The 113,137-nt window shown below is 70.4% G+C and carries 100 protein-coding genes and 2 tRNA genes (2 of these 102 only partly in view); 40 read left to right on the top strand and 62 right to left on the bottom strand.

Going from position 1 to position 113,137, the window contains the following annotated elements:
* From serS to KHC27_RS15555, 11 genes are all read right to left on the bottom strand, one after another.
* A protein-coding gene (gene serS / locus KHC27_RS15605; RefSeq protein WP_213340304.1) for a serine--tRNA ligase crosses the window boundary here: on the bottom strand, positions 1-1,446 show its 5' portion. 48 nt of this gene lie to the left of the window's left edge; the window shows 1,446 of its 1,494 coding nt (coding positions 1-1,446); the start codon lies at positions 1,444-1,446; its stop codon lies beyond the left edge, outside the window.
* Between the two features lie 42 nt (positions 1,447-1,488).
* Positions 1,489-2,286: a twin-arginine translocase subunit TatC gene (gene tatC, locus KHC27_RS15600; RefSeq protein WP_213340303.1), complete on the bottom strand. Its 798-nt coding sequence runs from the start codon at positions 2,284-2,286 to the stop codon at positions 1,489-1,491.
* On the bottom strand, positions 2,283-3,293 hold the full coding sequence (tatB, locus tag KHC27_RS15595; protein ID WP_246519975.1) for a Sec-independent protein translocase protein TatB: 1,011 nt from the start codon (positions 3,291-3,293) through the stop codon (positions 2,283-2,285). The genes tatC and tatB overlap by 4 nt, the downstream gene beginning before the upstream one ends.
* Before the next feature lie 70 nt (positions 3,294-3,363).
* The gene (locus tag KHC27_RS15590; protein ID WP_213340302.1) at positions 3,364-3,591 is read right to left on the bottom strand and encodes a twin-arginine translocase TatA/TatE family subunit; all 228 of its coding nucleotides are present in this window, start codon (positions 3,589-3,591) and stop codon (positions 3,364-3,366) included.
* Between the two features lie 99 nt (positions 3,592-3,690).
* Positions 3,691-4,821, bottom strand: a complete 1,131-nt coding sequence (locus KHC27_RS15585; RefSeq protein WP_246519974.1) for an ABC transporter ATP-binding protein — start codon at positions 4,819-4,821, stop codon at positions 3,691-3,693.
* 28 nt (positions 4,822-4,849) lie between these two features.
* Positions 4,850-5,551, bottom strand: a complete 702-nt coding sequence (scpB, locus tag KHC27_RS15580; RefSeq protein WP_213340301.1) for an SMC-Scp complex subunit ScpB — start codon at positions 5,549-5,551, stop codon at positions 4,850-4,852.
* On the bottom strand, positions 5,548-6,354 hold the full coding sequence (locus KHC27_RS15575; RefSeq protein ID WP_213340300.1) for a segregation and condensation protein A: 807 nt from the start codon (positions 6,352-6,354) through the stop codon (positions 5,548-5,550). The genes scpB and KHC27_RS15575 overlap by 4 nt, the downstream gene beginning before the upstream one ends.
* A 28-nt stretch (positions 6,355-6,382) precedes the next feature.
* Entirely contained in the window at positions 6,383-7,417 is a 1,035-nt protein-coding gene (gene nagZ, locus KHC27_RS15570; protein ID WP_213340299.1) for a beta-N-acetylhexosaminidase, read from the bottom strand.
* A 442-nt stretch (positions 7,418-7,859) separates the two neighbouring features.
* Positions 7,860-10,094 (bottom strand): SPOR domain-containing protein, encoded by a 2,235-nt coding sequence (locus KHC27_RS15565; protein WP_213340298.1) that lies wholly within the window; start codon positions 10,092-10,094, stop codon positions 7,860-7,862.
* Positions 10,095-10,187: 93 nt separating this feature from the next.
* Positions 10,188-11,954: an arginine--tRNA ligase gene (gene argS, locus KHC27_RS15560; RefSeq protein ID WP_213340297.1), complete on the bottom strand. Its 1,767-nt coding sequence runs from the start codon at positions 11,952-11,954 to the stop codon at positions 10,188-10,190.
* A 64-nt stretch (positions 11,955-12,018) separates the two neighbouring features.
* A complete protein-coding gene (locus KHC27_RS15555; protein WP_213340296.1) occupies positions 12,019-13,191 on the bottom strand; it encodes a deoxyguanosinetriphosphate triphosphohydrolase in 1,173 nt (390 codons plus the stop codon).
* A 144-nt stretch (positions 13,192-13,335) separates the two neighbouring features.
* Here KHC27_RS15555 and KHC27_RS15550 point away from each other — a divergent pair, with 144 nt between their 5' ends.
* From KHC27_RS15550 to xth, 3 genes are all read left to right on the top strand, one after another.
* On the top strand, positions 13,336-13,710 hold the full coding sequence (locus KHC27_RS15550) for a HesB/IscA family protein (RefSeq protein ID WP_213340295.1): 375 nt from the start codon (positions 13,336-13,338) through the stop codon (positions 13,708-13,710).
* The gene (locus tag KHC27_RS15545) at positions 13,707-14,468 is read left to right on the top strand and encodes a 5'-methylthioadenosine/adenosylhomocysteine nucleosidase (protein ID WP_213340294.1); all 762 of its coding nucleotides are present in this window, start codon (positions 13,707-13,709) and stop codon (positions 14,466-14,468) included. The genes KHC27_RS15550 and KHC27_RS15545 overlap by 4 nt, the downstream gene beginning before the upstream one ends.
* A 122-nt stretch (positions 14,469-14,590) precedes the next feature.
* Complete coding sequence (gene xth, locus KHC27_RS15540; protein ID WP_213340293.1) at positions 14,591-15,385, top strand: exodeoxyribonuclease III; 795 nt, start codon at positions 14,591-14,593, stop codon at positions 15,383-15,385.
* A gap of 42 nt (positions 15,386-15,427) precedes the next feature.
* Here xth and KHC27_RS15535 read toward each other — a convergent pair whose 3' ends face one another.
* Entirely contained in the window at positions 15,428-16,243 is an 816-nt protein-coding gene (locus KHC27_RS15535; RefSeq protein WP_425514886.1) for a tetratricopeptide repeat protein, read from the bottom strand.
* Positions 16,244-16,711: 468 nt separating this feature from the next.
* On the opposite strand from KHC27_RS15535, the gene KHC27_RS15530 reads away from it, so the two are divergent.
* A complete protein-coding gene (locus KHC27_RS15530) occupies positions 16,712-16,903 on the top strand; it encodes a hypothetical protein (RefSeq protein ID WP_213340291.1) in 192 nt (63 codons plus the stop codon).
* A 47-nt stretch (positions 16,904-16,950) separates the two neighbouring features.
* On the opposite strand, the gene KHC27_RS15525 is transcribed toward KHC27_RS15530, so the two are convergent.
* The 5 genes from KHC27_RS15525 to KHC27_RS15505 form a co-directional block, all read right to left on the bottom strand.
* Positions 16,951-17,667: an MgtC/SapB family protein gene (locus tag KHC27_RS15525; protein WP_213340290.1), complete on the bottom strand. Its 717-nt coding sequence runs from the start codon at positions 17,665-17,667 to the stop codon at positions 16,951-16,953.
* A 25-nt stretch (positions 17,668-17,692) separates the two neighbouring features.
* The gene (locus KHC27_RS15520; RefSeq protein ID WP_213340289.1) at positions 17,693-20,530 is read right to left on the bottom strand and encodes a valine--tRNA ligase; all 2,838 of its coding nucleotides are present in this window, start codon (positions 20,528-20,530) and stop codon (positions 17,693-17,695) included.
* Positions 20,531-20,677: 147 nt separating this feature from the next.
* A complete protein-coding gene (locus KHC27_RS15515) occupies positions 20,678-21,748 on the bottom strand; it encodes a DUF2497 domain-containing protein (protein WP_213340288.1) in 1,071 nt (356 codons plus the stop codon).
* Between the two features lie 329 nt (positions 21,749-22,077).
* Positions 22,078-23,484: a TolC family outer membrane protein gene (locus tag KHC27_RS15510; protein WP_213340287.1), complete on the bottom strand. Its 1,407-nt coding sequence runs from the start codon at positions 23,482-23,484 to the stop codon at positions 22,078-22,080.
* Positions 23,485-23,659: 175 nt separating this feature from the next.
* Positions 23,660-24,322: a protein-L-isoaspartate O-methyltransferase family protein gene (locus tag KHC27_RS15505; RefSeq protein WP_213340286.1), complete on the bottom strand. Its 663-nt coding sequence runs from the start codon at positions 24,320-24,322 to the stop codon at positions 23,660-23,662.
* A gap of 359 nt (positions 24,323-24,681) precedes the next feature.
* On the opposite strand from KHC27_RS15505, the gene KHC27_RS15500 reads away from it, so the two are divergent.
* The 4 genes from KHC27_RS15500 (at position 24,682) to KHC27_RS15485 (ending at position 28,316) form a co-directional block, all read left to right on the top strand.
* Positions 24,682-24,755, top strand: a tRNA-Cys gene (locus KHC27_RS15500).
* 253 nt (positions 24,756-25,008) lie between these two features.
* The gene (locus KHC27_RS15495) at positions 25,009-26,808 is read left to right on the top strand and encodes an ABC transporter ATP-binding protein (protein WP_213340285.1); all 1,800 of its coding nucleotides are present in this window, start codon (positions 25,009-25,011) and stop codon (positions 26,806-26,808) included.
* 147 nt (positions 26,809-26,955) lie between these two features.
* Positions 26,956-27,031, top strand: a tRNA-Asn gene (locus tag KHC27_RS15490).
* Positions 27,032-27,353: 322 nt separating this feature from the next.
* Positions 27,354-28,316, top strand: coding sequence for a restriction endonuclease (locus KHC27_RS15485; RefSeq protein WP_246519972.1), 963 nt, complete (start codon positions 27,354-27,356; stop codon positions 28,314-28,316).
* Positions 28,317-28,449: 133 nt separating this feature from the next.
* Here KHC27_RS15485 and KHC27_RS15480 read toward each other — a convergent pair whose 3' ends face one another.
* Positions 28,450-29,388 (bottom strand): threonine ammonia-lyase, encoded by a 939-nt coding sequence (locus KHC27_RS15480; protein WP_213340283.1) that lies wholly within the window; start codon positions 29,386-29,388, stop codon positions 28,450-28,452.
* A gap of 75 nt (positions 29,389-29,463) precedes the next feature.
* Here KHC27_RS15480 and KHC27_RS15475 point away from each other — a divergent pair, with 75 nt between their 5' ends.
* Entirely contained in the window at positions 29,464-29,928 is a 465-nt protein-coding gene (locus tag KHC27_RS15475; protein ID WP_213340282.1) for an NADAR family protein, read from the top strand.
* A 29-nt stretch (positions 29,929-29,957) separates the two neighbouring features.
* Here KHC27_RS15475 and KHC27_RS15470 read toward each other — a convergent pair whose 3' ends face one another.
* Complete coding sequence (locus KHC27_RS15470; RefSeq protein WP_213340281.1) at positions 29,958-30,815, bottom strand: amidohydrolase family protein; 858 nt, start codon at positions 30,813-30,815, stop codon at positions 29,958-29,960.
* Between the two features lie 34 nt (positions 30,816-30,849).
* Positions 30,850-31,857 (bottom strand): LacI family DNA-binding transcriptional regulator, encoded by a 1,008-nt coding sequence (locus tag KHC27_RS15465; RefSeq protein WP_213340280.1) that lies wholly within the window; start codon positions 31,855-31,857, stop codon positions 30,850-30,852.
* 348 nt (positions 31,858-32,205) lie between these two features.
* Between KHC27_RS15465 and KHC27_RS15460 the strand changes: the two genes are divergently transcribed.
* From KHC27_RS15460 to KHC27_RS15430, 8 genes are all read left to right on the top strand, one after another.
* Positions 32,206-32,988, top strand: a complete 783-nt coding sequence (locus tag KHC27_RS15460) for an ATP-binding cassette domain-containing protein (protein WP_213340279.1) — start codon at positions 32,206-32,208, stop codon at positions 32,986-32,988.
* 56 nt (positions 32,989-33,044) lie between these two features.
* The gene (locus KHC27_RS15455) at positions 33,045-34,082 is read left to right on the top strand and encodes an ABC transporter permease (protein ID WP_213340278.1); all 1,038 of its coding nucleotides are present in this window, start codon (positions 33,045-33,047) and stop codon (positions 34,080-34,082) included.
* 63 nt (positions 34,083-34,145) lie between these two features.
* The gene (locus KHC27_RS15450; protein ID WP_213340277.1) at positions 34,146-35,105 is read left to right on the top strand and encodes an ABC transporter substrate-binding protein; all 960 of its coding nucleotides are present in this window, start codon (positions 34,146-34,148) and stop codon (positions 35,103-35,105) included.
* A gap of 61 nt (positions 35,106-35,166) precedes the next feature.
* The gene (locus KHC27_RS15445) at positions 35,167-35,925 is read left to right on the top strand and encodes an SDR family NAD(P)-dependent oxidoreductase (RefSeq protein WP_213340276.1); all 759 of its coding nucleotides are present in this window, start codon (positions 35,167-35,169) and stop codon (positions 35,923-35,925) included.
* A 28-nt stretch (positions 35,926-35,953) separates the two neighbouring features.
* Entirely contained in the window at positions 35,954-36,409 is a 456-nt protein-coding gene (locus KHC27_RS15440; protein WP_213340275.1) for a dimethylamine monooxygenase subunit DmmA family protein, read from the top strand.
* On the top strand, positions 36,403-37,347 hold the full coding sequence (locus tag KHC27_RS15435) for a flavin reductase family protein (RefSeq protein WP_213340274.1): 945 nt from the start codon (positions 36,403-36,405) through the stop codon (positions 37,345-37,347). Before KHC27_RS15440 ends, KHC27_RS15435 begins: the two co-directional genes overlap by 7 nt.
* 15 nt (positions 37,348-37,362) lie before the next feature.
* A complete protein-coding gene (locus KHC27_RS21725; RefSeq protein WP_246519970.1) occupies positions 37,363-38,391 on the top strand; it encodes a heme-dependent oxidative N-demethylase family protein in 1,029 nt (342 codons plus the stop codon).
* 20 nt (positions 38,392-38,411) lie between these two features.
* Entirely contained in the window at positions 38,412-39,602 is a 1,191-nt protein-coding gene (locus tag KHC27_RS15430) for a fumarylacetoacetate hydrolase family protein (RefSeq protein ID WP_343210923.1), read from the top strand.
* A gap of 36 nt (positions 39,603-39,638) precedes the next feature.
* On the opposite strand, the gene KHC27_RS15425 is transcribed toward KHC27_RS15430, so the two are convergent.
* Positions 39,639-40,574, bottom strand: a complete 936-nt coding sequence (locus tag KHC27_RS15425) for a LysR family transcriptional regulator (protein ID WP_213340272.1) — start codon at positions 40,572-40,574, stop codon at positions 39,639-39,641.
* 129 nt (positions 40,575-40,703) lie between these two features.
* On the opposite strand from KHC27_RS15425, the gene KHC27_RS15420 reads away from it, so the two are divergent.
* From KHC27_RS15420 to KHC27_RS15365, 12 genes are all read left to right on the top strand, one after another.
* Positions 40,704-41,549, top strand: a complete 846-nt coding sequence (locus KHC27_RS15420; RefSeq protein ID WP_213340271.1) for a transporter substrate-binding domain-containing protein — start codon at positions 40,704-40,706, stop codon at positions 41,547-41,549.
* 23 nt (positions 41,550-41,572) lie between these two features.
* Complete coding sequence (locus KHC27_RS15415) at positions 41,573-42,232, top strand: amino acid ABC transporter permease (RefSeq protein WP_213340270.1); 660 nt, start codon at positions 41,573-41,575, stop codon at positions 42,230-42,232.
* 3 nt (positions 42,233-42,235) lie between these two features.
* Positions 42,236-42,952, top strand: coding sequence for an amino acid ABC transporter permease (locus KHC27_RS15410; protein WP_213340269.1), 717 nt, complete (start codon positions 42,236-42,238; stop codon positions 42,950-42,952).
* 45 nt (positions 42,953-42,997) lie between these two features.
* Positions 42,998-43,678 carry a DUF1989 domain-containing protein gene (locus tag KHC27_RS15405; RefSeq protein WP_213340268.1) on the top strand — a complete coding sequence of 227 codons (681 nt, stop codon included), beginning with the start codon at positions 42,998-43,000 and terminating at the stop codon, positions 43,676-43,678.
* Complete coding sequence (locus KHC27_RS15400; RefSeq protein ID WP_213340267.1) at positions 43,675-44,778, top strand: DUF917 domain-containing protein; 1,104 nt, start codon at positions 43,675-43,677, stop codon at positions 44,776-44,778. Before KHC27_RS15405 ends, KHC27_RS15400 begins: the two co-directional genes overlap by 4 nt.
* A gap of 105 nt (positions 44,779-44,883) precedes the next feature.
* A complete protein-coding gene (locus tag KHC27_RS15395; protein ID WP_213340266.1) occupies positions 44,884-45,411 on the top strand; it encodes a DUF4142 domain-containing protein in 528 nt (175 codons plus the stop codon).
* 231 nt (positions 45,412-45,642) lie between these two features.
* Complete coding sequence (locus tag KHC27_RS15390) at positions 45,643-46,014, top strand: VanZ family protein (protein WP_213340265.1); 372 nt, start codon at positions 45,643-45,645, stop codon at positions 46,012-46,014.
* Positions 46,015-46,161: 147 nt separating this feature from the next.
* Complete coding sequence (locus KHC27_RS15385) at positions 46,162-47,481, top strand: NtaA/DmoA family FMN-dependent monooxygenase (protein ID WP_213340264.1); 1,320 nt, start codon at positions 46,162-46,164, stop codon at positions 47,479-47,481.
* A 53-nt stretch (positions 47,482-47,534) separates the two neighbouring features.
* Positions 47,535-48,398 (top strand): substrate-binding periplasmic protein, encoded by an 864-nt coding sequence (locus KHC27_RS15380; RefSeq protein WP_246519969.1) that lies wholly within the window; start codon positions 47,535-47,537, stop codon positions 48,396-48,398.
* 28 nt (positions 48,399-48,426) lie between these two features.
* Positions 48,427-49,155: an ABC transporter permease gene (locus tag KHC27_RS15375; RefSeq protein ID WP_213340263.1), complete on the top strand. Its 729-nt coding sequence runs from the start codon at positions 48,427-48,429 to the stop codon at positions 49,153-49,155.
* A complete protein-coding gene (locus KHC27_RS15370) occupies positions 49,152-49,955 on the top strand; it encodes an ABC transporter permease (protein ID WP_213340262.1) in 804 nt (267 codons plus the stop codon). The genes KHC27_RS15375 and KHC27_RS15370 overlap by 4 nt, the downstream gene beginning before the upstream one ends.
* Entirely contained in the window at positions 49,952-50,704 is a 753-nt protein-coding gene (locus KHC27_RS15365) for an amino acid ABC transporter ATP-binding protein (RefSeq protein WP_213340261.1), read from the top strand. Before KHC27_RS15370 ends, KHC27_RS15365 begins: the two co-directional genes overlap by 4 nt.
* A 303-nt stretch (positions 50,705-51,007) precedes the next feature.
* Here KHC27_RS15365 and KHC27_RS15360 read toward each other — a convergent pair whose 3' ends face one another.
* The 3 genes from KHC27_RS15360 to KHC27_RS15350 form a co-directional block, all read right to left on the bottom strand.
* The gene (locus tag KHC27_RS15360) at positions 51,008-51,523 is read right to left on the bottom strand and encodes a flavin reductase family protein (protein ID WP_246519968.1); all 516 of its coding nucleotides are present in this window, start codon (positions 51,521-51,523) and stop codon (positions 51,008-51,010) included.
* 63 nt (positions 51,524-51,586) lie between these two features.
* Positions 51,587-52,129 (bottom strand): flavin reductase, encoded by a 543-nt coding sequence (locus tag KHC27_RS15355; protein ID WP_213340260.1) that lies wholly within the window; start codon positions 52,127-52,129, stop codon positions 51,587-51,589.
* Positions 52,130-52,160: 31 nt separating this feature from the next.
* Positions 52,161-53,474, bottom strand: coding sequence for an NtaA/DmoA family FMN-dependent monooxygenase (locus KHC27_RS15350; protein ID WP_213340259.1), 1,314 nt, complete (start codon positions 53,472-53,474; stop codon positions 52,161-52,163).
* Between the two features lie 278 nt (positions 53,475-53,752).
* Here KHC27_RS15350 and KHC27_RS15345 point away from each other — a divergent pair, with 278 nt between their 5' ends.
* Complete coding sequence (locus KHC27_RS15345; protein WP_213340258.1) at positions 53,753-54,826, top strand: LysR family transcriptional regulator; 1,074 nt, start codon at positions 53,753-53,755, stop codon at positions 54,824-54,826.
* A gap of 83 nt (positions 54,827-54,909) precedes the next feature.
* Here KHC27_RS15345 and KHC27_RS15340 read toward each other — a convergent pair whose 3' ends face one another.
* Positions 54,910-55,449, bottom strand: coding sequence for a hypothetical protein (locus KHC27_RS15340; protein WP_213340257.1), 540 nt, complete (start codon positions 55,447-55,449; stop codon positions 54,910-54,912).
* Between the two features lie 344 nt (positions 55,450-55,793).
* Here KHC27_RS15340 and KHC27_RS15335 point away from each other — a divergent pair, with 344 nt between their 5' ends.
* The 3 genes from KHC27_RS15335 (at position 55,794) to KHC27_RS15325 (ending at position 59,067) form a co-directional block, all read left to right on the top strand.
* Positions 55,794-57,224: a cryptochrome/photolyase family protein gene (locus KHC27_RS15335; RefSeq protein ID WP_213340256.1), complete on the top strand. Its 1,431-nt coding sequence runs from the start codon at positions 55,794-55,796 to the stop codon at positions 57,222-57,224.
* A 104-nt stretch (positions 57,225-57,328) separates the two neighbouring features.
* On the top strand, positions 57,329-58,366 hold the full coding sequence (locus KHC27_RS15330; RefSeq protein ID WP_213340255.1) for a cysteine synthase A: 1,038 nt from the start codon (positions 57,329-57,331) through the stop codon (positions 58,364-58,366).
* A complete protein-coding gene (locus tag KHC27_RS15325; protein ID WP_213340254.1) occupies positions 58,363-59,067 on the top strand; it encodes an alanyl-tRNA editing protein in 705 nt (234 codons plus the stop codon). The genes KHC27_RS15330 and KHC27_RS15325 overlap by 4 nt, the downstream gene beginning before the upstream one ends.
* A 69-nt stretch (positions 59,068-59,136) precedes the next feature.
* On the opposite strand, the gene KHC27_RS15320 is transcribed toward KHC27_RS15325, so the two are convergent.
* Positions 59,137-60,138: an amidohydrolase family protein gene (locus KHC27_RS15320; RefSeq protein ID WP_246519984.1), complete on the bottom strand. Its 1,002-nt coding sequence runs from the start codon at positions 60,136-60,138 to the stop codon at positions 59,137-59,139.
* 392 nt (positions 60,139-60,530) lie between these two features.
* On the opposite strand from KHC27_RS15320, the gene sseA reads away from it, so the two are divergent.
* Positions 60,531-61,391, top strand: a complete 861-nt coding sequence (sseA, locus tag KHC27_RS15315) for a 3-mercaptopyruvate sulfurtransferase (protein WP_213340252.1) — start codon at positions 60,531-60,533, stop codon at positions 61,389-61,391.
* A gap of 136 nt (positions 61,392-61,527) precedes the next feature.
* Here sseA and KHC27_RS15310 read toward each other — a convergent pair whose 3' ends face one another.
* The 4 genes from KHC27_RS15310 to KHC27_RS15295 form a co-directional block, all read right to left on the bottom strand.
* Positions 61,528-62,325: an amino acid ABC transporter ATP-binding protein gene (locus KHC27_RS15310; protein ID WP_246519967.1), complete on the bottom strand. Its 798-nt coding sequence runs from the start codon at positions 62,323-62,325 to the stop codon at positions 61,528-61,530.
* Between the two features lie 16 nt (positions 62,326-62,341).
* Positions 62,342-63,712: an amino acid ABC transporter permease gene (locus tag KHC27_RS15305; protein ID WP_213340251.1), complete on the bottom strand. Its 1,371-nt coding sequence runs from the start codon at positions 63,710-63,712 to the stop codon at positions 62,342-62,344.
* A gap of 10 nt (positions 63,713-63,722) precedes the next feature.
* The gene (locus KHC27_RS15300) at positions 63,723-64,916 is read right to left on the bottom strand and encodes an amino acid ABC transporter permease (protein ID WP_213340250.1); all 1,194 of its coding nucleotides are present in this window, start codon (positions 64,914-64,916) and stop codon (positions 63,723-63,725) included.
* Positions 64,917-64,982: 66 nt separating this feature from the next.
* Positions 64,983-65,999, bottom strand: coding sequence for an amino acid ABC transporter substrate-binding protein (locus tag KHC27_RS15295; protein WP_213340249.1), 1,017 nt, complete (start codon positions 65,997-65,999; stop codon positions 64,983-64,985).
* Between the two features lie 279 nt (positions 66,000-66,278).
* Between KHC27_RS15295 and metC the strand changes: the two genes are divergently transcribed.
* Positions 66,279-67,493 carry a cystathionine beta-lyase gene (gene metC / locus KHC27_RS15290; RefSeq protein ID WP_213340248.1) on the top strand — a complete coding sequence of 405 codons (1,215 nt, stop codon included), beginning with the start codon at positions 66,279-66,281 and terminating at the stop codon, positions 67,491-67,493.
* Positions 67,494-67,557: 64 nt separating this feature from the next.
* Here metC and KHC27_RS15285 read toward each other — a convergent pair whose 3' ends face one another.
* From KHC27_RS15285 to KHC27_RS15215, 15 genes are all read right to left on the bottom strand, one after another.
* Positions 67,558-69,327 (bottom strand): ArnT family glycosyltransferase, encoded by a 1,770-nt coding sequence (locus KHC27_RS15285; RefSeq protein WP_213340247.1) that lies wholly within the window; start codon positions 69,325-69,327, stop codon positions 67,558-67,560.
* A gap of 94 nt (positions 69,328-69,421) precedes the next feature.
* A complete protein-coding gene (gene hemP / locus KHC27_RS15280) occupies positions 69,422-69,613 on the bottom strand; it encodes a hemin uptake protein HemP (RefSeq protein WP_213340246.1) in 192 nt (63 codons plus the stop codon).
* Between the two features lie 227 nt (positions 69,614-69,840).
* Positions 69,841-72,105, bottom strand: coding sequence for a putative bifunctional diguanylate cyclase/phosphodiesterase (locus KHC27_RS15275; protein ID WP_213340245.1), 2,265 nt, complete (start codon positions 72,103-72,105; stop codon positions 69,841-69,843).
* Positions 72,106-72,369: 264 nt separating this feature from the next.
* Positions 72,370-73,014 (bottom strand): urease accessory protein UreG, encoded by a 645-nt coding sequence (ureG, locus tag KHC27_RS15270; RefSeq protein ID WP_213340244.1) that lies wholly within the window; start codon positions 73,012-73,014, stop codon positions 72,370-72,372.
* A gap of 13 nt (positions 73,015-73,027) precedes the next feature.
* Positions 73,028-73,786, bottom strand: coding sequence for an urease accessory protein UreF (locus KHC27_RS15265; protein WP_213340243.1), 759 nt, complete (start codon positions 73,784-73,786; stop codon positions 73,028-73,030).
* Positions 73,752-74,615, bottom strand: a complete 864-nt coding sequence (locus KHC27_RS15260; RefSeq protein ID WP_213340242.1) for an urease accessory protein UreE — start codon at positions 74,613-74,615, stop codon at positions 73,752-73,754. Before KHC27_RS15260 ends, KHC27_RS15265 begins: the two co-directional genes overlap by 35 nt.
* A 38-nt stretch (positions 74,616-74,653) precedes the next feature.
* Positions 74,654-76,366: an urease subunit alpha gene (gene ureC / locus KHC27_RS15255; protein ID WP_213340241.1), complete on the bottom strand. Its 1,713-nt coding sequence runs from the start codon at positions 76,364-76,366 to the stop codon at positions 74,654-74,656.
* A gap of 54 nt (positions 76,367-76,420) precedes the next feature.
* On the bottom strand, positions 76,421-77,041 hold the full coding sequence (locus KHC27_RS15250; RefSeq protein ID WP_213340240.1) for an urease subunit gamma: 621 nt from the start codon (positions 77,039-77,041) through the stop codon (positions 76,421-76,423).
* 49 nt (positions 77,042-77,090) lie between these two features.
* On the bottom strand, positions 77,091-77,867 hold the full coding sequence (locus KHC27_RS15245; protein WP_343210922.1) for an urease accessory protein UreD: 777 nt from the start codon (positions 77,865-77,867) through the stop codon (positions 77,091-77,093).
* A gap of 70 nt (positions 77,868-77,937) precedes the next feature.
* The gene (gene urtE / locus KHC27_RS15240) at positions 77,938-78,633 is read right to left on the bottom strand and encodes an urea ABC transporter ATP-binding subunit UrtE (RefSeq protein WP_213340238.1); all 696 of its coding nucleotides are present in this window, start codon (positions 78,631-78,633) and stop codon (positions 77,938-77,940) included.
* Positions 78,634-78,637: 4 nt separating this feature from the next.
* Positions 78,638-79,399 (bottom strand): urea ABC transporter ATP-binding protein UrtD, encoded by a 762-nt coding sequence (gene urtD, locus KHC27_RS15235; RefSeq protein ID WP_213340330.1) that lies wholly within the window; start codon positions 79,397-79,399, stop codon positions 78,638-78,640.
* Positions 79,400-79,460: 61 nt separating this feature from the next.
* On the bottom strand, positions 79,461-80,624 hold the full coding sequence (urtC, locus tag KHC27_RS15230) for an urea ABC transporter permease subunit UrtC (RefSeq protein ID WP_213340237.1): 1,164 nt from the start codon (positions 80,622-80,624) through the stop codon (positions 79,461-79,463).
* Positions 80,621-82,234: an urea ABC transporter permease subunit UrtB gene (urtB, locus tag KHC27_RS15225; RefSeq protein WP_213340236.1), complete on the bottom strand. Its 1,614-nt coding sequence runs from the start codon at positions 82,232-82,234 to the stop codon at positions 80,621-80,623. Before urtB ends, urtC begins: the two co-directional genes overlap by 4 nt.
* 144 nt (positions 82,235-82,378) lie before the next feature.
* The gene (gene urtA / locus KHC27_RS15220) at positions 82,379-83,683 is read right to left on the bottom strand and encodes an urea ABC transporter substrate-binding protein (protein ID WP_213340235.1); all 1,305 of its coding nucleotides are present in this window, start codon (positions 83,681-83,683) and stop codon (positions 82,379-82,381) included.
* Between the two features lie 254 nt (positions 83,684-83,937).
* Positions 83,938-85,083 (bottom strand): aminotransferase, encoded by a 1,146-nt coding sequence (locus KHC27_RS15215; protein WP_213340234.1) that lies wholly within the window; start codon positions 85,081-85,083, stop codon positions 83,938-83,940.
* Positions 85,084-85,295: 212 nt separating this feature from the next.
* On the opposite strand from KHC27_RS15215, the gene KHC27_RS15210 reads away from it, so the two are divergent.
* Positions 85,296-86,258, top strand: coding sequence for an endonuclease/exonuclease/phosphatase family protein (locus tag KHC27_RS15210; protein WP_213340233.1), 963 nt, complete (start codon positions 85,296-85,298; stop codon positions 86,256-86,258).
* Positions 86,259-86,342: 84 nt separating this feature from the next.
* Here the strand turns inward: KHC27_RS15210 and KHC27_RS15205 are convergent, their stop codons facing one another.
* From KHC27_RS15205 to recJ, 10 genes are all read right to left on the bottom strand, one after another.
* On the bottom strand, positions 86,343-87,119 hold the full coding sequence (locus KHC27_RS15205; protein WP_213340232.1) for an outer membrane protein: 777 nt from the start codon (positions 87,117-87,119) through the stop codon (positions 86,343-86,345).
* 180 nt (positions 87,120-87,299) lie between these two features.
* A complete protein-coding gene (locus KHC27_RS15200; RefSeq protein ID WP_213340231.1) occupies positions 87,300-88,448 on the bottom strand; it encodes a DUF1513 domain-containing protein in 1,149 nt (382 codons plus the stop codon).
* Between the two features lie 11 nt (positions 88,449-88,459).
* Positions 88,460-89,575, bottom strand: a complete 1,116-nt coding sequence (locus tag KHC27_RS15195) for an imelysin family protein (RefSeq protein WP_213340230.1) — start codon at positions 89,573-89,575, stop codon at positions 88,460-88,462.
* A gap of 15 nt (positions 89,576-89,590) precedes the next feature.
* A complete protein-coding gene (locus KHC27_RS15190; RefSeq protein ID WP_343210921.1) occupies positions 89,591-90,976 on the bottom strand; it encodes a di-heme oxidoredictase family protein in 1,386 nt (461 codons plus the stop codon).
* Positions 90,966-92,465, bottom strand: a complete 1,500-nt coding sequence (locus tag KHC27_RS15185) for a multicopper oxidase family protein (RefSeq protein WP_246519966.1) — start codon at positions 92,463-92,465, stop codon at positions 90,966-90,968. The genes KHC27_RS15190 and KHC27_RS15185 overlap by 11 nt, the downstream gene beginning before the upstream one ends.
* 129 nt (positions 92,466-92,594) lie before the next feature.
* A complete protein-coding gene (locus KHC27_RS15180) occupies positions 92,595-93,908 on the bottom strand; it encodes an imelysin family protein (RefSeq protein WP_213340229.1) in 1,314 nt (437 codons plus the stop codon).
* A gap of 213 nt (positions 93,909-94,121) precedes the next feature.
* Positions 94,122-94,406 carry a hypothetical protein gene (locus KHC27_RS15175; RefSeq protein WP_213340228.1) on the bottom strand — a complete coding sequence of 95 codons (285 nt, stop codon included), beginning with the start codon at positions 94,404-94,406 and terminating at the stop codon, positions 94,122-94,124.
* 361 nt (positions 94,407-94,767) lie between these two features.
* Positions 94,768-96,576, bottom strand: coding sequence for a potassium/proton antiporter (locus tag KHC27_RS15170; protein ID WP_213340227.1), 1,809 nt, complete (start codon positions 96,574-96,576; stop codon positions 94,768-94,770).
* A 171-nt stretch (positions 96,577-96,747) separates the two neighbouring features.
* On the bottom strand, positions 96,748-98,001 hold the full coding sequence (locus KHC27_RS15165) for a TIGR03862 family flavoprotein (protein ID WP_343210920.1): 1,254 nt from the start codon (positions 97,999-98,001) through the stop codon (positions 96,748-96,750).
* A gap of 351 nt (positions 98,002-98,352) precedes the next feature.
* Positions 98,353-100,197: a single-stranded-DNA-specific exonuclease RecJ gene (gene recJ / locus KHC27_RS15160; protein WP_213340225.1), complete on the bottom strand. Its 1,845-nt coding sequence runs from the start codon at positions 100,195-100,197 to the stop codon at positions 98,353-98,355.
* A gap of 240 nt (positions 100,198-100,437) precedes the next feature.
* On the opposite strand from recJ, the gene KHC27_RS15155 reads away from it, so the two are divergent.
* Positions 100,438-101,790, top strand: a complete 1,353-nt coding sequence (locus tag KHC27_RS15155; RefSeq protein ID WP_213340327.1) for an esterase-like activity of phytase family protein — start codon at positions 100,438-100,440, stop codon at positions 101,788-101,790.
* Positions 101,791-101,880: 90 nt separating this feature from the next.
* Here KHC27_RS15155 and KHC27_RS15150 read toward each other — a convergent pair whose 3' ends face one another.
* Positions 101,881-102,744, bottom strand: coding sequence for a DMT family transporter (locus KHC27_RS15150; protein WP_213340224.1), 864 nt, complete (start codon positions 102,742-102,744; stop codon positions 101,881-101,883).
* Between the two features lie 347 nt (positions 102,745-103,091).
* Between KHC27_RS15150 and KHC27_RS15145 the strand changes: the two genes are divergently transcribed.
* Positions 103,092-103,820 (top strand): alpha/beta hydrolase, encoded by a 729-nt coding sequence (locus KHC27_RS15145; protein ID WP_213340223.1) that lies wholly within the window; start codon positions 103,092-103,094, stop codon positions 103,818-103,820.
* A 120-nt stretch (positions 103,821-103,940) separates the two neighbouring features.
* Here the strand turns inward: KHC27_RS15145 and KHC27_RS15140 are convergent, their stop codons facing one another.
* From KHC27_RS15140 to KHC27_RS15120, 5 genes are all read right to left on the bottom strand, one after another.
* On the bottom strand, positions 103,941-104,303 hold the full coding sequence (locus tag KHC27_RS15140) for a hypothetical protein (RefSeq protein WP_213340222.1): 363 nt from the start codon (positions 104,301-104,303) through the stop codon (positions 103,941-103,943).
* A gap of 333 nt (positions 104,304-104,636) precedes the next feature.
* Positions 104,637-105,632 carry a class II fructose-bisphosphatase gene (gene glpX, locus KHC27_RS15135; RefSeq protein ID WP_213340221.1) on the bottom strand — a complete coding sequence of 332 codons (996 nt, stop codon included), beginning with the start codon at positions 105,630-105,632 and terminating at the stop codon, positions 104,637-104,639.
* Positions 105,633-105,646: 14 nt separating this feature from the next.
* Positions 105,647-106,966, bottom strand: coding sequence for a homoserine dehydrogenase (locus tag KHC27_RS15130; protein WP_213340220.1), 1,320 nt, complete (start codon positions 106,964-106,966; stop codon positions 105,647-105,649).
* Positions 106,967-107,025: 59 nt separating this feature from the next.
* On the bottom strand, positions 107,026-108,243 hold the full coding sequence (locus KHC27_RS15125) for an LL-diaminopimelate aminotransferase (protein ID WP_213340219.1): 1,218 nt from the start codon (positions 108,241-108,243) through the stop codon (positions 107,026-107,028).
* Between the two features lie 441 nt (positions 108,244-108,684).
* Positions 108,685-109,038 carry a hypothetical protein gene (locus KHC27_RS15120; protein ID WP_213340218.1) on the bottom strand — a complete coding sequence of 118 codons (354 nt, stop codon included), beginning with the start codon at positions 109,036-109,038 and terminating at the stop codon, positions 108,685-108,687.
* Between the two features lie 618 nt (positions 109,039-109,656).
* Between KHC27_RS15120 and phaC the strand changes: the two genes are divergently transcribed.
* A complete protein-coding gene (phaC, locus tag KHC27_RS15115; RefSeq protein WP_425514884.1) occupies positions 109,657-111,420 on the top strand; it encodes a class I poly(R)-hydroxyalkanoic acid synthase in 1,764 nt (587 codons plus the stop codon).
* Positions 111,421-111,437: 17 nt separating this feature from the next.
* Positions 111,438-112,256 (top strand): lysozyme inhibitor LprI family protein, encoded by an 819-nt coding sequence (locus tag KHC27_RS15110; RefSeq protein WP_213340216.1) that lies wholly within the window; start codon positions 111,438-111,440, stop codon positions 112,254-112,256.
* 27 nt (positions 112,257-112,283) lie between these two features.
* Here the strand turns inward: KHC27_RS15110 and argC are convergent, their stop codons facing one another.
* A protein-coding gene (gene argC, locus KHC27_RS15105) for an N-acetyl-gamma-glutamyl-phosphate reductase (protein WP_213340215.1) crosses the window boundary here: on the bottom strand, positions 112,284-113,137 show its 3' portion. The gene runs 199 nt beyond the window's last position; the window shows 854 of its 1,053 coding nt (coding positions 200-1,053); its start codon lies off the right edge, out of view — the gene reads right to left on this strand; its stop codon occupies positions 112,284-112,286.

Genomic DNA, 113,137 nt, shown 5'->3' with positions numbered 1-113,137 from the left:
CACGTCCGGCACCGCGACCGAGCCGTCCGCGTTCTGGTAGGTCTCGAGGATCGCCACCATGGCCCGGCCCACGGCGACGCCCGAGCCATTCAGCGTGTGGACGAAGCGCGGGCCCTTGCCTTCCTTCGGCCGGTAGCGCGCGTTCATCCGCCGGGCCTGGAAATCGGTGCAGGTCGAGCAGGAGGAAATCTCGCGATAGGCGTTCTGGCCCGGCAGCCACACCTCGATGTCGTAGGTCTTGGCCGAGGCGAAGCCCATGTCGCCGGTGCACAGCCGCATCACCCGGTAATGCAGGCCGAGCTTCTTCAGCACTGCCTGGGCGCAGGCCAGCATGCGCTCATGCTCGAAGGCCGACTGTTCCGGTGTGGTGATGGAGACCAGCTCCACCTTGTTGAACTGGTGCTGGCGGATCATGCCGCGGGTGTCGCGCCCCGCCGCCCCGGCCTCGGCGCGGAAGCAGGGGGTGAGCGCGGTGAGGCGCAGTGGCAGCTCCTCCTCCGCCACGATGCTCTGGGCGACGAGATTGGTCAGCGGCACTTCGGCGGTGGGGATGAGCCAAAGGTCCCGTTTAGCGCCCGGGGTGTTCACTCTCGCAAGATAGGCTCGAATTCTGTCCCTCACCTTCGGGTGAGCATCAGCCAATTCTGGCTCCGCTTCAATTTCATCCCATAGCAAATCTGCGAGCAACCGCGCCTCAGCATCACGCTCGTCCGATCCTAGAAATTGCGTTGCAGCGAACTGATCATCCCGGAACTTGGGCAGTTGCGCGGTGCCGAACATCGCCTCGTCCTTCACCAGCACCGGCGGGGCGATCTCGGTGTAGCCGTGCTCGCTGGTGTGGGTGTCGAGGAAGAACTGGCCGATGGCGCGCTCCAGCCGCGCGAGCTGGCCCTTGAGCACCACGAAGCGGGCGCCGGAGAGCTTCGCCCCCGCCTCGAAGTCCATCAGCCCCATCGCCTCGCCGATCTCGAAATGCTGCTCGGGCGTGAAGATGTACTCCCGCCACATCGGCACCGGCACGGTGCCGGAGGGCAGGTCCTCGCGCGGCACCAGCTCGTAATCGACGTTCTCGGTCTCGTCCTTGCCGTCCGGCACGTCGTCCAGCGGCACGTTGGGGATGGCGGCGAGGGCGGCGGTCAGCTCCTCCTCGGCGGCCTTCACCTCGGCTTCTAGGACAGGGAACAGCTCTTTAAGTCCTGTCCCCTCCGCCTTGAGACGATCAGCTAACTCGAAGTCCTTGGCCTTCATGGCCGCGCCTATAAGCTTAGCCCGGCTATTCGCGCGCGCCTGCAGCTCTTCCAGCTTCACGATGCCGGCGCGGCGGCGCTCGTCGAGGGCGATGAGCCCGTCGACCAGCGCCCGCGCCTCGGCCTCATCACTGCCGCGCCGGGTCAGCGCGCGGATGAGGCCCTGGGGCTCCTCGCGGATCCACTTGATGTCATGCATGGTACAGCCCCTCGAAGTCCGCCGGATGCGCCGCCGCCGATGTCAGGCCGCGGTGCTCTCCGCTTCCGCCGCCTCCGTCGCCGCGCGCCTCTTCTCGACGACGCGCACGAGGTAGACCGAGACCTCGTAGAGAAGCAAGGTGGGGATGGCGAGAGCGAACTGGCTCACCACGTCCGGCGGCGTCAGCACCGCCGCGGCGGCGAACACGCCGACGATGGCGTAGCGCCGTGTCTTCCTGAGCTGCGCCGAGGACACCACCCCGATCTGCGCCAGCAAAGTGAGGATCACCGGGAGCTGGAAGCACAGGCCGAAGGCGAAGATCAGCGTCATGATGAGCGAGAGATATTCGCTCACCTGCGGCAGCATCGAGATTTCCGCCGCGCTCGGCCCGGCGAGCTGCTGCATCGAGAGGAAGTAGGTCATCGCCAGCGGCATCGCGACGAAATAGACGAAGCTGGCGCCGATGAGGAAGCAGACCGGGGTCGCGATCAGATAGGGCCGGAAGGCGCTGCGCTCGTGCTTGTAGAGGCCCGGCGCCACGAACATGTAGATCTGCGTCGCCACCACCGGGAAGGAGATGAAGGCCGCGCCGAACATGCCGAGCTTGATCTGGGTGAAGAGGAACTCCTGCGGCGCGGTGTAGATGAGCTTGACGTGCTCGGAGCCGCCGGCGGCGAACTCATAGGGCCACAGCAGGATGTTGTAGATGTATTTGCCCAGCATGAAGCAGGCGAAGAACGCGACGAAGAACGCGATCAGCGACTTGATGAGCCGGGCGCGCAGTTCGATCAGGTGATCGAGCAGCGGCGCCTTCGAGGCGTCGATATCCTCCTGGCTCACGAGGCGGCTCCTTCATCGCCGGCCGGCTTGGCGGCGGTCGGGCTGGCGGGAATGGAGGGCTCCTCCGGTGCAGGGGTGGTGGCGGGGCCCGCCGTCTTCGCGGCGCTACGGCGGGTCCGCGGCCTGGGTGCCGCCGGCCCGTCCAGCGACGCGGCGGCGTCCGCGATCGCGGCGCTCTCCGACGGCACGGCGGGGGCCGCCGGCTTGGCGGCCTTGCGCGGGGCGCGGGGCTTCGCCGCCGGCTCGGCGGCTGCGGCGTCCGCCGCCTTGGCCCGCGGCTTGCGCGCAGGCTTGGCGGCGGGCTCCGCGGCGGCAGGAGAAGAGACGGCAGGAGAAGAGGCGGGTGCGGGCGTGGCCGGTGCGGCCTCGGCCCGGATCTGCGCGGTGATCGCCTCGCCGGACGCCGGCGCCGACGGCGGGGGAGCGAGATCGGCGATGGTGACCGGGGCGGTCGGCGCGGCGGGCAGCGGCGCGGGCGGGAGAGCAGCCGCGGCCGGCGGCGCCGGGGGAATGGCGGCCGGCACCACGGTAGGAATCACCGGCGCCGACGCGACCGGGGCCACCGGCGTTCCCGGCGCGGCGGTGCCGAGGACCGGATTTTCGGCCGGCGGCGCGGGGGCCGGGCCCGGCTCGGCCGGGGCCATGCCCGAGCCGGGCGGCTCGGGCGTGCGGCCCTCGATCTGGTCGACCGCCGCGCGCACGTCACGGCCGATGTCGAGCAGCGGGTTGGTCGGGATCGCGGCGCCGATGCCGGACTTGGCCGCGCTGAAACCGGACTTCGCGTCCTGCGCGAAGCCGGTCAGCTCGTTCTTCAGGTCCGCGAGGTCGGCCTCGCGCAGCGCCTCGTGGAATTGCCCCTGGAACTCGCCCGCCATGCGGCGAAGCTTGCGCACCGCCTGCCCGGCCGAGCGCAGCACGCCGGGCAGCTCCTTGGGGCCGATCACGACCAGCGCCACCACGCCGATCACCAGGAGTTCCGACCAGCCTATATCGAACATGACGCGCATGGGGCCGCGTGAAAGCGGCCCCTCCCCTTTCCGGAGCTTTCAGGTTTCGAGGCGCGACCGGCGGGGCCGGTCAGCCGACCTTGCTGCGCTCGGGCTCGACCACGGGCTGGTGGTCGAGATTGCGCACCGGCTCGGCCGGGGTAGCGGGCGGCGGGGTCTCGTCGTCGGCCATGCCCTTCTTGAAGGCCTTGATGCCCTTGGCGGCGTCGCCCATCAGCTCCGACAGCTTGCCGCGGCCGAACAGCAGAAGCACCACCAGCAGAACGATGATCCAGTGCCAGATGCTCAGCGAACCCATGACTTAAACTCCTGTTTCCTCGACCGCGCCGGGGAACGCCTGATGCCGCCCCGTCCGACCCGACCGCTTCCGCGTCGTCCGCGTGAACTCCCGGGGACACTAGGACCCGGTCGCGGCGAAAACAAGAACCTCAGCCCCATCAATGTGGACGCCCACTTCATGCCCACGTGAAAGCCCGGCTATGCCGCGGCGGCGCACGATGACCGGGTGGTCGAGCCCTTCCACCGCCACCTCGTAGAGGTCGAGCTCGCCGAGGAAGCGGTGGGCGACGACCCGGCCGGGGGTGCCGCTGCCCGGCGCCCGCAGGTCCACCCCCTGCGGCCGCACCGCCGCGATACCCGCGGCCCCCTCCTCCAGCCCCGGCGCGGGAAAGCGGCCGATCGCGGTTTCGAGCTGCCCGGCCGCCACCACGCCCGGCACCTCGTTCATCTCGCAGAAGAAGCGGGCGGCGATCAGGTCCGCCGGGTTACGGTAGAGCTCCTCGGGCGTGCCGAGCTGCACCAGCCGCCCGCCCCGCATCAGCCCGATGCGGTCGCCGAGCCGCATCGCCTCCTCGGGGTCGTGGGTGACGATGATCGAGGTGGCGCGGGCCTCGCGCAGCACGTTCAGCGTCTCGGTGCGCACATTGTCGCGCAGCCGGCGGTCAAGGCCGGAGAACGGCTCGTCCATCAGCAGGATGCCCGGCCGCGGCGCCAGCGCACGGGCCAGCGCCACGCGCTGCTGCTCGCCGCCGGAGAGGGTGTGGGGATAATCGAGGGCGTGGTGCTCCAGCCCCACCCGCGCCAGCGCCCGCCGCGCCGCGCCCTCCACCTCCGCCTTGCTCATGCCGCGCAGGCCGAAGGCGACATTCTCCAGATTGGTGAGATGGGGAAACAGCGCGTAGTCCTGGAAGACGAGGCCGATATTGCGCTTCTCCGGCGGAACGAAGCTGTCCGGCCCCGCCAGCACCCTCTCGTCCAGCAGGATGCGGCCGGCATCCGGCCGCTCGATGCCGGCGATCAGCCGCAGCAGCGTGGTCTTGCCGCAGCCGGAATGGCCGAGCAGGCAGATGATCTCCCCCGGCTCGGCGGTGAAGGAGACGCCCCGCACCGCCGGGACATCGCCATAGGAATGGCGGACATCCTCCAGAATCAGCCGGCTCGCCAGCGACACCGGAGTGCGCAGGCTGGGGCGCGCGGCGGGGGCGGCCGTGGCCGTCCCGGTGCGCGGCGGGTCCTTCAGCATGGCCATGTCGCTCGTCTCCCCTGTCCTGCCGGGCTCATTCCTCGTCGTCGTCCGGTGTCGGATAGGGCGCAAGGGCGAGATCCACAAGGTCCGGCTCCACCGGATCCTCGTCGTCGCGCAACCCCTCGTCGTCATTCGGCAGCGGCACGGTGAGGCCCGCCGGCACGCGGGCGTCGATCAGCCCGGTGCCCTTCAGCTCCTCGATCCCCGGCAGGTCCTGGATCGATTCGAGCCCGAAATGGCTGAGGAAACCGGCGGTGGTGCCGTAGGTGATCGGCCGGCCGGGACTGCGGCGGCGCCCGCGCATGCGGATCCAGCCGGATTCGAGCAGCACGTCCAGCGTGCCCTTGTTGGTCGAGACGCCGCGAATCTCCTCGATCTCGGCGCGCGTCACCGGCTGGTGGTAGGCGATGATCGCCAGCGTCTCCAGCGCCGCGCGGGAGAGCCGGCGCGGCTCCGGCTTGTCGCGCGCCAGCAGGAAGCCGAGATCGGGCGCGGTGCGCATCATCCACTTGCCGGCGACACGCACCAGATTGACCCCGCGCGGCGCGTAGTCGGCGGACAGCGTGGCCAGCAGCCGGGGCAGGTCGGCACCCTCCGGCAGGCGGGCGGCGAGCGTCGCCTCATCCAGCGGCTCGTCGCTGGCGAACAGCATCGCCTCCAGCAGCCGCAGCGCCAGCGGCCGCGGGCCGGCCTCGGGTTCCGCCGCCGCGCGGGCCCGCGCGGCCTCGCTCATCGCCCCTCCTCCCCGTGGAGGCGGGGGCGGATCCAGATCGGCGCGAAGGCGCCGTCCTGCTGCAGGTCGATGAGGCCTTCGCGCACCATTTCGAGGCTGGCGGAAAAGCCCGAGGCGAGCGCGGTGGCCCGCAGCTTCGGGTCCGCCATCCAGTTCAGCAGGAAGCCATCCAGCCGGGCCCAGTCCCCGTCCGCGGGCAGCCGCCCGATGAGCCGCTCCAGCCGCTCGCGGGCATCCGCGAGGGAGAGCACGTTGCGCGGGGCGAAACGCACCTGCGAGAGCGCGGCGCGCTGGCGCTGCGCGCCATAGGCGGCGAGCAGGTCATAGAGGCTGGCCTCGTAAACCGGCGGCCCCTCGCGGCGCAGCGGCTCCGGGGCGCCGCGGGCGAACACCTCGTGGCCCAGCCGGTCGCGGGTGGCGAGATGGGCAGCGGCGGCCCGGATGCGCTCCAGCCGGCGCAGGCGCTCGGCAAGGTCGGCGGCGAGGTCGGCCGCGCTCGGCCCTTCTTCCTTCGGCGCTTCCGGCAGCAGCAGGCGCGACTTGAGATAGGCCAGCCACGCCGCCATGACGAGATAGTCCGCCGCCAGTTCCAGCCGCACCCGCCGCGCGGCATCGACGAAGCGCAGGTACTGCTCGGCGAGATCGAGGATGGAGATGCGGGAGAGATCGACCTTCTGGGTGCGGGCGAGCGCCAGAAGCAGGTCGAGCGGCCCCTCGAAGCCGCCGACGTCGACGACGAGCGCCTCCTCGCCGGGCGCGCGGCCGGCGTCCTCCGCAGAGAAGGCGAATTCGCTCTGGGCCATCGCGGCAGCGGCGTCCGGTCGGTTTCGGTCAGGATGCCGCGATCATAGCGGAAAATTCCTCCCGCGCCTGCGAAACCTCGAGGACGGAGGCGGCATGGAGCCGTTCCAGCGCCGCCGCGCAGCGCCGTGCCGCGGCACCGGCCAGCACCGGCGTGGCGCCGGCCACCTCGGTCATCTCCTCCATCCGCCCGTTGCAGTGGAGCGCGAGGTCGCAGCCGGCGGCGAAGGCGGCCTCAGTGCGGCCCGCCAGCGTGCCCGACAGCGCACCCATGGAGAGGTCGTCGCTCATCAGCGCGCCGTCGAAGCCGATATGGCCGCGGATGATCTCGCCGATGACGGTGGCCGAGGTCGTGGCGGGGCGGTCGGGGTCGATCGCGGCGTAGACGACATGCGCGGTCATGGCGAGCGGCAGGTCGGCCAGCAGCCGGAACGGCTCGAAATCCGTCGCCTCCAGCTCGGCGCGGGAGGTTTCGACCACCGGCAGGCTTTCATGGCTGTCGGCGCGGGCGCGGCCATGGCCGGGAATGTGCTTCAGCACCGGCAGCACGCCGCCCTGCATCAGCCCTTCGGCGGCGGCCCGCGCGAGCGCCGCCACCTGCGGCGGCGTGGAGCCATAGGCGCGGTCGCCGATGATGCCGTGCCCCTCCGGCAGGCGCAGATCGGCGCAGGGCACGCAGTCGACAGTGATGCCGAGCGCGGCGAGGTCATGGGCCATCAGCCGGGCCCCCAGCGCCGCCGCCCGCCGCGCGGCGTCGAGATCGCCGGCCTCGGCGAGGCGGGCGAAGCGCTCCGCGGGCGGATAGGCCGGCCAGTGCGGCGCCGCCAGACGCTGCACCCGCCCGCCCTCCTGGTCGATCAGCACCGGCGCGTCGGGGCGCCCCACCACGGCGCGGAAGGCCGCGACCAGCGCGGCGACCTGCGCCGGGCTCTCGACATTGCGGCGGAAGAGGATGAGCCCCCACGGGTTGGTGGCGGCAAGGAACGCCTCCTCGCCGGGCGACAGCACGAGGCCGGCGCAGCCGGTGATGAAGGCACGGACGGGAGCGGGGGAGAGCGTGGCCATGGCGCGGTTTAACCTCAGGGGCGCGCGGGGGTCAAACCGCCGGCGCCATCGGCGGCGCTGCGGCGCGCCCGCGCGGAAGGCCGGGCTCTGGAGACGGGGCGAAGACGCGGCGGGTGAGAAAGGAAGGCGCGGCGGGTCAGAAAGCAGGAACGCGCGAGCGGCCCGGCAGGGCGGCGCCATCCGGCGCCGTCGACGTGTGGCTTGAGGCCCTTGATAGGCTGTCCGCGCCGGCCTTACCCACCCGAGCCAGCCACACATGAGGGCAGACCCTCGTTTTCAGGCCGGCACGCGCGGCACGGACGCCAGAAGCCCGGAAACCGGCACGGGGAGCCGACGCCGCGCCTCGCGCCGTGCACGCTCCCGGCCGCCACAGGCTGCCCGCCGAACCGGAAGGCCCGGCAGGCCCCGGCGCCGCTGGACGCGCCGGGCCTCAGGCACCGGCTCAGTACTTCTGCACCATGCAGTCGCCGCCCTGGTTGCGCAGGTTCTGGCACAGGTTGGCGGCCTGATCGCGGCTGGCGAACGGCCCGACCTGGGCGCGGAAGAAGATGCCGCGGTCACCCAGATCGACCCGGCGGACGCTGGAGGCGTAGCTGCCGAGAACCGTCGGATACTTGCCCTGCGCGGTCTTCCACGCGGCCTGCGCTTCCGCCTGCGAGCGCCCGGCGGCGATCTGCACGAAGAAGCCCGAGGCGGTGGAGAGACCGGCAGCGGCGCCATTGGCCGCGGCCCCGGCCGCCGGCGCCTGGGCGAGATTCGCCGGCGGGGTGGCGGCGGTGCGGGTCGGCGGCAGCGGGACGTTGGCCGCGGGCGCCTCGACCGGCGTCGGGCTGGAATAGGCGATCGGCGCGGCGTCGGTGGGCGCCGGGGTCGCGGCCGGCGAATCCGGCATCGGCCCGCCGGCCGGCGCCGGCGCGGCGGACGGGCTCTCGACCACGCTGCCATCGGCGCGCACGGTCAGGGTGCGCACCCGCTTCGGCTCGGTGGCGCCGGCCGCGGTGCCGGGCGCGGTGCCTTCCGCCGGCATCGCCCCGGTCGGCGCGGGGGCCGACGGCGTGGGATAGCCGGAGGTGACGTTGCGCGGCTGTGCCGCCTGCGACACGTCGACCGGCTGCTCCTCGCGCGGCACCACCCGCTCGGTGCCGCCGGCGGCGTCGCCGCCGACGCGGTCATAGATGATCTTCTGGCTGTCGGCGCCGCCGGCCTGCTTTTCCGGCGTCATCTTGTTGGGCTGGTCGTCGGCGCGGATCACCGGCGGCTGGCCGTCGGAAGAGGCGACGTGGCTGGCGGAGCCGCCGCCCATGTGGCGGTAGAAGTAGAAGCCGCTCACGCCCGCGGTCGCGAGCAGGACCAGCACGGTGACGACCGCCAGCCGCCGGCGCTTGCGGGCCCGCTGCTCCTCGTCGGCCGCCTCATATTCGGCCTCGTACTCGTAGGCGCCCTCGTCCTCCTCATACATGTCCTCGGCTTCGGCCGAGCGGTCCTCGTCATAGGCGACGGGGTGGGCTTCCTCGGCGGCCGGGCGGGGCGGCTGCGGTGGCGGCGCGACCGGCTGGCGCGCGGCCGGGGCGGCCGGCGGCGCGGGCGGAATCGCAACGCGCTCGCGGATCGGCGCGGCCGGCTCGGCACGGGACAGCGGCAGGCGCTCGCTGCGCGGGTCGTGCGCGCGCTCGGCGCGGGGGTCGTTCAGGCGCTCGCTGCGCGGGTCGTGCCCACGGCCTTCCGCCGGCCAGGGCTCCGGTGCGCGCGGCGGCTGCGGACGCGGCTCCGGCGCCCGGGCCTCGGGGGCGCGATAATCCGACCGGGGCTGCGGCGCCGGCGCACGCTGTTCCGGCGGGCGGGGCTGGCCCTGCGGGGCGGAGCGCGGCGGCGGCACCGGCGACTCCAGCGCATCGAAGTCAAGCGACTGGCCGAGGGCGGCGGCAACCGCCGCCTCCGCCGCGCTGAGCGCGCCCCGCGCCCGCTCCTGGGCCGGCGGCTGCGGGTAGCCCGGAGCCGGGGGGGCACCCGCCGGGCGGCGGGCAGGATCGGCATAAGGGTCTGCCGGGCGCTGCGGCGCGCGCGCGAAGCCGCGGCTCAGGTCACGGGCCTGATCGGCGATGGCGTGGGAATGGGGCTGGTTGGGATAGGGCTCCGGCGCCCGCGCCGGATCGGCATAGACGTCGCGGGCATAGGCGGAGAGCGAGCCGGGCGAGCTCGGCGGCATCTCCCGCGGCGGGCGCGACGGCGTCGACTGGGCATAGGGGTCGGCCGGGCGGGAGGCCGGCCCGCGCGGCGGCGGCGCGACGGGGCGGGGTTCGGCGGCGCGCGGGTCGGACGGCCGGGGATCGGTGTAGCGCGGGTCGGCGTAGCGGGGTTCGGGCGCGCGCGGCTCCGGCGCCCGGGGGGCATAGCCCCTCGGCTCGGGCGGCTGCGGGGCGCGCGGCTCGGCGTAGCGGGGATCGGCGGGGCGCGGTTCAGGAGCGCGGGGCTCGGGCGGGCGCGGCGGGGCGGCGGCGCGGGGGTCGCGCCGGGGCGGTGCCGGGGGCGCCCCGCCGGGCATGAGATCGGCGAAAGGGTCGTCCTGCGCGATCAGCCGCGCCAGCTCGGCCAGCCGCTCGTCGGCAGCGGTTCGCTCCGGCGTGGGCTGGGGATGAGCTTCATCCTGCCGGAACCGCACCCTGCTCTCATCAACCATCGCACCGATCCATCTGGCAGCCCCGCGGGCGGCATCGCATCCCGCCGGCTCGGGCGAGCCGGCATCGTCTCGTGAGCGGCCGCAGCAAGGCGCTCACCGCATCTCCTCGGGCGCTGCAACGCCAAGAATGGCCAGCCCGGACGCGATCACGAGAGCCACCGACTGCACCAGCGCCAGCCGCGCATGGCTCAAGAATCGATCATCTTCGATAATGAAGCGTAAATGTGGCAGGTCTTTACCGCGATTCCACTGCGCGTGCAGCGCGCTGGCGAGGTCGTAGAGGTAAAATGCCACCCGATGCGGCTCGCGCGCCGCCGCCGCCTGCTCGATCAGGCGGGGATAATTGGCGATCTGGCGGATCAGCGCGATCTCGCCCTCGTCGTCGAGCCGCGACAGCGGCGCCTGCGCATAGGCCGAAAGGTCGGCGGGAAGCTCGCCCAGCGTCGCGGCGGCGTTGCGCAGGATGGAGCGGGCCCGGGCGTGGGCGTACTGCACATAGAAGACCGGGTTGTCCTTGCTCTGCTCGATGACCTTGGCGAGGTCGAAGTCCAGCACCGCGTCGTTCTTGCGGTAGATCATCATGAAGCGGACGGCGTCCGAGCCGACCTCGTCCACCACCTCGCGCAGGGTGACGAAATTGCCGGCGCGCTTCGACATCTTCACCGGCTCGCCATTGCGCAGCAGCCGCACCAGCTGGCACAGCTCGATGTCGAGCGTGTCGGCGCCGCCGGTCGCGGCCTTCACCGCCGCCTGCATCCGCTTGACATAGCCGCCATGGTCGGCGCCCCAGACGTCGATCATCCGGGCGAAGCCGCGGTCGAACTTGTCCTTGTGGTAGGCGATGTCGGCGGCGAAATAGGTGTAGGCGCCGTCCGACTTCACCAGCGGCCGGTCGATCTCGTCGCCGAAGGCGGTGGCCCGGAACAGCACCTGCTCGCGGTCCTCCCAGTCTTCCGGCGGCGCGCCCTTGGGCGGCGGCAGCCGGCCGTCATAGATGAGGTCCCGGGCCCGCAGCTCGGCCATCAGCCGGTCGATGATCGAGGCCTCGCCGCCGGGCCGGTCGTGCAGGCTGCGCTCGGAGAAGAACACCTCGTGCCGGATGTTGAGCGCGGCGAGGTCGTCGCGGATCATCGCCATCATCATGTCGATGGCGATCGGCCGGGCCAGCGCGATCTGCTCGGCCTCGTCCCGCTCCTTCAGGCCGCGGCCGTATTTCGCCACCAGAGCCTGCCCCACCGGCACGAGGTAATCGCCGGGATAGAGCCCCTCGGGAATCTCGATGGCCTCGCCCAGCGCCTCGCGGTAGCGCAGCAGGGCGGAGCGGGCGAGCACGTCGATCTGCACGCCGGCATCGTTGATGTAATACTCCCGCGTCACCTTCCAGCCGGCGAAGGCGAGCAGGCTGGCCAGCGCATCGCCGAAGGCAGCGCCGCGGCAATGGCCGACATGCATCGGGCCGGTGGGGTTGGCGGAGACATATTCGACATTCATCGGCGCGCCGCCGCCGAGATCGGCCCGGCCATAGGCCGCACCCGCCAGCAGCACCGACTTCAGCAGCGTCGGCCACACCGCCCCGTCGAGCGCGATGTTGATGAAGCCGGGGCCGGCGACCTCCACCCGCACCACGCCCTCGACCGCGCGCAGCTTTTCCGCCAGCTTCTCGGCGAGGTCGCGCGGCTTCATCCGGGCGTCCTTGGAGAGCACCATCGCGGCATTGGTCGCGAGGTCGCCGTGGCTCGCCTCGCGCGGCGGCTCGACCACGACGCGGCCGGCGTCGAGGCCGGCGGGCACCACCCCCTCGGCGGCCAGCGCGGCGAGCGCGGCGCGGACGTGATCGGCGAAGAGCGCGTAGATGTTCATCGGCAAGGCTCCGGGCTGGCGGGCGCCGGCTGGCGCGCCCTCCTGATCGCGAGGGCGGCTCGCCCTAGCGCAGATCGGGGGTGCGGTCAAAGAGCCGGGCGTGCTCGGCCAGGGCGTAGCGGTCGGTCTGCCCGGCGATGAAGTCGGCGATGCGCCGGGCGCGGCGCTCCTCCGGCTGGGCCTCCACCGTCGCGCGCCACTCCGGCGGCAGGGCGGCGGGGTCGGCCATGTAGCGGGCGAACAGCTCGCGCACCACCTGCCCGGCCTCGTCCATCACCCGCATCACCCGGTCGTGACGGTACATCCGGCGGAACAGGAACGCCTTGATCGCCGCCTCCCCCGCCGCGACCTCGGCCGAGAACCCGACGGCGGCGCTGCCGTGGCGGCGCACCGCATCGCTGTCGGCGAAGCCGGCGGCGGCGGCGCGGCGGCGGCTCTCCGCCACCACATCCTCGATCAGCACGGTGATGAGGCGGCGGCCGATCTCGTGGACGGTGCGGGAGGCGCCGATGCCCGGCCACTCCGCCCGGATGCCCGCCAGCACCTCGCCCGCCAGCGGCAGGTCGGCCAGATCCTCCAGCGCGAACAGCCCGGCGCGCAGGCCGTCATCCATGTCGTGGACATCATAGGCGATATCGTCGGCGATGGCGGCGACCTGCGCCTCGGCGCTCGGCCAGCTCCACAGCCAGAGGTCCTGCCGCTCGGCATGGGCGGCGATGGCGTGGGGCAGAGGCGCCGCCAGCGGCCCGTTGTGCTTGACGATGCCCTCGTGGCTCTCCCAGCTGAGATTCAGCCCGTCGAAGGCGGGGTAGCGGTTCTCCAGCCGGGTGACGACGCGCAGCGACTGGGCGTTGTGGTCGAACCCGCCATAGGCCTGCATGCAGGCGTCGAGCACACGTTCCCCGGCATGGGCGAAGGGGGGATGGCCGAGATCGTGCGCCAGCGCGAGAGCCTCGGCGAGGTCCTCGTCCAGCCCCAGCGCCCGGGCGATGGACCGCGCCACCTGCACCACCTCCAGCGTGTGGGTGAGGCGGGTGCGGAAATGGTCGCCCTCGTGATAGACGAAGACCTGCGTCTTGTGCGCCAGCCGGCGGAAGGCACTGGAATGGATGATGCGGTCGGCGTCGCGGCGAAAGGCGCTGCGGGCCGGGCTCTCCGGCTCGGGCACCAGGCGGCCCCGGCTCTCTTCCGCCCGCGCGGCATGGGCCGCCCGCGGCTGCGCTCCGGCCACTGCCATCGGCGCCCTCCCCGTGCTGAGTGAAGCGGCCGCGCCGGCCGGCGCGCCGCGTGGCCGCCGCTCGCGCCGGCACATGCCCCTTTGACTCGGGGCGGGCAGCACTTAACTATTGCGGCAGGTCATATTCAACCCGAAGGCTGCGCCATGAACGCACCCACCCCGCTGCCGGCCGACACGACGGCCGCGGCGGCGTCCGGCCCGGTGCTCGTCACCGACCGCGCGCTGCGCCGAATCGCCGAGATCCTCGCCACCGAGCCGCCCGCCAGCATGCTGCGGGTGAGCGTGGAAGGCGGCGGCTGCTCCGGCTTCCAGTACAAGTTCGACATCACCCGCGACCGCGAGGCCGACGATGTCGTGGTGAGCGGCGACGGGGCGACGGTCGTGGTCGATCCGGTCTCGCTCGAATACATGTCGGGCTCGCAGCTCGACTTCGTCGACGATCTGATCGGCGCCTCCTTCCGCATCGCCAACCCGCACGCCACCGCCTCCTGCGGCTGCGGCACCAGCTTCGCGCTGTGACATCCGCCCCGGTCGGCGTGCTCTGCGCGCTCGCGCGGGAACTCGCCGTCCTGGTCGCGGCGCTCGACGCCGATGAGGTGATCGAGGCAGCCGGCATGCGCTTCCACCGCGGCCGGCTCGACGGCCGGGCCGTGGTGCTGGCGCTGGCGGGCATGGGCAAGGTCAACGCCGCCATCGCCACCACCCTGCTGATCGAGCGTTTCGGCGCGGCCACGGTGGTGTTCTCCGGGGTTGCCGGCGGGCTCGACCCCGCGCTGGCGATCGGCGACGTGGTCATCGCCGAGCACATCGTGCAGCACGATGCCGGCTATACCGGCGCGGAGGGCTTCGTGCCCTATCAGGCCGGCTTCCTGCCCTTCTTCAACCCGACCGACCGGTTCGGCCACGCCCCCGAGCCGGCGCTGCTGGAGCGGGTGCGGGCGGCGCTCGCCGATCTGGCGCTGGTGCCGCTCTCGGCCGCCGCGGGCGGGGCCGGGCGGGCGCCACGGCTCTGCTTCGCCCGGGTGCTCACCGGCGACCAGTTCGTCGCCAGCGAGGAGCTGCGCGAGCGGCTGCACCGGAGCTTCGCCGCCGCGGCGGTGGAAATGGAAGGCGCGGCGATGGCGCAGGCCTGCGAGGCGTTCGGGGTGCGCTGGCTGGTGGTGCGGGCGCTGTCCGATCTCGCAGGGCGGGAATCGCAGATGGATTTCCACGCCTTCGTCGACGAGGTTTCGCTCGCTTCCGCCCGCATCCTGCGCCGGCTGCTGCCGGTGCTGTGAGCCCGGCCGCCGCGTTGGCGGGGACAAGTGCCGGCAGGACCGGGACCGTCGCGGCGCCTCGATTGCGCCGGCTCCCGCGGCGCGGCATTGTCGCGGCCCGCCACGCCGCCCGGAGACCGCCCATGCGCATCGCCACCTGGAACGTGAACTCGGTCCGGCTGCGGCTCGACAACACCCTCGCCTGGCTTGCCGAGCGCCAGCCCGATCTGGTCTGCCTGCAGGAGATCAAGTGCCAGGACGACCAGTTTCCCCGCGCCGCCTTCGAGGCCGCCGGCTACAACGTCGCGGTCCACGGCCAGAAGGGCTTCAACGGCGTCGCCATCCTCTCGCGCCACCCCATCGACGAGGTGACGACCGGCCTGCCGGGCGACGACAGCGACGTGCAGTCGCGCTTCATCGAGGTGGTGGTGTCCACCGCGACCGGCGTGGTGCGGGTCTGCGGCATCTACCTGCCCAACGGCAACCCGCCCGACACCGAGAAATACGGCTACAAGCTCGGCTGGATGAAGCGGCTCAAGACGCTGGTGGCGCAGCGGCTGGCGCTGGAGGAGCCGTTCGTCGTGGCCGGCGACTACAACGTCATCCCCACCCCCGCCGATGTGCACGACCCCGCCGCCTGGGCGGGCGACGCGCTGTTCCTGCCGCAGACGCGGGCGGCCTTCCAGGAACTGCTGAATCTCGGCCTGACCGACGCGCTGCGCGCGGTGAGCGACGCGCCCGGGCTCTATACCTTCTGGGACTATCAGGCCGGCGCCTGGCCGCGGAACAACGGCATCCGCATCGACCACCTACTGCTGTCGCCGCAAGCGGCGGGCCTCCTGAAGGCGGCGGGCATCGACCGCCACACCCGGGGCTGGGAAAAGCCGTCCGACCATGTCCCGGTCTGGATCGACCTCGACATCGCCCCGCGCGGCTGAGGCGCGACGCCGGGTGGCATTGGCGGCCGGCGGCGCCGGGCCTTAGCGGTCGACCTTCAGGTGCTGCTCGAGATAGACCAGCGCCAGCGCCCGCTCATCGGAACTGGCCGCGCTGAAGGCCTCGTCATAGAGATCGACGATCCACTTGTCGTCGCCGCCGGCCGCGGCGTCGCGGGCGAGGGTGAGCCACATCAGCCCGCGCGCCGCCTGCCGCGGCACCCCGTCATCGCCCTTGAACAGCAGCCCGCCGAGGGCGGCCTGGGCGCGGTACTGGCCCTTCTGCGCGGCAAGGCCGAGCCAGCGGGCGGCAAAGCGCGGGTCGCGCTGCACGCCGGTGCCGTCGATATAGAGCCGCGCCAGCTCGTATTGGGCGTCGGGGTCGCCGAAATAGGACGCGGCATAGGCGAACATGTCGCGGGCGCGGCCGAAGTCGCGGCGCACCTTGCTGTTGGGAATGCCGGTCATGTAGTAGCTGCCGAGCGCGACGAAGGCGTCGGCGACGAAGCGGGCCTGCGGCGCCGAGGGGTTGTCGTCGGCGTGCATGTTGGCGATCTGGGTGAAGTACTCGAACGCCTTGATCTGGTCGCGGGCGACGCCCTCGCCATCCGCATACATGCGGCCAAGCTTCCACTGCGCCCCGGGGTGGCCCTGCTCGGCGGCGTAGCGCAGGGAATCGATACCCTTCTCGGTCTCGCCCGAGCGCAGCGCCCGGGTGCCGAGGCGCACCGCCTCCTCCAGCGGCCGGGCAGCCGCCGTCGCCGCAGGGGCGCCCGGCGCGGGGGACGACTCGGTGTTGCCGTCGAAGGCGCTGACGGGAAGCGGCGCGAGCAGCAGCGCCAGGAGCGCCGCCAGCCACACGCGGTCGGAGAGGTCCCGCGCGCGAGACCCCGGCAGGAGGGCCGGCTCACGCGTCGATCCCACCGCCCGCAGGTGGAAGCGGCGCGGCACGCAGCACGCACCGTCGGTCACGCGCCGGACCGGCAGCCTCGCCTTATCGATGGTGGTGGTAACGCCCATTTCAAGCACGGTTCCCGGCAGCAGCGTGACGCGAGCTTGGCGCCCGATCGTTAATGTCCGCTACGTCTCAGACGGATTTCGTGCCGGTTTGTGGCGGCTTCGCGGCGCCAACCCTCAAGGTTCCTTTCGAAAGGGTTAATGATCCGTTGTGTTGCTGCGACGTCACAATCTTGTGGACGCCCGCGCCATGACCTTGCCAGCGATCCCGGACGCCCCCGGTTCAAGGTCCGGGCCGGCTCCACCTCTCGCGCCTGTCACCGCGCTGTTGTAGAGCTCGGTAATATCGGACCGCAGCCGAGGAGAAATGCAATGCCGAGCAGCAACATCGTCGAACGCCTTCGCGCCATGGCCGCCGACATCGCCGCCCAAGCGCCCGAACAGGTCGAGAACCAGCTTTCCGAGGCTGCCGACGTGATCGAGCTGCTGCGCCGGGAGATCGACCGGCTGGTCGAGGTGGCGGGAGAGCCGACCCCGCCCGAGCCGCACCAGCCGCAGGCCTGACGGCCGCCCTCGCGGGGGCCGGGGCGCCGCGCGCACGGGACCGCGCATCAGTCGGCGATCCTGGTGGACCAGCCGGCGCTGGTCACGCCCGGAAGCTGGCGGAGCTGGGCCACGGCGGCGTTGAGGTCCTCCGGCCGCACCGAGGTCGCGACCAGCGTCGCCGTCAGCTCGGCAAGGCTCTCGCCGCGCTCCTCCGCCTCGATATTGCTGGCGGGGTATTTCGCCGCGTCCAGCAGCTTCGCCAGTCGGTCCTGAAGCTCCGCCGCCAGTTCCGCCTTCACCATCAGCACCACTTCATAGGACGCCTCGCCGAACTCGGCATGGCGGGGCATGCGCTCGAGCCGCTGCACCAGCGGCCGCAGCATGGTGTTGCCGGCCAGCACGAAGGCCGTCAGCAGCACCGCCTGCGCCACCAGATCGGCGCCCGCGCAGGCGCCCACCGCCGCCGAGCACCACAGCGTCGCCGCGGTGTTGAGGCCGCGCACATTGGCGCCCTCCTTCATGATGACGCCGGCGCCGAGAAAGCCGATGCCCGAGACGACATAGGCGATGACCCGCACCGCGCCGTCTGGCCCGGCAAGGTGCATCGCCATGTCCACGAACTGGCAGGCGCCGATCGCGACCAGCACATTGGTGCGCAGTCCCGCCGTGCGCTGGCGGTACTGCCGCTCCAGCCCGATCAGCGCGCCGAGCCCGAAGGCGACCAGCAGGCTGATGGCGGTGGAGAGGAAATCGGCGGCATTGAAGCTGGTGATGAACGGCACGGCCCTCTCCCCTCCCCGCGCGGCGTCAGGCCGCCGCGCCGAGCCGGCCCAGTGCCTCGCGGATCTTCCCGGCGCGCGCTTCCGCCGCCTCGCGGCGCTCGCGCTGCTCCTCGATCACCTCTTCCTTGGCACGGGCGATGAAGTCGGGGTTGCCGAGCTTGGCGTCGACCCGGGCGATGTCGTCCTGGGCCTTGGAAAGCTCCTTGTTGAGCCGGTTCAGCTCGGCCGCCATGTCGATGACGCCGGCGAGCGGCAGCGCCGCCACGACGCCGCGCACCACGATCTGCACCGCCCCCGCCGGAGCTTCCCCGGCGAAGGTGACGCTGGAAAGACGGGCGAGCCGCAGCAGGGCGTCGTTCCAGCGCTCCGCCCGCTCCCGCGTGGCCGCATCGACGCCCACCAGCACCAGCGGGAGCTGGGCGCCGGCCGGCACGTTCATCTCGGCGCGCACCGAGCGCACCTCGGTGACGAGATCGACCAGCCAGCCAAGCTCGGCTTCGGCGTCGGGCGCCTCCAGCCCGGTGCCGGCCGGCCACGCGGCCAGCGCCAGCAGCGAGTCCCGCGCCGGGCCCTGCTCGGCGGTGCGGGCCCACAGCTCCTCGGTGAGGAAGGGCATGAAGGGGTGCAGCAGCTTCAGGATCTCGTCGAGAACATGGGCGGCGGTCGCCCGCGTCTCCGCCTTCAGCGCCTCGTCCTGCCCGGTGAAGACGGGCTTCGCGAGTTCGAGGTACCAGTCGCAGTAGATGTTCCAGACGAAGCGGTAGGCCGCCCCCGCCGCCTCGTTGAAGCGGTAGTCCTTCAGCGCCGCGGTGATGTCGGAACCGGCCCGCTCCGCCTCGCCGACGATCCAGCGGTTCAGCGTCGCCGCCACCGTCGCGGGATCGAAGCCGGCGACGCGGACGCAGCCGTTCATCTCGGCGAAGCGCGCGGCATTCCACAGCTTGGTCGCGAAGTTGCGGTAGCCCTCGACCCGCGAGGTGGCGAGCTTGATGTCGCGGCCCTGCGCCGCCATCGCCGCCAGGGTGAAGCGCAGCGCGTCGGCGCCGTACTGGTCGATCAGCGACAGCGGGTCGATGACGTTGCCCTTCGACTTCGACATCTTCGCGCCCTTCTCGTCGCGGACGAGGGCGTGGATGTAGACGTCCTTGAACGGCGCCTCGCCGTCCATGAAGTGCAGGCCCATCATCATCATCCGGGCGACCCAGAAGAAGATGATGTCGAAGCCGGTGATCAGCACCGAGGTGGGGTAGAAGCGGGCGAGCTCGGCGGTTTCGTCCGGCCAGCCGAGCGTGGAGAACGGCCACAGAGCCGAGGAGAACCAGGTGTCGAGCACATCCTCGTCGCGACTGATGAGGCCCGCGCGCTTCTCCGGGTCCGCCGCCAGCTCGCGCGCCTCGGCATCGGAGATGATGCCGGCCTGCACGCAGTGCGCCAGCGCGGCGGCGACCGCCTCCTCCTCGGTCTCCTCGACGAAGACGGTGCCGTCCGGCCCGTACCACGCCGGAATCTGGTGGCCCCACCAGAGCTGACGGGAGACGCACCAGGGCTGGATGTTCTCCAGCCATTCGAAATAGGTCTTCTCCCAGTTCTTCGGGACGAAGGAGGTCGCCCCCTCGCGCACCGCCGCCAGCGCCGGCTGGGCCAGGGTGTGGGCGTCGACATACCACTGGTCGGTCAGCCAGGGCTCGATGACGACGTTGGAGCGGTCGCCATGGGGTACCATGTGGGTGTGCGGCTCGATGCGGTCGAGCAGGCCGCGCTCCTCCATCAGCGCGACGACGGCCTTGCGGCCGGCTTCGCGGCTCTGGCCGTCCAGCGCCAGCACGACATCCAGCTCCGGCCCGGCGACGGCGCCCTCGAGGAAGGCATCGTTGCCGGCGAGCGCCAGCCGCGCCTCGGCGTCGAGCACGTTGATCATGGCAAGGTCGTGCCGGCGGCCGACCTCGAAATCGTTGAAGTCGTGCGCCGGGGTGATCTTCACCGCGCCGGTGCCCTTGGTGGGGTCGGAATAGCTGTCGGGAACGATCGGGATCAGCCGGCCGACCAGCGGCAGCCGCACCTTCGCGCCCTGGGCGACGAGGCCGAGATAGCGCGGATCCTCCGGGTGCACCGCCACGGCGGTGTCGCCGAGCATGGTCTCCGGCCGGGTGGTGGCGACGACGATGTAGTCGCGCTTCTCGTACAGCGTGGGCTGGCCATCGGCGTCGAACTCGACCGGGTGGTCATAGGTCACGCCGTCGGCCAGGGGATAGCGCAGGTGCCAGAGATGGCCCTTCACCTCGACCTGCAGCACCTCGAGATCGGAGATCGCGGACTGGAACTTGGGGTCCCAGTTCACCAGCCGCTTGTCCTTGTAGATCAGCCCTTCCTTGTAGAGCCGCACGAAGACCTTCACCACGGCGCGGGAGAGCCCCTCGTCCATGGTGAAGCGCTCGCGCGACCAGTCGCAGGAGGCGCCGAGCCGCTTGAGCTGGCCGATGATGGTGCCGCCGGACTCTTCCTTCCACGCCCACACCTTCTCGACAAAGGCCTCGCGCCCCATCTCCCGGCGGCCGGGAAGCTGGCGCTCGGCGAGCTGGCGTTCCACCACCATCTGGGTCGCGATGCCGGCATGGTCGGTGCCGACCTGCCACAGCACGTCCTTGCCGCGCATGCGCTCGAACCGGCACAGGATGTCCTGCAGCGTGTTGTTGAGCGCGTGGCCCATATGCAGCGAGCCGGTGACGTTGGGCGGGGGAATCACGATGCAGAAGGGTTCGGCGCCGGCGCGTTCCGGGCGGCCGCCCTTGAACGCCTCGGCGTCCAGCCATGCCTGATAGATGCGGCCTTCGACGGCGGCGGGATCGAACCTGTTGTCGAGCATGACGGCTCCGAAGCGCTTGAAACGGAGCCGAGACAAACCAGAGGCGCGCGGCGAAATCAACTTCGCCGTGGCCATCGCCGGCGCGAGGCACCACGGATGGCGGCGGGGCCCGGTGCGCGGGGGCGCCGGGGCCGGGTCGACGGGGGCCTACTGGTCGGCGCGGGCGATCCGCTCGATCTCGGCGCGCACGAGGCGCTCCACCAGTTCCGGCAGGTTCTCGTCCAGCCAGCTCTTCAGCATGGGGCGCATCGCCTCGACCACGACCTCCTCCAGGCTGCGCCCCGCCGCGCCGGCCGTGGAGCCCGCCGGCACCGCCGGCTGCGGCCGGCTGAGGGCGGCGAAGGCGGCGCTGGCGGAGGCGGTGGCGCCCGGCGACAGCAGCGAAGCGGACGGCGTCGCGGTGTAGGGCGGCCGCGGCTGGTAGGTGGCGCTGGTCAGCGGCGCGCGCGGCGGAAGAACCGGACGGGCCGGGTCCGCCGGGCGCGGCTCGGCGAAGGCCGGCCGCGCGGCCGGCATCGCGCTGGCTCCCGCCGCCTGCGGCGGTTCGCCAAAGCGGGAAGCGGGGGTCATCGGCGGTGCGGCCGGGCTGTCGGGCCGCGCCATTCCCACGGGAATGGCGGCGGGACGGGCCGGAATCTCCGCGCCGGCCGCGGGTTCGGCGCGGGACGGGATCGCGGCGGATACGGGCTGGGAAAAGACGGCCGCGCCGCCGGTGCCCTGCCCCGCCGCTTCCGCCTCCCGCTCCAGCCGCGCCAGCTCCGCCGCGACGGAGGACGGCCGCAGCCGCTCCTCGAAGCTGGCGGGCACCGGGCGGGGCGGAATTGCGGTCGGGGCGGAGGCCGGAGACCGTGCAGGGGCGGCGGGCGCCGCCACGGTCCGTGAAGCGGGTACGGCAGGAGAATCGGAGGTGGCTTGCGCCGGTCGGGGCGAGGCTGCGCCCTCCGCGACCGAGGCGGGGGTGGCCTTCACGGCCGCCGCCGCGAGATCACCCTCATCCTCCACCTCATCGGCCGCCGCGACGCGCTCGTCGGCACCGTCCTCGCCAGCCGCCGTCTCGCGTGGAACCGGCACCGGGCGCGCACCGGACTGGCCGACGCGGGTCGCGACCTCGGTGGCGCTCAGCACCGCGCGCGGCGGCAGCTCGTCGGTGATGATGCGGCGAATGGAGGCGAGAATCTCCTCCATGGAGGGGTCGACGGCCCTGGCGGTCGCGGACATGAGGCTATCCCTGGGTCGAGCAGACGCCCGAGCCCCACGGCCCGGCGAACACACCCGGCCGCCCCTGCTCGGCGAATCATTGACGTCGTGACTGAACTATCGCACCGCACCGAAGGCGGCACCATCGGGCCCTGCCGACACTTTGGGGATGAAGACGGCGCGGACGAGGTCCCGGGTCCGCGGCAGCCGGGTTTGCACGGTTCAGACCGAGCGCACGCCCCCTGCACCGCCGGTCACGACCCCCAACCCGCCGCCGGGCAAGCCGGCGGCGAGAGCGTTGCGCGAGAAGACGCCTCGGTTTTCGACGCCGGTCCCCGGCAGAGAGGGCGTTACTGGCCGTCCGGCGTGCGCACGCCGAACCAGGCGTCCCGCACCTGATCGTAATGCACGACCGGGTTGTAGGTGTTCACCTTCAGGCCAAGGGACTTGGAGTTCAGGTTGCCCGAGGCCGAAAGCAGCGCGAAGGAGGCGACCACCCGGTCGCGCTGGGCGACGACGAGATTTGCGCGGGCGTTGAACAGGTCGGTGGTCTGCTGCAGCACGTCGAGCGTGGTGCGCTGGCCGACGCGCCATTCCTCGCGCACGCCCTTGAGCGCGATCTCGTTCGCCGCCACCGAGGCCTGGGCCGACTGGATGGCCGACTTGGCGGCGACCAGGGCGCCCCAGTACTGCACGACATTCGCCCGGACCTGGGCACGGTTCACGTCCACCTCGATGCGCTGCTGGCCGAGCAGTTCCTTCGACTGGCGGATGCTCGCGAACTCGCCGCCGCCCTGATAGATCGGCACCGAAAGATTGAGGCCGATCGAGGCGGAGGTGGAAAGCTCCACCGACGAGGAGTTGTTGTAGTCCTGACCCGCCGAGCCGTTCAGCGTCAGGGTGGGCGACAGGGCGGCTTCCGCCACCTTCACGTTCTGCAGCGCCGCATCCACCGAGAACTCGGCGGCCTTCACCGCCGGATGGGTGGAAAGCCCCTGCGAGATGGCGAGGTCCTGCGTGCGCGGCAGCAGGTTGTCGATCGGCTTGCCCGGCGAGAGCTTCACCGGCTGCAGGCCGATGACCTGATAGAAGGTCGCCCGCGCGGTGTTCAGGTTGGCTTCCGCCTCGGCGAGCTGGCTTTCGGCGCTGGCGACGCTGGCCTGGGCCTGCGCCACGTCGGTGCGGGTCACTTCGCCGACCGCGAATCGGTCGTTGGTGGCGCGCAGCTCTTCCTGGAAGGCCTGCAGGTTCTGCTTGCTGAGCTCGAGAAGCGCCGAGTTCTGCAGCACGTTCATATAGGCCGTGGCGGCGTCCAGCAGCACGGTCTGCTCGGTGTTGCGGAGCAGCTCGCGCTGGCCCTTCACCTGCGCCTCGGCGCTACGCACCGAGCTCGCGGTCTTGAGTCCGTCATAGATGGTCTGGGCGATGGTGATGCCATAGCCCGTCGGCGAGAGATTCGACCGGTTGGTGACCGTGCCGCTGGCGATGGTGTTCGACACCGAGATTCGGCTCTCGGTCCACTGCTGCCCGGCATAGGCGCTGCCGAAAACCTGGGGCCGGTAGCCCGAAAGGGCGATCGGCACATACTCATCGGTCGCGCGGGTGGCCGCACGCTGCGAGTTCAGATTCGGATTCTTCATGTAGGCGGCGGCCAGAGCCTGATCGAGCGTCTGTGCAGCGGCCGGAAAGGCAGTTCCTAGAAATAACGCGAACGCCGCTGACGCGACGACCTTGCCCCCGGTCGCACGATGCCACATGGCTCAAACCCCTGCGTACGCAAAAAGTGCCGGAAGCGCCTGCATGGGACGCTCCTCGACTGCTTGACGAAGCAGGAGAATAGGTGGGCTTCTACGGCATGTGAACCAGTCGGTTTGGTTCCGCCGCCGATTTGCCGCATGCGCGGCACAATCGCCACAGCTCTCCCGCAATGCCTCAGAACACGAAGGCCGGCTTGGCTTCGAAACCGGGCAGGAGCGGCACGCCGGCATCGAACACGATGCGCGAGCCGATGCCGCCCTGCGTGTTGCTGAAGACCGTCGCCCGGCCGGCGCGGCCGGCGCCGACCACGGCCACGAGCCGGCCGCCCGGCTTGAGCTGCGCCAGCAGCGCCGGGGGCACCGCGTCCACCGAACCATTGAGGAGGATGACGTCGTAAGGGGCCTCGCGCGACCAGCCGGCGGTCAGCGGCCCATGCACGAAGGCGGCGTTGAGCAGGCCGAGATCGACGATGACGGCCGATCCCTGGGCCGCCAGCTCGGCATCCTCTTCCAGCGCCACGACCTGTCCGGCGAGGCGGGAGAGGATGGCGGTGGAATAGCCGGTTCCCGCGCCGACATCGAGCACGAGGTCCTGCGGGCCGACATCGGCGGCCTGCAGCAGCTTGGCCAGCACCATCGGTTCCATCAGGTAGCGGGAGGGACGCCCCTCCTTCACCAGCAGGTCGTCGTCGATATAGGCGAAGTTGCGCAGGCTGGCCGGCACGAAGCGCTCGCGCGGCGTCTCCATCATCGCGCCGACGATGCGCAGATCGGTCACGTCATTGGCACGCACCTGCGCGTCGACCATGGCGCGGCGCATCTCGGCGAAATCGATCATCGGAACAACCTTGGCGGCGGGGTGGAGCGTCTCAGCGAGACAATTGCTGCAGGTGCGCGCGTATTGCAAGAGCCCGCCGCTCGAGCCCGCCGCTCACGCACGGGCTGCCCGCAGCCGGCCGCCGGCGGCATGCATCGCTGCGCATGCCAAGCGGCATGCAACGTTGCGCGTGCGTCGTCCCGCCCGCGCGCCCCGGCACCCAGCCGCCCCCGCTCGTCCTTCGCGCCGCGCGCGCTCCGGCATCCACAGGCGGTGACGCCGGGAAGGGATCAAGCGTGCGGGGATGCGTTGCCGTTCGTCCGGGGCTCTGTTATGAGGCCGCGTCGCTTCGGTGTCGCCGACAGCAAAGCGACCGCCTCGGCCACGTGGCGGAGTGGTTACGCAGCGGACTGCAAATCCGCGTACGGGGGTTCGATTCCCTCCGTGGCCTCCATGCGGCCCATGCGCCGCCGTCGTCGCTGATGCGGCACGGCGGCGCATGTCGCCCGGCAGCGGACCGGGCCAGCGAGACGACGAGCGGCCAGCGGGGGCTGTGGCCGCATTGCAGCATCATCATGCTTTCGTTCCCGGCCTATTTGACATCGTCCATGGCTCGGGGTTGATGAAAGCCGATTGTCCGGTATTCCGGCGCGCCGCAGGCACCTGATCTCGCGCCAGAACCGCCGGACGCCGTGAAGGACAGCCTGATGCCCCTACCGAAATTCCTCGTGTCTGCGGCCAAGATCGTTTCCCCGGAGACGCGGAACACGATCGCCCGCCTTTTCCTGACCGACGGTCGCCGTCACTGGAAGGGTTACGCGCTTTCCTTCGTCTTCATGGGCATCATGGCCGGCACCACCTCGGGGCTGGCCTACCTCATGGGCACCGTGATCAACCGCATCTTCGTCGAGCAGAACTCGACGATGATCTGGCTGCTGTCCGGCGCCGTCTTCCTGCTGAGCGTGGTGAAGGGCTTCTCGGCCTACGGCCAGGCGGTGACGCTCGCCCATGTCGGCAACCGCATCGTGGCCGACAACCAGAAGCGCGTGCTGGAGCGCCTGCTCCAGCAGGACGTGGCGTTCTTCGCCCGCAGCCACACCGCCGAGCTTTCCCTCCGGTTCAACCAGGGCGCCCAGGCGGCGCGCAACGTGCTGAACCTCATCATCACCAGCCTCGGCCGCGACCTGCTCTCGGTCATCGGCCTCACCGCGGTGATGATCCTGCAGGACCCGGTGATGGCCGCCATCGGCCTCGTGGTCATGCCGGTCGCGGTGGCGGGCGTGCGCAGCCTCATCCGCAAGGTGCGCAAGATCTTCGACCGCGAGTTCCACGGCGCGGTGCAGATCATGGCGGACTCGATCGAGGCCTTCCAGGGCATCCGCACCGTCAAGTCCTTCAACATGGAGGACGAGCTGCGCGCCCGCATGTCGCAGCGCATCGACTCGCTGGAGCGCGCCTCCAACCGCATGACCCAGGCGCAGTCGCAATCCGGCCCGCTGATGGAAGCGCTCGCCGGCTGCGCCATCGCCCTCGTCATCATGTATGCCGGCTGGAGCGTGCTGCACGGCGGGCGCACCCCGGGCGAGTTCTTCTCGGTCATCACCGCCCTGCTGCTCTCCTACGAGCCGGCCAAGCGGCTCGCCCGCCTGAACATCGACCTCGCCGGCCAGCTGCTCGGCGCGCGCCTGCTGTTCGACGTGCTGGACATGAAGCCGACCGAGCTGGACCCTCCCGGCACGCCGGAGCTGAAGGTCGCCAGAGGCCGCATCGACTTCGAGGACGTGGTGTTCGGCTATCGCGAGAACGAGCCGGTGCTGCGCGGCCTCTCCTTCGTGGCCGAGGCCGGGCAGACCACGGCGCTGGTCGGCCCCTCGGGCGGCGGCAAGACCACGGTGATGAACCTGATCGAGCGGTTCTACGACCCCTCGAGCGGGCGCATCGCCATTGACGGCCAGGAGATCGAGCGCGTCACCCGCCGCTCCGTGCGCGACTCGGTCGCCTATGTCAGCCAGGACGTGTTCCTGTTCTCCGGCACCATCCGCGAGAACATCGCCTTCGGCCGGCCCGGGGCGAGCCTCGAGGAGATCGAGCAGGCGGCCCGCAACGCCCACGCCCATGACTTCATCATGAGCTTCTCCGACGGCTATGACAGCAAGGTCGGCGAGCACGGCACCCAGCTCTCCGGCGGCCAGCGCCAGCGCATCGCCATCGCCCGCGCCTTCCTCAAGAACGCGCCGATCCTGCTGCTCGACGAGGCGACCGCCGCGCTCGACAGCGAATCGGAAGCCGAGGTGCAGAAGGCGCTGCGCACGCTGCAGATCGACCGCACCACCCTCGTCATCGCCCACCGCCTGCAGACGGTGGTGAACGCTGACCGCATCTGCGTGGTCGACAGCGGCCGGGTGGTCGAATTCGGCCGCCACGACGAGCTGCTGGCGCGGCGCGGCCGCTACTTCAACTTCCACCAGCTGCAGTTCGCCGACCAGCGCGAGCGCCTGCTCGCCTGAGGGTTCGGGATCGGGGCCGTCATCCACAGCCCTGTCCCCGGGCTTGCGCCATCCCCGGAAATCGACGCCGGGCGGCTTCACAAACCCGCCCGGCGTTGCTATACGCCCCACCACAGACGGCGACGCCTCACCGCGAGGCGCCCCTGTTCCCTGATAGCTCAGTTGGTAGAGCGTTCGACTGTTAATCGAATGGTCGCAGGTTCGAGTCCTGCTCAGGGAGCCATTTATCCACCCTCGGTGGCGCCTCTGTTTTCCCGATCCTTGCTTTCAGGCCGCCCAGCACTGTCCGGTGACTCGCCTGTCCGCACCGGCGGCTTGCCCATCATCCGTCCACGGCTTTAGCTGACCTTTCTTGGCCCACGCCAATGCCCCGCCCGCCTCGCGGGCCGCAGGGCTGGGGCCTGTGGCGTCGCCCGACATGGTGCCCCCGCCGTCACGAAGACCGCGAAGGCCCGTCCAAACTCTCCAACGGCCCGCCTGTGGAAGTTGCGTCGGTAATGTGTATTGCTCCGTCCTCTCTTCGCCAAGGTATTGGAGGGATGGGGTTGAGTGCCACGGACGACGTTCCCGATTATCAGAGCCTGATGCTGCCGGTGCTGCGCGCGGCGGCGCGCGGCGAACAGCGCATCGGCGCGGTCGTTGAGCGCCTGGCCGGTGAGCTGGGCCTCAGTGACGGCGCGCGAGCGACCCTTCTGGCGTCCGGCCGGCAAACAGTCTTTGCCAACCGCGTCCATTGGGCCAAGACCTATCTCGCCAAGGCCGGTCTTGTGGAGAGTACCCGGCGCGGCCACTTCCGCCTTACCCCCCGCGGCAGCGCCGTGCTTGCCGACAATCCCGACCGGATAGACAACCGTTTTCTATCCCGCTTCGACGAGTTCCGGCAGTTTACCGCGCGCGCCGCTGAACCGGCCGAACCGGCCGATGCGTTGACGCGGGCGGTGGCGGCGGCGGTCGATCTGACCCTTGCAGCGCCGCCCATGGCGGTCGAACAGACACCCGATGAGGTGATGCGTGCCGCCCATCGGCGGATCGAGACCGCACTGGCCGAGGAACTGCTGGACCGTGTGCGCTTGGCCCCGCCGGAATTCTTCGAACGGCTCATCGTCAATCTGCTCCTCGCCATGGGCTATGGTGGATCCGCCGCCGAGGCCGGCCGGGCGCTCGGGCGCAGCGGGGATGATGGCGTGGACGGGGTGATCGATCAGGACGCTCTGGGGCTGGATCGCGTCTATATCCAGGCCAAGCGTTACGCATCCGGCAACAGTGTCGGGTCGGGCGCGATCCGCGACTTCTTCGGCAGTCTCGACCGGCACAAGGCCGCCAAGGGCCTTTTTGTCACGACCTCGACCTTCACCGAAAGCGCCCGCCAGACGGCCGATTACCTCAGCAAACGCATTGTGCTGGTCAATGGCGAGCATCTGGCCCGACTGATGATACGTCACAATGTCGGATGCCGGATCGAGGAGGTGCTGCACGTCAAGAAAATCGACGAGGATTTCTTCGAGTAGAGTGGGCCCGCGCCACGGTGCGCTTTCTTTGAAATCGACGTGCCTGACCGGACGCGGCGCGCCCCTTTCCGCTGGCCTCAGCGCGTTCGCGCTGCGGGCCGGAACGCGGGGGCGCCCGGCCCGATCGCGTCGGTCAGCGGAAAATGTCGCTGCCGGCGCCGCAGACCAGCGCGCACACCGTCTCGCCCGGCCGGAGCGCGATCCGGTTGGAGGCGAGACCCGCCAGCGCCGCCGCACCGCTCAGATCGGCGGCGATGCCGAGTTCGTCCCAAAGCCGCCGCGCCGCGGCGGCCATCTCCTCATCGGAAACCAGCGCGATGTGATCGACCGCCGGGCGCACGGTATCGAAGACACGATCGTCGGTCCGCCCGCAGGCCATGGTCGCGACGCGGGTGGTCACCTTGGGCAAGCGCACCACCCGGCCGGCGGCGAGCGAATCGTGCAGCGTCGGCGAGCCTTCCGGCTCGACCCCGACCAGCCGCACCGAGGGCTTCAGTGCCTTCACCGCCGTGGCGATGCCGGCCATGAGGCCGCAGCCGCCGATGGCGATGATGATGACGTCGACGTCCGGCAGGTCTTCGAGGATTTCGAGGCCGATCGTGCCCTGCCCGGCAACGACCGCCGGATCGGCGAAGGGGTGGAAGAAGGCGGCGCCGCGCTCGCGGGCGAAGGCCTGCGCCGCCTCGTTCGCCTCGTCGAACACCGTGCCGACCACGCGGACATCCGCACCCCAGCTCAACAGGCGCTGATGCTTTTCCGCCGTCACCGCGCTCGGCACGAAGATGGTGGCCGCCACGCCGCTGACATAGGCGGCCCGGGCGACGGCGAGACCGTGATTGCCGCCCGAGGCGGTGACGACGCCGCTGGCCAGCGCCTCCTTCGGGGTGGTGAGCAGCTTGTTGGTCGCGCCACGCGCCTTGAAGGAGCCGGTCGGCTGCAGAAATTCGAGCTTCAGGAACAGGTCGTTGGCACAGAACGGCTCGCGCGCCCGGTCGAACCGGAGCAGCGGCGTCCGGCGGATCATCGGCGCGATCCGCGCGGCGGCGGCCTCCACATCGGCAAGCTTGATCACACAGGGCATCCTTGACGAACGTAATCGATTACGTTGACAATCCCCACCTCCGTCCGCCTTGTCAACGGTGATGTCGTGTCCGTCATTCGGTTCTATGATCCCCGCCGCGGCCCGTTCTGCGGCCTCAGCAACCTTCACCCCGTGCCCCTGCGGTTCGAGGGCGTAACCTATGCGACCCCGGAGCATGCCTTCCAGGTCTACCGGGCTCGCGAGGCGGAGATGAAGGCCTGGCTGGCGGCGGCTCCGACGCCGGAGCTGAGCGCCGCCGCGGGCGATGCCCTCACCGCGGAACAGACGACACCCGGCTGGGAAACCGGGCAGCTTTCGGTGATGGCCCGCATTCTCCGGGCGAAATTCGCCGACGAGCCGTTCCGCAGCCTGCTGCTGTCGACCGGGACGGCCACCCTCGTCGAGTGGTCGCCGGAGGACAGTCCCGTGGCCCGCTTCTGGGGCTTGTTCGAGGGCGCGGGCGACAATCATCTCGGCCGGCTGCTGATGGCGCTGCGCGCCCAGCTCGCCGGGGAAACGGCGGCGGGCTGAGCCGCCCGTTCGGGTGCGACGTCCCCGCTTCAAACCTCAAGACGATAGGTGCGAATGGCGTTGTCGCGGTAGAAGGCGCGGCGGGCCTCGGCGCTGACGCCCTCCAGCACGCGGTCGAGCGTCGCGACCCACCCCTCGAAACTGTCCGACAGGTTGATGACCGGCCAGTCGCTGCAGAACAGCATGCGCTCGGTGCCGAAGCATGTGAAGGCGTGGTCGATATAGGGGCGGACGTCCTCGTGCCGCCAGGAGGCGTGATCCGCCTCGGTGGTCACCCCGGTCATCTTGCACACCACATTCGGCAGCGCGGCCATGGCCCGCAGCCCGGTGGCCCACGGCTCGAGCCCGCCGGCCGCGATGGGCGGCTTGGCGATGTGATCCAGCACGAAGGTCACCTCCGGGCAGCGCCGCACCAGTTCGGTGGCCTCCGCCAATTGATGATGCTTGATGCAGATGTCGAAGGGCAGGTCGTAGCGGGCCAGCATCCGCACGCCCTCCAGAAACGGCGCGGCGAGGCACCAGCCGGGTTCGCTGCGGTTCTGGATCTGCCGGCGGATGCCCTTGAGCCGCCCAAGCGCCCGCAGCCGCTCGATCTCCTCGGCAGCCGCCGCGCCGCGCTCCAGCAGCGCGGAAGCGACGACGCCGGCAAGGCGCGGCTCTTCGGCCCGGAGTTCGGCGACATAGGCCATCTCGGCGAAGCGATCCTCCGGCCGGGCATCGACCTCGACGAAGAGCAGCCTGTCGACCACCGTCCTGCCGGTGGCGGCACGGTACTGCGTCGGGCCGTGGGGGGCGTCGATCGCCGGAACGGTGGCCAGCCACGGGTAGGACAGCCGCCCGGGGGCGATGAAATGCACATGCGCGTCAATGACGGGGAAGTCGGGCATGGGAAGCTCTCGGGTGATCCGGCATCGGCCGGCATCAGGGCGTGGAATGGAGGGGCGCGGTGCTGTCGCGCACGATGAGGTCGGTGTTCAGCACGAAGCGGCGCGGCGGCGGAGTGGTGGCGAGCTTCAGGCGATCGAGCAGGCGGCGGGCCGCGGTCCGCCCGATGGCGAAGGCCGGCTGGGCGACGGCGGTGATGCGGGGCTTGAAGATCGCGTACCATTCGAGGTCGTCGAAGCCGACCACCGAGATGTCGCCGGGAATGGCGAGCCCGACCTCGTGCAGCGCCGCCAGCGTGCCGATGGTCATGAGGTTGTTCGAGGCGAACAGCGCGGTGGGGCGCGCCTCGCTGAGGAGCATCTCCTCCACCGCCGCCTTGCCGCCGTCATAGGTGGAATCGCCGTAGAGCACGAGATCTTCCGGGGGCTCCAGCCCGCGCTGGCGGAAGGCGGCGCGATAGCCTTCGAGGCGCTCCCGGTCGAAGGAAGCGGTCATCGGGCCGCAGACGATCGCGATGCGCCGATGGCCGAGATCGAGGAGGTGGCCGACCGCGTGCGCGGCGGCGGCGCGGTTGTCGATCACCACGGCATCGAGCGGGGTGCCCGGCAGGTCGCTGTCGACGAGGATGATGGTCTGGCCCTGGCCGAGCACATCGCGCAAATGCTCGCCATTGCTGGCGACGCTGGCGAGGATGATGGCGTCCACCTGCTTCTGCATCATCAGCCGCAGCAGCCGGGTTTCTTCCTCGATCCGGTTGCTGGAGTTGCCCAGGATGACGCCGAAGCCCGCCGCGCTCAGCGTGTTCTCGACCCCGCTCGCCAGCTTGCCGAAAAACGGATTGGCGACGTCGGCGAGGATGAGGCCGACGGACTTGGTGTGCTGGACCCGCAGGCTGGCGGCGAGCGTGTTCACGACATAGCCGAGATCGTCGGCGACCTTGCGCACCCGCTCGGCCGTCTCGTTCGACATGGCCCCCTTCTGGCCGGAGAAGACCCGCGAGACCGTCGCGCTGGAGACGCCGGCGGCCTTCGCCACATCCTGCATGGTCGGTCTGCGTGGTGGCATGGGAGCGGCGGAATCCTCAAGGGCTGCAATCGATTAACTAAACACCAGGACGGCGACAAAACGCAAGTGAGAGAACAGCTTGCGCCAGGACACCGGCACTGACAGGGCAGCGCGGAATGTGGCACCCGCGGCTGCACAGCACGTCATCAGCCGCTGTCCAATTGACAAGCAACACGCACAGAACCGCAGCAAACATATCGGATTTTGAAGAATTCCGCGGCCTGAAGACCTCCGGCGGCAAATTCGGGCTTGCGCCGCGAATGGCAATAAGCAATCGATTACGTATCTCAGCGCCGCGCTGACAACCCGAGAGGTCCAGGGGGTTCCATGAGCGGACAGGCGGCCGACCCGACGCAGGGCGGCTACGCGATCGAAGCGGTCGATATCGTCAAGAATTTCGGCTCGCTCAATGTGCTGCGTGGTGTCTCCATCGCGCTCCGCCGTGGCGAGGTGACGGCGGTGGTCGGCGACAACGGCGCCGGCAAGTCGACCTTCATGAAGACGCTGAGCGGGGAGAATATTCCCGATGCCGGCGAACTGCGGATCGGCGGGCGCGCCGTCGCGTTCCGCTCCACCCAGGACGCCCAGCGCTACGGCATCGAGACGGTCTATCAGGACCTCGCCCTCGGGCCGGACCTCAGCATTCCCGCCAACATCTTTCTCGGTCGCGAACTGCTGCAGCCGGGGCTGCGCGGCAGGCTCGGCATGATCGACCGCCGCCGGATGCTGGACGAGTCCCACGCCGTGCTGGTCGAGCTCGGCGTGCGCATCAAGTCCTATCGCGCGGCGACCCAGTCGCTGTCCGGCGGCCAGCGGCAGGGCGTGGCCATCGCCCGGGCGCTGAAATGGGCCCGCCATGCCATCCTGCTCGACGAACCGACCGCCGCGCTCGGCGCCCGCCAGCGCGACATGGTCTACGAGGCCATCCGCAAATCGGCCGCCCGCAGCCTCGCCGTGCTGCTGATCTCCCACGACCTGCCGCAGGTTCTGGAGCTCGCCGACCGCATCATCGTCATGCGGCAGGGCCGGGCGGTGGCGAATGTGCTGCCGGCGCAGGTCAGCGTGCGCGACATCGTCGACATCATGCTCGGCGCCCGGGAGGCGGCATGAGCCCGAACCCGCCCGCCTCCCCCGAACCGGCAACCCCGACAGCGGAGACCCCGACGATGAGCGACGCCTCCCTCCCGGCCGGCTCCCACGGCCACCGACTGGGCGTCCTGGAAGCCACCGCCTTCTGGATGTTCGTCATCCTCATCGGGCTGGTGGCCGGCTTCACGCTGATCTCGCCGAACTTCGTGTTCCTGAGCGTGAACAACCTCTTCACCATCGCGCTCAACACCGCGCAGCTTGCCCTTCTCGCCGCGGGCATGACCTTCCTGCTCGGCGCCCGGCAGATGGACCTGTCGGTCGGCTCCAACGTCGTGCTGGCCTCGGTGCTGGCCGGCAAGACCATCACCGCCCTCGCCGGAACGCCGGACGAGGTCGCGATGGGCGACTACCCCAACCTCGCCCTGGCCATTGCCGCGGGCACGGCGGTCGCCTTTCTGTCGGGAGCGCTGTTCGGGGCGGTGAACGGGGTGCTGGTGACGCGCTTCAGGCTGTCCTCCTTCCTCGTCACCCTCGCCACGACCGCGATCGGCCTCGGCATGGCACTGGTCATCACCCATGGCGCCAATGTTCCCGACATACCCCGCGCGCTGCAGACCGGCTTTGCCGTGCGCCGGGTGCTCGGCGGGGTGCCGATGCCGGTGGTGATCGTGGCCGGCGTGCTGGCGGTGCTGTGGTTCGTGCTCGCCAAGACCCGCTTCGGCGCCCACACCCTGGCCATCGGCTCCTCGCCGGAAGCGGCGCGGCGGGCGGGCATCCCGGTGGACCGCCACGTGCTGTCGCTCTTCGTGCTGATGGGCTGCCTGTCGGCGGCGGCGGCGATGCTCGACATCTCGCGCTTCGCCACCACCAACATCTCCGGTCACCAGACCGATGCGCTGCAGGCCATCGCCGCTTCGGTGATCGGCGGGACCAGCCTCTTCGGCGGCGTCGCCTCGATGAGCGGCACCGTGATCGGGGCGCTGATCCCGGTCGTGCTGGCCACCGGTCTCGTCATCATGCGGGTGGACGCCTTCTACCAGCTGATCGTGGTCGGAATCATCGTCATCGTCGCGGTGGCCATCGACCAGAAGAACCGCCAGCGCATGAGCCGCTGAGCCGTTCGCGTGCCGTCCAAACAAGAACAGCAACCTTCCAGATTCCTCACAGGAGAACAGCTGATGAAGAGCGCGTTGAAGTCAGGTGTTGCAGCCATCGTGCTGCTGGCGGCGGTGCCGGCATCCGCCAAGACGGTCACCATCGCGGCGCTGCCGGGACAGGTGGGTATCCCCTTCTACACCTCCATGCAGTGCGGGGCGGAGAAGGCCGCGGGCGAGTTCGACGTGAAGCTGACCTGGGACGGCCCGCCGGACTGGGACATCGCCAAGCAGCAGCCCTTCATCGACGCGGCCCTGCAGCTCAAGCCCGAGGGCGTGATCCTCTCTCCCACCGACAGCGGCGCGCTGGTCTCGCAGGTCGAGGCGCTGGAGAAGGCGGGCACGCCGGTCATCACCGTCGATGCCCCGCTCGACAAGCCGGTGGAGACCCAGAGCATCCAGTCCAACCACTATCTCGGCGGCGAGGCCGCCGGCAAGGCGATGGGCGAGGTCGCGGGCGGCGAAGGCACCTTCGTGGTGGTCGGCATGCGGCCGGGCCTTCCCGACATCGACGCCCGGGTGAAGGGGTTCATCGACAGCTTCAGCAAGGCCAATCCCAAGGCGAAGATCCTGCCGGTGCTCTACCCCGAGACCTCGTCCACCAAGGCGGCGCAGCAGGTGGCGGCGGCCATCCAGGCCAATCCCGACATCAAGGGGGTGTATGTCACCCATTCGGCCGCGGCCGAAGGCGCCTCCGCCGCCATTCTGGAAGCCGGCCTGCGCGGCAAGATCAAGCTGGTGTCCTTCGACGCCGACCCCCAGCAGATCCGCGACCTGCGCGACGGCGTCTATGACGCGCTCATCGTCCAGGAGCCCTACCAGATGGGCTACGACGCCGTGAAGAACCTCGCCGCCATCCTGCGCGGCGAGGTGAAGAAGGCGGATGTGCAGCACGACCACTTCCTGCCGTCGGTGGTCGTGACCCGCGCCAACATGAACGAGCCGAGCATCAAGGCCGCCTTCTACAAGACGTCCTGCAAGTAAGAACGACGGGCCGGCGGCACCGCGCCGCCGGCTCCCGACGGGCATGAACAGGGAGCAAGGCATGCATGCGCGCATGGCCGGCCGCACCGCGATCGTGATCGGGGCGGCACAGGGAATTGGACGAGCCATTGCACACCGGCTGGCGACCGAGGGGGCGAGCGTCGTCGTCGCCGACCTCAACGCGCAGGGCGCCGCTGAGGTGGCCGATGCCTTGCCGGGCGAGGCAACGTCCATGGGCGTGGACGTCGCCGACGCCGAGGCGCTGGAAGCCCTGGCGGCCTTCACCCTGGCGCGCTTCGGACGCATCGACATTCTCGTGCAGAATGCCGGCATCTATCCCGAAAGCCTGATCGCCGAAACCTCGCCGGCGCAGTGGCAGCGTGTCCTCGCCGTAAACCTCACCGGCAGCTTCTATGCCTGCCGCGCCGTGCTGCCCGCCATGCAGGCCCAGCGCTACGGGCGCATGGTCTTCACCTCGTCCATCACCGGCCCGCGCGTCACCGCCAGCGGCACCGCCGCCTATTCCGCCAGCAAGGCCGGCATCAACGGCTTCATCAAGACCGCGGCGCTGGAATTCGCCGGCTTCGGCATCACGGTCAACGCCGTCGAGCCGGGCAACATCATGACCGAGGGGCTGACCGCCGGTCGCAGCGCCGATTTCATCGACGCCATGACCCGATCCATTCCGATCGGCCGGATCGGCACGCCGGACGACGTGGCCGGAGCGGTCGCCTATCTCGCTTCGGCGGAGGCCGGCTTCGTCACCGGCACCTCCATCCTGATCGACGGCGGGCAGACCCTGCCGGAAGGCAAGTCCTAGGACGGCAGGCCGGGGCGGGAACACGCGCATGGATCGAGCGGACACCGCTGCGCCGGGCCTCGACCCCGATGGCCGCCGCCATCTGGTGATCCTCGACGAACACGTCGCGACTCCCGGCGCCGCCGGTGTCGCGGACGTGTGCACCTGGCGGCTGGGCGAGACCCATGCCAGCCTCGACGATCTCGCCACCGCGCTGACCCGCCGGCTGGCGGTGGCCCGGATCGGCGAGCGGCTTTATCTGAGCGGCGGGCACGCCTTTCTCGCCCAGCTCACCGCGGCGGCCCTGGCGGCGGGCATGCTTGCCGATGAAATCCGGCAGCATCCGGTGGAGGGACGGCTGCGCCGCGTCGTCTGCGCCGCGTGCCGCAGCACCGCGCTCGTGCCGGCCGATGCCGCCCACATCAACTGTGCCTGCGGCGCGCGGCTCGCGGTGCGCCGCCAGCTTTCCCCCCGGCTCGGCGCGTGCCTCGGCGTGCCATGCTGACCGGGAACCGCCTCGGAGCGGCGGAGCGGGAGGTCCGCGTCGCGGAGATCGAGGACCTGTCGCCCCGGCTGCGCCGGCTGCGGCTGCTGCCGTGCGACCGGGCGCCGATGGCGGCCTCGCCCGGCTCCCATCTCCTCGTGCGTGTGCCGGGCACCGGCCGCGCCGCCGCCTATTCGCTGATCGGCGATCCCGAGACCATGGCGGGCTACGAGATCGTCGTGCGGCGGTCCGAGCGGCCCGACGGTGTGTCGCATCGGCTGCACGGGCTGGCGGTCGGCGCCCGGCTCAGCGTCAGCCCGCCGCGCAATTTCTTCGCGCCGGCGGCGGGCGCGCGGCGCCATCTCCTCCTGTCGGCCGGCATCGGCCTCACCCCCTTCCTCGCCTACGCTCGGGCGTTCCCCCCGCAGGTCGACTGGCATCTGGTGCAGATCGTCCGGCCGGAGGAGCGCGCCGCCTTCGCGCGGCTCACCGCGCCGTTCGATCCCGCCCGCATCACCCTTCTCGACGGCCGCGCCGCGCTGTGCTGGCCGGACTGGCTCGATCAGCCGCTCGACACCCATCTGTCCGCCTGCGGTCCCGCCGCCTTTCTGGAGACGGTGTGCGGGGAGGCGGCCAAGGCGGGCTGGGTGCCGGCACGGGTCCATGTGGAGCGCTTCACGGCCGCCGAGGGACAGGCTTTCGAGGTGCGGCTGGCGCGCTCCGGCGGGCGGCTTTCCGTCTGCGCCGGCCAGTCGCTGCTGGAGGCCCTGGAGAGCGCCGGGGTGAGCGTCGCGTATCTGTGCCGGGGCGGCGTATGCGGCGCCTGCCGCGTCGGCGTGCTCGCCGGCCGGCCCGAGCACCGCGACCGGGTGCTGGACGCCGAAGAGCGCGCCGGCGGCAAGGTGATGCTCGCCTGCGTGTCGCGCGCCCGCGACGATGCGCTGACGCTGGACCTCTAGGGGGAGAACGGGGTCATGACCGAACCGCAGACCTTCCGCAACGCGCTGACCTTCTGCAATGCGCGGGAGACGTTGCTGCGCTTTCCCTTTCCCTTCGCTGCCGACCGCTACGAAACGGCGGCCAACCTCGAACAGAACGACCGCACGGGACCGTGCGCGGCGCTGCGGGCGCTGTTCGACGTCGACGCGCATTACCGCGCCGAGATAGAAGAGAAGGCCTTCGTGCTGGCGCGCGACCCGCAACGCTGCACGCTGCTGCCGCATCTCGACCTCGCCCAATGGGACGTGGTCGAGCTGGTGATGAGCAGCCTCGCCCGCGACTTTCCCCAGTTGTTCAGGCTTGACCGCGACGGACGCCGCTGGCGCTGGCGCAACGCGGCGCTCGGCATCGACCAGAGCTTCCGGTTCGGCGACCCCGACAGCCTGCCCTGCCCGCCCTTCGAGTACATCGCCCGACAGACCCAGGGCGACATGGTGCTGCTCGCCCAGCGCGGCGACATGCTCTATCTCGACGGCGGAATGCTCACGGCGGCGCAGGGCTGGTCCCTGCCCTTCGATCTCGGCATGAGCTGGCGCGAGATTCATGGCGAGGTGACGGGCGAGCGCGAACAGGCGGCCATCGAGCGCGGCCTCGCCTTCGCGCTGCGGATGCAGCCGGAGACGCAGGTCCGCCGCCCCAACTGGGTCATCTGCGTCACCCCGCGCCTCGATAACGGGCTGGAGACCGCCGCGGAATGGGCCGGGCTCTATGAGGGAGCGCCGCCGGCGGACCTTGGCCGGAATCTGCTTCTGCGCGTTGAGGTGCAGCAGCTTTACCGGCTGCGGCGCAGCCATGTGATCCTGTTCGCCATCCGCGTGTACATGGCGCGCCTGTCCGAAATCGCGACGGTGCCGAAATGGGCGGCGCGTCTTCACCGCGTGCTGCGCGACCTCGATCCGGCCGTCGCCCGGGCGAAGGCGGTGCCGTTCCGCGACGACCTCGTCGCCTATCTCGCGCCGTTCGACGACGGCGCCCCGCTGGCGCCCGGACGGGCGCCGTTCTGACCGCAGCCGGAGACCCCGCCGTGACCGACCCTGCCCTGCCCCGATCCCGTGTCCGCCCGCTCACGCCCGGCGAAATCCTGCCCGCCGATCCCCACGCGGTTCTCATCGGGCGGGTGTGGTCGCACGCGGCCGGCGGGCCCTGCCCGGTGCTGGTCGCCGACGGGCGGGTGCGCGACCTCTCCGCCGTGGCGCCGACCCTTGCGGGGCTGATGAACCTTCCCGGCTGGTTCCCGCGGGAGGCGGCAGCCTATCCCGATCTCGGCGCGCTGGCCGATTATCTCGGCGCCGGCGGCGAAGGCCCGGCCGGCCGGCTGCTGGCGCCCATCGACCTGCAGGCGGTGAAGGCGGCGGGGGTAACCTTCGTCGACTCCATGCTGGAACGGGTGATCGACGAACGGACCAAGGGCGACGCGTCGGCGGCCGAGGCCATCCGCCGGGACCTGCACCGGGCGGTCGGCGACCGGCTCAGCGCCATCGTGCCGGGCTCGGAAGCCGCCTCCCGCGCCAAGGCGCTGCTGCAGGAGCTCGGCTACTGGTCGCAATATCTGGAGGTCGGCATCGGGCCGGACGCGGAAATCTTCACCAAGGTGCCGCCCATGTCGAGCGTCGGCTGCGGGGCGCAGATCGGCCTGCACCCGATCTCGCAATGGAACAACCCCGAGCCGGAGGTGGTGATGGTGGTGAATGCGCGCGGCGAAATCCGCGGCGCCACCCTCGGCAACGATGTCAATCTGCGCGATGTGGAAGGCCGCTCGGCGCTGCTGCTGAGCAAGGCGAAGGACAATAACGGTTCCTGCGCCATCGGCCCCTTCATCCGCCTGTTCGACGCCGGCTTCTCCCTGGCCGATGCCGGGCGGATGACGGTGACGCTGAATGTGGAGGGACCGGAGGGTTTCAAGCTGGAAAGCGTCAGCGAGATGGCGCGCATCTCGCGCAGCCCGGCCGATCTGGTCGGCCAGACCATCAACCGGGCGCATCAATATCCCGACGGCTTCGTGCTGTTCCTCGGCACCATGTTCGCCCCGGTGGTCGACCGCGAGGGCGAAGGCCTCGGCTTCACCCATCACATGGGCGACGAGGTGCGGATTCACACGCCGGAACTCGGCACGCTGGTCAACTGGGTGGAGCGCTCCGACGCCATCCCGGAATGGACCTTCGGAACGCTGGCGCTGATGGAGAACCTCGCCCGCCGCAACCTGCTTGGGCATTAGGGCCGCGCGCCCTCGCCCTTGATGACGGCTCGCCGGTCAGCGGCCGGGGAAGCTGCGCTCCCCGGCTCCCCCGTCGCCGATCTGCTGGACGACGTCGGCGAGCTTCTCGGCGAAACGCATGGTGAGGCCGGAGAGCTGGGCGCTGGAGCGGTGGACGATGACCAGCGTCTGCCAGCTCACCTCCTCCGACAGGATGGGCACGAAGGTCAGCGTGCCGCCGAGGCGCTCCAGCTCGACATCGGCGCGGGTCAGCACGGTGGCGAGATCGCTGAGCCGCGCCAGGCGCTTCAGGAGGTCGATGGAGTTGCTCTCCACGATCGGCTCGATCGACAGGCGCGAGCGCCGGGTGAGCCGGTCGAAGATCGTCCGCAAGGTGAGCCCTTCCGCCGGCAGGGCGAAGGCGTGCCCGGCGAGATCGCTTGCCCGGACGCTGCTGCGCGTCGCGAGCGGGTGGTCCGGCCCCACCACGAGGCCGACGCTGCAGCGCGTGCTGCTGTAGATGTTGAGGTTCGGCTGTGGGGGAAGGTCGAAGCCGAGGCCGAACTGCGCCTCCCCCTCGCCGACCGCGAGCGCGATGCGGTCGGCCGGCATGGCGGTCAGGGTGATGCGTGTCAGCGGGTAGGTCATGTGCCAGGCGCTGACGACCGGGGCGAGCACGTCGGCGGTCAGGGCTTCCAGCGTTGCCACGTTTATCCGCGTGCGGCGCAGCGTCTTGAGATCGCTGATGCGGCCGATGGTGCGGGCATGGTCCTTCAGCGTCGCGCGGATGTGCTCCACCAGCAGCTCGCCGGCCGCCGTCAGCCGCACCCCGCTCGACAGCCGCTCGAACACGGCCACGCCAAGCTCCTCCTCGAAGGCGAGGATCTGCCGGTTGATCGCCGAGGAGGCGATGCCGAGCCGCTCGGCGGCCTGCCGCATCGATCCCGCGCGGGCGACCTCGTCGATGTAGCGCATGAGGCGCGAGTGCAGCATGGCGGGCTCCCGATGGGCGCTGCCAAAAAGGCAGCGCTTCACTGATTTAATGATGCTAGCGGGCGGACGCGGGCGATCCTAGCCTCTTCGCAGACGCAACATCGCCGACGCGCCGAACGGGAGAATGGAATGACCAACAGGAGCTGCCGGAGGCTCGCCGCCGCCGCCGCAATCGCCCTCGCCGCCCTGAGCACGGGCTGGTCGGCCAAGGCCGACACACTGGCCACCATTCTCGCGGAGAAGAAGGTCACCGTCGGCACCGAGGCCGCCTTTCCGCCGTTCGAGTTCGTCGAGAACGGCAAGATCGTCGGCTACGGCAAGGACATTCTCGACGCGGTCATCGCCGATCTCGGCGTCGAGCTGGTCCAGCTCGACGTGCCGTTCCAGGGCATCCTGCCGGGGCTCGACGCCAGGAAGTTCGACTTCGTCGCCACCTCGGTCGGCATCACGCCGGAGCGTGCAGCGAAATATGCCTTCACCATGCCAATCGCGGTCAGCAGCGAGGTGATCCTCAAGCGCGCCGACAGCCCGATCTCCACCATCAAGGACCTGGAAGGCAAGGTGGTCGGAACCCAGCTCGGCACCACCACCGAGCAGGAAGCCCGCAAGGCCGATGCCGCGCTCAAGGCCGCCGGCGGCAAGGGCTTCAAGGAGCTGAAGCTCTACCCGGCCTTCCCCGAGGTCTATGTGGCCCTCGCCTCCGGCGAGCTGGACGCGGTGGTGCAGAGCGGCCCGAACGTCGCCACGCTCATCAAGGAAAAGCCCGGCGTGTTCGCCGTCGGCGAGACCATCAGCCAGACGCCGCGCTACATCGCCTGGGTCACCCGGCCGGCCGACCCCGATCTGCGGGCCCGCATCTCGGCGGTGATCAAGAAGCTGCGCGACACCGGCAAGCTGGCCGAACTCCAGAAGAAGTGGTTCGGCTTCACCATGGACATCCCCGACTCCGGCTACCTCCCCGCCGGCGCGCTCTGAAGCCGCGGCGGGAGGAACCGGCAATGGCACTCGATGGATCGGCCTATCTCGACGCGCTGCTGAAGCTCGGCGCCGTGAGCTGGATAAGCCTGTCCATCGCCCTCGCCGCCATGGCGCTGGCCCTGTGCGGCGGGGTCGCGCTGCTGCTGCTGCGCGTCCTCAAATGGCGGCCTCTCAGCCTCGTCCTCGCCGCCCTGCGCAGCATCGTCTTCGGCGTGCCCGTGCTGGTGCTGATCCTGTTCGCCTATTACGTCCTTCCCGCCATCGGGCTGAACCTGTCGCCGGTGGCCGCCGGCACGCTGGCGCTGGCGCTCTGCAGCGCGTTCTTCATGAGCGAGATTTTCGGCGGGGCGCTCGCCGCCATTCCGCAGGGACAGGTGGAAGCCGGCGTCGCGCTCGGCCTGCGGCCGTTCTGCGTGTGGTCGCGGGTGCTGTTGCCGCAGATTCTCCGGCTGAGCCTCGGCCCGCTGGTGAACGAGTTCACCATTCTGCTCAAGGCGACGGCGCTGCTCTCGGTGGTCACCGTCACCGACATGATGCGCACGGCGCAGCAGATCTACGCGGTGAATTACCGGCCGTTCGAAACGCTGCTGGCGCTCGCGACGATCTATGTCGCCATCAATGTGCTGGCGAGCCGCCTCGGCGGCAGGCTGCAGGCCATGACCTGCAACGGGATGCGCTGAGCCGTGGCGGCGCTGGACCTCGCCCGGCGTTTCTGGCCGCTGCTGGCAGACGGGCTTTTGCTCACCGTCTGGGTCTCGCTTGCCGGCATCGGGCTCGGCTTCATTCTCGCGACACTGCTGGCCACCTGCCGGAACGCCCGCCGCAAGCGGCTGCGGGTGCCGGCCGCCGTGGCGATCGAGCTGCTGCGCAACGCGCCCTTCATCGTGGTGCTGTTTCTGGTGCATTTCGGCGCCCCAAGGCTCGGGCTGCGTCTGCCGGCCTGGGGCAGCGGTGTGCTCGCGCTCGCGCTCTATGGTGCCGCCTATTTCGCCGAGGTGCTGCTCGCCGCCTACAGGGCCGTGCCGCACGGGCAGACCGAGGCGGCCCGGAGCCTCGGCCTGTCGCGGCTGAACATCCTGCGCCTCGTCGTCGGCCCGCAGATGCTGGGCGTCGGCCTGCCGGCGGGCCGGGTCGTGGCGATCATGCTGCTGAAGGATTCCGCCATCCTCTCGGTCATCGCGGTGCCGGAGCTCACCCACGCGACGCTGCGCATCCAGGCCGAGACCTTCGACACGGTCGCCACCTTCATCATCACCGCCACGCTCTACTGGCTGCTGGCGACGACGCTCGGCGCCCTGCTCGACCGCCTCGACCGTGGCGCGCGGGACCAGCGCCGGGACATGCTCCGCGGCAGCGCGGTGGGGCGGCGCTATCTCGCCCTCGACGGCTACCGGCGCTGAGCGCCAGGCGGAACAACGTCTTCAACGAGAAAAGGAACAGACGCCATGGACCAGTTGCTCGATGCGCCCGGCAGTGTGCCGGCGCTGCGCGATCTCGGTGACGAGCCGGGCCCGCGGCGGTGGGAAACCGTCATGGCGCCGAAAGGCCGTACCGCCTTCGAGCTCGAAAAGGGCGACACGCTGCGGATCATCGACCTCGACGGGCAGCAGGTCGCCGACCTCATCTGCTTCGACCGGCACAACCTCACCGACAAGATCTCGCACAGCACCACCGTGATGCTGAAGGGCAACATCCATCTGACCACCGGCGACTACATCCGCTCGGTGGACGCCTATCCCATGCTGAAGATCACCCGCGACACCGTCGGCCGGCACGACATACTCGCCGGGTCCTGCTGCCCCGGGCTGAACCGCCTGCGCTACGGAGAACAGGCCGCGCATCAGCCGAACTGCCGCGAGAACCTCGCCGCCGTGATGGCGCCCTACGGCGTCCGGCTGAGCGAGATTCCCTACACCTTCAACATCTTCATGAACGTGCCGGTGAGCCCGGACGGCGACATCGAGGTGATCGCCCCGGTCTCGAAGCCGGGCGACTACATCGATCTGCGCGCCGAGATGGACCTCGTGGTGGCGATCTCGAACTGCCCGCAGGAGCGCAATGTCTGCAACGGCTTCAAGGCCACGCGGCTCGGCCTCGTCGTCTATCGCGCGCAGGCCCTGGCATGAGCACCCCCGCGCTGGAGGACCTGTTCCGCGGCCTCGTCTTCTACGGCACGGGCGGCGGCGGACGCGCCGAGCCCGGCCTTGCCCTGCTCCGCCATTTCGGCGCGGACTGGACGCCGCGCTTCACCGCGCCCGCTGACCTGCCGCCGGACGCCATGGCCTGCGCCACCATCGTCATCGGCGGGCGCGATCCCGCCGAGGACATGCCCGCCGAAGAGCGCGCGAGGCTGGGCGTGCCGGCGCTCGATCTCGCCATGCCGCTGCGCTTCGCCCGCGCCGTGCAGGCGCTGGAGCGCGCCACCGGCACCGAGATCGCGGCGCTGGCCGTCGTCGAGCTTGGCAGCCTCGCCATGGCCGCGACGCTGGTCGCCGCCGACATGCTCGGCAAGGCGGTGCTCGATGCCGACGGCACCGGGCGCTCCATTCCCGAGCTCGGCCTTGCCAAGCTGGACCTCGTCGGGCTGTCGCCGGCGCCGGCCGCGCTGGTGGACCGGTTCGGCAACGAGACCGTCCTGCTGGCCACCAGCGGCGCGGCGATGACCGACCATCTCGCCCGCCGGATGAACGCGGCGGTGCATGGCCGGGGACTGGCGTGCGCCGGCTATCTCGCGCCGATGCGGGCCTTTGCCGCCGGCCTCGTGCCCGGCAGCGTGGCGGCGGCCCATGAGGTGGGCGCGCTTCTCGGCGGCCCCGGCCCGGCCGCGCCGCGCCTCGAGGCGCTGTTCGCCCGCACCGGCGGACGCCGGCTCTTCTCCGGCACCGCGACGGAAGTGCACTGGCGCAGCGCCGAGCCCTACCGCTTCCGCGATCTCGACTATCATTTCGCCGGCACCGGCCCGGACCAGGGCGAGACCTTCCGCATCTGGGTGAAGAACGAACATCACCTCGTCTGGCGCGGGGCGGAACGCATCGCCTCCAGCCCCGACCCGATCGCGGTGCTCGATGCCCGCACCCTCGAACCGCTGACCACCCTCGGCGATGTCGAGCCGGGCCGCGAGGTGGTGGCGGTGGTGGTGCCGGCGCTCGACCCGATCTGGCGCACGGCGGAGGGGATCGAACGGCTGAGCCCGGCCCGGCTCGGTTTCGAGACCGGCGAGGGGTGACGGACCGGCCGCGCCGGGCCTCCGGCGCGGGCGCGGGCCGCCCGCCAAGGGAACATCGCCGGGTGGCCGCGGTTCTCCCCCGGAACCGAGCCCGGAGGAAGACCCATGAAAACCACCCATCTTCTCGTCGCCCTGCTGCTGGCGTCGAGCCCCGCGGCCGCGCAGTCGGCCGCCGAGCAGACCGGCGTGAACGCGACGCTGGGGATCAGCCCCTCGACCGCCGACTTCATCACCAAGGCGGCGATCAGCGACATGTTCGAACTCGACTCGAGCGAACTCGCCACCCAGCGCGGCAGCGCCGCGACCAAGGCGTTCGCCGCCGACATGATCACCGCGCACCGCAAGACCTCCGAGCAGCTCAAGGCGCTGGTCGGCACCGGCAAGGTGGAGGGAACGCTCCCCATCGCGCTGGACGAGGAGCACCAGGACGAGCTGGCGGACCTCGAAAAGCTGAACGGCCGCGAGTTCGACAAGGAATACCGCGAGGACCAGATCGACGCCCATGAGGCGGCGGTCTCGCTGTTCGAGCGCTACGCCAAGGGCGGCGAGAACGCCGCGCTGAAGCAGTGGGCCGGCACCGTGCTGCCGGAGCTGAAGCACCATCTGGAGATGGCGAAGAAGCTGCCGGACTGACGCCGGCCGTTTCCGTTGCCCGCCGTCGAAGGCGACGGTGGGCCGCGCGGATTTTCTGCGGCGCGGGGGCCAGAGCGGCGAGCCGCTTCGCGCGGCGCCGCTCGACAAGGCCGCCCGCGAGGGGCAGGTTGCGGCCATCGTCGCCCTTGCCCCTCCCGAGTGTCGCCTGACGCTCCCGTCCGCGAGTCCCGCCCCATTCCGAGCCTTCTGCACCACCCGCGGACGATCCGGTTGTGCCGGCTGGCCGGCGCGGCGGCGGTCGCGCTGATCGTCGTCCTCTCGCTGCTGCCGGCGGACGAGATGCGCCGCACCGGGGCGCCGGGCGTGGTGGAACACGCCCTCGCCTATTTCCTCGCCGCTCTGCCGCTGGCGCTGGGCTGGCGGCCCGGCCCGGCCCCAGTGTTCGCACTCGACCGGCGTTTTGCCCTCGGCCTGCCGGCCCTGGCGGGGATGATGGAGCTGCTGCAGTTCTTCTCGCCCGGCCGGCATCCGCATCTCGCCGATGCCGCTGCCAGCAGCGCCGGGGCGCTGGCGGGCCTCGCCGTCGCCGCCACGCTGGTGCGATGGGGCGCCCCCGCGCTCTCGGGGCGGCAAACAGATTAAATATTAGGCGCGCCTACAGGCAGGGCAGACGAACTGAGCTTCGCCCCTTCGCGATACTCCCGCCGCGCCCGCCCGCCTTACCCTCTGTCCATCGCCGATGCGTCGAGATGCGCCGGCGCCGTTGCAGCAAGGGATAAAGGTGCGTCGATGCCGGCCAATCCGTTTCATCTGTCCTGGTTCCTCCAGGGCTCCAGCATTCAGGCGTGGGGCGAGCCGTGGACCGGCAACATCGCGCAGGAATGGATGACGGCCGACATGTTCGTCGACCTCGTCAAGGGCATGGAGCGGGCCTGCTTCGACTACATCCTGATCGAGGACTCGATCTATATCGGCCAGAACTGGCAGGATTCGCGCGACATCTTCCTGAAGGGCGGCATCTGCGTGCCCCGGCAGGAACCCTCGGTGGTGGCGACGCTGATGGCCGCCAATACCCGCCGGCTCGGCATCGTGCCGACGCTCTCCACCTTCGCCTACCACCCCTACCTCACCGCCCGCATCGTCTCCTCGCTGGACCAGATCTCCGGCGGGCGCGCCGGCTGGAACATGGTGACCGGCAGCTCGGACTATTCCGCCCAGAATTTCGGCATGGACAAGCTGCCGGACCATGACCAGCGCTATGTCATGGCCGAGGAATATATCGACATCGTCAAGGGCCTGTGGGGCTCCTGGGAGCCCGGCGCCATTCTCGACGACCGCGAGAACGGCGTGCTGATCGACCCCGCCAAGGTCCACACCATCGACTACAAGGGCCAGTACTACGCCTCGCGCGGGCCGCTGAATTCCGGCCCCTGCCCGCAGGGCCAGCCGGTCATCGCGCAGGCCGGCGGCTCCAAGAGCGGGCGCCGCATCGCCGCCACCCATGCCGACACCATCGTCGCCGCGCCCAACGGCGTCGCCGCGATGAAGCAGTATCGCGACGACATCCGCAGCCAGATGGCGGCCATGGGCCGCGACCCCAACAGCTGCAAGATCCTGTTCCTGTTCTCCCCGATCGTCGCCGAGACCGAGGACCAGGCGAAATACTTCGCCGAGCAGCGCCGGGTGCTGTCCGCCGCTCATCTCGATGCCCGCATGGCCCGCTTCGGCTGGAGCACCAATCTCGACCTTTCCGGCCTCGACCTCGATACCCCGGTCAGCCAGCTCACCCTGACCACCAATGGCCACCAGTCGAGCCTCTCGCAATTCCTCACCCGCGCCGGCGACAAGTCGCTGCGCGAGGCGATGATCGACCACACCTCGCAGGGCTACTGCGTCGACGTCTACGGCACGCCCGACAGCGTCGCCTCGCAGATGAGCGAGATCATGGAGGAGGTCGGCGGCGACGGCTTCCTCATCGCCCTCGGCGACGTCAGCCGCCGCTCGGTGGCCACCATCATGGACGGGCTGGTTCCGGTGCTCCAGCGCCGCGGCCTCACCCGCAAGGGCTACGCCCACGCCCAGCTCCGCGACAACCTGCTGGAGTTCTGACCCCCCGTTCCGCCCCCCGCCCCCCCAGCCACCGCACGACAGGGACCGACGCGATGTTCTCAGGCCTGCTTCCGACCCACCGCCTTCGCCATCCCCGCGTGCTGGCCTGCGGCGCTGCCGCCGCCATCGCGCTCGCCCTGGTCGCGGCGCCCGGCAGCGCCCGCGCCGAGAAGCTCAAGCTCGGCAATGAAGGGGTCTATCCCCCCTTCTCCATCGTCGACTCCTCGGGCCAGCTCACCGGCATGGAGCCGGAACTGGCCCGCGAGATGTGCAAGCGCATCGGCGCCGACTGCGAAATCGTGGTCATGGACTTCAAGGCGCTGATCCCGTCCATGCTGCAGGGCAAGTTCGACGGTATCGTCACCCAGATCTCGCCGACGCCCGAGCGCATGGAGAAGGCGCTGTTCGCCATGCCCATCGTCTACAACCCCGCCACCTTCGTGGTGCGCAAGGACAGCAACTACACCCTCACCAAGGAAGGCGTGACCGGCAAGGGCATCCGCCTCGCCCTGCAGCGCGGCGCCTCCATGGTGCCCTACATCCACAAGATGTTCGGCAAGGACACCTTCGTGGAGGTGTATTACGACAATCCCGACCAGATGAAGCTGGACCTGCTGGCCGGTCGGCTCGACGCGGTGTTCGATTCCAAGATCAACTGGACGCTGGAGCTGATCGCCAAGCCCGAGGGCAAGGACTACATGCTCACCGGCGGCGACCACTGGCTCGGCGACCCCGCCATCCCGGAGGCCGAGCGCGGCTATAGCTGGATCTTCCCGAAGAAGAGCGAGGCGCTGGTCAAGCGCGTCAACGAGGCCCTCGCCTCGATGATCAAGGACTGCACCTACACCACCATCCGCAAGAAGTACGTGCCGGTGGCGACGCTGAGCGCCGAGGCCGCCTGCGACAAGACGAACTGATCGCGAGGCAGCACCCCGGAGCCGGCCGATGATGCATCTCTCCCTTCCCGAGTTCGCCGACTATCTCCGCCAGCTCGGGCAGGGGGCGCTCATCACGCTGGAACTGTTCCTGGCCAGCTTCGCCCTCGCCTTCCTGTTCGGCGTGCTGGTCGGCATCCTCACCCTGTCGCCGAACCGGCTGGTGCAGGGGCTGTGGCGGGTCTACGCCTCGATCTTCATGGGCGTGCCCTCGCTGCTCGTCATCTTCCTCATCTTCTATGGCGGCAGCGCCATGCTGGCGGCGGTGTTCGGCGCCGCCGGGGCGGGAATCGACATCTCGCCCTTCGGCGCCGGCGTCGCCGCGCTCACCATCGTCTATACCGCCTACATCGCCGAGCTGGTGCGCGGGGCGATCGGCAACCTGCCGAAGGGCCAGTTCGAGGGCGCGCGCGCCCTCGCCATACCCCCGCTCGTCATGTGGCTGAAGGTCATCCTGCCGCAGGCGCTGCGGCTGGCGCTGCCCGGCCTCGTCAATGTCTGGAGCTTCATGCTGAAGGAGACGCCGCTGGTCTCGCTGGCCGGGCTGCAGGACCTGGTGGCGAGCGCCAAGGTGGCGGCGGGCGCGACCAAGGAGCCCTTCGTCTTCTTCATCGCCACCGCGCTGTTCTTCATCGTGTTCAGCGCCATCACGCTGAAGCTGGCGGACCGGCTGGAAATCCGGCTGGAGCGCGGCCTGCGCCGCACGCCGCAGCGCCGCGACGCCGGGGTGCGGGCATGAACGCGCTGCCGGTCGACCTCGCCCTCGCCTGGGACAGCCTGCCGGCGCTGCTGCGCGGGCTGCAGGTCACGGTGCTCATCACCGCGCTGCCGCTGGTGTTCGGGCTGGCGCTGGCCTTCCCGCTCTGCTTCGCCCGGATGTCGCCGCGGCGCTGGCTGGCGCTGCCGGCGGAACTGTTCGTGGTGTTCTTCCGCGGCGCCCCGGTGCTGATCCTGCTCTACCTCGTCTATTACGGCTTCGGCCAGATCAAGGCGCTGCGCGAGGGGCCGCTCTGGGTGCTGTTCGGCTCGGCCTTCGGCTGCGCCATCCTCGCCTTCAGCCTCAACCATGCCGCCTACATGGTGGAGGTGCTGCGCGGCAGCCTCAACGCCGTGCCGCACGGCATCGTCGAGGCGAGCGAGGCGCTCGGCATCTCGCGGCGCAACGTCTTCATCTGGGTGAAGATGCCGCTCGCCATCCGCTACGGGCTGAAGGCCTACCAGAACGAGGTGGTGAGCTTCACCAAGGGCACCGCCATCGTCTCGGTGGTCACCATCACCGACCTCACCGCGGTGGCCAACTCCATCTTCGAGCAGACCTACGACCCCTTCACCCCCATTCTGTGCGCCGCGGCGCTGTACTGGGCGTTCGTCAACGTGCTGCGCATCGGCTTCGACCTGTGGGGCCGCTGGCTCGACCGCCACAACGCGGTGCCGCCGCAGGAGCAGGCGCAGCAGCGCGCGGCGGTCGCCGCCAGCGCCGGCGAGATTCCGGTCCCGGCGCCGCGCCGCCGCAGCGGCTTCAGGAGGCCGGTCCTATGACGGCCGTCCCCGATCCCGGCATCGCCGTCTCGGTCACCGGGCTGGTGAAGCGCTATGGCGACCATGCCGCGCTGTGCGGCGTCGACCTCGAGGTGCGGCGCGGCGAGAAGATCGTGATCTGCGGGCCCTCCGGCTCCGGCAAGTCGACCTTCATCCGCTGCCTCAACGCGCTGGAGCGGCACGATGCCGGCCGCATCGTCGTCAACGGCATCGAGCTCACCGGCGACGAGGGCACGGTGCAGGACGTGCGGCAGGAAGTCGGCATGGTGTTCCAGCACTTCAACCTGTTCCCGCACCTCACCGCGCTGGAGAACTGCATGCTGGCGCCGCGGCTGAACCGCGGCCTCGGCAAGGCGCAGGCGCAGGCGCTCGCCATGAAGCATCTGGAGCGCGTCCACCTCGCCGACCACGCCGGCAAATACCCTTCCCGCCTCTCCGGCGGCCAGCAGCAGCGGGTGGCCATCGCCCGCGCCCTCTGCATGGAGCCGCGCATCCTGCTGTTCGACGAGCCGACCTCGGCGCTCGACCCGGAGATGGTGAAGGAGGTGCTGGCGGTGATGGAGGAACTGGCGGCGAGCGGTGTCACCATGCTGTGCGTCACCCATGAGATGGGCTTCGCCCGCCGGGTGGCCGACCGCTGCGTGTTCATGGACCGCGGCGCCATCGTGGAGAGCGGCGAGGCCGCCCGCTTCTTCGACGCGCCGGCGAGCGAGCGGCTGCGCGGCTTCCTCGCCCAGATCCTGCACTGACGCCGGAGCCGCCGGCCCACCCCACGCCGCCCCACGAGGTCGGCCGGGCGAACCGGAAAGCCCGCCCGTTCCCGATCCTCTATTCAGGACGCGTTATCCCTTCCGCCCATCGGCGCGGGACGGGGCATTGCCCCAGGGGCTGGGTCGCCGCGCCGACGCCGCGCGGCGGGAGGCCGTCGCACGGCCCTCGACGACGGCGCCGCGCGCCGGGACATCTCCCGCCGCGCGGCCTTGCCGCCGCGTTGCCTGGCCGCCGCGCTGCCTTGCAACGCCGGGAGCCCGCGCGGCGCGCGCGCCCCGCCTTCAGGCGGCCGGCGGGGTGAAGCCGGCCAGCGTCTTGCCCCGGAAGAACAGCAGCGGCTCGCCAGCGCCGGCCGAACGGGCGCCCACCACGGTGCCGATGACGATGGAGATGCTGCCGCGCTCCACCACCTGGTCCACCACGCAGTCGAACACGCCCAGCGCCGCCTTGAAGGTGGGCGCGCCGGTGGCGAGCGGCTCCCACTCGCCGGCGAGGAAGCGGTCGGCTCCCGACAGCCCGGCCTTGCCGGAGAAGGCGTCGGCGACATGGCCGGCCTCGGCGGGCAGGAAGTTCACCGCGAAGTGCTTCTTCGCCAGCACCGGGCCCAGCGCGCTGGTCTTGGCGTCGATCGAGACCAGCAGGGTGGGCGGATCGGCGGTGACATGGGTGGCGGACAGCCCAAGGAAGCCGGCCGGCCCCTCCTCGCCCTGCGCGGTGACGATGGTCATGCCGGTGGCACGTTCGCCCAGCGTGCGCCAGAAGGTCTTGGTGTCGATGGGGGCAGGCGTGTCGGTCATGGGCAGCGTACTCCTGGAAGCGGCGGGTTCGGCACGGCGCGGGGATTCGGCGCCGTGCGCGTCTCAGGCGAGATGGTGGAACCGGCGGCCGAAATAGACCAGCCCTTCCGCCGCCCCGCCCTCGTGAATGCCCAGCACTTCGCAGAACACCACATCGTGGGTGCCGACCTCGGCCATGTGCGTCACCCGGCAGTCGAAGGCGACGGTGGCCTCGGCGAGCACGGGGGCACCGGTGACGAGGGTCGTCCAGTCGCCGGCGGCGAAGCGCTCGTCCATGTTCTTCACCCCGCCGGCGAAGGCCATGGAGAGCGCTTCATGGTGCGGGCCCGCCAGCGTGTTGACGCAGAGCACCCGGCTGGCGGCGATGGCCTTGTGCGACTGGTTGGTGCGGTTCACGCAGACCAGCAGCGTCGGCGGGCTGTCGGTGACCGAGCACACCGCCGAGGCGGTGAAGCCGCAGCGGCCAGCCTCGCCGAGGCTGGTGATGATGTTCACCGCCGCCGGCAGCTTGGCCATGCCGCTGCGGTAAAGCTCGCGGCTCACCGCGGCGGAGAGGGGCTCGCCGGCCAGGGCGGCCGCGGCGTCACGCGGGTCGGTCGCGCTCATGGGTTTCTCCGGTTGGCCGTCGCAACGGCGTTCAGAACTCCCGCAGCGTTTCGCGCAGGGTGCTCTTGGTGTAGCGGGTGCGGGCAAGCCCCCGCCTCTGCAGCGCCGGCACCAGACCCTCGCAGATGTCGAGAATGTATTGCCGGCTGATGTTGGAGGTGAAGGGGCGGGTGATCAGGAACCCGTCGCCGCCGACCTCCGCCATCACCTCGCCCATGCGCTCGGCGACCTGCTCCGGGGTGCCGACGAGGCCGTCCAGCCCGCGCGAGAGCTGGTCGCGGCACAGCTCGCGCAGGGTCTTGCCCGTGCCCCACTGCTGGAAGGCGTCGAGCGAACCCTGCTCGCCATTGGTGGTGAGCTGCTCGGGCAGCGGCTTGTCGAGATCGAACTTCTGGAAATCGATGTCGGTGATGGCCGAGATCAGCGCCAGCGCCTTCTCGCAATAGTCCGGCGCGTCGGCGATGCGCGCGGCCTTGGCCTTCGCCTCCTCCTCGGTCTCGCCGAGGATCGGGGCCACCACGAACAGAATCTTGATCTCGTCGGGGTCGCGCCCGCCGGCCACCGCCCGCGCCCGCACGTCGTCGCGATAGGCCTTCAGCCCGGCGACGCCCATGGAGGGGGCGATGATGCTGTCGGCGGTCATGGCGGCGAACTGGCGCCCGCGCGGCGAGCCGCCCGCCTGCACGAAGGCGGGCCGGCCCTGGATCGCCGGCACGCAGTTCAGCGGGCCGCGGCTCTTGTAATAGGTGCCCTTGAAATGGATGGGCTTGACCTTGGTGTAGTCGGCATAGGTGCCGGTGGAGAGGTCGCGCACCACCGCGTCCGGCTCCCAGCTCGCCCAGAGCTGCTTGCACAGCTCGACATATTCGTCGGCCATGTCGTAGCGCTGCTGCCGGGGCGGCAGCTTGTCCATGCCGAAATTCTCCGCCGCCAGATCCTCGCCGGTGGTGACGATGTTCCAGCCGAAGCGGCCCTTGCAGATATTGTCCAGCGTGGCGCAGAGCCGGGCCAGCATGAAGGGCGGGTAGGCCATGGTGGAGAAGGTCGCCACCACGCCGAGATGGGTGGTCGCGGCGCCGATCAGCGCCGCCATCGGCGAGGGATCGGCCTTGGGGCCCATGATGTTGTGCTTGAGATAGACCTCGGTGGTGCCGCCATAGGCCTCCGAGATCATCAGCGTGTCCTCGAGCATGATGTAGTCGAAGCACGCCCGCTCCATGGCCCTGGCCATGTCGACATAGAACTGCCCGTCCCACGGGTCGCCGCCGCCACCGGTGAAGGTGCGGGTCCATTCGTCCACGGCGAAATTGGTGAACCACCCGAGATGGAACGGCTTGGCACTCATGAAGCACTCCGCACAGCCACGCATTGACGTCGAACGATAGGCCGCCGCGCTCCGGCCGAACCATCGCCAATCGCCCGAGCCATGGTCCGGCCGATCTGTGGCCGCACAATGGGCAGGCGCGCACCCCCCGCCCAATATCTGGGCATTTTCGTGCGCAGATAGAATGTTGTGCAGAAAGAAACCGCCCGGAGGCAAGTCGGTTGCGTGCGGCGCACAATTTGCACGGCAGGGCCGATCGCGTTTCGGGGGGTGCACGGTCGTTACAGAGAGGCGAGGCCATGTCGAACATCAGCCAGATCTACGATATCGACCTGAAGCTGCTGCGGTGCTTCTGCACAATCGTCGAGGAAGGCAGCTTCACCGCCGCCCAGGCGGCGCTCAATCTCTCCCAGTCGACACTGAGCGAAAACCTGAAATCGCTGGAGATACGCCTCGGCACCCGGCTGTGCCGGCGCGGGCCGAAGGGCTTCAAGCTGTTCCGCGAGGGCGAGGCGGTCTATCAGGCCGCCAAGGAATTGTTCGCCTCGGTGGAAACCTTCAAGCAGCGCGCCTCGAACATCAACCAGAGCGCCTCCTACGAGCTGTGCGTCGGCATCCAGGACGGCATCGTCGAAAATCCCTCGGCGCGGCTGCACGACGCCATCCAGCGCTTTTCGGAATATTACCCCAATGTCCGGTTCCGCATGGAGGTGATGCTCGGCTTCCAGCTCACCGGCCGGGTGGCGGACGGCATGGTGCATGTCGGCATCGGGCTGGTGAACGACCAGTTCCCCCAGCTCACCTATGAGCATCTGTTCGACGAACAGGGCTATATGTGCTGCAGCGACCGCCACCCCTTCTTCGGCCGGCCGGATGCCGAGATGACGCTGGCCGAGATCGAATCCGCGGCCTATTGCAACCGCGGCCACCTCGAATACTACCATCCCGAGTGCACCCGGCACGGCGTGACCTGCGGCGACATCGGGCTCGGCATCCAGTCCCAGCTCGCGCTCATCCTGTCCGGCCGCAATATCGGCTATGTGCTTGACCACACGGCCGAACCGCTCTTTGCCGCCGGCACGCTGCGGGCGCTGCGGCCGGACCTCGTGCGGATCGTGAACCCGGTCACCGCGATGATGGGTCCCGCCGCCGCCGACTTCAAGCTGGCGCGCCGCTTCGTCGACTGCCTGGTCGACGTCCACATGGAGCTGGGCCAGAGCCGCCTGCTGCCGCGGCCGGCCTTCGCCACGAGCTGCGGCACGGTGGTGGAACAGAACGGCATCTGCCGGGTGCTGACCTCGGCGCGCACCGCGGCGCCGCCGGTGCGCTTCAAGGAGCGCGACTTCGCCGACAGCGCGCAGAACGTCGCCTGACCCGGCCCGCCAACCCGGCCGAGCCCTTCCCGGCCTCACCGGGCGGCCGGGGAAACGGCGTGATGACCCGCCGGGCCGGAGGCTCATTCGGGCGCGGCGAGCATCAGCCGGTTGCGCTCGAACTCGCGCTGGGTCTGCTGGCGCTGGTCGGGGTCGGCAAGGCAGGCGCTCGCCTCGACATCCGAGGCATAGGAGGCGACCGCGGCGCCGTCCTCGTCCCCGTCATCGGCCAGCGCGGCGATGTCGATGACGTAGGATTCCTCGAAAGTGCCGAAGAAGGCATAGGCCACCAGCACGCGAACCGGCTCGCCCCGGTCATAGACGAGCCGCAGCCGCTCCGCCGCGCCGCTGGTGTCCTGCGAGATGACCTCGAACACGCCGCCATTCTGGTCGGGGCAGCGCACCGCCACCGGCATGAAGGTGTTGCTGTCCGGCTTCAGCGCCGTGCTCGGCGCGGCGGCGGCCGCCGATGCGGCGGCGACCATGGCGGCCAGACAGGCGGGCACCGGACGCAGGCCGGCGGCACGCGCGGCCGCTCGGCGAAGGGCCGCCGCCACCGGCCCGGCCCCGCGCCGGCGGCTACCGAGGCCCACATGCGGGCCACCCGTGAAACCCGTCTTCATTCCCGCCTCCCCGGCTGCCGCCCTGTTCCGTCCGACGTATCCCGCTCGATGCATCGGCTGACAACGCCCCAACGTCGTGCCGGCCCGGCCGCGATCCCCGGCCGCAGCCGGCCTCGCCGCATCTGCGTCGGCCGATGCCCGGCACACCGCGCCGCTGGCCGCGCCCCGGCGCATCATGCATCGCCCAAGCCTGACTCGAGCCCGCGGCCGCGTCCAGCCCCTTCGCGCGCCCGGCGGCCGCCACCGGGCGGCCCCTCGCCCATCGGCACGGCACGCCGCGCGGCCGCCCTCGCCAATCCGGCGCCGAAGCGCCAGCGTAAGACACCGACACCACGGACCTTGCCATGCCCGACACCCGCCCCGCCCTGTTCTGGTTCCGCGACGATCTGCGCCTCGCCGACAACCCCGGCCTCACCGCCGCGCTGGCGGAGGGGCGGCCGCTCGTGGCGCTCTATGTCCTCGACACCGCGATCCCCGACATCCGCCCGCTTGGGGGGGCGGCGCGCTGGTGGCTGGGGCGCGCGCTGGCCGACCTCGCCGCCCGGCTCGCGGCCAGAGGCGGGCGGCTGGTGCTGCGGCGCGGCCCGGCGCGGGAGGTGGTGGCCGATCTCGCCGCCGCCGCCGGCATCGGCGCGGTGCACTGGAACCGGCGCTACGACGCCGGCGGCATCGCGCTCGACCGCGGCCTGAAGGCCGACCTCAAGGCCGCCGGCATCGCCGTGCACAGCCACAGCGCCCATCTGCTGCACGAGCCGTGGGAGGTCGCGACAAAGGCGGGCGAGCCGTTCCGCGTCTTCACCCCGTTCTATCGCGCCGCCGCCGCGCAGCCCACCCGCGCGCCGCTGCCGGAGCCGCCGCGCTGGAGCTGGGCCCCGCCGCCGGCGAGCGAGAATCTGGCCGACTGGGCGCTGGAGCCCGCCGCGCCGGACTGGGCCGGCGGCCTGCGGGCGCAGTGGCAGCCGGGCGAGGAGGGCGCCGCCGCCCGGCTGGCCGGCTTCCTCGCCGAGGGGCTTGCCGCCTATGCCGAGGCCCGCGACCGGCCGGACCTGCCCTCCACCTCGCGGCTCTCGCCCTTCCTGCGCTTCGGCCACCTCTCGCCGCACCAGGCGCTGGCCGCCGCCCGGCGCGCGCCGCAGGTGGCGGCCCGCGACCTCGCCAAGTTCGAGAGCGAGATCTACTGGCGCGAGTTCTCCTACCACCTGCTGTTCCACTTCCCGCAGCTCCCGGAACGCAACTTCCAGCCGCGCTTCGACGCCTTCCCCTGGCGGGAGGACGCCGCCTTCCTGCGCGCCTGGCAGCGCGGGCGCACCGGCTATCCCATCGTCGATGCCGGCATGCGCCAGCTCTGGCAGACCGGCTGGATGCACAACCGGGTGCGGATGATCGTCGCCTCGCTGCTGGTGAAGCACGGCCTCATCCACTGGCGGGCCGGGGAAGACTGGTTCTGGGACACGCTGGTCGACGCCGACACCGCCAGCAACGCCGCGAGCTGGCAGTGGGTGGCGGGATCGGGAGCCGACGCCGCACCCTATTTCCGGGTGTTCAACCCGGTGCTGCAGGGCGCGAAATTCGACCCCGCCGGCGATTATGTCCGCCGCTTCGTGCCGGAGCTGGCGCGGCTGCCGGCGGACGCGATCCACGCGCCGTGGCAGGCCGGCGCCGCCGTGCTGCGCGCCGCCGGGGTGCGGCTCGGCGAGACCTACCCCCGCCCGGTGGTCGACCTCGACGCCGGCCGCCAGCGCGCGCTGGCCGCCTATGACACCGTGAAAGGCTGAAGCCGCAACGCCGATGCCGGGGAGAAATGCCGCGCGGATGGTTGCCGCGCCCGGAGCAGTCCACTAGTTTCGTGGACCTTCGGCACGGAGTGAATGCGACGGTCATGACCATCCGCAACGGCCTCATCGAGGCGATCGGCAATACGCCCCTCATCAAGCTTCAGCGGGCCTCGGCGGAGACCGGCTGCACCATTCTGGGCAAGGCCGAGTTTCTGAACCCCGGCCAGTCGGTGAAGGACCGCGCCGCGCTCTACATCATCCGCGACGCGGTGGCGCGCGGCCAGCTCCGCCCCGGCGGGGTGATCGTGGAAGGCACCGCCGGCAATACCGGCATCGGCCTCGCGCTGGTGGGCAACGCGCTCGGCTTCCGCTCGGTGATCGTCATTCCCGAGACCCAGAGCCAGGAAAAGAAGGACATGCTGCGGCTCGCCGGCGCCACGCTGGTGGAGGTGCCGGCGGTCGCCTATGCCAACCCGAACAACTACGTGAAGGTGTCCGGCCGCCTCGCCGAAGAGCTTGCCCGCACCGAGCCGAACGGTGCGATCTGGGCCAACCAGTTCGACAACGTCGCCAACCGGCAGGCCCATATCGAGACCACCGGCCCGGAGATCTGGGAGCAGACCGAGGGCGAGGTCGACGGCTTCATCTGCGCGGTCGGCACCGGCGGCACGCTGGCGGGCACCGCCATGGCGCTGAAGGCCCGCAATTCGCGCATCCGCATCGGCCTCGCCGACCCGTTCGGCGCCGCGCTCTACAGCTACTACACCACCGGGGAGCTGAAATCCGAGGGCTCCTCCATCACCGAAGGCATCGGCCAGGGCCGCATCACCGCCAATCTGGAAGACGCCCCGATCGACGTCGCCTACCAGATTCCCGACGCGGAGGCGGTGCAGATCGTGTTCGACCTGCTGGAGCACGAGGGGCTCTGCCTCGGCGGCTCCTCCGGCATCAATGTCGCCGGCGCCATCCGGCTGGCGAAGGAACTGGGCCCCGGGCACACCATCGTCACCATCCTGTGCGACTTCGGCACGCGCTACCAGTCCAAGCTGTTCAACCCGGACTTCCTTAGGGAAAAGGACCTCCCGGTGCCCGGCTGGCTGGAGCGCAGCGTGACGGTGCCCAATGTGCTGGTGACGGCGTGACCGGGCTGCTGTTCCGCGCCGATGCCTACCTCGCCGAAACGCCGGCGACGGTGGTGGGGCTGACCGAGGCCGGCGGGCTGGTGCTGGACCGCACCGTGTTTTACGCCGCCGCCGGGGGCCAGCCGGGCGACACCGGCACGCTGCGGCGCGCGGACGGCGTGGAGATCGCGCTCGGCCCCGCCGCCTATGATGGCGAGCGCAACGTGGTGCACCCCGCCCCGCCCGGCGCGGCGCTGCCGGCGGTGGGCGAGGCGGTGACCGTGCGGCTGGACTGGGAGCCGCGCTACCGCCGCATGCGGATGCACACCGCGCTTCACCTGCTCTCCGTCGCCCTGCCCTTTCCCGTCACCGGCGGCGCCATCGGCGAGGCGGAAGGCCGGCTGGATTTCGACCTGCCGGAAGTGCCGGACAAGGACGAGCTGACCGCCCGCCTCGCCGAAATGATCGCGACCGACGCGCCGGTGACCGACCGCTGGATCACCGACGAGGAGCTGCTCGCCAATCCCGGGCTGGTGAAGACCATGTCGGTGCGCCCGCCCATGGGCACCGGGCGGGTGCGGCTGGTGGAGATCGCCGGGCTGGACCTGCAGCCCTGCGGCGGCACCCATGTGCGCCGGCTCGGCGAGATCGGCGCGGTGCGGGTGACCAGGATCGAGAAAAAAGGCCAGATCAACCGGCGGGTGCGGCTGGCCTTCGCCTGACGCGGCCGTTCCGGCGGGCCGGAACGGACGGAAGGCTGGACCTCTGCGGGCCGGCGGAAGGAGGGCGCCTCAGTCGGCCCCGCCCTCACGCAGGCGAGGGAACAGCGCGAGGGCATTGTCGCGCAGGATGGCGCGTCGCAGCGCGGGCGTAACGCGCTCCGCGCCCTCCAGACGGCGGAGCAGCAGGTCGCAACCGGCAGCCGGCGTGAAGGGATAGTCGCTGCCATAGTGGATTTTTGCGGGATCGGCGACATCCAGCAGCGCCGACAGCAACACCGGCACCGGCGATCCGGCAACGTCGAAGTGAAGGGTCTTCATGGCCTGGCGCATGGACGGCACCGGGGATGTGCCGGGCATGAAAAGCGACGACATGAGCTCGATGCGATCGAGCAGCACGGGAAGCGCGGCGCCGGCATGCGGGACGATGATCCGCAGGTCGGGATGACGCGCGAGCACCCCGGCAACGACCATGTCCGTGATGGACCGCGTGGTCTCGAACATGAATTCGAAGGCGGGAGCGGGAAAGACCCCCTTCAGGCGCGCGCAGCAATCGCAGGCGGGCGAGGTGGGATGAACCAGGATCACGGCCTTGCGGCGGTTGAGCTCGGCATAGAGCGGCTCGAGCCGCGGATCGCCGAGATAGAGGCCATGGGCGTTCGTTTCCAGAATGATGCCGTCGGCCCGCAGCTCGTCGAGCGCATAGGCCGCCTCGTCCAGCGCGCCGGCCATGTCGGGCAACGGCAGGGAGGCGAAAAGCCCGAATCGGTCGGGATGGGCCAGCACGAGGCGCCGGCCCTCCTCATTCACCCGCCGGGCAAGCTGGCGCGCCCGCGCATCATCGCCGAAGTGCACACCCGGCGACGACACGGAGAGAAGCGCCGTCCGCACCCCCAGCAGGTCCATCGTTTTCAAGGCACCGTCTACGTCCCATGAAGGGATGGCCGGCATGCCGTCCGGCTTCTCATGCCCGGCCCCGCGAAGCGCGTCGGCGTAGAAGTCGGGAACGAAATGGGCGTGGACGTCGATGGAGTCGGAACTGCGGGTCGCGGAACTCTGAGAAACGTCGGTCATCTTCGATCCCATCTGCAACGTCGGATTCTCCATGCCTGCGGGCGACCCCTTCCGCGGCGACCCGCGGGCGCATCGTGGCGGGCGACCTGATATCGCGGCAGGAATCACGGTAGCAGACCACCAGGTCCAAGGGGCAGGCTCCGGCCCGTGAAAACGCCGGCATCGCCGCCGCGCCGTGAGTGCCACGCCTTCCCGGTACGATGGCGGGAGGCGGCGGCAGGGCGCGCCGGCGTTCGGGATCGCGGCACGGCTTGTCTTGGCGCATGGCGGCGCGCAGAAGAAGGGCCCACCTAGTCGCCGATCGCGACGGGAGGGCGTGCCTGCCGCAGGCCGCCGCCCGGAGCCGCTTCCTTCAGCCCAAGCAGGCGGCATTCGCCGCCGGGAGACGCAGCATGACCGACGCCCCCCTCTCCTCCCCCTGGCTGGTGAGCACCGGCTGGCTGGCCGACACGCTCGGCGCGCCCGACCTCGTGGTGGTGGATGCCTCCTGGCACCTGCCGACCGCCGGCCGCGACGCCAAGGCGGAATACCGCGCCGGCCATATCCCCGGTGCGGTGTTCTTCGACATCGACGCCATCGCCGACACCGCGAGCGGCCTGCCCCACATGCTGCCGGACCCCGCCAGCTTCGCCGCGGCGGTGGGCGCGCTCGGCATCGGCGATGGGGCGCGCATCGTGGTCTATGATTCGGTGGGGCTGTTCTCGGCGCCGCGGGTGTGGTGGACCTTCCAGACCTTTGGCGCCCGCGAGGTGTTCATTCTCGATGGCGGCCTGCCGAAATGGCAGGCCGAAGGCCGCCCGGTCGAGGCCGGCGAGGCGACGCCCGCCCCCGCCCTGTTCACCCCGCGCTTCGACGCCAGCCGGGTCGCGAGCATCGACGAGGTCGCCGGCCTGCTCGCCACCGGCACCGCCCAGGTCGCCGACGCCCGCTCCGGCGAGCGCTTCCGCGGCGAGGCGCCGGAGCCGCGCGCCGGGCTGCGCGCCGGCCACATGCCGGGGGCCCGCAACCTGCCTTTCGGCGCCGTGGTCCGGGACGGCCGGCTCGCCGACCCCGCCGCCATCCGCGCGGCGGTGGCGGCGGCGGGGCTCGACCCCGAGCGGCCGATCGTGACGAGCTGCGGCTCCGGCGTCACCGCCTCGGTGATCTGGCTGGCGCTCGACGCGATCGGCGCCACGCCGAAGGCGCTCTATGACGGGTCGTGGAGCGAATGGGGCGGCTCCGACCAGCCGGTCGCCACCGGCCCGGCGGACTGAACCCGGACGGGGCCGATCGGCCTCATCGTCCACCTCACCGCACCGACCCTCCACTCTCCCGCAACGCAAAACGGCCGCCCCGAAGGGCGGCCGCCGGGCCAATGCGACCCGTCGCGCGCGGCGGGAGGCGACCGCTTCAGTGCAGTATCTGGCTGAGGAAAAGCCGGGTGCGCTCGTGCTGGGGGTTGGAGAAGAAGGCATTCGGCTCGTTCATCTCGATGATCTGGCCGGCATCCATGAAGATGACCCGGTTCGCCACCTGACGGGCGAAGCCCATTTCATGGGTGACGCACAGCATGGTCATGCCTTCCTCGGCGAGACTTACCATGGTCTCGAGCACTTCTTTGACCATCTCGGGATCGAGCGCGGAGGTCGGCTCGTCGAACAGCATGATCTTCGGCTTCATGCAGAGCGCGCGGGCGATGGCGACTCGCTGCTGCTGGCCGCCGGAGAGCTGGCCGGGATACTTGTTGGCCTGCTCCGGGATCTTGACCTTGCGCAGGAAATGCATGGCGAGTTCTTCGGCGTCCCGCTTCGGCATCTTGCGCACCCAGATCGGGGCGAGGGTGCAGTTTTCCAGGATGGTGAGGTGCGGGAACAGGTTGAAATGCTGGAAGCACATCCCGACCTCGCGGCGGATTTCGTCGATCCGCTTGAGATCGTTGGTCAATTCGATTCCGTCGACGACGATGGAGCCCTTCTGGTGCTCCTCCAGCCGGTTGATGCAGCGGATCATGGTCGACTTGCCCGAGCCCGAGGGCCCGCAGATGACGATGCGCTCGCCGCGCCGCACCTTGAGGTTGATGTCCTTCAGCACATGGAATTCGCCGTACCATTTGTGGACGCCGACCAGTTCAACGGCCGTTTCCTTGCCGGGCGGGACGTGAACGGCGGGAATTTCATCGCTCGGGACGATCGAGGGAGCTTCGCTCATCAGGTTTCTCCGTCGTTCAGTGTCTGTGAGAGGTGTTCAGCCGGCGCTCGACGAACATCGAGTACCTGGACATGCCGAAGCAGAAGATGAAGTAGACGATGCCGGCGAAGGCGAAGCCGGTATAGAGCGTAACCGGGCTCGCCCAGTTGGGATCGGTGAACGCCGCCCGCAACTGGCCAAGGAAATCGAAGATCGACACGATCAGGACCAGCGTGGTGTCCTTGAAGAGACTGATGAAGCTGTTGACGATACCGGGAATGACCAGAGTGAGCGCCTGAGGCAGGATGATGAGCCGCATCATCTGGCTCCAGGTCAGCCCCATCGCCATTGCGCCCTCATACTGACCTTTGGGAATAGCCTGCAGCCCACCCCGAACTACTTCCGCCATATAGGCGGCGGTGAACAGCGCGACGCCGACCAGCGCCCGCAGCAGCCCGTCCGGGTTGGCGCCGGCGGGCAGGAACAGCGGCAGCATGTAGGTGGCGAAGAACAGCACAGTAATGAGCGGAACGCCGCGCCAGAACTCGATGAAGATGATGCAGAGCAGCCGCACGATCGGCATCTTCGATCGCCGGCCGAGCGCCAGCAGGATGCCGAGCGGCAGCGAGGTGACGATGCCGGTGACGCCGATCACCAGCGTCACCAGCAGCCCGCCCCACTGCCGGGTCTCGACCGGCTGCAGGCCGAAATCGATGTCCCACAAAAGGGTTATGATGCCGAGGCCGAGGAAGACCGAGGCGACGATGCGGGCGACGCCGCGGGCATCGCCGAGCGCGGCGCCGATGACCGCGCCAAGGCCGGTGACGAGCCCGGCGGTCAGCAGGAAATCCAGCCAGAAGGCGAGCTTCACCCCCGCGACGGAGGCACCGGCCAACCCGCTGAACAGGCCGAAATGCTGGAACAGGAAGGCCGAAGCGTCGATGTTGCCGCCCGTCAGCAGGATGAAGGCGACGATGGGATAGGCCCCGAAAAACAGCAGCGCGTTCAAACGCTTCTGGCCGATCGAGGGAATGAGCAGCGGCACCAGCAGGGCCGCGCCCAGCGCGAAGACGATGTTGACGCGCCAGCGCTGGTCGATCGGATAGAACCCATAGATGAACTGGCCGAATTTCGCCTTCACGAAGGGCCAGCACGCTCCGGTGCCGGGCGCCAGGCACGCCTCACGGTTGTCGCCGGTCCAGACCGCGTCGAGGATCAGGAATCGAACCAGCGGCGGCAGGATCAGCACCACCAGCAGCAGGCCGAACAGGGTGAGCAGCGTATTCAGGATGCTCGAGAACAGGTTCTCGCGCATCCAGCCGAGAACCCCGATATTGCGCCGCGGCGGCGGCAGCGGGGTGTGGAGTTCCTGGCGGACGAAGGTGTGGTCGTCGATGGCGAAGGTCATGGCGCCGCCCTCACCGTTCGACCAGCGCAACGCGCCGGTTATAGGCGTTCATGATCACCGAGGTAATGATGGACAGCACGAGATAGACGCCCATGGTCACCGCGATGATTTCGATCGCCTGTCCGGTCTGGTTCAGCGTCGTTCCGGCGAACACCGCGACGAGATCGGGATAGCCGATGCCCACCGCGAGCGAGGAGTTCTTGGTGAGGTTGAGATACTGGCTGGTCAGCGGCGGGATGATCACCCGCATCGCCTGTGGGATGACGACGAGGCGCAGCGTCTGCCCGGAGCGCAGGCCGAGCGAATGCGCCGCCTCGGTCTGGCCATGGCTGACGGACTGGATGCCGGAGCGGACGTTCTCCGCGATGAAGGCCGCGGTATAGGTGGAAAGCGCCAGCGTCAGCGCAACGAATTCGGGAATGACCCGGACACCGCCGACGAAATTGAAGCCCTTCAGCTCCGGCGATTCGAAGGTGATGGGAAAACCGGTCGACGCCATGGCGGCGAGCGGCAGCCCGATGAGGATGACCGCGCCGATGCGCCCCATCGGCAGGCCACGGCCGGTTTCCTCGCGCCGGGCGCTCGACCAGGAGGAGAGCAGCACGGTGGCGAGGATGGCGAAGCCGGTCGTCCACAGCACCAGCGCCGTGCCCTCGCCAAAGAGCGGCCGCGGCACGATGATGCCGCGATTGGACAGGAAGAACTCGCCGAAGAGGCTGATGCTCTGGCGTGGGCTCGGCAGCGCGCTCAGCACGGCGAGGTACCAGAACAGGATCTGGAAAAGCGGGGGCAGGTTGCGCAGCACCTCGACATAGGTCGCCGACAGCGTGCGCACCACGAAATTCTTGGAAAGCCGGCCGACGCCGACCAGGAAGCCGATGACCGTGGCAAGGATGATGCCGACCACCGCGACCAGCAGCGTGTTCAAGAGGCCGACGATGAAGGCGCGGCCATAGGTCGAGGTCTCGGTATAGGGGACGAGCGTCTGGCTGATGCCGAAGCCGGCGGTGTTGTCGAGAAAGCCGAAGCCGGTGGCGATCTTCTGGGCTGCAAGGTTTTCCCGGGCGTTGTCGACGAACATCCACCCCAGGACAACGACCACGATCAGCGCCAGCAGCTGGAGAACGATGCTCCGCACCTTCGGGTCATTCACGAAAGACGTGCCCGGGGGCTTGCCCCGCGCGGACTCAACCAGTTCTGCCATGGTCCCCCTCGCCTCGTTCGAGGCCTTCATGAGTGGGCCCCGCGCCAGGGCGCGGGGCCCGGATCCTCAGCGGATCGGCATGCCGTACTGCAGGCCGCCCTTGTTCCACAGGGCATTGGTGCCGCGGGCCAGCTTCAGCGGGGTGTCGGGGCCGACATTGCGGTCATACATCTCGGCATAGTTGCCGACATGCTTGATGATCCGGTAGCCCCAGTCGTTGGTGAGGCCCATGCCCTCGCCGAACTTGCCTTCCGAACCCAGCAGACGCTTGATCTCCGGGTTGGCGGACTTGGCCTGCTCGTCGAGGTTCTTGGACGAAACACCGAGTTCTTCCGCGTTGAGCTGGGCGAACAGCACCCACTTCACGATATCGAACCACTGGTCGTCGCCATGGCTGACCACGGGGCCCAGCGGCTCCTTGGAGATGACCTCCGGCAGCACGATGTGGTCGTCCGGGTTGGTCAGCTTGAGGCGCTCGCCGGCAAGGCCGGAACGGTCGGTGGTGAGCACGTCGCAGCGGCCGGCGTCATAGGCCTTGACCACCTCGTCATTGGTGGCGAAGGCGATGACCTCATAGGTCATGTTGTTGGCCCGGAAGTAGTCGGCCAGGTTCTGCTCGGTGGTGGTGCCGGTCTGGGTGCAGACCGACGCCCCGGAAAGCTCAAGGGCCGAGTTCACCTTCTTGTCCTTGCGGATCATGAAGCCCTGGCCGTCGTAATAGGTCACGCCCGTGAAGTTCAGGCCGAGCGAGGTATCGCGGGTGATGGTCCATGTCGTGTTGCGCGACAGGATGTCGATGTCACCGGACTGAAGCGCCGTGAAGCGGTCCTTCGCCGAAAGGGGGGTGAACTTCACCTTGGTCGGGTCGTCGAAGATGGCGGCCGCCACCGCGCGGCAGAAATCGACGTCGAGGCCGGTCCAGTTGCCCTTGTCGTCCGGCGTCGAGAAGCCGGGCAGGCCCTGGCTGACACCGCACTGAATGAACCCCTTGGACTTGACCTGGTCCAGCTTGGCAGCCTGCGCGCCGGCCGCCGAGAGACCGAAGACTCCGGCAAGAGCGAGCGTGGACAGGAGGCGTTTCATGTTTCCAGCCTTCTTCATGAGCTTGAGCGGGTACGGCACCACGAGCGGGAGCCGCGAGTGAAATGAAAGGCAATTAGCGTGCCGTCGCGGGCCACAGGACGCCGTAGCGTCAAACGCCTTCCGTTCGGCGTCTGCCACGGGCTGTATTCCCCCCTTGCCGTGCGACGTGACGTCATCTGAACGCCGACCCGCCGTCGGGTCAAGCGCTTGACGTACCGGGCTCTGCCGCCTCATTGACAGGCACAATCTGACGATAGCGCCCGCCCGGATGGTATGAGAATGAACAGGACATCAACCCACGATGGCAACGAGCCGCGCGCCGTGGACACGCAGCTCGTCACACTCGGCCGCGATCCCGCCCGTTTTGACGGCTTTGTGAATACCCCCGTCGTCCGTGGGTCCACAGTTCTTTCGGCCACCGTCGCCGATCTCGAGGGCCATACCGGCCGCTACACCTATGGCCGGCGCGGTAATCCCACCCTTGAAGGCCTGGAAACCGCGCTGACGGCGCTGGAAGGCGGCAGCGGCGTCGTCTTGACCCCCTCGGGCCTTTCCGCCGTCAGCCTCGCCCTGCTGGCGTGCCTGCGGGCGGGAGACCATCTCCTGATGACCGACAGCGTCTACCAGCCCAGCCGTCGGCTGTGCGGCACCGTGCTGAAGGGTTTCGGCATCGAGACCACCTTCTACGACCCGCTCGTCGGCGCCGACATCGCGGCCCTGCTGCGCCCCAACACCCGGGCGATCTTCATGGAGGCGCCGGGCTCGCAAAGCTTCGAGATGCAGGATGTGCCGGCGATTGTCGCGGTGGCGAAGGCACACGGCATCACCACCCTGATCGACAACACCTGGGCGACACCGCTCTTCTTCCGGCCGCATGATGTCGGCGTCGATCTGTCCATCCAGGCCGGCACGAAATATCTCGGCGGGCATTCCGACCTCAATCTGGGCGTGATCTCCGCGGGCGCCGCCATTTGGCCGGCGCTGAAGGGAATGCATGGCGACCTCGGCCTCACCGTCGCGCCGGAAGATGCCTTCCTCGCCGCCCGCGGCCTGCGCACGCTGAAGGTGCGGCTGGAACGGCACCAGGCCTCCGGCCTCACCGTGGCGCGCTGGCTGCAGAACCGGCCGGAAGTGCTGAGCGTGCTCCACCCCGCCCTTCCCGAACATCCCGGCCACAACGTATGGAAGCGGGATTTTTCCGGCGCCAGCGGCCTGTTCAGCGTCGTGCTCAGGCCGGCGCCGAAGCGGGCGGTGGATGCCTTCCTCGACAGCCTCGCCTTGTTCGGCCTCGGCTATAGCTGGGGCGGCTTCGAGAGCCTGGCGATCCCGTTCGACTGTTCGGGCTACCGTACCGCGACGCGCTGGGCACCCGGCGGGCCCGCCATCCGGTTCCATATCGGGCTCGAGGAGCCGGCGGACCTCATCGAGGATCTGGCGCAGGGCCTGGAACGGCTGAACGCCGTCGCGGCGCAGGGCGAGACGCCGGAAGACTGAGCCGCGGATGAGCGGGCGGAGCGCGGCCGCGACCGGGGGCGGCCGCGCCGCCGGTCGCCGGAGACTACTGACGACGGTCGGCGTTGCGGAACAGCGAGAGCCGCACCCGGCGGCCGGTGTTGAAATTGAAACCCCGCACCTCCTCGCCCCGCTCGATGCGCAGGCCCAGCGCTTCGGCGCGGCGCGCGAAGCGGCGTTCCTCGTGGCGCTCCACAAAGGCGGCGTGACAGCCCGTGTCCGCGAGGAAATCGGCCGCTGCGCCACCGTCCATATAGCGCACCGGCCGCTCCAGCAGGAACATGAGGCTCGGCTCGTTGTAGCCGGCCGCCGCGATGTCGGCGGGGCGCCCGTCGCAGTTCTCCGCCGCAGCCAGAGCGGCGAGCTGGGGCGAGATCCACACGCTGTCCATCCGCGGGAGGATGAGCTGCATGACGCCGAAGCCGGACACCAGCATGCCGGCGACGCCGAGCAGTGCCGCGCGGTCGAGCCCGTAATCCCGGGCATAGGCCGCGGCGGTGACGAGGAAGAAGAAGCCGGTGAGCAGAAGCGGCCATGCCAGCACGCTGGTGCTGCGGTCGAACACCGCCATGCCGAGCAGGACGCCGACGGCGATGATCGCCCCCACCACCGGCCACAGCCACAGCAGCCGCACCAGCCGGGTATTGGCGATGGCCATCGCCCCCCGCTCCATCGACAGCGCGACGAGGATGGCGATGGCGGGAAAGGTCGGCACGATATGGGTTGCGAGCTTGGCCGGCACCAGTTCGAACAGAACCCAGACCGGCAGCACCCAGGCGAGGAGGTAGCGCACCGCGCGCAGCCGGCGGGCCTTCCAGACGATCGGCGCCGCGAGGGCGGCGAGCGGCGCCGCCGGCCAGAACAGCCCCCAGAACATCAGGAGGTAGGCGCCGGGCGGCCCGAAGAAGCCCCGCGTGGACGGCGCCACCCGTCCGACGATGGCCTCCGCCGTTTCGGCCGCGGCCTCGGTCGAGAGATGGCGTGCATAGGCCCAGGCCGCCCCGACCACGGCGACCAGCAGCAGGCCGCGCAGCGGCGCCAGCGCCCGCAGGAAGGCGCCCGAACGGTCCACGACGAGCAGGGAAGCGATGGCCAGCGCCGGGTAGAGCGGCGCCAGCAGGCCCTTGGTGACGAGACCCACCGACAGCGCGACCCAGAAGATGGCCGCAAGCCCCAGATCGGCCGGCGGCATCGCCGCTCCCGGCTCGCTGGTCGCCCGCCCGGCGGCGAGATAGATTCGTCCCAGCGCCCCCATCATGGCGACGATGCTGGCGAGGAAGATCGCCTCCGGGATCGCCAGCCGGGCGCCGAGGTCGAGAGCAACCGACGCACCGAGGAAAATGGCGGCCAGCAGCGCCGCGGGCCGGCCGACGAAGCCGAGCGCGGCCCAGAACACCAGCAGCACCGCCGCCACCGCGCCGATCAGCGAGGGAAGGCGGTAAAGCCAGATGGTGTGCACGGCGTCATCGACGCCCAGCCGGTCGGCAACGGTCAGAATGCCGACCTGCGCCCAGTGCAGCGCCAGTGGCAGGGTGCGATTCGGCTCGGCGCCGATCCGCACCAGGGTGAGCTGGCCGGTCTCCACCATCTGCTTGGAGATCTGCGCGAAGCGCGCCTCGTCGCGGTCCATGGGGGGCAGGGAGAAGAAGCCGGGCAGGAATGCGACGGCGCACAGCGCCAGCAGCAGCACTACGGCGCGCCGGTTCGATGCGGCGCCGGCAGTGAACAGCGCCGCGATCCAGCCAGCCACCCCGCGGCCATAGGCATCCACGCCAATGCCCCGCGGGCGACCGAGCCCCTGATCCATCTGCACCATAGCGTCGTCCACGCCCTTCGTCGGGCGGGACCATAACAGAAACGCGTCGCCCCGGAAGAGCAGGGCGCGCGGCCGTCCACCACGGCGGCGGCGGCTATTTCGTCAGGATCAGCTTGTTCTGCGAGGTGAGCCGCAGCCGGTAGCTTTCGCCACGGTGCGCAATGACGATTTCCTTGGTCGCAATAAAAAGCTCACGGCTGTCGATGATCTGGTCGACGACCGGGACAACGCGCCGGGATCCGGGCCGGGCATCCGCCATATCATTCGATCGCGGCGAGTCCGTCATCTCTCGATGATCCACATAAGAATAAAATAAAACTTAGATATCTCGGCTTCTTCTAATTTGGAGCACCTCCAGACTGGCTGGAGAGCCACGAATATTGATACGGCCGACAGGCGACGCGGGCAAGCCCGCCCCAGCCGTTTCGCCGCGCCTGCGGGCCGAAAAGCTGCGCAACCGCGAGGTGAAGGAGAGCCCGACGCGATTTTCGATGGCTTGCGCTGGGGATGAGGCTATCCGGCCGACAGAAGGCGGGTTTCTTCCGGCGTCAGGGTTTGCAGCAGCCACGGCACTCGCGCCGCCGGGAGCGCACGGGCATAGAGATAGCCCTGGGCGATGTCGCAGCCGTGCTGGCGGAGATAGGCGGCCTGGCTCGACGTCTCCACCCCCTCGGCAACGGTGCGGATGCCGAGACTGTGACCAAGATTGATGACCGCGCGGACGATGGCGGCGTCGTCGGCATCGCGCTCGAGGTCGCTCACGAAGGAGCGGTCGATCTTGATGATGTCGACGGGGAACTGCTTCAGATGGGTGAGAGAAGCATAGCCGGTGCCGAAATCGTCCAGCGCGATCAGCACCCCCGCCGCGTGCAGCATCTGCAGGCTGGAGCGCACCCGCTCGATGCCCTGGCCGAGGAACACGCTTTCCGTCACCTCCAGCATCAGCCGGTCCGGGGAAACCTCGGCCGCCGCCAGCGCCGCCAGCACGCGGGCGCCATACTCGCCGCGGCTGAACTCGGCTGAGCTGACATTGATCGAGATGCGGCCGAATGCGAGGCCATCCGTCAGCCAGTCCCGTATGTCGCAGAGCGCCAGCGCCAGCACCCGTTCGCCGAGGGCGATGGCGAGATCGGTGTCCTCGAAGGCCTGGCCGAAATGGGAAGGGCCGAGCAGGCCCTTGCGGGGGTGGCGCCAGCGCAGCAGCGCCTCGAAGCCGATGATCTCGCCGGTTTCGAGCGAAACCTCCGGCTGGTAATAAGGAACGAACTCGCCGTTCTCGAGCGCGGCCCGCACGCAGCCGGCAAGCTGGATACGGTTTTCCGTCGCCTCCCGCATCGCCGCATCATAGCCCACCACGACATCGCGCCCCCGGGCCTTGGCGCGGTAGAGCGCAATGTCGGCATTGCGCAGCAGCTCGGAGGGGTCGGAGCCATGGTCGGGGGCAAGGGCAAGCCCCATGCTGCCGCGGCAGTTCAGCAGCGTGCGGCGGAAGGTGAAGGGCCGCCGCAGTTCGCCCAGGATGCGCTCGGCCACCGCCATGGCCGCCGCGGCATCCTTCACCCCGTCCAGCAGCACGACGAACTCGTCACCGCCGAGCCGGGCGACGGCATCGGTGGCCCCGACACTGGCCGACAGGCGCCGGGCGGCTTCGATCAGCAGCGCGTCGCCGGCATCGTGACCGAGCGTGTCGTTCACGTCCTTGAAATTGTCGAGGTCGATCAACATCAGGCACACATGCGAGGCCGCACGGCGGGCGCGGCGCAGGGCATAGTCGAGCCGTTCCCGCAGCAGGCCGCGGTTGGGCAGGTCGGTGAGCGCGTCGTGATTGGCGATGTGCCACATGCGGCGCTCGAACTCCCGCTGCTCCGTTATGTCCTGCAGGATACCGAAAAAGCGTTTGTGCTCGCCACGCTCGGCCTCGACATTGCAGGCCACGCGGACGATGCGGTTTTCGCCGCGGACAGTGATGAAGGGCAACGCCATCTCGAACGCCGCACCCGTCTCGGTCGCGACCTGCAGCCTTTCCTCGAGCTGCAGACGTGCATCCTTGGGGAAGTGCGACAGCACCAGCTCGTGGGTCAGCGGTGTGCCGGGAGCGAGCCCGTAGATGCGATAGACCCCGTCGGACCAGGTGATGCGGTCGGTCGACAGATCCATCTCCCAGCCGCCGACCCGCGCGAGCCGCTCGGTCTGGGCCAGCAGGTTCTGCCGTCGCCACAGCTCGCGGCTCTGCACTTCCAGCAGCCCCTGGCTCGTGCGACGGTGCATCAGCTCCAGCCTGGTGCGGGCCGTCGCCTCGTGCAAGCGAAGCTGGTCCGACAGGATGCGGGCGAGCTGGCGGATGAGGCTCTCCTCCTCCGGCGTGATCTGGCGCGGCTCCGGGTCGAAAATGCACAGCGAGCCGACATTCAGCCCAGCCCGCACGCCGATCGGCGCGCCGGCATAGAAACGGATATGCGGTGCGCCCACGACATAGATGTTCCGGGCGAAACGCTCATCCTCCCGCGCGTCCGGCACCACGAGGAGTTCGTCGGACAGAATGGTCCAGGTGCTGAAGGAGTGCTCGCGCGATGTGCCGATCAGCTCGGTACCGGCACGCGCCTTGATGATCTGCTGGTCGCGGTCCACCAGCCCGACACAAACGGACTGAACCTTGAGCAGGTCGCGCGCCAGCCGGCACACCCCCTCCAGGTCGGCGACCGGCTCGCCGTCCAGAATGCCCAGGGCGTGGAGGCTTGCAAGTCGCTCCAGCTCCTGCTCCGGCACGGGAAAGGGCATCTAAAGACAGCTCCCGGCGTCCCCGGCGTGTCGCAGGACTGCGACAGGCGGACATCGTTGGCGAAGGTATTATCGGCCTGATGCTGACTATATGGCCGGCCCCGCCGTGAGGTGAAGCCCTCAGAGTCACCTCCATTTCAAGAAGGTGAACGCTCGCGATGCAACGCGGTGGCAGGCCGGCGCCGCCTTCCCGCAACGCCGGCCTTGCCGGTTCGAAAACGCCGCCTTCACGGCTGGCGCAGGCAGGGCGCCACGCGGCGCCCGTCAGGAGGCCGCCGACACCGGCGCCGAGGTGGCCGCCAACCCGCCGGCCGTCTCGATGAAGCGGGCGACATCGGCCACCCCCTGCCCTTCCCGCACATTGGCGAACACGAAGGGCCGGCGTCCCCGCATCCGCCGTGCGTCCCGGTCCATCACCTCCAGCGAGGCGCCGACATAGGGCGCGAGGTCGATCTTGTTGATGACCAGCAGGTCGGAGCGGGTGATGCCGGGCCCACCCTTGCGGGGGATCTTCTCGCCGGCGGAAACGTCGATGACGTAGATGGTGATGTCCGCCAGCTCCGGGGAGAATGTGGCGGCGAGGTTGTCGCCGCCGGACTCAATGAGGATGAGGTCGAGGCCCGGAAACGCCGCCCGCATCTCGGCGATGGCCGCAAGATTGGCGGAGGCATCCTCGCGGATGGCGGTGTGGGGACAGCCGCCGGTCTCGACCCCCATGATCCGCTCGGCCGGCAACGCGCCGGCGCGGGTGAGGATTTCCGCGTCTTCCTTGGTGTAGATGTCGTTGGTGATGGCGCAGAGGTCGTAGCGGTCGCGGAAGACGCGGCAGAGCGCCTCCATCAGGGCGGTCTTGCCGGACCCTACCGGGCCGCCGATGCCCACGCGCAGCGGGCCGGTGCTTTCGCTCATGTCGCGTCTCCGCTCAGCTTCGGAACAGTCGGGTGTACTGGGTTTCGTGGCGCATGGCGGCGATATCCGAGCGCAGCGCGGCGCCGCCGGCCGCAGCCAGAGGCCGGGCCGCCGCCCGCTCGGCGATGGCGTGGACCCGGCGCGACAGCGCCGCCAGCGCGCGGTTGCCGTCGGTCTGGCCGAGCGGCACCAGCCGCACCGCGGCGGAGACGAGGTTTGCCGCCACCGCGGTGAGGAAGGCGCCGAGCGTGACGCCGAGCGGCACGCCATGGGCCGCCGCACTCACGCCCACCGCTACGGGATAGGCGGCCCGGCCCTCCCAGGCCTCGGCGATGAGGTCGAGATCGGGCGCCGGCCAGGCGACGCGGGTTGCGGCGAGGAAGGCGTCGCCCTGGTTCAGCGTCTCCATCTGCCGCTCGCGAGAGGGCGCGAAGGCGGCCGCCAGCTCGGCGACCTCGCGCAACGCGGCATTGTCCCGCGCCGCCACCGCGCGCCAGGCATGAGCGAGGAACACCGCGTCGGTGAAGGGTCCACCCTGCTCCAGCAGGTCGCCGACCCACCCCTCGAGGCTGGCGAGATCGCGTATGTCGCCCGTCTCCACCGCCCATTCGAGGCCATGGGAATAAGCGAAGGCGCCGACCGGATAGGCCGGCGACAGCCAGACCAGCAGCGGGACGAGATGCGCCGCCGCGCCGGCCGGCTCGAGGCAGGTGCCCCCCTCGCTCAGCACCGTGCTGTCACCCATGCCGGGAACCGGCGCCCCGATGGCCATGCTCGTGTCCGTGGCCATGCTCGTGAGCGTGGCCGTGGTCATGACCGTGGTCGTCGGCGCCGATATGGACGTGATGGTGCTCGCCATGGCTGTGGTCATGACCGCAGCCGCAGTCCGGCCCATGATCGTGATGATCGTGCGCGTGGTGGTCGTGCCCGTGCCCGCCTACCGCCATCACGTCGCGCACCGGAGCAGCGTGCGCATGGCCGTGGTGGTGGCCCTGATGCGCATGGGCGTGCTCATGCTCATGCGCGTGCTCATGCTCATGGTGGTGATGATGATCGTGGTCGTGGTCATGGTCGTGATGGTGGTCATGGCCACAGCCGCACGCCTCGCCATGTGCGTGGTCGTGGCCATGCGCATGCTCGTGCCCGTGATCGTGGCCGTGAGCGGCGGCGGCCTCGTAGGCGCCGCCTTCCGGCTCGAACGGCGCCTCGACGAGGGCGACGCCGGCGCCGAGACCGCGCGCCATCTCCTCCAGCACCGGGTCTCGGGCGATGCGGACGCGATCGGCCAGAAGCTGCGCGGCGACGTGACGGTTGCCGAGATGCCAGGCCAGGCGGGCGAGATGATGGGCATCCCGCGCCACGATCTCGGCCACCGGCTCCTCGGCCGCCACCACGGCGACGACCCGGCCGTCGTCAAGCCGGATGCCGTCGCCGTCCTTCAGCCGCACCGCCTCGGGCAGGTCGAGCAGGAAGGCGACATCCCCCTCTCCGCGCATCGCGATACGGCGGCGGTGGCGGCCATCATGGGGCAGCACCACGCGATCGGCCGCGGTAGCGAGGTCCCAGGTGCCGGCGGGCAGCAGCGTGCGGGCGTGGATCATGGCGTCTCTCCTGCGCCGGTCTTTCCGGCGGCCAAGGATTAGAACAGGAAGTAGCGCTGCGCCATGGGCAGTTCGGTCGCCGGAGCGCAGGTGAGGAGTTCGCCGTCGGCGCGCACCTCGTAGGTCTCCGGGTCAATTTCGATGGTCGGCGTGGCGTCATTGTGGATCATCGAGGCCTTGCCGATGCCGCCGCGCACATTCTCCACCGCCACGAGCTGCTTCTCCAGCCCGAGCCGCGCGCCGACGCCCCGCTCCACCGCCGCCTGCGAGACGAAGGTGAGGCAGGTCGCGGTGCGGGCCTTGCCATAGGCGCCCCACATCGGCCGGTAATGCACCGGCTCCGGCGTCGGGATGGAGGCGTTGGGGTCGCCCATCTTGGCCGCGACGATGGCGCCGCCCTTGATCACCATGTCGGGCTTGGTGCCGAAGAAGGCCGGCGACCACACCACGAGGTCGGCGAGCTTGCCCGGCTCCACCGAGCCGATATGGCGGGAGACGCCGTGGGCGATGGCCGGGTTGATGGTGTATTTCGCGACATAGCGCTTGGCGCGGGCATTGTCGTTACGCTCGCAATCGCCCGGCAGCAGGCCGCGCTGCAGCTTCATCTTGTGAGCGGTCTGCCAGGTGCGGGTGACCACCTCGCCCAGACGGCCCATGGCCTGGCTGTCCGACGACATCATCGAGATCGCGCCGATGTCGTGGAGGATGTCTTCCGCCGCGATGGTCTCCTTGCGGATGCGGCTTTCGGCGAAGGCGAGGTCCTCCGCGATCAGCGGGTCGAGGTGGTGGCAGACCATCAGCATGTCGAGATGTTCGTCGAGCGTGTTGATGGTGAAGGGACGGGTCGGGTTGGTGGAGGACGGCAGCACATTGGGCAGGCCGGCGACCTTCATGATGTCCGGGGCATGGCCGCCGCCCGCGCCCTCGGTGTGGAAGGCGTGGATGGTGCGCCCCTTCATGGCGGCGATGGTGTCCTCGACGAAGCCGCTCTCGTTCAGCGTGTCGGTGTGGATCATCACCTGCACGTCGTAGGCGTCGGCGACGGAGAGACAGTTGTCGATGGTGGCCGGGGTCGTGCCCCAGTCTTCGTGAAGCTTCAGCGCGCAGGCGCCTGCCTCGATCATCTCCACCAGCGCGGCGGGCCTGGCGGCGTTGCCCTTGCCGGAGAGGGCGAGGTTCACCGGGAAGCTGTCGAAGGCGCGCAGCATCATCTCGATGTGCCAGGCGCCGGGCGTGCAGGTGGTGGCGTTGGTGCCGGCCGCCGGCCCGGTGCCGCCGCCGAGCATGGTGGTGACGCCGGACATCAGCGCATGCTCGATCTGCTGCGGGCAGATGAAGTGGATGTGGCTGTCGAAGCCGCCGGCGGTCACGATCTTGCCTTCGCCGGCGATGACCTCCGTGCCCGGGCCGATGACGATGTCCACCCCCGGCTGGATGTCGGGGTTGCCGGCCTTGCCGATGGCGTGGATCCGGCCGTCGCGCAAACCGATGTCGGCCTTCACGATGCCCCAGTGGTCGAGGATCAGCGCGTTGGTGATGACGGTATCGACCGAGCCTTCCGCGCGCGTCGCCTGAGACTGGCCCATCCCGTCGCGGATGGTCTTGCCGCCGCCGAACTTCACCTCCTCGCCATAGACGGTGAGGTCCTTCTCCACCTCGATGATGAGGGCGGTGTCGGCGAGCCGGACCCGGTCGCCCACGGTCGGGCCGAACATCTCGTTATAGGCGGCACGCGAAATCTTGATGGACATGGCGCAATCCGATCGAAGCAGGATGGGGAGGATGCGGGCAGCGGCGCGACGCGCTCAGAGCTTGCCCATCACCTCCTGGCGGAAACCATAGACCTCGCGCCGGCCGGCGAAGGCCACCAGCGTGACCTCCCGGGTCTGGCCGGGCTCGAACCGCACGGCGGTGCCGGAGGGAATGGCGAGCCGCATGCCGCGGGCCGCCTCGCGGTCGAAATGGAGCGCCGGGTTGGTTTCGGCGAAATGGTAGTGGCTGCCGACCTGGATCGGGCGATCGCCGGTGTTGGCCACGACGAGCGAGAGGAGGTCGCGGTCGGCCAGCAGGGTGATCTCGCCCTCCTCCATCAGCACCTCGCCGGGCACGACGTGCAGACCGGCGGCGCGGATCGGCTCGTGCACCGTCACCAGCTTGGTGCCGTCGGGAAAGGTCGCCTCGACCTGGATTTCGTAGATCATCTCGGCCACGCCGGGCATCACCTGCTCGGGCGTGAGGACCTCGGCGCCAAGGCTCATCAGCTCGGCCACGGTCTTGCCGTCGCGGGCGCCCTCCACCACCACGTCGGTGATGAGCGCCACCGCCTCGGGATGGTTCAGCTTCACGCCCCGCTCGAGGCGGCGGCGCGCCACCATGGCGGCCATGGAGACGAGGAGCTTGTCCTTCTCGCGCGGGCTGAGATTCATCGGGTTTCTCCGAAACGGGGAGCGATTGGGCTGGAAAACGGATTGACTGTCAGGAATGCCAGATGCGCGGCGTCTCGGCGAGCCCCAATTCGCCCATCAGCCGGCGGATCGCCCCCTCCAGCGCCGCGCCGTGGCGGGCGAGCAGGCGCACCGACAGCATGCCGTCCCAGGCGCTGGCGCCGGCCTCCAGATCGGCAGGCAGCGCATCGGGCAGGCCGAGAGCCTCGCGGACGGCCGGCAACCGGGCCTCGGCATCGGGCGCCACCAGCAGCACCGTGGCGAAGGCGGGCCAGCCGGCGGCCACCGCCGGCCGCCGCAGCGTCCGTCCCACCTCGCTGCCGAGATCGAGCCCGTCGGCATAGACCAGCCGGCCGCCGCGGCGCACCCGCCACTGGTCCTGCAGCCGGCCGCGTTCGAACGTCTCGCCCCGGGCGGTGCGGCCGAGAATCACCTGCTCGACGATCAGCAGCCGCGCATCCGGCGCCAGCTCGGCCGAGATGGAGCGCACCACCCGCGCCGCATCGAACAGGATGGTTGGCTGCGGCATCCAGTCCAGCCGAGCGCCGGATTCGACCGTGAGCCGGACATGCAGCTCGGCATCCGAACCATCGGAACGATATACCTTTTCCGCCGCCTGCGAGGTGACGACCAGCCGGGCGCCGGTCCGCGCGGTGACGGCGTGGGCCATGGTGTCGCCGCCGGCGATGCCCCCGCCGGTGTTCAGCAGAACCGCTTCCAGCGCGCCGGTCCGCCGGCCCGAACGGGGGAATCGCACCCGGGCGTGGCCGGCCTCCGCCACCGCCCCGGTGACGGTGCGCCCGCCCACGGCACGGGCTTCGAGCGAAAGGCGGCTGTGAGCGCGCTGCGCCTGCGGGATGCGCGTGGGCGCGGCGTCCTCAGACGGCAATGCGGTTGCGGACATCCGGATCCTCGAGCGCGGCGCCATCGCCCGACATCACCACCGCCCCGCGCTCCATCACGATGAACTGGTCGGCGAGCTCGCGGGCGAAGTCGAAATACTGTTCGACCAGCACGATGGCGATGTCGCCCTTGCTGCGCAAGTAGCGGATGGCGTTGCCGATATCCTTGATGATGGAGGGCTGGATGCCCTCGGTCGGCTCGTCCAGCACCAGCACCTTGGGCCGCATCACCAGCGCCCGGCCGATGGCGAGCTGCTGCTGCTGGCCGCCGGAGAGGTCGCCGCCACGCCGGCGCATCATGCTGTCCAGCACCGGGAACAGCGAGAACACGTCGTCAGGAATCGAGCGGTCGGCCCGCTTCAGCGGGGCAAAGCCGGTTTCGAGGTTCTCCGCCACGGTCAGCAGCGGGAAGATCTCGCGGCCCTGCGGCACGAAGGCGATGCCACGGCGGGCGCGCTCGGCCGGCGCCATGGCGGTGATGTCTTCACCATTGAACAGGATGCTGCCCTTCGAAACCGACTGCCGGCCGACGATGGCGCGCATCAGGCTGGTCTTGCCGACGCCGTTGCGGCCGAGCACGCAGGTGACCTTGCCCGGCTCGGCGGTGAGCGAGACGCCGCGCAGCGCCTGCGCCGCGCCGTAGAAGAGGTTGATGTCCCGAACTTCCAGCATCCGCTCAGCGCCCCAGATAGACTTCGATGACGCGCTCATTGGCGCTGACCTGGTCGAGCGTGCCCTCGGCGAGCACCGAGCCCTCATGCAGGCATAGCACGCGCACGCCAAGGTCGCGCACGAAGGTCATGTCGTGCTCCACCACCACGACCGAATGGCCATTGGCGTTGATCTCGCGCAGCAGTTCCGCGGTCTGCGCGGTCTCGGCGTCGGTCATGCCGGCCACCGGCTCGTCGACCAGCAGGAGCTTGGGGTCCTGCGCCAGCAGCATGCCGATCTCCAGCCACTGCTTCTGGCCGTGGGAGAGCGCGCCGGCGAGGCGATGGGCATGCTCGCCGAGCCGGATGGTCTCGAAGATCTCGTCGATCTTGACCCGCTCCTGCGCCGTCTCACGCTTGAAGATGTTGGCGAGCGCGCCGCGCTGGCCCTTCAGCGCCAGGCGGAGATTGTCTATCACCGTGTGGCTCTCGAACACCGTCGGCTTCTGGAACTTGCGGCCGATGCCGAGCGTGGCGATTTCGGTCTCGTCCAGCTTGGTGAGGTCGGTGGTGCCGCCGTTGAAGAAGACGTCGCCCTTGTCCGGCCGGGTCTTGCCGGTGATGACGTCCATCATCGTGGTCTTGCCGGCGCCGTTGGGGCCGATGATGGCCCGCATCTCGCCGGCGTCGACGGTGAAGGAGAGAGCGTTGAGGGCCCGGAAGCCGTCGAAGGTGACGGTCACGCCGTCGAGATAGAGCAGCGCCTCGGTGAGGTTCTTCTCCGTCATGGCCTTGGGCGGCTCGGCGGCCTCGACGGGAAAGGCGGCGGTATCGGTCATCGTTTTCCCCTCACTCCGCCGGCTTCGCCGTGATGCCGGGCGCGGGCGGCGCGTCCGGCTCCGGGCTGCCGGCGCTGCGGCGCGCGCGCCATTCCAGGAAGGTGCCGAGAATGCCCTTGGGCAGGAACAGCGTCACCGCCACGAACAGCCCGCCCAGCATGAACAGCCAGTAGGGCGCCAGCATGCCGGAGGTGAAATAGGTCTTGGCATAGTTCACCAACACCGCGCCGAGCGCCGCGCCGGCCAGCGTGCCGCGTCCGCCCACCGCCACCCAGACGATGATCTCGATCGAGTTGGCCGGAGAGAACTCGCTGGGGTTGATGATGCCGACCTGCGGCACATAGAGCGCCCCGGCGATGCCCGCGAGGCAGGCCGAGACCACGAAGGCGGCGAGCTTGTAGTTCTCCACCCGGTAGCCGGTGAAGCGCACCCGGGTTTCCGCGTCGCGGATGGCGATGAGCACCTTGCCGAAATGCGAGCGCACGAGATAGCGGCACAGCACATAGCCGCCCGCCAGCGCCAGCGCGGTAAGCGCGAACAGCGCGGCCCGGGTGCCGTCGGCCTGGATGTTGAAGCCGAGGATGTCCTTGAAGTCGGTGAGGCCGTTATTGCCGCCGAAGCCCATGTCGTTGCGGAAGAACGCCAGCAGCAGGGCGAAGGTCATCGCCTGGGTGATGATCGAGAGGTAGACGCCGGTCACGCGGGAGCGGAAGGCGAACCAGCCGAACACCAGCGCCAGCAGGCCCGGCGCCAGCAGCACCATGGCGGCGGCGAAGGGGAACCAGTCGAAGCCGTACCAGAACCAGGGCAGTTCCTTCCAGTTCAGGAACACCATGAAGTCCGGCAGCACCGGGTCGCCATAGACGCCGCGGGTGCCGATCTGGCGCATCAGATACATGCCCATCGCGTAGCCGCCGAGCGCGAAGAAGGCGCCCTGCCCCAGCGAGAGAATGCCGACATAGCCCCAGATCAGATCCACCGAGAGCGCCAGCAGGGCGTAGCAGAGATATTTGCCCAGCAGCGAGACCAGATAGGTCGGCACATGCAGCGCGGAGCCCGCCGGAAGCAGAAGGTTCAGCGCCGGCACCAGCACGGCGAGGCCGATGACGATGGCGAGGAAGACCAGGCCGCCCGTGCCGAGCAGGGCGGGCTTGCGGGTGTCGGTCTGGCTCATGCTTCGATCGCCCTGCCCTTGAGCGCGAACAGGCCGCGCGGTCGCTTCTGGATGAAGAGGATCACGATCACCAGCAGCGCGATCTTGCCGAGCACCGCGCCGGCATAGGGTTCGAGCAGCTTGTTGGCGATGCCGAGCGACATGGCGCCGACCAGCGTGCCCCAGAGATTGCCCACCCCGCCGAACACCACGACGAGGAAGCTGTCGATGATGTAGCTCTGGCCGAGATTGGGCGAGACGTTGTCGATCTGGCTGAGCGCCACCCCGGCGATGCCGGCGATGCCGGAGCCGAGGCCGAAGGTCATGGCGTCGACCCAGTTGGTGCGGATGCCCATCGAGGCGGCCATGCGCCGGTTCTGCGTCACCGCCCGCATCTCCAGCCCGATGCGGGTCAGCCGCAGCACGGCCAGCAGGGCGAGGAAGACCAGGATGGCGAAGACGATGATCCAGGCGCGGCCATAGGTGACGGCGAGATGGCCGACATCCACCGTGCCCGACATCCAGCTCGGCGCGCCGACCTCGCGGTTGGTCGGACCGAAGATGGTGCGGATCGCCTGCTGCAGGATGAGCGAGATGCCCCAGGTCGCCAGCAGCGTCTCGAGCGCGCGGCCGTAGAGGAAGCGGATCACGGTGCGCTCGATGATGACGCCGATCAGCCCGGTGAAGAGGAAGGCGATCGGGATGGCGATCAGCAGCGAGGCGTCGAACAGCGCGGGGTTGTAGGCCCGGATGAGTTCCTGCACCACGAAGGTGGTGTAGGCGCCGAGCATCACCATTTCGCCATGGGCCATGTTGATGACGCCCATCACGCCGAAGGTGATGGCAAGGCCGATGGCGGCGAGCAGCAGCACCGAGCCGAGCGAGAGCCCGTACCACACATTCTGCGCCACGCCCCAGACCGCGAGGGTGCGCTGGATGCCGGCGATGGCGGAAGCGGCGGCGGTCTTGACGCTGGCCGGGGCGTCGGGCGGCAGGTTCTGCAGCACCGCGAGCGCGTCCTGGTCGCCGGCATCGGCGATGGTCGCCACCGCGGCGATGCGCTCGGCCTCCGGCGCGGCGGAGGAGCCGATGACGATGGCGGCGCGGGCGGTGGCCAGCGCCTGCTTGACCGCCGGGACCGTCTCCTTGGCCAGCGCGGCGTCGAGCGCCGGCAGAACGGTGGCGTCGCGCGACTTGAACACCGCCTGCGCCGCGGCGAGCCGCTTGGCCGGATCGGGATTGAACAGCGAAAGCGCGCCGCTGGCCGCCGCGATGGCGCCGCGGACGCGGTTGTTGGCGCGCACCGCCTTCAGCGCCGCGGCGTCGACGCCCGCGGCGGGCTGGCCGGAGGCGGCATCGGCGAGGCTGCCGTCGGCGCCCCGGATATAGACCTTCCCCGCGGCGGGATCGACCAGCAGCCGGCCATCGGCCAGCGCATCGACCACCTCGACCGCGCGCGGATTGCCGCTGGTCGCGAGGAGACCGAGGGCGGCGGCGGTGTCGGCATAGGATTCCGTGGTGAATTTCGCCAGCGCGTCCTCATAGGGACCGGCGTGGGCGGCACGCGGCACCAGCGTCGCGAACAGGGCCAGCCCGAGAAGGAGAACGGCGAGGGGCGAAGACAGGCGCATCAGGCATCCCCGGTTTTGGCTCGGCAGAAGGCCGAGCGGGGTTCAGCCCCCGCACGGCCGTCTCGGCCCCCGAAGGGCGGGGCCGGCGGGGTCGCGCCCCGCCGGATCGTCCCGCCCCCCGAAGGAGCTGTCAGGAAGCCGGGCTCAGGAGCCGCCGCACTTCTTGGTGACGGTGTTGTAGTTGCCGCACTTCAGCTTCACCCAGTCGGCCTCGAGGTCCTTGGAACCCTCGAGGTAGTCCGACCACGCGTCGCCGGGGACGAGGCCGTTGCTCTTCCACACCACGTCGAACTGGCCGTTGTCCTCGATCTCGCCGATGAAGACGGGCTTGGTGATGTGGTGGTTCGGCAGGACCTCGGCGGTGCCGCCGGTGAGGTTCGGAACCTTGATGCCCGGCAGGGCGTCGATGACCTTGTCGGGATCGGTGCTCTTCACCTTCTCGACGGCCGCGACCCAGGCGTTGAAGCCGATATAGGTGGCCTCCATCGGGTCGTTGGTCACGCGCTTGGGGTTCTTGGTGTAGGCCTGCCACTCCGCGATGAACTTCTTGTTCTCGGGGGTGTCGATCGACTCGAAGTAGTTCCAGGCGGCGAGATGGCCGACCAGCGGCTTGGTGTCGATGCCGGCGAGCTCTTCTTCGCCGACCGAGAACGCCACGACCGGGATGTCGGTCGCCTTGATGCCCTGGTTGCCGAGCTCCTTGTAGAAGGGAACGTTGGCGTCGCCGTTGATGGTGGAGACCACGGCGGTCTTCTTGCCGGCCGAGCCGAACTTCTTGATGTCGGCGACGATGGTCTGCCAGTCGGAGTGACCGAACGGCGTGTAGTTGATCATGATGTCTTCCTTGGCGACGCCCTTCGAGAGAAGGTAGGCCTCAAGGATCTTGTTGGTGGTGCGGGGATAGACGTAGTCGGTGCCCGCGAGCACCCAGCGCTTCACCTCGCCGCCGTCCTTCGACATGAGGTAGTCGACGGCCGGGATCGCCTGCTGGTTCGGGGCGGCGCCGGTGTAGAACACGTTGCGCTCGCTCTCCTCGCCCTCATACTGGACGGGGTAGAACAGGATCGAGTTGAGCTCCTTGAAGACCGGCAGCACGGACTTGCGCGACACCGAGGTCCAGCAGCCGAACACCACGACGACCTTGTCCTTGGTGATCAGCTCGCGCGCCTTTTCGGCGAAAAGCGGCCAGTTGGACGCGGGGTCGACAACGACCGCCTCGAGCTTCTTGCCCAGCAGGCCGCCCTTCTTGTTCTGCTCGTCCACGAGGAACAGCACGGTGTCCTTCAGCGTGGTCTCGCTGATCGCCATCGTGCCCGAGAGCGAGTGGAGCACGCCGACCTTGATCGAATCCTCAGCCTTTGCCGAAACGGACGCACCGATCGCCAGCGCAGCCGCACCGGCGGCCACGCGGCCGACGACGCGGCCCGCATGGGAGAACAGCTTCAACATTTTCGTTCCCTTCTGGAGTAGACACGCAGGACCCCCGTCCGCGTGCTGGACGGGGATTTTGCAACAGGCGTGCCAAGCTGCCGGCAAGGGCCCGGGCTGGTAAAAGCCGTATACAAATCAACTGGAAACTCGGAACAAGCCTCACTGGCTGCCCAATCGGAAGGCATGTGACGCTGCTTTGCACACGTACAGACAAACCGGCGGGAGACGCTACCGCCCCTTTGCACCAGCAGCGTGCGGCGCCCGGCGCCCCGCTACCTCCGCCAGCCTGCCAGCCGGGAGAGGGCGAGATCGAGCGTCGCGTCGGTCTTGGCAAAGCAGAGCCGCACCACATGCCGCACCGGCTCCTGCGCATAGAAGGCGGAGACGGGGATGGCGGCGACGCGGTGGCGCTCCACCAGCAGCCGGCAGAAGGCCTCATCATCGACACCCGGGTCGCCGCCGAGGTCGATATTGACGAAATAGGTCCCCGCGCAGGGCAGAACCGGGAGGCCGAGAGCGCCGAGCCCGGACACCAGCCGGTCGCGCGAGCGCTGCAGCCCGGCGCGCATCGCCTCGAACCACCGATCTTCCTTGGCGAGCCCGTAGGCAACCGCGTGCTGAAGCGCCGGCGGAGTCGTGAAGGTGAGGAACTGGTGCGCCTTGGCGAGCACGGCCATCAGCTCCGGCGCGGCGCAGACGAAGCCGACCTTCCAGCCCGTCATGCCGAAGATCTTGCCGGCGGAGCCGATCTTCACCGCCTGCCCGCGCATTCCCGGCAACGACAGCACCGAGCGGTGGCGGCGGCCGTCGAACACGACATGCTCCCACACCTCGTCGCTCACCAGCACCGCGCCGCTGCGGCGGCAGAAGCCGGCGAGCAGCTCCAGCTCGTCGTCCTCGAACACCCGGCCCGTGGGGTTGTGCGGGTTGTTGAACAGCACCACCCGGGTGCGCGGGGTGAAGGCGGCGGCAAGCGCCGCCTCGTCCAGCCGCCAGTGCGGCGGGGCGAGCCGCACCAGCCGCGGCACCCCGCCCGCCCGCAGCACCAGCGGCAGATAGGCGTCGTAGAGCGGCTGGAACAGCACGACCTCGTCGCCCGGGGCGATCAGCGCCAGCAGCGCGCCGGCAAGCGCCTCGGTCGCGCCGGAGGTGACCATCACTTCCGCCGCCGGGTCGAGATCGAGCCCCTGCCAGCGGGCATAATGCGCCGCCACCGCCTGCCGCAGCTCCGGCACGCCCATCATCGGCGGGTACTGGTTCCAGCCGTTCAGCACGGCGTCCGCCGCCCGGGCGCGCACGTCCTCCGGGCCGGGATCGTCGGGAAAGCCCTGTCCGAGATTGACCGCCTCGTGGGTCCGCGCCAGCGCGGACATGGTCTCGAACACGGTGGTGGGCAGGCTGGCGAAGACGGGGTTCATCGGCGGGTCCGTCGGAGCGGGAACGACACCGCCTTATCCACGCCCCCGCCGGCAAAGGAAAGGGCCGGCGCCGCCCGGGGGCCCCGCCCGGCGCGCATGCGTTGCCGCGGCGACGGCAGCACCTTGCGCACATCCCCTGCGCAGGACGGTATCATGTCACGGCAGCGTCACCGCCCCGCCCTACCCCGGCGGCTCCACATACGGAGCGGAACATGAGAACTCTCCTGATGGCCTCGCTGGTCGCCGCGGCCCTGCTGCCCGGCGCGGGCCGGGCGGCCGAGCCGACCGAGCTGACGGTGATGAGCTTCAACATCTGGGGCGGCGGCGCCAATGCTGGCAAGCCGGTGGACGAAACCGTCGCCGCCATCCGGGCGGTCGGCCCCGACATCATCGGCGTGCTCGAGACGCGGCCGGAGCCGGACCCCTGCGACGCCGACAATTGCGTGCCGACCGGCCCGAGCGTCGCAAGGGAAATCGCCGGCAGGCTCGGCTATTACTATTACGACCAGGACAAGCGGAATCCCGCGCTCTGGGCCGGCGCGATCCTGAGCCGCTACCCCATCGTGAAGGCGACGGAGAACGACCTCGGCGTGCAGCTCGACGTCAAGGGCCGCAAGGTCTTCGCCTATTCGCTTCACCTGCCCGATTTCCCCTACCAGCCCTACCAGCTCCTCGGCATCGAGTATGGGCCGGCGCCCTTCCTCAAGACCGCCGACGAGGCGGTGGCGGCAGCGAAGGCGGCGCGCGGGGCGGGCGTCGACCTGTTCCTGCACGACCTGAAGGAAGCGGACGGCGCCGATGCGGTGTTCGTGTTCGGCGACTTCAACGAGCCTTCGCATCTCGACTGGACCGAGGCGGCGGTGAAGGCCGGGCGCCAGCCGCTCGCGGTGGCCTGGCCCACCTCGCGGCGGATGGCGGAAGAAGGCGGCTTCCTCGACCTGTTCCGGGTCGCCTGGCCCGATCCGGCGCAGAAGCCCGGCATGACCTGGACCACCACCACCGAGCCCACCGACCCGGCCGACCACCACGACCGGATCGACTTCACCTATGGCCGCGGCGCCGGGATGACGGTGCTGAAGGCCGGCATCGTCGGCGAGAAGGCGCCGGAGGCGGACATCGTGGTGACGCCCTGGCCGTCCGACCACCGCGCCACCATGGCCACGGTACGGTTCTGAGCCCGTCCGGCCGCGATACGAAAGGGCCGCCCCGAAGGGCGGCCCCGCTGACGGCGATGACCGGCACGCTCGGTGCCGAACGGATCAGAACTTGTAGTTCAGGCCAGCCCGCACGACGTGGAACTTGGTTTCCACCTCGGTGCTGAGCCCGGCACCATCCCCGGCCCAGCTGTAGTTCTGGTTGCCGAGATCGACGTAGAGATACTCGGTCTTGAAGGTCCAGTTGGAATTGAGCGCGTATTCGAGACCGCCGCCGATGGTCCAGCCCCATTCCACCTCGTCGTTGGACAGGCTGCCGGAGAACACCTGCGCGCCGCTGTCGTCCTGCAGCGAAAGGCTGGCGTGCGACTTGACGCTGCCATAGGCGAGACCGCCGGTGCCGTAGACCAGGAGCTGGTCCCACGCATAGCCGAGGCGGGCCCGCACCGTGCCGAACCACTCGACCTCCGAGCCGACCTTCGTGCCGAGCGAACCGACGTAATCGTCGAACGCATAGAGCGACGTGTTGCCGGAGACCTCGCCGTCAATACCCGACCACATGATGTCGGCCTCGACGCCGACGACGACGTTGTTGTCGAGCTGGAAATTATAGCCGATCTGGCCACCGCCGAGGAAGCCGCTGGCGTTGGTGTCGATCGAGCCGCTCGCGTCGAACGGGCCGGCATAGGCGCTGTAGGGATAATCGAAGTCGCCGCCGCCATAGCCGGCATTGGCGCCGAGATAGAAGCCGGTCCAGGTGAACACCGGCACGATGACCGGGGCGGGCGCCGCCTTCACCGGATACGCCATGTCGGCAGCCGAAGCGGTAGCAACCGGGAGCAGCAGCCCGAAGGCGGCGCTCGCGAGCAGAATCTTCTTCATATGTCATCCCTCCGACCAGTGGATGACAAGGAGTAGCGATGCCGCAACGTTATTCCTAGTGTATAACGGCAACAGCGCAAATCCATAAGGGTCTAGAAATCGCTCATATAAATTAACATATGTTATATTTCGGTACATCCTCACCATTAACGGGTAACGACGTAAAGTACTGAATTCGTATTACATAAGAACCAATGTGGCATGATTATCGAAACGCGGGCCGCCACCGCGACGGCCCACGACGCCGACGGATTCGCCATCGGTCGCCAGCCGCACCATCTCGCCCAGCCCGCTGGTGGCGAGGAACTCCCCGGCCTTCCGCGTCGGCGCCAGCCCGCAGCCATCGACCAGCGTCACCGCGCCGATGAAGCGGCCGTCGCGGCGCCAGACGCTCACCCGGTTGCCGCGCGGGCTGGCGGCGGCGACATAGGCGCCCGAGACATCGAAGGCGATGGAGCCGATATAGGTGCGGAAGGCGCGCCACTCCGCGTCGGGCGCCTCGAACGGGGTGAGCCGGCCGTCGAGCCCGACGCCGTGGACCAGCGGGCGCGCCACCCCGTCGGCGAGCACATCCTGCGCGGCGACCACCACGAGGCCGTCCGGCGCCACGGCGAGGTGGCGCAGCGAGAGCGAGGCGAGGTCCGGCGCCAGCCGGCCGACCGCCCGGGCCTCGCCGGTGGCGCGGTCGAGAACGGCGATGCCGGAGCCCGCCTCCTCCGCGCCCAGCGCCTCCGGCGTGCCGGGCTCCAGCCCGCCATTGGCGACCACCAGCACCCCGCCGGTGCCGAGCATGTCGTGCGGGCCGATGCCGGCGGAGGCCCACTCCCCCCGCAAGGCGAAGCCGTCGGCGGGATCGCGCAGCGAGACCGTGCCCTCCCCGCTGGCGCGGTCGATCTCGACGGCAAGGAAGCGGCGGCCATCGGCGCTGAAGCGGCCATGGCCGGAGAACACCCGGCCCGGCCCGGGCTCGAAGGTTTCCACCACCGCGCCCGACACCCGGTCGAACACCACGGCGGCGGTGCCCGGCCGGCGGGCGACCGCGACGGCATGGCGGCCGTCCGGGCTCGGCTCCACCCAGTGCAGCCGCTGCGCGCCGCGCCCCACCGTCGCGGGATCGAGCCCGGCCGACAGCACCACCGGCGCGAAGCCGCCTTCCACCGCCGCGGTGGCGAGCCACTCGGCCTCGAGCGCGGGATCGTGGGCATGGTCCTGCGCATGGGCGGCGCCGAACAGCACCCGCGGCGCCAGCACCAGCCCACCCAGCCGGGCCAGCAGGGAACGGCGGTCGGTGCGGGAAGAGGCGGGGTCAGTCGTCGGGTTGCGGCTCATCGGCCCTCTCCTCAGTCGCCATCCAGCGCGTTGAAGCCGAGCGGCACGCCGAGGCCGGAAGCCAGCGGCTCGGCAATGCTCTTCTGCGCCGTCTTCAGCGCGGTAATGGCGGCCTCGAGCTGCCGGCGGCCCTTCGCCTCCTGAGCGGCGGCGCCGATATCGGCGGACAGCGCCGAGACGGCGGCCGTGGCGGCCGCGGCGTCGCGGTCGACGATGCCCTTGCCCCGGGCGTCGAGCCCGGCGGCGAAGCGCACCGCCAGCGCCTGGGCGCTCGCGGTCACGGCGACGATGGTCTCCCGGGCCCGGCCGCTGCGGCGGCGGTCGGAAAGGGCGGGCTTGGCCTCGGCCGCGCTCTTGCCCATCACCACCAGCAGCCGCTGGTCCACCACGCGCTGATAGGCCCCCGCGAGGTCGGTCACCATCTGGCTCAGCAGCGCGTCGGGATCGGGAAAGAACACCGGATCGGCCTTGCCGGCGGCGAGCTGGGCGAGCAGGCCCTGGGTGCCGTCGCCCCAGCCGGCGCGGATGCTGGTGGCGATCTCGTCGAGATTGCCGGCGATGGCGGCGCCGATGGCGCAGCGCCGCGCCGATTCCGGCCCGGCCAGCAGCGCCGCCTCGGCGCCCTCGTCGTACAGCAGCCGCTCCAGCGCCGGCAGGCCCTGCACGGCGGCGCTGAGCCGGGCGAAGCGCTGCGGCTCCAGCCGTTCCGCCGTGGGATCGGCGATGAGCTCGGTGAGGCCGCGCGCCACCGCGTTGCGGCGCTCGGGAAAGAGGTTGAACCGGTCGGCCCGCAGCGACAGCACCACCGGGCCGAAGGTGACGAACTCCACCGCGGCCCACGCGTCGGAGGTGGCGGCAAAGCTCTCCTTCAGCGCCGCGACGCCCGCCGGCGCCGGGGCGGCGCAGAAGGCGCGCCAGGCCTCCTTCTGCCGCGCCGCGGCGGCGGCGAGGGCGTCGTAGCGCGGCAGCAGCCAGTCCGCCACCACCTCGGTCGCCTTCACCGGGGCGGCCTGCGCCCGGCTGCTGAAGGCCTGCGTCAGCACGGTGGCGACAAAGGCCATGCCGGGCAGGCTCTGGCCGATCTGGCCGGCGAGCGCGACGATGAGCGCGAGAAGGGGGCGGAACATCGAAGAAATCCTCGGTCAGAGGGAAGAGACATAGGCGACGAGGCGATCCCGCTCGGCCGCGGGCAGGGCGTCGAAGCGGGCGCGGGCGCCGGCGGCCTCGCCGCCATGCCAGCGCACCGCCTCCGCCACCGAGCCGGCGCGTCCGTCATGCAGCAGTCCGGCGCCGCGCGCCAGCGCCAGCGAGAGCCCGGCGAGGGGCGCGGTGCGCCAGTCGCGCGGGCCGGCGCCGGGCTGCCCCACCGGGTCGGCCAGCCCCTCCCCCATGTCGTGCAGCAGCACGTCGGTGAAGAGCCGCGCCTCGCCCCCGCCCCGGGTCGGCAGCGCCGGACGGTGGCAGGCGCCGCAGCCGGTGGCGGCGAACAGCGCTGCCCCCGCCGGGAGCCGGCTGCGGCTCCGCGCGCCCGCGGGTTCCTCGCCGGCATGCGGCGAAGGCACCGGCAGGCCACGCAGATAGTCCACCAGCCGCGCGACGATCGCCTCGCCGATTTCCGGCTCGCCCTCGCGGTCCTGGCCGTGGGGCGCCTGCCGGCACGCGGTCTGGCGCTCGGTGCAGTCGCCCCAGGGCTCCAGCCGCAGCGGGGTGGAGAGCCCGAGATCGAGCGCGAAGGCCTCGGAGGCCTGCCCTTCCAGCGTGGCATGGGCCGCCTTCCAGCCGAAGCGGCCGACGCGCGAGCCGCCCTCCGGCGTCTCCAGCCAGCGGACCCGGCCGCGCACCCCGTCGCCGTCGCGGTCGTCCGGGTCGGCGCCGGCGAGGATCGTGGCGTCGCTCACCTCCTCCAGCCGCCCGCGCCCGCGCAGATCGGGGGCGGCGCGCAGCGACAGGCCGGTGGCGGCGTCGAGCGGACCATAGCCCGGCTCGGCGATCTCCGGCACCCGGCGCCCGTCCGGCCGCACCTTCACCCGCACCACGCCCTCCGCCGGCACGCCCGGCAGCGTCATCGTCTCCAGCCGGTGGCCATAGGCGGGATCGCCCGTGCCATCGGCGCGCAGCAGGGCGAGCACCAGGCCGAGCCCGTCCGGCACGCCCTGCGGCGTCAGCGCGGTTGCTCCGGGCCCCGCGCCGGGATGGCACGCGGCGCAGGAGCGGGCATCGAACAGCGGCCCAAGCCCGTCATTCGCCCGTGTGGAGCTCGGCGCCGGCACCCAGGCGCGGCGGAACAGCGCCCGGCCGATCGCCCGGTCGAGCCCGGAATCCGCCGCGTCCCCGGCATCCGGCCGGGCCTCCTGCGCCACCGCCGGGCTGCCGGCATCTCCCGCCAGCACCGGCGAGACCGCGAGGAGCGCGAGAAGGCAAAGCCCGCCGCCCCGCAGCAGGCGGCGCCGCCACCCGCTGCCGCCGGGCGCGGGCCGCCGGGCGGCGCGGCCGCCCGGCATCGGGCCGCGCGGCCGTTCAGAGCACACGGAAATACCCCATCATCCCGGTCTCCATGTGCTCCAGGATGTGACAGTGGAACACCCAGTCGCCCGGCGCGGCGACGAAGGCGATCTCCGCCGCCTCGTCCGGCTGCACCAGCACGGTGTCGGCGAGGTGGCGCGGCAGCCGGCCGGAACTGGAGCCGATGACCTCGAACACATGGCCGTGGAGATGGATCGGGTGGGGGTAGCGGGTGCCGTTCTTCACGGTGACGCGGTAGGACCGGCCCGCCCGCATCCGCGCCAGCGGCGGGGGCACGGCGCGGCGGCTGCCGGTCGGCCAGGAGAGCTGGTCGATGCCCCAATAAGTGGTCGAGCCGACGCACAGGCTGTCGAGCAGGGCCTTGGCCAGCGGGTCGTCGGGCGGCAGGCCGGCAGCGCTGATCGCGGCATCGGTCGCCTGCTGCAGCGTGAAGGTCAGCCGCTCCGCCTTCTTCAGGTCGGCCCGCGGCACCTGCGCCGCCGGCAGCGCCAGCGGGCGGAACGGCCGTAGCGGCCGGGCCGACGGCGTGGCGGTGAGGGTGGCGAATTCATAGAGTTTGGCGGCGCGGTAGTCGGCGAGGCGCACCTGCCCGCCCGCCGCCGGCATCCGCACATGCAGGTCGATGCGCTGGGCCGGGCCCATGCGCCACACGCCGTCCGGCAGCCGGTCGAGAGGAATGGGCGGCAGGGCGTGGCCATCCACCGCGATCAGCGCGGCCTCGCCCTGGTCGACGCCGATGTCCATGACCCGGGTGGAATCGAGGTTGAGGATGCGCAGGCGCACCTCGCCATGAGCCGGCGCCTCCAGCGCCAGCGACGGCTGGCCGTTGCAGCGGCGCGTCGCGCCGAAGGTGCCGGCCTTGGAGGCGCCGTCGGGCTCCGACATGGGGAGGAAGCCGCCATTCTCCGCCAGCCGCCAGTCCTTCAGGCACAGCACATGCTCGGCATCGAAGGCGGGGTCGCGCGGGTCCTCGACGATCAGCACCCCGGCAAGGCCGCGCCCGGCCTGCCCGGTCTCGTCGCAATGGGGATGGAAGAAGAAGGTGCCGGGGTCCTCCAGCGGCACGCGGTAGGCATAGGCGCCGCCCGGCTGCACCAGCGGCTGCGTCAGCGTCGGCACTCCATCGAACGCATTCGGCAGGCGGATGCCGTGCCAGTGCACCGTGGTGCCCTCGTCGAGCCCGTTCTGGAATCCGACATCCAGCACGCTGCCGCGGGGAAAGCGCAGGGTGCGAAACGGCGTGCCATCATAGGCGCAGACCCGGCTCGCCGGCCCGTCGGGGCCGAGCAGCTTCATCTGCGTCTCGCCGGCGGCCAGCGTCAGCGCCTGCGTCGCCGCGGGAGCGGCCGGCACCCGCGCATTGCCGAGTGAGGTCGGAAGAAGGTAGCTCGCCGCCCCCAGCGCCCCGCCCGCCAGCAGGGCCCGGCGGGAGAGCCCGGCAGGCCGGTCCGGCGGGAGCATGGGGAGGTGTCGATCTGCACGCGACGTGGTCATCGCGCCACTCCTGAGCATCCGGCGCCGGGGCGGATTCGTCGAGGCGCTCGTTTATGGCATCCCCTCGGGATGCCCTGCGGCGCGGCATGCCGCGCCGCCTGTCGTCGTCACGTCACGGTCGGGCCGACGTCACTGGCTGACCTTGGAAGGATCGTCAAGGCTGTCCGAACCCTCGACCTTGATCTTCAGCTTCAGCGCCGCGACCACGCCCTCGAAGGCGCGGGTCTGGGCGACGAGGGAGTCGACGCCCTTCTGCACCAGGGCATTGCCCTCGGTGTTGCCCTCGCCGATCATCTGGTCATAGGCCTCCTTGCCGCTGTCGGCCTCGTCCTTGATGGCCTTCAGCGCGGCGAGCGCGGCGTCGACCTTGGCCTCGGCCTCCTCGGCGGCCTTCGGCGCCAGCGCCTTGGCGTAGGCGGAGACCGAAGCCCCCTCCACGACCGAACCGTCGACCCGGGTGTAGCGGCCGCGATAGATCGAGGCGATGCCGACCTCGTCGTAATAATGCGAGTTGTGGGTGTTATCGGAGAAGCAGTCGTGCTCTTCCTCGGGGTCGTGGAGGATGAGGCCGAGCTTCATCCGCTCGCCCGCCAGCTCGCCATAGGAGAGCGAGCCGAGCCCGGTCAGGATCACGCCCAGACCGGCCTTGTCCTTCTTGGCCAGCACGGCCTTGCGCGCCTTGCCCTTCTCGCTCCACGCCTTGGCCATGTCGCCGAGGTCGGCGACCAGCAGGTCGGTCGCGGCCTTGAGATAGGCGGCGCGGCGTTCGCAATGGCCGCCGGTGCAGTTCTTGGTGTCGTAGTCGCTGGCGGGGCGCTTGCCCGCGCCCGGGCCGGTGCCGTTCAGGTCCTGGCCCCAGAGCAGGAACTCGATGGCGTGGTAGCCGGTGGCGACGTTGGATTCGACGCCGCCCGCTTCCTGGAGCTGCTCCAGCACCGCGGGGGTGATGGTGGTGGCGTCGATGGTCTTCTTGCCGACGCGGATCTTCGGGTTGGCGATGACGTTCGCGGTGTAGAGCGGGTTCTCGTCGGAGGTGTCGCCATAGGACTTGGCGTCGACATAGTCGATCAGCCCCTCGTCGAGCGGCCAGGCGTTCACCTTGCCTTCCCACGCATCGACGATGGGATTGCCGAAGCGGAAGCCCTCGCTCTGCTGGTAGGGCACCCGGGCCGCCTTCCAGGCGGTCTTCGCCTTGGCGAGGTTGTCCTCGGTCGGCGCGGCGAGGAACGCGTCCACCGCGCCCTGCAGGTCCTTCGCCGTCTTCAGGCTGTCGTCATACATCGCCTGGGCGACATTGGCGTAGGTCACCAGGATGTCGCGCGGCTTGGGGGCGTCGGACGTCGCATCGGGCTTGGCCTGCGCGAACGCCGGGCCGGCGGCCAGCGCGACGCCGAGCACGGCAACGGCGAGGGCTGGCGCCGAAAACAGGGAACTGGCTCGCATGGGATCATCTCCTCGGGGCGCGTGCGGCAGCGCCCTCCCGAAATGTCCTACGCCTTTGAAAAACCGCCCTCAAGGCGGCCGGAACATATTGGAATTATTATACTTCAATCATTACGCTGCGTCCGCCAGTGCTGCGCGGGCCCTGCAACACCAATACTTGCAAGGCTTCGGCGCAGATTGGAAAAGCTCCAGAGTTTATACTCTGGAACGATTTCAAACCGCTTCCACATGCGGCGCCAGCGCGGCGCGCAGGGCGTCTTCGGTCACGCTGGCGAGAGGCTGAAGCAGCTTGGCCGCCTCGGTGCGGCGGCCGGGCCGCATGATGAGCACCACCGTCTCCGCGCCACCGCAGCCCGGGTCGCCGCAGGCGATCTCCGAGATGGAGACCGTCGATTCCTCGCCGAGGCCGAGAATGGCGCGCGCCTTCTCCGCCAGATCGCGCGCGGTATCGGGCGCGGCCGCGCTGCTGCGTCCACTGCGAAAGAACAGCCGTGCCATTCCATCCTCCGTTGCGGGGACATGTAGCGGCAGCATCGCACCGGGAAAAGGGCGACAGCGCGGCGGCGGCGCAGGCCCCGCGCCAAACCCGCGCCGTCCCGCCGGCCGATCCGCGCCGGTTCAGCGAAGTATTAGGCCGCGACGTCAGTTTTGAACTATAATAATACGCGAAGATACTTCTTGCGCGGCCAAATAGAGCGTCGTATTCGACTCCTCACCCGCCGACGACACCACGTCGCGGCGCGGCACCGAACCGCTCGCGAGGCCGTTATCCCGGCTGGCCGCGCGAGCCGGGCGGGACGGCGGCACGCGCTCCCTCAGCCGCCGTCCCGCGCACCCTTCCGCCCGCCGGCGCCGCCCCTCAATGATGCCGCCGCCGCGCCCGCTCCCGCGTCGCCCGGCGCGGGCCGAGCAGCCGTGCCAGCGCCGCGCCGTTGAGGATGTGGCGGTCGCGGGCGTGGTCCTCGTCGTCGATGCTGAGCCCGGCCAGCGCCACCCGGTCGTCCTCCATCGCCCGCACCACCAGCGTCGCCGCGCCGAAGCGGACATGGCTGCCGACCGCCGGCCGCTCGTCGAAGCGCTCGGCGAACAGGTCGGCAATGGTGAGGTCGCGCTCATGCGGCTCCACCGGCAGGCCGTAGAGATCGGAAATGGCGCCCAGCGAGATGTCGCCGCGAAAGGGGAAGGCCGCCGCCACCTCGACATCCGCCCGCCCCTCGCCCGGCACGAACAGCCGGTCGAGCCGCGCCACCCGCTCCGGCGGGGCGAGGAGATAGGCGTAGTCGCCCGGCGCCAGCCGCTCCGCCTCCTGCGCGGTGAGGATGGCGCCTTCGCGCACCACCAGCATGAGCTGGGCCCAGTTCGGCAGCACGCCGTGGCTCAGCACCGGGCTGCCCCGCCCCACGGGATAGGCCACCAGCTCGTAGTCGAGCTGGCCCGGCAGGTCGATCTCGAAGCGGCGGGCCTCCTTCAGCGGCTCCGCCAGCGCGACCTGGAACAGCCGGGCGGCGTGGGTCAGGGTCCAGCCCTGCACCACCAGCGAGACGATGACCACGGTGAAGGCGACGTTGAAATACACCTCCGCGCTCGGCACGCCGGCGAGGGTGGGAATGGTGGCGAGGAAGATCGACACCGCCCCGCGCAGCCCCACCCAGGAGATGTAGGCCTTCTCCTGCGGCCGGAAGCCGAACGGCGCGAGGCACAGCCACACCGCCGCGGGCCGGCCGACGAGGATGAGGAACACCGCGATGCCGACCGCCGGCAGCGCGTATTCCACCACCCGCGCCGGCGAGACCAGCAGGCCGAGCATCACGAACATCACGAGCTGCGCCAGCCAGGTGGCGGCGTCGTGGAAACTGACGATGGAGGCGATGGCCCGCACCGGGCGATTGCCCAGCACCAGCCCGGCGAGGTAGACGGCGAGAAAGCCGGACCCTTCCGCCACCGCCGCCAGCCCGAAGATGAGCAGCGCCGCGCCCACCGCCAGCAGCGGGTGCAGGCCGCTCGGCAGCTCGAAACGGTTCAGCAGCGCGGCCAGCGCGAGCCCGCCGGCGACGCCGATCGCCGCGCCGAGCACGCCCTGCTGCGCGAGGTGCAGCAGCAGCTCCCAGCCCGGCGCCTCCCCGCCGGCGGCGACGAGCTGCACCAGCACCAGCGAGAGGAAGATCGCGATGGGATCGTTGGTGGCCGATTCGATCTCGAGCGTCGCCCCCACCCGCTTGCGGAGCTGGAGCCCGCCCGACTTCAGCAGAAAGAACACCGCCGCTGCATCGGTGGACGCCACCACCGCGCCGACCAGCAGCCCCTCCAGCAGCGGCAGGCCGAGCAGCAGGCTCGCCAGCAGCCCCACCAGCCCCGCCGTCACCACCACGCCGAGGGTCGAGAGCATCAGCGCCGGCCCGAGCGTGCCGCGGAACGCGCCCATGCGGGTGCGCAGCCCGCCATCGAACAGGATGATCGCCAGCGCCGCCGAGCCCACCAGATAGGTCGCGCGGTAATCGCTGAAATGCACCTGCCCCGGACCGGATTCGCCCGCCAGCATGCCGATGACGAGGAACACCAGCAGCAGCGGCGCGCCGAAGCGCGAGGCGATGAGGCTGGAGAAGATGCCGACCACCATCAGCGCCGCCCCGGCGAGCAGCAGCACATTGGTCAGCGCGATGGTTTCCATCCCGTCCCCCGCCCTCGCCCGCAGCGGCCCCGGCCGCGCCGCACCCGCCTATGCCCCAACGGCATCAGCGTAGGGAGGGTTTCGGGCAAAACTTGGGGGTGGCGGGAAAACGGGCGAACGCGGCAGGCAAGAAAACCCGTCCCGAACCCGACCCGAACCCGTCCTGCGCGCCTACCAGCCGCCCACCCAGCGCGGCGGCAGCGGCCGGCCCAGCCGGGCCAGCACACCCTCGGCGGCGCGCTGGCCGGTGGCGAAGCTGGCCTGCAGCAGATAGCCCCCGGTGGGTGCCTCCCAGTCCAGCATCTCCCCGGCGACGAAGGTGCCGGGCACCGCCCGCAGCATCAGCCCCTCGTCCACCGCGGCGCGGGTGACGCCGCCGGCGGTGGAGATGGCGCGCTCCAGCCCGGCGAGGCCGGTGACCCGCACCGGCAGGCGCTTGATCGCGGCGGCGAGGTCCCAGGCATGGGTCGGCGGCGCGCCGGCCTCCCGCAGCAGACCGATCGCCGCCGGCTCCAGCCCCGCCGCCTTGCGCAGCCGGTTGGAGAGGCTTTCGCCCTTCCGGGCCTCGGCGAGCCGGTCCGACAGGGTCTCGATGGCGAGATCGGGCCTCAGGTCGATAATCACGGTGCTGTCCGCGCCCGCCGCCAGCGCCTCCCGCAGCTTCGGCGCCAGCGCGTAGAACGGTCCGCCCTCCAGCCCGTGCGCGGTGAGCACGGCCTCCCCGCGAATCGTGGTGTCGCCGAAGGTGACCGCGATGCGCTTCAGCGGGTGGCCGGCGAAGCGCTCGCGCAGCAGCGGGCTCCACGTCGCCAGCGCGCCGACATTGGCGGCGGTGAGCGGTGCCAGCGCGACCCCGCGCCCGGCGAGAAGCCCGGTCCAGCCGCCGTCGCTGCCGAGCCGCGGCCAGCTCGCCCCGCCCAGCGCCAGCACCACGGCGTCCGCCGCCACCGGCGCGGCCTCGCCGGCAAAGGTGAGACGGCCGGCCTCGTCCCAGCCGGTCCACAGCCGGCGTCCGGCCAGCTCGACGCCGAGCGTGTCGAGCCGGCGCAGCCAGCTCCGCAGCAGCGGCGAGGCCTTGAAGGCCTGCGGAAAGACCCGGCCGGACGTGCCGATGAAGGTCGGCTCGCCCAGCTCCGCCGCGAAGGCCCGCAGCCGCGACGGCGGGAAGGCGTCGAGCATGGGCGCCAGCCAGTCGGCGGCGGCGCCGTAGCGGCGCAGGAAGGGCTCGCGCGGGGCGGAATGGGTGAGGTTCAGCCCGCCGCGGCCGGCGAGCAGGAATTTGCGTGCCGGCGATGGCATGCGGTCGAACACCCGCACCCGGCAGCCGGCGCCGGCCAGCACATCCGCCGCCATCAGCCCGGCCGGCCCGGCGCCGACCACCACCACCGTCGGGGCCTCGCCGCCCGCCACGCCGCCTGCCGTCACGTTCCGCGTTTCTGTGTTCATCCGCCGTGCTTAGCCGGGCGCCGGCCCCGCCGCAATGCGGCGCGCGGATTCGGCACCCGCCCTTGGCTACCCCGCCGCTTCACCGCCGCGCGCCGCGCGGAGCCGGCCGTGCCGCCTCTGCCGGCGCGACGGCCGAAAGCCGAGTCCGGCCAGCGGCTTGTCGCCGACGGATGAGACGGCGATTCCGCTAGGGCACATGTCCGCCCCCGCTCACGCGCTGAATCCGGTCCCCGCCTCAACCCATTGATAAAACAGACGTCGGGCGCCGGCCGGGGACGGCCGGCCCCGGCTCGCGCCCATCCTCCAACAGGCTAAGGCGGCAACCCGCTGCTAGCCCCGCGGCCGGTCCGGCGTATCGACCTCGGCAACATCGCTGACGCGCAGGCTCACCTGGCTGCGGCCCTGCCAACTGTCGACATCCAGCGTGCCGGCGACATGGACGAGCTGGCCGCGGGCGTTCAGCAGCGCCCGGCCGAGCGGGGCATTGGCGGCGCGGAAGGCGACGCCGGAGACGGTCGCCCCGTCCGGGCCGCGCAGCCGCACCCGCACCTGATCGGCATTGCCGGCCTCGGCATGCGCAATCCGGTGAGCGGGAAAGGCGAAGACCGGCTGGGGATTGCCGGCGCCATAGGGTCCGGCCCGGTCCACCAGCTCCACCAGCTCCGGCGTCGCCGCCCCGGCGGCCAGCGCGCCGTCTATGGCGAGCTCGTCGACGCCCCGCGCCTCTTCCACCGTCTCCGCCAGCTTCTCTTCCAGAAAAGCCCGGAGCGCGCCGAGCCGGTCGCGCGCGAGGGTGAGGCCCGCCGCCATGGCATGGCCGCCGCCCTTCACCAGCAGCCCGGCCTCCACCGCCGCCCGCACCGCCCGGCCGACATCGACGCCGGGAATGGAGCGGGCCGAGCCGGCGCCGACATCGCCGGTGAAGGCGATGGCGAAGGCCGGGCGGCCGAACTTCTCCTTCAGCCGCGCCGCCACCAGCCCCACCACGCCGGGGTGCCAGCCCTGCCCGCTGGCGAGGATGACGGCGGCGTGGCCCTCGCGGCCGAGCGCGGCCTCGGTCTCGGCCTCCGCCTCGGCCAATATGGCCTTCTCCACCCCCTGCCGCTCGGCGTTCAGGCGGTCGAGCTCGGCGGCGAGGGCGCCGGCCTCGATGGGATCCTGCGTCAGCAGCAGCCGGGTGCCGAGGGTGGCCTCGCCGATGCGCCCGCCCGCATTGATGCGCGGCCCGAGCAGGAAGCCGAGATGCCAGCCCTTCGGCGGCCCCGAGAGTCGGGCGACGTCCATCAGCGCGGTGAGGCCGGGGCGCTCGCGGCGGCGGAGCTGCAGCAGGCCCTTGGTGACGAAGGCGCGGTTCAGCCCCACCAGCGGCACCACATCCGCCACCGTGCCGAGCGCGACGAGATCGAGGCTCGCCAGCAGGTCGGGGGCCGGCCGGGCCTCGCTCCACCAGCCGCGCCGGCGCAGCTCGCGCAGCAGCCCGACCGCGACGATGAACACCAGCCCCACCGCGCAGAGATGGCCGAGCCCGGAGAGGTCGTCGGCGCGGTTCGGGTTCACCAGCGCGGCAACCTCGGGCAGTTCTTCCCCGGTCTGGTGATGGTCGATCACCACCACGTCGAGGCCGAGCGCATGGGCACGGGCGAAGGGCTCGAAGCTCGCCGTGCCGCAATCCACCGTCACCAGCAGCCGCACGCCACGGGCGGCGAGGCTCTCGATGGCCGGAATATTGGGCCCATAGCCCTCGAAGATGCGGTCGGGAATGTGGAACAGCGGGTCGAGCCCGCCCGCGCGCAGCACCTCCACCAGCAGCGCGGTGGAGGTGGCGCCATCGACGTCGTAATCGCCGAACACCGCCACGCTCTCTCCGCGCATCACCGCATCGGCGAGGCGGGCGACCGCGGCACCCATGCCGGTGAGCACGTCGGGGTCGGGCAGCAGGCGCTTCACCGTGGGATCGAGATAGGCCTCGACCTCGCCGACCGGCACGTCGCGGGCGGCCAGCACCCGGGCCAGCAGCTCGGGTATGCCGTTGCGCTGCACCATGGCGAGCGGCACCGCGCTCGCGCGGGGGTCGAGCCGTTCGCGCCAGAACCGGCCGGTGGCGGAGCGGTCCACCCCGAGAAAGGGCCGCGCCGGCGGCAGGGCGGTGGGAAAGGCGGGGTTTGCGGGACTCATCGCCGAGATAGAGCCTGAACCGCGCCCGCGCGTCGAGAGCCTTGCCGTCGGAACGGACGCGGAGCCGGCGCAACCGCCGCCACCGACCGCCGGGAATGTTCACCCGCCGGTGCCCAATGACCTATCGTCAGGCCGTCATCGCGGCGTCATCGCCTCGTTGCGCCGACGACATGGCGCGGCGGCAAGAGCACAGGCTCAGCCACGGAGGAGGCCTTCATGACCCGCTCGCCCCGACCCAGCCTGCGCGCGCTTCTTCTCGCCGGCATCGCGTCCGCCGCGATGACCGCCCTGCCCGCCCGCGCCGACGACGCCGCCTTTCCCGCGACGCTGGCCGGCCACGCCGTGCTGCCGGCGAACAGCCTCATCACCATGCCGGACGATGCGCCCGCCGACCTGAAGAACGCCGGCAAATACACCACCGGCAAGCGGGTCGAGGCGCTCGGCACGGTGGAGGGCACCTCCGCCGGGCGGCCCACCGGCATCGCGCTGCCCTTTGCCGGCCAGCCGCTGCAGGGCCACTCCGGCATCAAGACCATGCCGGACGGCACGTTCTGGATTCTCACCGACAACGGCTTCGGCTCCCGCGCCAACAGCCCGGATTCCGCGCTCTATCTCAACCGCTACCGGATCGACTGGAAGACCGGCCGCTTCGAGCGGCTGGAGACGGTGTTCCTGCGCGACCCCGACAAGAAGGTGCCGTTCCGCATCGTCCACGAGGGCACTGCGGCGCGTTACCTCACCGGCGCCGATTTCGACCCCGAGAGCTTCCAGATCCTCGGCGACACGCTGTGGATCGGCGAGGAGTTCGGCCCCTATGTGCTGAAGGCCGACCTTTCCGGCCGGATCCAGGCGGTGTTCGAGACCATGGCCGGGGACACCCCGGTGCGCTCGCCCGACAACTACCAGGTTGCCTCTCCCTCGACGCCGGACGCGACCGGCACGTTCAACGCCCGCCGCTCCAAGGGCTTCGAGGGCGTGGCGGCCTCGAAGGACGGCCGCTTCCTCTATGCACTGCTGGAAGGCCCGCTCTGGGACCCCGCCGCCAAGGGCTGGCAGAAGGACGCGGAGGGCCGCGAGGTGCTGCCCATTCTCGAATTCGACGTCGCCGCCGGCCGCTGGACCGGCCGCTTCTGGCACTACCCGCTGGCGAAGAACGGTAACGCCATCGGCGACTTCAACATGATCGACGCCACCACCGGCCTGATCATCGAGCGCGACAATGGCGAGGGCACCGCCGACAGGGCCTGCCCCGAGGGCCAGAAGCGGCCGGACTGCTTCCACGACATCGCCCGCTTCAAGCGCGTGGTGAAGATCGAGCTGACCGACGCCAATGCCGGCAAGGAGGTCCGCAAGATCGGCCATATCGACCTGATGAGGATCGCCGACCCCGACGGGCTGGCGCGCAAGCCGCTGAACGAGGGGGTGCTGACCTTCCCGTTCTTCACCATCGAGGATGTCGACGTGGTGGACGACACCCACATCGTGGTCGGCAACGACAACAACCTGCCCTTCTCGTCGAGCCGCGAGCCCAACAAGGCGGACGACAACGAGCTGATCCTGCTCGAGGTCGGGGAGTTCCTGAAGGCGAAATGAGGCACCCCGCCGGGGCGCAGCCGGACGACGACGCGGGCGGCACGCGCCGCAACCGTATGACGTCGCGGGCGGCACGCGCCGCCCGCCGGGTCAGGCCCGGCCGGCCACCGGCTCGGCCGCCGGGCGCAGCACCAGCGCCACGCCGGCCATCATCACCAGCGCGCCGACCAGCTTGATCGGCGCCGGCAGCTCGCCGATCAGCACGATGCCGAACAGCACGCTCAGCAGCGGGTTCAGCATGGAATAGGGCACCACCGTATTGATGGGGTGCCGCTGCAGCAGCCAGTACCAGATGCCATAGGCGATGATGGACGACATCACCGCGCTGTAGACGATCGACAGCCAGCCATGCCAGGTCGCGACCTCCAGCGAGGCCCACTGGCCATGCTCGAGCAGCAGCGAGGCGAGCAGGAGCTGCGGCGCGGCAAACAGCGAGGACCAGCCCATCATGGTCAGCGGCCGGATGGCCGGCATGGTCTTGACGATGAGGTTGGTCACCGCCCAGCCCGCCGCGCTGACCATCAGCAGCGAGAGCGCCAGCGGCCCCGGCAGGGTCGGCCCGGCCGCCAGCACCACGATGCCGAGCACCGACAGCGCCAGCCCCGCGACCTTCACCGCGCCGAGCCGCTCCTTCAGGAAGATGCAGGCCAGCACGGTGGCGATGGGGGCGCCGAGCTGCACCACGATCGAGCTGGTGCCGGCCTCGGCCATGGAGAGCGCGATGAACAGCAGGCCGAAATGCAGGATGCCGAAGGTGACGGACACCAGCATGACCCAGGGAAGCTGCTCCCGGCTCAGCCGCACGAACGGCGTCACCAGCGCCGCCACGAGGAAGAAGCGCAGCGCGCTCATGAAGATGGGCGGAATTTCCGCGGTGCCGAGCTTGACGATGATGATGTTGAGCGCCCACGCGCAGACCACGGCGAGGGCGAGCAGCTTGTCTCTGAAAGGCATGGGGCACCACGGTAGCGCCGGCCCCGGGGCGGGTCCGTCGCGTGGGACAGGAGATAGACCGAAGCGGCGCCACCGCCAAAGCGGAACTGGTTATACCAGCCCTGCGGCCAGCACATGGAATACTCATCATGACGCCGCAATCATTGTCATAGATGATGGATCGCACGCGACGGGACCGCAAGCGCGGGATCGCGGCCCGGGCGATTCGTCCGCTCCGGCCCGGCCGGGCGCGGCCTCCCGGAGAAGCACGAGCCCCGGGCGCGGCCAGCACGCCGGGCGACGGGCCTGCGACGCCGCGGCCGGCGGCCCGATCTTGCCGCGGCCGTCGCCGCCACTATGGTGGCGCCATGTTCGATCTCTCCCTCGCCGGCCGCCTCACCTTCCAGCATCACGCCCCGACCGAGCCGGCGCTGCCGCCCGGCCGGCACGACACCGGCCTGTTCGCCGAGCGCGATTATGTGCTGGTGGTGCCGGAAGGCGTCGACCCCGCGCGCCCCACTCCGCTGGTGACGCTGTTCCACGGCGGCGGCGGCAGCGCCGAGAAGATCATGCCCATCCTGCGCCGCCACGCCGAGCAGCGCGGCTTCCTGCTGCTGGTGCCGCAGTCGCTGCTGCCGACCTGGGACATCGTGATCGCCGGCAACGGGCCGGACCGCGAGCGGCTGGACATCGCGCTCGACTGGGTCGCCTCGCGCTTCACGCTCGACCCCACCCATTTCGCCTTTGCCGGCCATTCCGACGGCGGCAGCTACTCGCTTTCCACCGGCCTCTCCAACGGGCGCATCGTCACCCATATCATGGCCTTTTCCGCCGGCTTCATGACGGTGCTGGCGCAGGAGGGCGAGCCCAAGGTGTTCATCGCCCATGGCCGGCAGGACACCCAGACCCCGATCGACACCGCCGGCCGCTCCCATGCCGCCAAGCTGCGGGCGGCGGGCTACGACCTGCTCTATCTCGAATATGACGGCCCCCACGCCTCGCAGCCGCACATGGTGCAGGTCGGCGTCGACTTCTTCATGGGCGGGCGCGGCCGGACGGTGGCCGATCTGCGGGCGGCGGCGGCCGCCGCCGGCTGAGCCGGCCGGAACGAAAAACCCGGCGCGGAGGCTCCGGCCGGGTTCATCGGGATGATGGGCGCGACGGGCGCCGGCGGGGAGACGGCGCCCGCGCCGGCGCGCCCGCTCGGCTGGATCGGCTCAGCTCAGCTTCTTGGCGGCCTTGGTGATCTCGGCGACCTGGGTGTCGATCTCCTTCATCAGCGCGACGAAGGCATCAGGACCGGCGGCCAGCGCGTTCTGCACCTCGGTCGCCCAGGTCGAGCGGCGCAGGGTGAAGGTGGTCACCGCCGAGGAGGAGCCGTACTTCTTGGTGAGATAGGTGCTGATCTTGAAGGGCACCGGCTCCAGCGCGAGATAGCGCGAGGTCGGGTTCGCCTCCAGGAAGTCGGCAAGGGCCTTGGCCACGCCGGCATAATCATCCGCCAGCAGCAGCGCGTCGAACTGGGCGAGCAGCGGGACCAGCGGGGTGTCGTGGCCCTTGTAGATCTGGGAAACGGCCATTGGATCTTTCCTCTTGCAACATTGTCCTTGCGCCCGGCCCGGGGCGCCGGTCGGTGCGGGCGCCGTCGCGGCGCCGACCAACCCCTCACGCCCCGTCGGGAACGTCGGCCGGCCCTGGCGCCCCTCGGGGCGCCAGCCGGCGCTACTGGTATACAGAACACCGGAGCCCGGCCCAAGCCCTTCCCAGCCCCCTCCGTGCCCAAACCCTTCCCGTTGGCACGTCCGCCGCCGCCAGCGGCCGCCGGCATGCGGCCGTCCCCCGGAAAAGCAAAGGGGCGCCGCAGCGCCCCTCGTCTCTTCGCTCACCCACCCGCCACCGGCGGCCGGTGCCGCTCAGTCGAGCTGGAACTTCGAGAGGTCGCGGTGCTCCGCCTCGATCCAGCGGGCGGTGCCGGAGGCGGACCGCATCACCACGGTGTGGGTCTTCACCAGGCCCTTCTCGTACTTCACGCCCCGCAGCAGGTTGCCGGTGGTGACGCCGGTCGCCGCGAACAGGCAGTCGCCGCGCACCATGTCGGTGATCTCGTAGATCTTCTTGCCGTCGGCGACGCCCATCTTGCGGGCGCGCTCGCGCTTCTCCTCGGTGTCGAGGATGAGGCGGGTGTACATCTCGCCGCCGATGCAGCGCAGCGCCGCCGCCGCCAGCACGCCCTCGGGCGCGCCGCCGGTGCCGAGATAGATGTCGACGCCGGTCTCGTCGGGGTCGGTGGTGTGGATCACGCCGGCCACGTCGCCGTCGGTGATGAGCTGCACCGAGGCGCCGGTGCGGCGCACCGCCTCGATGATGCCGGCATGGCGCGGCCGGTCGAGAATCAGCGCGGTGATCTCGGAGGGCTTCACGCCCTTGGCCTTGGCCAGCGAGGCGATGTTGTCCGCCGGGGTGGCGTCGATGTCGATGGTGCCCTTGGGATAGCCCGGGCCGATCGCGATCTTGTCCATGTAGACGTCGGGGGCATAGAGCAGCGTGCCGCCCTCGGCCATCGCCATCACCGCGATGGAGCCCGGCATGTTCTTGGCGCAGAGGGTGGTGCCCTCCAGCGGGTCGACCGCGATGTCCACCGCCGGGCCCTGCTTGGTGCCGACTTCCTCGCCGATATAGAGCATCGGCGCCTCGTCGCGCTCGCCCTCACCGATGACGATACGGCCGGCGATCGGCAGCCGGTTGAGTTCGCGGCGCATCGCATCGACCGCGGCCTTGTCGGCCGCCTTCTCGTCGCCCCGCCCGCGCAGATGCGCGGAGCAGACGGCTGCGCGTTCGGTGACGCGGACCAGTTCGAGCGTCAGGATACGCTCGAGCACCTGGCTCGCATTGACCGTGATTTCCGGCATCGTCAAAGCCCCTCTCAATCCTTCTCGATCCGTATCATCTGCGGCGCGGCCGTGATGACCCCGTCCGCCTCGATGGCGGCAATCGCCCGGCGCACCGCGTCTTCCGTCGTGGCGTAGGTGATGAGCACCACCGGCGCCGGGTCGTCCGCGCTGTCCGGGCGGTCGCCGCCATGGGGGCGGCCGCGCCGATGCTGCATTATGGACTCGAGGGAAATGTTCTGCTCGGCCATATGGCGGGCAATGGTTGCCGCACTTCCGGGCCGGTCGACCACGGCGAGGCGGATGTAGTAGCCGCCCTCATGACGCTGGATCGCGGCGCGTCCGGCCGGCTGCAGCGCCGCCGCGCGCACGCCGAAAGCCGCGCAACCCCGCCCTGCGGCGAGATCGCACACGTCGGAGACCACCGCCGAAGCGGTGGCGTCACCGCCCGCGCCGGGCCCGACCAGCGTCAGCGCCACCGCGTCGCCGTCGATCGCCACCGCGTTGGTCACGCCGGCGACCTGCGCCAGTGGCCAATGTTTAGGCACCATGGTGGGATGGACGCGCTGCTCGATTCCGCTCTCGGTGCGCATGGCGACGCCGAGCAGCTTCACCCGGTAGCCGAGTTCCTCGGCGGCGTTCAGGTCGGCCAGCGTGATGGAACGGATGCCCTCGACGTGGATCGCCTCGGGGTCGGGCGTCACGCCGAAGGCGAGGCTGGCGAGGATGGCGAGCTTGTGGGCGGTGTCGAAGCCGTCGACGTCGAAGGTCGGGTCGGCCTCGGCATAGCCGAGCGCCTGCGCCTCGGCGAGCACCGCCTCGAACGGGATGCCCTCGTCCTGCATCTTGGTGAGGATGAAGTTGCAGGTGCCGTTGAGGATGCCGGACACCCGCTCGATCCGGTTGCCGACCAGCGCCTCGCGCAGGGTCTTCACCACGGGGATGCCGCCGGCGACCGCGGCCTCGAAATAGAGCCCGACGCCCTTCGCCTCGGCCAGAGTGGCGAGCGCGACGCCGTGATGGGCGAGCAGCGCCTTGTTGGCGGTGACCACCGGCTTGCCGGCCGCGAGCGCAGCCTCGACCGCCGCCTTTGCGGCGCCGGCCTGGCCGCCGATCAGCTCGACGAAGACATCGATGTCGGGGTCGCGGGCGAGGTCGACGGCATTGTCGAACCAGCGCACGCGGGAGAGATCGCAGGCACGGTCGCGGGATCGGTCGCGGGCGCTGACGGCCACCACCTCGACGGCGCGGCCGGTACGCGCCGCGATCTCGTCGCGGCGACGGGCAAGCATGCGAACGACCCCGCTCCCGACCGTGCCGAGGCCGGCCAAGCCAATCCTGAGGGGCGACGCCATGTGGACTTCCGGACGCAACAGACAGAAGGAACGGCGCCGCCCGGATCGGGACCCGGACGTCAGCGCGCCGCGGCGAGGGGAACGACGTTGTGCAATGTTTCCGCGCCCGTTTCAAGGAAGCGGCGGACATTGCGCGCCGCCTGCCGGATACGCTGCTCGTTCTCCACCATGGCGATGCGCACGAAGCCGTCGCCATGCTCGCCGAAGCCGACACCGGGGGCCACCGCGACATCCGCCTTCTCGATCAGCAGCTTGGCGAACTCCAGGCTGCCGAGGTGGCGGAACTTCTCGGGAATCGGCGCCCAGGCGAACATCGAGGCGCTGGGGGACGGAATCTCCCACCCCGCCTTGCCGAAGCTGTCCACCAGCACGTCGCGCCGCTTGCGGTAGACCGAGCGCATCTCGGCGATGCACTCCTGCGGGCCGTTCAGCGCGGCCGCGGCCGCGACCTGGATCGGGGTGTAGGCGCCGTAGTCGAGATAGGACTTCACCCGTGCCAGCGCCGCGATGAGCCGCTCGTTGCCCACCGCGAATCCCATGCGCCAGCCGGCCATGGAGAAGGTCTTCGACATGGAGGTGAACTCCACCGTCACGTCCATGGCGCCCGGCACCTGCAGCACCGAGGGGGGCGGCACGTCGTCGAAATAGACCTCGGAATAGGCGAGGTCGGAGAGCACGATGAGGTCGTGCTTCTTCGCGAAGGCGACGACGTCGCGGTAGAAATCGAGGTCGGCGACGCAGGCGGTGGGGTTCGAGGGGTAGCACAGAACCAGCGCCAGCGGCGAGGGAATCGAATGCGCCACCGCGCGCTCCAGCGCGTGGAAGAACTCCGGCCCCGGCTCGCACGGCACCGAGCGGATCGCCGCCCCCGCCATCAGGAAGCCGAAGGCATGGATGGGGTAGCTCGGGTTCGGCACCAGGATGACGTCGCCCGGCGCGGTGATGGCCTGCGCCATGTTGGCGAAGCCCTCCTTCGAGCCGAGGGTGGCGACCACGTGCCTGTCGGGGTCGACCTTCACGCCGAAGCGGCGGCCGTAATAGGCCGCCTGGGCGCGGCGCAGGCCGGGGATGCCGCGCGAGGCGGAATAGCGGTCGGTGCGCGGACGGCCGATGGTTTCCTTCAGCTTCTCCACCACATGGGCGGGCGCGTCGAGATCGGGATTGCCCATGCCGAGGTCCACGATGTCGGCGCCGCCATTGCGGGCAGCGGCCTTCACCCGGTTGACCTGCTCGAAGACGTAGGGCGGCAGCCGGCGGATGCGATGGAAATCGGTCATGGCGGTGGACTCGAGGGTGAGCGGCTCTTGGGTTCCTCGCGGCCGCTCTTTTGTCACGGCGGACACGCGGGGGGCGTCATAACAGGTTCATCAGGCACGTCATCCCTGAAATGCGCGCCCATGGTGGCGGAAGCGTGGTGAACAGGACGTTAGCACCGGCCCGCCGCCGGTGCCGGACGGCGGGAGAGCGGCCCGGCGCGGGTGCCCGCCGCCGCGCGCACGGAGACGCGCAATGCGGGTCGGCGGCCTCGCAACCGCCCGGCCCAGGCGCGAGCCGGGATCACGCCATGCCCGGATCGCCCGAACCGCCCGCCCAACCGGGAGTCCTGCTGGTGCGAAAAGCCCGCTCGGGGCGAAGCGGCCCCGCTCCCGCTGTGCGGCCCATGCCGGACGCACCGGCCTGCCGGCCGGCACGCGAACCGCTGACGGACCGGCGGCGGCTCACTGCCCGGTGGTGCTGCCCTGGTCGGAACCGTCCTGCTTCTTCGCGTCGGCCTCGATCCGGCTCTGGATCGCCTTGGCCTGGCCGGTGCCCTGCGATTCGAGGCTGGACTGCACCTTGCTCACCTGCGTGGCGTCGAGCACCGGCGGCTCCTTGTCGCCGCGCGGCGGGGTGCCGAAGGTCGGGTAGGTGTCGGAGATGCCGGGCGGCGGAGGCGGCGCGTCCGGCATGCGTGAGCAGGCCGCGGCCAGCAGCGTGGCGGCGAGCGCGCCCGCCAGCGCCAGCGGCCGCGCGGCGCGGTGGCGGCGGGCGACGCCAAGGCTGTGGCGGCCTGTCTTCGACTCGTCGGTCACTGCGAACCCTCCGTTCCGGCGCCCCTTTATGCCGTAGCACACTCGCTAGTGCCATATCGCGCGGCTATGATGCACATCGTCGATGCCTACCCGCGAGGACAAGCGGTGAGTAACCGGAACGCCAGCGATCTTCCCGCCACACGCGCCGCCACGCCAAAGACGCCGCGCCGCCGCCGCGCCGCGCCCCCGGCGGCAGCGCCCGATGCGCCCGCCGGGGCGCCGGCCGCGGTGCCCGCGGTCACGGCGCCGGCCGCCAGTGCCCCCGCCATCCTCGCGCCGGCCGCCGTTCCGCCGGCCATGGCCGCCTCCATCGCGGTCGCGGCGGCCATGAGCCCGCCGGTCCCACCGGCGCCGGCTCCCGCCGCCACGCGCACCGCGAAGCGAACCGCCGAACGGGTCGCCAAGCCGGCCGCCGCGCCGAAATCCGCCGCTGCGGCGAAGCGAGCCGCCGGAGCACAGCCGGCCGCGATGGAGAGCCCGGCGCCGGCCAAGGCAGCCGCGCCCGCATCGCCGACGGCATCGGCGGCGCCCGCCGCGTCAGCGCGCCCGGCGGCATCGGCAAAGCCGGCCGCCCCGGCGGCATCGGCCGAGCCGCCCCGCGAGGCCAAGCCCGGCGCCGTGGACCTCGAAGCCTTCGCCGGCAATCTGGCGCGGCTGGTGGAGGAAGGCGGCAAGGCCATGGCGGCCTATCTGCGCCCCCGCGAGGACGGCACGGTGAAGGACGACATCGCCGAGGACATCGCCGACGTGATGAAGACGCTCGGCCATGTCGCGGAATACTGGCTGGTCGATCCCCAGCGCACGGTGGAGGCACAGTCGCGGCTGATCGGCGGCTATCTCTCGCTGTGGTCCTCGACGCTGAAACGGCTCGGCGGCGAGGATGCCGAGCCGGTGGCCCGCCCGGCCACCCGCGACGGCCGCTTCAACGACCCGGAATGGACCAACAACCCCTTCTTCGACGCGCTGAAGCAGAGCTATCTGCTCACCAGCACCTGGGCCGAGGGGCTGGTGAAGGAAGCCGAGATCGACCCGCACACCAAGCAGAAGGCGGATTTCTACGTCCGCCAGATCGCCGGTGCGGTGTCGCCCTCCAATTTCGTGCTGACCAACCCGGAGCTGCTGCGCACCACCCTCGCCTCGAACGGCGAGAACCTCGTGCGCGGCATGAAGATGCTGGCCGAGGACATCGAGGCCGGCGGCGGCGAGCTGAAGATCCGCCAGACCGACACCTCCAAGTTCCGGGTGGGCGAGAACCTCGCCGCCACCCCGGGCAAAGTCATCTTCCAGAACGAGCTGATGCAGCTCATCCAGTACAGCCCCACCACCGAGACGGTGCTGGGCATCCCGGTGGTGATCGTGCCGCCGTGGATCAACAAGTTCTACATCCTCGACCTCAACCCGGAGAAGTCCTTCATCCGCTGGGCGGTGGAGCAGGGCCTGACGGTGTTCGTGGTCTCCTGGGTCAACCCCGACCCCTCGCTGCGCGACAAGGGCTTCGAGGACTACATGCGGGACGGCGTGCTGAAGGCGATCGAGGTCGCCAGACAGGCCGCCGCCAGCCCGGAGGTTCATGCGGTCGGCTATTGCGTCGGCGGCACCATGCTCGCCATCACCCTGGCCTGGCTCGCCGCCGCCGGCGAGGACGCCGGCATCCGCTCCGCCACCTTCTTCACAACCCAGGTCGACTTCTCCCAGGCCGGCGAGCTGAAGGTGTTCATCGACGAGGAACAGATCGCCAGCCTCGAACGCAAGATGCTGGAATCCGGCGTCATGGAAGGCCGCAAGATGGCGAACGCCTTCAACATGCTGCGCTCGAACGACCTGATCTGGCCGTATGTGGTGAACAACTACCTGAAGGGGCAGGCCCCCTTCCCCTTCGACATGCTGTACTGGAACTCGGATTCCACCCGGCTGCCGGCGGCGAACCACTCCTTCTACCTGCGCAACTGCTACCTCGACAACCGGCTGGCCCGCGGCCGGCTGGAGCTGGCGGGGCGGCGGCTCGACCTCTCGCGCATCACGCTGCCGACCTACAGCCTCGCGACGCGGGAAGACCACATCGCCCCGGCGGCCTCGGTCTATCTCGGCGTCCAGCTCTTCGGCCGCCCCACCCGCTTCGTGCTCGCCGGCTCCGGCCACATCGCCGGCGTCGTCAATCCGCCGGCGCGGGAGAAGTACCAGTACTGGACCGGCCCGCAGCCGGCGGGCGCACTCGAGGGCTGGCTGCCGCAGGCCGAGATGCACCCCGGCTCGTGGTGGCCGGACTGGCTCGCCTGGCTCACCGCGCACGACGCCACCCAGGTGCCGTCACGGGCGCCGGGCGGCGGCGTCTTCGCCCCCATCGAGGAAGCGCCGGGCTCCTATGTCCGGGTGACGTCGTGACCCGGCGCCGGCGCGGGATGGCCGGACGCATCGTTCCCCTCACCGTGCCGATCCTCCTCGCGCTGGCGGGGGTGGTGGCGGGAGGCGGCGGACCTGCCGGGGCGACGAGCTTCGACTGCGCCAAGGCCCGCGCGCCCGACGAGATCGCCGTCTGCGCCAACCCGAACCTGTCGGAACTCGACACCGAGCTGGGCGCGCTGTGGTTCACCTATTCCCGCCTGCCCCTGCTGATGGGCGCCAGCGGCAACCGCCGCGACGAGGCCCGCGCCTTCCTCGCCACGCGCGCCGCCTGTGGCGGGGATGCCGGCTGCCTGACCCGGGCCTACGCCGCCCGAATCAGCGCGCTGAAGCAGGGAATAACGAGCAATCTGAGTGACTTGGCGAAGGCGGCGGACAATCCGGCTCCGCCCGCGCCGCCACCCGTGCCCCAGCCGGTGATGGACCTGATCGGCTCCTACAACGCCGCCTGCAACCGGCTCGGCGGGCAGCTCTCCGACAATTCCTGGCCGAACATGATGAGCGCCGACCTCGACCACGACGGCATCCCGGATTTCGTGCTGAACACGCAGAACCTGCGCTGCCTCGGCGCCGCCACCGCCTTCTGCGCCAATGACGGCTGCGCCATCGACATCGCGCTGTCGAGCGCCCGCTTCGCCCACCCGGTCGGCGCCCGCGGCGCGACCCCGACCCTGGTGCAGGACACCGACGCCACCCGGCTCTCGCTCACGGTGGATCGCAGCCTGTGCAACGCCCCTGCCGGGGCGTCCTGCGAGGCCCGCTATAGCTGGCAGAACGGCGCGCTCACGCCCGCCTATACGGCGCGCCCGGCGCCGTAAGCCATTGCCTCAGAACACGTTTCCCGATCAGGGGAACAGCGCGATCTGCTCCAGCCCCATCGTCTCGGGGAAGCCGAGCATCACGTTCATGTTCTGCACCGCCTGTCCCGAGGCGCCCTTCACCAGATTGTCGGTGGTGGAGACGACGATGACCCGGTCGGCGGCGCGGTCCTGCACCACGCCGATGAACGCCATGTTCGAGCCCTTGACGAAGCGGGACTGCGGCACCTGCCCGAGCGGCAGCACGTGCACGAAGGTCTCGCCGGCGTAGAACTCCGCCAGCACGCGGTGCACCCCCGCCGCGCCGACACCGGCCACCGCCTTCAGGTAGATCGTGGCGTAGATGCCCCGGCTCATGGGAATGAGGTGGGGGGTGAAGGTCGGCACCACGGCGCGGCCCGCGGCGCGGGAGAATTCCTGATCGAATTCAGCGGTATGGCGGTGGCCGCCGACGCCATAGGCGTGCATGCCGTCCGTCACCTCGGTGTAGAGCAGCGACTCCTTGGCCGAGCGCCCGGCCCCGGTGACGCCGCTCTTGGCGTCGATCACCACATGCTCGGGGTCGATGGCGCCGGCCTCGATCAGCGGCACCACCGGCAGGATGGCGGTGGTGGTGTAGCAGCCGGGATTGGCGACGAGCCGGGCCTTGCGCACATCCTCGCGGTACAGCTCGACGATGCCGTAGACCGCCTCCTGCTGCAGGTCGAGCGCCTGGTGCGGGTGGCCGTACCACTGCTCATAGGCGCCGGGATCGCGCAGCCGGAAATCGGCGGAGAGGTCCACCACCTTGATATGCGGCGCCACCTCGAAGGTGCGCTTGATGACCTGCTGGGTGGTGCCGTGCGGCAGCGCGCAGAAGGCGAGGTCGACGCCCGACCAGT

This window comes from Ancylobacter lacus, from assembly GCF_018390635.1.
GTDB lineage: Bacteria > Pseudomonadota > Alphaproteobacteria > Rhizobiales > Xanthobacteraceae > Ancylobacter > Ancylobacter lacus.
This window is presented reverse-complemented; position numbering and strand designations above follow the sequence as displayed.

Bases quoted from the DNA above. Each gene is read 5' to 3' on its own strand.
- sseA (WP_213340252.1), top strand. From the start codon at position 60,531: ATGACCGACGCCCCCCTCTCCTCCCCCTGGCTGGTGAGCACCGGCTGG.
- KHC27_RS15515 (WP_213340288.1), bottom strand. From the start codon at position 21,748: ATGTCCGCGACCGCCAGGGCCGTCGACCCCTCCATGGAGGAGATTCTC.
- KHC27_RS15530 (WP_213340291.1), top strand. From the start codon at position 16,712: ATGCCGAGCAGCAACATCGTCGAACGCCTTCGCGCCATGGCCGCCGAC.
- recJ (WP_213340225.1), bottom strand. From the start codon at position 100,197: ATGAGTCCCGCAAACCCCGCCTTTCCCACCGCCCTGCCGCCGGCGCGG.
- nagZ (WP_213340299.1), bottom strand. From the start codon at position 7,417: ATGGCCACGCTCTCCCCCGCTCCCGTCCGTGCCTTCATCACCGGCTGC.
- KHC27_RS15170 (WP_213340227.1), bottom strand. From the start codon at position 96,576: ATGGAAACCATCGCGCTGACCAATGTGCTGCTGCTCGCCGGGGCGGCG.
- KHC27_RS15330 (WP_213340255.1), top strand. From the start codon at position 57,329: ATGACCATCCGCAACGGCCTCATCGAGGCGATCGGCAATACGCCCCTC.
- KHC27_RS15395 (WP_213340266.1), top strand. From the start codon at position 44,884: ATGAAAACCACCCATCTTCTCGTCGCCCTGCTGCTGGCGTCGAGCCCC.
- KHC27_RS15260 (WP_213340242.1), bottom strand. From the start codon at position 74,615: ATGATCCACGCCCGCACGCTGCTGCCCGCCGGCACCTGGGACCTCGCT.
- KHC27_RS15340 (WP_213340257.1), bottom strand. From the start codon at position 55,449: ATGAAGACGGGTTTCACGGGTGGCCCGCATGTGGGCCTCGGTAGCCGC.
- KHC27_RS15215 (WP_213340234.1), bottom strand. From the start codon at position 85,083: ATGAACCCCGTCTTCGCCAGCCTGCCCACCACCGTGTTCGAGACCATG.
- KHC27_RS15400 (WP_213340267.1), top strand. From the start codon at position 43,675: ATGAGCACCCCCGCGCTGGAGGACCTGTTCCGCGGCCTCGTCTTCTAC.
- ureG (WP_213340244.1), bottom strand. From the start codon at position 73,014: ATGAGCGAAAGCACCGGCCCGCTGCGCGTGGGCATCGGCGGCCCGGTA.
- KHC27_RS15150 (WP_213340224.1), bottom strand. From the start codon at position 102,744: ATGCCTTTCAGAGACAAGCTGCTCGCCCTCGCCGTGGTCTGCGCGTGG.
- scpB (WP_213340301.1), bottom strand. From the start codon at position 5,551: ATGAGCGAGGCCGCGCGGGCCCGCGCGGCGGCGGAACCCGAGGCCGGC.
- KHC27_RS15575 (WP_213340300.1), bottom strand. From the start codon at position 6,354: ATGGCCCAGAGCGAATTCGCCTTCTCTGCGGAGGACGCCGGCCGCGCG.
- KHC27_RS15405 (WP_213340268.1), top strand. From the start codon at position 42,998: ATGGACCAGTTGCTCGATGCGCCCGGCAGTGTGCCGGCGCTGCGCGAT.
- KHC27_RS15130 (WP_213340220.1), bottom strand. From the start codon at position 106,966: ATGGCGTCGCCCCTCAGGATTGGCTTGGCCGGCCTCGGCACGGTCGGG.
- KHC27_RS15250 (WP_213340240.1), bottom strand. From the start codon at position 77,041: ATGAATCTCAGCCCGCGCGAGAAGGACAAGCTCCTCGTCTCCATGGCC.
- KHC27_RS15265 (WP_213340243.1), bottom strand. From the start codon at position 73,786: ATGGCCATCGGGGCGCCGGTTCCCGGCATGGGTGACAGCACGGTGCTG.
- tatB (WP_246519975.1), bottom strand. From the start codon at position 3,293: ATGCGCGTCATGTTCGATATAGGCTGGTCGGAACTCCTGGTGATCGGC.
- KHC27_RS15360 (WP_246519968.1), bottom strand. From the start codon at position 51,523: ATGACCGACACGCCTGCCCCCATCGACACCAAGACCTTCTGGCGCACG.
- KHC27_RS15210 (WP_213340233.1), top strand. From the start codon at position 85,296: ATGAGAACTCTCCTGATGGCCTCGCTGGTCGCCGCGGCCCTGCTGCCC.
- KHC27_RS15200 (WP_213340231.1), bottom strand. From the start codon at position 88,448: ATGAGCCGCAACCCGACGACTGACCCCGCCTCTTCCCGCACCGACCGC.
- KHC27_RS15300 (WP_213340250.1), bottom strand. From the start codon at position 64,916: ATGGCAGAACTGGTTGAGTCCGCGCGGGGCAAGCCCCCGGGCACGTCT.
- KHC27_RS15205 (WP_213340232.1), bottom strand. From the start codon at position 87,119: ATGAAGAAGATTCTGCTCGCGAGCGCCGCCTTCGGGCTGCTGCTCCCG.
- urtA (WP_213340235.1), bottom strand. From the start codon at position 83,683: ATGTTGAAGCTGTTCTCCCATGCGGGCCGCGTCGTCGGCCGCGTGGCC.
- KHC27_RS15565 (WP_213340298.1), bottom strand. From the start codon at position 10,094: ATGGTTGATGAGAGCAGGGTGCGGTTCCGGCAGGATGAAGCTCATCCC.
- KHC27_RS15285 (WP_213340247.1), bottom strand. From the start codon at position 69,327: ATGGTGCAGATGGATCAGGGGCTCGGTCGCCCGCGGGGCATTGGCGTG.
- KHC27_RS15370 (WP_213340262.1), top strand. From the start codon at position 49,152: ATGAACGCGCTGCCGGTCGACCTCGCCCTCGCCTGGGACAGCCTGCCG.
- KHC27_RS15140 (WP_213340222.1), bottom strand. From the start codon at position 104,303: ATGGCCGTTTCCCAGATCTACAAGGGCCACGACACCCCGCTGGTCCCG.
- KHC27_RS15425 (WP_213340272.1), bottom strand. From the start codon at position 40,574: ATGCTGCACTCGCGCCTCATGCGCTACATCGACGAGGTCGCCCGCGCG.
- KHC27_RS15555 (WP_213340296.1), bottom strand. From the start codon at position 13,191: ATGGCAGTGGCCGGAGCGCAGCCGCGGGCGGCCCATGCCGCGCGGGCG.
- KHC27_RS15550 (WP_213340295.1), top strand. From the start codon at position 13,336: ATGAACGCACCCACCCCGCTGCCGGCCGACACGACGGCCGCGGCGGCG.
- KHC27_RS15385 (WP_213340264.1), top strand. From the start codon at position 46,162: ATGCCGGCCAATCCGTTTCATCTGTCCTGGTTCCTCCAGGGCTCCAGC.
- glpX (WP_213340221.1), bottom strand. From the start codon at position 105,632: ATGCCGGAAATCACGGTCAATGCGAGCCAGGTGCTCGAGCGTATCCTG.
- KHC27_RS15335 (WP_213340256.1), top strand. From the start codon at position 55,794: ATGCCCGACACCCGCCCCGCCCTGTTCTGGTTCCGCGACGATCTGCGC.
- KHC27_RS15465 (WP_213340280.1), bottom strand. From the start codon at position 31,857: ATGCAGGATGTGGCGAAGGCCGCCGGCGTCTCCAGCGCGACGGTCTCG.
- urtD (WP_213340330.1), bottom strand. From the start codon at position 79,399: ATGACGGAGAAGAACCTCACCGAGGCGCTGCTCTATCTCGACGGCGTG.
- KHC27_RS15450 (WP_213340277.1), top strand. From the start codon at position 34,146: ATGAAGAGCGCGTTGAAGTCAGGTGTTGCAGCCATCGTGCTGCTGGCG.
- KHC27_RS15590 (WP_213340302.1), bottom strand. From the start codon at position 3,591: ATGGGTTCGCTGAGCATCTGGCACTGGATCATCGTTCTGCTGGTGGTG.
- metC (WP_213340248.1), top strand. From the start codon at position 66,279: ATGAACAGGACATCAACCCACGATGGCAACGAGCCGCGCGCCGTGGAC.
- KHC27_RS15125 (WP_213340219.1), bottom strand. From the start codon at position 108,243: ATGACCGATTTCCATCGCATCCGCCGGCTGCCGCCCTACGTCTTCGAG.
- KHC27_RS15505 (WP_213340286.1), bottom strand. From the start codon at position 24,322: ATGATCGATTTCGCCGAGATGCGCCGCGCCATGGTCGACGCGCAGGTG.
- KHC27_RS15175 (WP_213340228.1), bottom strand. From the start codon at position 94,406: ATGGCACGGCTGTTCTTTCGCAGTGGACGCAGCAGCGCGGCCGCGCCC.
- KHC27_RS15185 (WP_246519966.1), bottom strand. From the start codon at position 92,465: ATGACCACGTCGCGTGCAGATCGACACCTCCCCATGCTCCCGCCGGAC.
- KHC27_RS15445 (WP_213340276.1), top strand. From the start codon at position 35,167: ATGCATGCGCGCATGGCCGGCCGCACCGCGATCGTGATCGGGGCGGCA.
- KHC27_RS15520 (WP_213340289.1), bottom strand. From the start codon at position 20,530: ATGCTCGACAACAGGTTCGATCCCGCCGCCGTCGAAGGCCGCATCTAT.
- xth (WP_213340293.1), top strand. From the start codon at position 14,591: ATGCGCATCGCCACCTGGAACGTGAACTCGGTCCGGCTGCGGCTCGAC.
- KHC27_RS15440 (WP_213340275.1), top strand. From the start codon at position 35,954: ATGGATCGAGCGGACACCGCTGCGCCGGGCCTCGACCCCGATGGCCGC.
- KHC27_RS15110 (WP_213340216.1), top strand. From the start codon at position 111,438: ATGGCCGGACGCATCGTTCCCCTCACCGTGCCGATCCTCCTCGCGCTG.
- KHC27_RS15585 (WP_246519974.1), bottom strand. From the start codon at position 4,821: ATGGCCATGCTGAAGGACCCGCCGCGCACCGGGACGGCCACGGCCGCC.
- KHC27_RS15495 (WP_213340285.1), top strand. From the start codon at position 25,009: ATGCCCCTACCGAAATTCCTCGTGTCTGCGGCCAAGATCGTTTCCCCG.
- argS (WP_213340297.1), bottom strand. From the start codon at position 11,954: ATGAACATCTACGCGCTCTTCGCCGATCACGTCCGCGCCGCGCTCGCC.
- KHC27_RS15345 (WP_213340258.1), top strand. From the start codon at position 53,753: ATGTCGAACATCAGCCAGATCTACGATATCGACCTGAAGCTGCTGCGG.
- KHC27_RS15350 (WP_213340259.1), bottom strand. From the start codon at position 53,474: ATGAGTGCCAAGCCGTTCCATCTCGGGTGGTTCACCAATTTCGCCGTG.
- KHC27_RS15195 (WP_213340230.1), bottom strand. From the start codon at position 89,575: ATGTTCCGCCCCCTTCTCGCGCTCATCGTCGCGCTCGCCGGCCAGATC.
- KHC27_RS15145 (WP_213340223.1), top strand. From the start codon at position 103,092: ATGTTCGATCTCTCCCTCGCCGGCCGCCTCACCTTCCAGCATCACGCC.
- ureC (WP_213340241.1), bottom strand. From the start codon at position 76,366: ATGTCCATCAAGATTTCGCGTGCCGCCTATAACGAGATGTTCGGCCCG.
- KHC27_RS15180 (WP_213340229.1), bottom strand. From the start codon at position 93,908: ATGCGAGCCAGTTCCCTGTTTTCGGCGCCAGCCCTCGCCGTTGCCGTG.
- KHC27_RS15380 (WP_246519969.1), top strand. From the start codon at position 47,535: ATGTTCTCAGGCCTGCTTCCGACCCACCGCCTTCGCCATCCCCGCGTG.
- KHC27_RS15355 (WP_213340260.1), bottom strand. From the start codon at position 52,129: ATGAGCGCGACCGACCCGCGTGACGCCGCGGCCGCCCTGGCCGGCGAG.
- KHC27_RS15295 (WP_213340249.1), bottom strand. From the start codon at position 65,999: ATGAAACGCCTCCTGTCCACGCTCGCTCTTGCCGGAGTCTTCGGTCTC.
- KHC27_RS15510 (WP_213340287.1), bottom strand. From the start codon at position 23,484: ATGTGGCATCGTGCGACCGGGGGCAAGGTCGTCGCGTCAGCGGCGTTC.
- KHC27_RS15275 (WP_213340245.1), bottom strand. From the start codon at position 72,105: ATGCCCTTTCCCGTGCCGGAGCAGGAGCTGGAGCGACTTGCAAGCCTC.
- KHC27_RS15305 (WP_213340251.1), bottom strand. From the start codon at position 63,712: ATGACCTTCGCCATCGACGACCACACCTTCGTCCGCCAGGAACTCCAC.
- KHC27_RS15320 (WP_246519984.1), bottom strand. From the start codon at position 60,138: ATGACCGACGTTTCTCAGAGTTCCGCGACCCGCAGTTCCGACTCCATC.
- KHC27_RS15470 (WP_213340281.1), bottom strand. From the start codon at position 30,815: ATGCCCGACTTCCCCGTCATTGACGCGCATGTGCATTTCATCGCCCCC.
- KHC27_RS15310 (WP_246519967.1), bottom strand. From the start codon at position 62,325: ATGAGCGAAGCTCCCTCGATCGTCCCGAGCGATGAAATTCCCGCCGTT.
- KHC27_RS15455 (WP_213340278.1), top strand. From the start codon at position 33,045: ATGAGCGACGCCTCCCTCCCGGCCGGCTCCCACGGCCACCGACTGGGC.
- urtB (WP_213340236.1), bottom strand. From the start codon at position 82,234: ATGCGCCTGTCTTCGCCCCTCGCCGTTCTCCTTCTCGGGCTGGCCCTG.
- KHC27_RS15435 (WP_213340274.1), top strand. From the start codon at position 36,403: ATGCTGACCGGGAACCGCCTCGGAGCGGCGGAGCGGGAGGTCCGCGTC.
- urtC (WP_213340237.1), bottom strand. From the start codon at position 80,624: ATGAGCCAGACCGACACCCGCAAGCCCGCCCTGCTCGGCACGGGCGGC.
- KHC27_RS15375 (WP_213340263.1), top strand. From the start codon at position 48,427: ATGATGCATCTCTCCCTTCCCGAGTTCGCCGACTATCTCCGCCAGCTC.
- urtE (WP_213340238.1), bottom strand. From the start codon at position 78,633: ATGCTGGAAGTTCGGGACATCAACCTCTTCTACGGCGCGGCGCAGGCG.
- KHC27_RS21725 (WP_246519970.1), top strand. From the start codon at position 37,363: ATGACCGAACCGCAGACCTTCCGCAACGCGCTGACCTTCTGCAATGCG.
- hemP (WP_213340246.1), bottom strand. From the start codon at position 69,613: ATGACGGACTCGCCGCGATCGAATGATATGGCGGATGCCCGGCCCGGA.
- KHC27_RS15420 (WP_213340271.1), top strand. From the start codon at position 40,704: ATGACCAACAGGAGCTGCCGGAGGCTCGCCGCCGCCGCCGCAATCGCC.
- KHC27_RS15415 (WP_213340270.1), top strand. From the start codon at position 41,573: ATGGCACTCGATGGATCGGCCTATCTCGACGCGCTGCTGAAGCTCGGC.
- KHC27_RS15365 (WP_213340261.1), top strand. From the start codon at position 49,952: ATGACGGCCGTCCCCGATCCCGGCATCGCCGTCTCGGTCACCGGGCTG.
- KHC27_RS15460 (WP_213340279.1), top strand. From the start codon at position 32,206: ATGAGCGGACAGGCGGCCGACCCGACGCAGGGCGGCTACGCGATCGAA.